This is a genomic window from Staphylococcus sp. EG-SA-17, from assembly GCF_017151845.1.
Classification (GTDB): Bacteria; Bacillota; Bacilli; order Staphylococcales; family Staphylococcaceae; genus Staphylococcus; species Staphylococcus aureus.
The window spans coordinates 1-115,343 of sequence record NZ_JACVZO010000003.1 but is presented as its reverse complement, the minus strand read 5'-3'; the positions used below and the strand labels follow the sequence as shown (position 1 = coordinate 115,343).

133 protein-coding genes, 1 rRNA gene and 5 pseudogenes (1 of these 139 running past the window's edge) are annotated in these 115,343 nt (G+C 32.9%); 109 read left to right on the top strand and 30 right to left on the bottom strand.

Annotated features, from left to right (window positions below):
* Together nhaC and IDG65_RS02640 are read left to right on the top strand one after the other, a co-directional pair.
* A protein-coding gene (gene nhaC / locus IDG65_RS02645) for a Na+/H+ antiporter NhaC (RefSeq protein ID WP_206174018.1) crosses the window boundary here: on the top strand, nt 1-23 show its 3' end. 1,378 nt of this gene lie to the left of the window's left edge; the window shows 23 of its 1,401 coding nt (coding positions 1,379-1,401); its start codon lies off the left edge, out of view; the stop codon is at nt 21-23.
* Between the two features lie 173 nt (nt 24-196).
* Nucleotides 197-439: a hypothetical protein gene (locus IDG65_RS02640; protein ID WP_014667743.1), complete on the top strand. Its 243-nt coding sequence runs from the start codon at nt 197-199 to the stop codon at nt 437-439.
* A 17-nt stretch (nt 440-456) separates the two neighbouring features.
* On the opposite strand, the gene IDG65_RS02635 is transcribed toward IDG65_RS02640, so the two are convergent.
* Nucleotides 457-1,266, bottom strand: coding sequence for a CHAP domain-containing protein (locus IDG65_RS02635; RefSeq protein ID WP_000717388.1), 810 nt, complete (start codon nt 1,264-1,266; stop codon nt 457-459).
* A 609-nt stretch (nt 1,267-1,875) separates the two neighbouring features.
* On the opposite strand from IDG65_RS02635, the gene IDG65_RS02630 reads away from it, so the two are divergent.
* From IDG65_RS02630 to sarR, 4 genes are all read left to right on the top strand, one after another.
* Nucleotides 1,876-3,831: a helix-turn-helix transcriptional regulator gene (locus tag IDG65_RS02630; RefSeq protein ID WP_000131823.1), complete on the top strand. Its 1,956-nt coding sequence runs from the start codon at nt 1,876-1,878 to the stop codon at nt 3,829-3,831.
* Nucleotides 3,832-3,856: 25 nt separating this feature from the next.
* Nucleotides 3,857-4,600, top strand: coding sequence for a SarA family transcriptional regulator (locus IDG65_RS02625; RefSeq protein ID WP_000032847.1), 744 nt, complete (start codon nt 3,857-3,859; stop codon nt 4,598-4,600).
* Between the two features lie 63 nt (nt 4,601-4,663).
* Nucleotides 4,664-4,990: a PH domain-containing protein gene (locus tag IDG65_RS02620; RefSeq protein ID WP_000599589.1), complete on the top strand. Its 327-nt coding sequence runs from the start codon at nt 4,664-4,666 to the stop codon at nt 4,988-4,990.
* A 427-nt stretch (nt 4,991-5,417) separates the two neighbouring features.
* The gene (sarR, locus tag IDG65_RS02615) at nt 5,418-5,765 is read left to right on the top strand and encodes an HTH-type transcriptional regulator SarR (RefSeq protein WP_000036076.1); all 348 of its coding nucleotides are present in this window, start codon (nt 5,418-5,420) and stop codon (nt 5,763-5,765) included.
* 188 nt (nt 5,766-5,953) lie between these two features.
* Here the strand turns inward: sarR and IDG65_RS02610 are convergent, their stop codons facing one another.
* From IDG65_RS02610 to IDG65_RS02580, 7 genes are read right to left on the bottom strand one after another with little or no spacing between them, the layout of a single operon-like run.
* Entirely contained in the window at nt 5,954-6,790 is an 837-nt protein-coding gene (locus tag IDG65_RS02610) for an urease accessory protein UreD (RefSeq protein ID WP_000344352.1), read from the bottom strand.
* Nucleotides 6,790-7,404, bottom strand: coding sequence for an urease accessory protein UreG (gene ureG, locus IDG65_RS02605; protein ID WP_000002973.1), 615 nt, complete (start codon nt 7,402-7,404; stop codon nt 6,790-6,792). Before ureG ends, IDG65_RS02610 begins: the two co-directional genes overlap by 1 nt.
* A 12-nt stretch (nt 7,405-7,416) precedes the next feature.
* On the bottom strand, nt 7,417-8,106 hold the full coding sequence (locus tag IDG65_RS02600) for an urease accessory protein UreF (protein ID WP_000565259.1): 690 nt from the start codon (nt 8,104-8,106) through the stop codon (nt 7,417-7,419).
* Nucleotides 8,099-8,551 (bottom strand): urease accessory protein UreE, encoded by a 453-nt coding sequence (ureE, locus tag IDG65_RS02595; protein WP_000634589.1) that lies wholly within the window; start codon nt 8,549-8,551, stop codon nt 8,099-8,101. Before ureE ends, IDG65_RS02600 begins: the two co-directional genes overlap by 8 nt.
* A gap of 12 nt (nt 8,552-8,563) precedes the next feature.
* On the bottom strand, nt 8,564-10,279 hold the full coding sequence (gene ureC / locus IDG65_RS02590) for an urease subunit alpha (RefSeq protein ID WP_052997627.1): 1,716 nt from the start codon (nt 10,277-10,279) through the stop codon (nt 8,564-8,566).
* A complete protein-coding gene (locus IDG65_RS02585) occupies nt 10,276-10,686 on the bottom strand; it encodes an urease subunit beta (RefSeq protein ID WP_000612121.1) in 411 nt (136 codons plus the stop codon). Before IDG65_RS02585 ends, ureC begins: the two co-directional genes overlap by 4 nt.
* A 13-nt stretch (nt 10,687-10,699) precedes the next feature.
* The gene (locus tag IDG65_RS02580) at nt 10,700-11,002 is read right to left on the bottom strand and encodes an urease subunit gamma (protein ID WP_000545928.1); all 303 of its coding nucleotides are present in this window, start codon (nt 11,000-11,002) and stop codon (nt 10,700-10,702) included.
* Nucleotides 11,003-11,261: 259 nt separating this feature from the next.
* On the opposite strand from IDG65_RS02580, the gene yut reads away from it, so the two are divergent.
* From yut to IDG65_RS02550, 6 genes are all read left to right on the top strand, one after another.
* Nucleotides 11,262-12,167 carry an urea transporter gene (gene yut, locus IDG65_RS02575; protein WP_025174573.1) on the top strand — a complete coding sequence of 302 codons (906 nt, stop codon included), beginning with the start codon at nt 11,262-11,264 and terminating at the stop codon, nt 12,165-12,167.
* Between the two features lie 216 nt (nt 12,168-12,383).
* Entirely contained in the window at nt 12,384-13,538 is a 1,155-nt protein-coding gene (locus tag IDG65_RS02570; RefSeq protein WP_000999192.1) for an acyl-CoA dehydrogenase family protein, read from the top strand.
* 212 nt (nt 13,539-13,750) lie between these two features.
* Nucleotides 13,751-14,659 carry an ABC transporter substrate-binding protein gene (locus IDG65_RS02565; RefSeq protein ID WP_000735038.1) on the top strand — a complete coding sequence of 303 codons (909 nt, stop codon included), beginning with the start codon at nt 13,751-13,753 and terminating at the stop codon, nt 14,657-14,659.
* A 397-nt stretch (nt 14,660-15,056) separates the two neighbouring features.
* On the top strand, nt 15,057-15,998 hold the full coding sequence (locus IDG65_RS02560; protein WP_000163422.1) for a nucleoside hydrolase: 942 nt from the start codon (nt 15,057-15,059) through the stop codon (nt 15,996-15,998).
* Between the two features lie 120 nt (nt 15,999-16,118).
* On the top strand, nt 16,119-16,688 hold the full coding sequence (locus IDG65_RS02555) for a biotin transporter BioY (protein WP_000208738.1): 570 nt from the start codon (nt 16,119-16,121) through the stop codon (nt 16,686-16,688).
* 56 nt (nt 16,689-16,744) lie between these two features.
* A complete protein-coding gene (locus IDG65_RS02550; protein ID WP_000146737.1) occupies nt 16,745-17,515 on the top strand; it encodes a GNAT family N-acetyltransferase in 771 nt (256 codons plus the stop codon).
* Nucleotides 17,516-17,691: 176 nt separating this feature from the next.
* On the opposite strand, the gene fdhD is transcribed toward IDG65_RS02550, so the two are convergent.
* Nucleotides 17,692-18,489, bottom strand: a complete 798-nt coding sequence (gene fdhD, locus IDG65_RS02545; protein ID WP_001030824.1) for a formate dehydrogenase accessory sulfurtransferase FdhD — start codon at nt 18,487-18,489, stop codon at nt 17,692-17,694.
* A 289-nt stretch (nt 18,490-18,778) separates the two neighbouring features.
* Here fdhD and modA point away from each other — a divergent pair, with 289 nt between their 5' ends.
* From modA to IDG65_RS02520, 5 genes are all read left to right on the top strand, one after another.
* The gene (gene modA, locus IDG65_RS02540; RefSeq protein ID WP_000782742.1) at nt 18,779-19,561 is read left to right on the top strand and encodes a molybdate ABC transporter substrate-binding protein; all 783 of its coding nucleotides are present in this window, start codon (nt 18,779-18,781) and stop codon (nt 19,559-19,561) included.
* 13 nt (nt 19,562-19,574) lie between these two features.
* Complete coding sequence (gene modB, locus IDG65_RS02535; protein WP_001113093.1) at nt 19,575-20,246, top strand: molybdate ABC transporter permease subunit; 672 nt, start codon at nt 19,575-19,577, stop codon at nt 20,244-20,246.
* Nucleotides 20,247-20,852, top strand: a complete 606-nt coding sequence (locus IDG65_RS02530) for an ATP-binding cassette domain-containing protein (RefSeq protein ID WP_000913019.1) — start codon at nt 20,247-20,249, stop codon at nt 20,850-20,852. It abuts the gene before it with no gap.
* A 168-nt stretch (nt 20,853-21,020) separates the two neighbouring features.
* Nucleotides 21,021-22,025, top strand: coding sequence for a ThiF family adenylyltransferase (locus tag IDG65_RS02525; RefSeq protein ID WP_000076927.1), 1,005 nt, complete (start codon nt 21,021-21,023; stop codon nt 22,023-22,025).
* Between the two features lie 30 nt (nt 22,026-22,055).
* Nucleotides 22,056-22,562, top strand: a complete 507-nt coding sequence (locus IDG65_RS02520) for a MogA/MoaB family molybdenum cofactor biosynthesis protein (protein ID WP_000503823.1) — start codon at nt 22,056-22,058, stop codon at nt 22,560-22,562.
* Between the two features lies 1 nt (nt 22,563).
* On the opposite strand, the gene moaC is transcribed toward IDG65_RS02520, so the two are convergent.
* Nucleotides 22,564-23,058 (bottom strand): cyclic pyranopterin monophosphate synthase MoaC, encoded by a 495-nt coding sequence (gene moaC, locus IDG65_RS02515; RefSeq protein WP_000134527.1) that lies wholly within the window; start codon nt 23,056-23,058, stop codon nt 22,564-22,566.
* Nucleotides 23,059-23,120: 62 nt separating this feature from the next.
* Here moaC and IDG65_RS02510 point away from each other — a divergent pair, with 62 nt between their 5' ends.
* The 6 genes from IDG65_RS02510 to moaA are packed head-to-tail and all read left to right on the top strand — an operon-like array spanning nt 23,121 to nt 27,209.
* On the top strand, nt 23,121-24,380 hold the full coding sequence (locus IDG65_RS02510; protein ID WP_000259726.1) for a molybdopterin molybdotransferase MoeA: 1,260 nt from the start codon (nt 23,121-23,123) through the stop codon (nt 24,378-24,380).
* On the top strand, nt 24,377-24,862 hold the full coding sequence (gene mobB, locus IDG65_RS02505; RefSeq protein WP_000602946.1) for a molybdopterin-guanine dinucleotide biosynthesis protein B: 486 nt from the start codon (nt 24,377-24,379) through the stop codon (nt 24,860-24,862). Before IDG65_RS02510 ends, mobB begins: the two co-directional genes overlap by 4 nt.
* A 13-nt stretch (nt 24,863-24,875) precedes the next feature.
* Nucleotides 24,876-25,322 (top strand): molybdenum cofactor biosynthesis protein MoaE, encoded by a 447-nt coding sequence (locus IDG65_RS02500; RefSeq protein ID WP_000808499.1) that lies wholly within the window; start codon nt 24,876-24,878, stop codon nt 25,320-25,322.
* A gap of 5 nt (nt 25,323-25,327) precedes the next feature.
* Entirely contained in the window at nt 25,328-25,561 is a 234-nt protein-coding gene (moaD, locus tag IDG65_RS02495; protein WP_000866971.1) for a molybdopterin converting factor subunit 1, read from the top strand.
* Between the two features lie 6 nt (nt 25,562-25,567).
* The gene (gene mobA / locus IDG65_RS02490) at nt 25,568-26,167 is read left to right on the top strand and encodes a molybdenum cofactor guanylyltransferase MobA (RefSeq protein ID WP_000643993.1); all 600 of its coding nucleotides are present in this window, start codon (nt 25,568-25,570) and stop codon (nt 26,165-26,167) included.
* A gap of 19 nt (nt 26,168-26,186) precedes the next feature.
* Complete coding sequence (moaA, locus tag IDG65_RS02485) at nt 26,187-27,209, top strand: GTP 3',8-cyclase MoaA (protein WP_001670172.1); 1,023 nt, start codon at nt 26,187-26,189, stop codon at nt 27,207-27,209.
* 284 nt (nt 27,210-27,493) lie between these two features.
* Here moaA and IDG65_RS02480 read toward each other — a convergent pair whose 3' ends face one another.
* A complete protein-coding gene (locus IDG65_RS02480) occupies nt 27,494-27,664 on the bottom strand; it encodes a hypothetical protein (RefSeq protein ID WP_031901223.1) in 171 nt (56 codons plus the stop codon).
* Nucleotides 27,665-27,789: 125 nt separating this feature from the next.
* Here IDG65_RS02480 and sarV point away from each other — a divergent pair, with 125 nt between their 5' ends.
* On the top strand, nt 27,790-28,140 hold the full coding sequence (gene sarV / locus IDG65_RS02475) for an HTH-type transcriptional regulator SarV (RefSeq protein WP_000066896.1): 351 nt from the start codon (nt 27,790-27,792) through the stop codon (nt 28,138-28,140).
* Nucleotides 28,141-28,241: 101 nt separating this feature from the next.
* Here the strand turns inward: sarV and IDG65_RS02470 are convergent, their stop codons facing one another.
* Nucleotides 28,242-29,453 carry an MFS transporter gene (locus IDG65_RS02470; protein ID WP_000184407.1) on the bottom strand — a complete coding sequence of 404 codons (1,212 nt, stop codon included), beginning with the start codon at nt 29,451-29,453 and terminating at the stop codon, nt 28,242-28,244.
* Entirely contained in the window at nt 29,446-29,886 is a 441-nt protein-coding gene (locus tag IDG65_RS02465) for a MarR family winged helix-turn-helix transcriptional regulator (protein WP_000951058.1), read from the bottom strand. The genes IDG65_RS02470 and IDG65_RS02465 overlap by 8 nt, the downstream gene beginning before the upstream one ends.
* Before the next feature lie 162 nt (nt 29,887-30,048).
* Between IDG65_RS02465 and IDG65_RS02460 the strand changes: the two genes are divergently transcribed.
* Complete coding sequence (locus tag IDG65_RS02460; RefSeq protein ID WP_000600970.1) at nt 30,049-30,813, top strand: VOC family protein; 765 nt, start codon at nt 30,049-30,051, stop codon at nt 30,811-30,813.
* Here IDG65_RS02460 and IDG65_RS02455 read toward each other — a convergent pair.
* Nucleotides 30,805-31,056 (bottom strand): hypothetical protein, encoded by a 252-nt coding sequence (locus tag IDG65_RS02455; RefSeq protein ID WP_001566779.1) that lies wholly within the window; start codon nt 31,054-31,056, stop codon nt 30,805-30,807. The genes IDG65_RS02460 and IDG65_RS02455 overlap by 9 nt on opposite strands.
* Before the next feature lie 388 nt (nt 31,057-31,444).
* On the opposite strand from IDG65_RS02455, the gene femX reads away from it, so the two are divergent.
* Together femX and IDG65_RS02445 are read left to right on the top strand one after the other, a co-directional pair.
* A complete protein-coding gene (femX, locus tag IDG65_RS02450; RefSeq protein ID WP_000413863.1) occupies nt 31,445-32,710 on the top strand; it encodes a lipid II:glycine glycyltransferase in 1,266 nt (421 codons plus the stop codon).
* Nucleotides 32,711-32,826: 116 nt separating this feature from the next.
* Nucleotides 32,827-35,994 carry an efflux RND transporter permease subunit gene (locus IDG65_RS02445; RefSeq protein ID WP_000592319.1) on the top strand — a complete coding sequence of 1,056 codons (3,168 nt, stop codon included), beginning with the start codon at nt 32,827-32,829 and terminating at the stop codon, nt 35,992-35,994.
* Between the two features lie 186 nt (nt 35,995-36,180).
* On the opposite strand, the gene mspA is transcribed toward IDG65_RS02445, so the two are convergent.
* Together mspA and IDG65_RS02435 are read right to left on the bottom strand one after the other, a co-directional pair.
* A complete protein-coding gene (gene mspA, locus IDG65_RS02440) occupies nt 36,181-36,498 on the bottom strand; it encodes a membrane stabilizing protein MspA (protein WP_001161085.1) in 318 nt (105 codons plus the stop codon).
* A gap of 244 nt (nt 36,499-36,742) precedes the next feature.
* Nucleotides 36,743-36,907 carry an SE1832 family protein gene (locus IDG65_RS02435; protein ID WP_000051207.1) on the bottom strand — a complete coding sequence of 55 codons (165 nt, stop codon included), beginning with the start codon at nt 36,905-36,907 and terminating at the stop codon, nt 36,743-36,745.
* 132 nt (nt 36,908-37,039) lie between these two features.
* On the opposite strand from IDG65_RS02435, the gene IDG65_RS02430 reads away from it, so the two are divergent.
* On the top strand, nt 37,040-37,948 hold the full coding sequence (locus IDG65_RS02430) for an AEC family transporter (protein ID WP_000139185.1): 909 nt from the start codon (nt 37,040-37,042) through the stop codon (nt 37,946-37,948).
* A gap of 406 nt (nt 37,949-38,354) precedes the next feature.
* Nucleotides 38,355-38,486 (top strand): hypothetical protein, encoded by a 132-nt coding sequence (locus tag IDG65_RS02425; RefSeq protein ID WP_001792137.1) that lies wholly within the window; start codon nt 38,355-38,357, stop codon nt 38,484-38,486.
* Nucleotides 38,487-38,602: 116 nt separating this feature from the next.
* Here IDG65_RS02425 and IDG65_RS02420 read toward each other — a convergent pair whose 3' ends face one another.
* Entirely contained in the window at nt 38,603-39,466 is an 864-nt protein-coding gene (locus IDG65_RS02420; RefSeq protein WP_001159898.1) for a GRP family sugar transporter, read from the bottom strand.
* 180 nt (nt 39,467-39,646) lie between these two features.
* A complete protein-coding gene (locus IDG65_RS02415; protein WP_000029532.1) occupies nt 39,647-40,534 on the bottom strand; it encodes a GNAT family N-acetyltransferase in 888 nt (295 codons plus the stop codon).
* Between the two features lie 65 nt (nt 40,535-40,599).
* Between IDG65_RS02415 and IDG65_RS02410 the strand changes: the two genes are divergently transcribed.
* The 3 genes from IDG65_RS02410 (at nt 40,600) to stgP (ending at nt 44,303) form a co-directional block, all read left to right on the top strand.
* Nucleotides 40,600-40,695 carry a hypothetical protein gene (locus IDG65_RS02410; protein WP_001790553.1) on the top strand — a complete coding sequence of 32 codons (96 nt, stop codon included), beginning with the start codon at nt 40,600-40,602 and terminating at the stop codon, nt 40,693-40,695.
* Nucleotides 40,696-40,720: 25 nt separating this feature from the next.
* On the top strand, nt 40,721-42,856 hold the full coding sequence (locus tag IDG65_RS02405) for a DNA topoisomerase III (RefSeq protein WP_000838489.1): 2,136 nt from the start codon (nt 40,721-40,723) through the stop codon (nt 42,854-42,856).
* Nucleotides 42,857-42,968: 112 nt separating this feature from the next.
* Entirely contained in the window at nt 42,969-44,303 is a 1,335-nt protein-coding gene (stgP, locus tag IDG65_RS02400) for a 6-thioguanine permease StgP (RefSeq protein WP_000800700.1), read from the top strand.
* Between the two features lie 190 nt (nt 44,304-44,493).
* Here the strand turns inward: stgP and IDG65_RS02395 are convergent, their stop codons facing one another.
* On the bottom strand, nt 44,494-44,883 hold the full coding sequence (locus IDG65_RS02395; protein WP_000788443.1) for a hypothetical protein: 390 nt from the start codon (nt 44,881-44,883) through the stop codon (nt 44,494-44,496).
* A 356-nt stretch (nt 44,884-45,239) separates the two neighbouring features.
* Here IDG65_RS02395 and rpsJ point away from each other — a divergent pair, with 356 nt between their 5' ends.
* The 37 genes from rpsJ to IDG65_RS02210 all read left to right on the top strand — a co-directional run bounded on the left by rpsJ (nt 45,240) and on the right by IDG65_RS02210 (nt 65,652).
* On the top strand, nt 45,240-45,548 hold the full coding sequence (gene rpsJ, locus IDG65_RS02390) for a 30S ribosomal protein S10 (protein WP_001118667.1): 309 nt from the start codon (nt 45,240-45,242) through the stop codon (nt 45,546-45,548).
* Nucleotides 45,549-45,575: 27 nt separating this feature from the next.
* Entirely contained in the window at nt 45,576-46,238 is a 663-nt protein-coding gene (rplC, locus tag IDG65_RS02385; RefSeq protein WP_000160212.1) for a 50S ribosomal protein L3, read from the top strand.
* Between the two features lie 26 nt (nt 46,239-46,264).
* Nucleotides 46,265-46,888, top strand: coding sequence for a 50S ribosomal protein L4 (gene rplD, locus IDG65_RS02380; protein WP_000024827.1), 624 nt, complete (start codon nt 46,265-46,267; stop codon nt 46,886-46,888).
* Nucleotides 46,888-47,163 (top strand): 50S ribosomal protein L23, encoded by a 276-nt coding sequence (gene rplW / locus IDG65_RS02375; RefSeq protein ID WP_000388082.1) that lies wholly within the window; start codon nt 46,888-46,890, stop codon nt 47,161-47,163. Before rplD ends, rplW begins: the two co-directional genes overlap by 1 nt.
* Before the next feature lie 32 nt (nt 47,164-47,195).
* A complete protein-coding gene (rplB, locus tag IDG65_RS02370) occupies nt 47,196-48,029 on the top strand; it encodes a 50S ribosomal protein L2 (protein ID WP_000985472.1) in 834 nt (277 codons plus the stop codon).
* Between the two features lie 66 nt (nt 48,030-48,095).
* Nucleotides 48,096-48,374, top strand: coding sequence for a 30S ribosomal protein S19 (rpsS, locus tag IDG65_RS02365; RefSeq protein ID WP_000124353.1), 279 nt, complete (start codon nt 48,096-48,098; stop codon nt 48,372-48,374).
* Nucleotides 48,375-48,402: 28 nt separating this feature from the next.
* A complete protein-coding gene (rplV, locus tag IDG65_RS02360; protein ID WP_000387528.1) occupies nt 48,403-48,756 on the top strand; it encodes a 50S ribosomal protein L22 in 354 nt (117 codons plus the stop codon).
* A gap of 23 nt (nt 48,757-48,779) precedes the next feature.
* The gene (gene rpsC / locus IDG65_RS02355) at nt 48,780-49,433 is read left to right on the top strand and encodes a 30S ribosomal protein S3 (protein WP_000529877.1); all 654 of its coding nucleotides are present in this window, start codon (nt 48,780-48,782) and stop codon (nt 49,431-49,433) included.
* Nucleotides 49,434-49,435: 2 nt separating this feature from the next.
* Nucleotides 49,436-49,870 (top strand): 50S ribosomal protein L16, encoded by a 435-nt coding sequence (rplP, locus tag IDG65_RS02350; RefSeq protein ID WP_000926310.1) that lies wholly within the window; start codon nt 49,436-49,438, stop codon nt 49,868-49,870.
* Nucleotides 49,860-50,069 (top strand): 50S ribosomal protein L29, encoded by a 210-nt coding sequence (rpmC, locus tag IDG65_RS02345; protein WP_000644737.1) that lies wholly within the window; start codon nt 49,860-49,862, stop codon nt 50,067-50,069. Before rplP ends, rpmC begins: the two co-directional genes overlap by 11 nt.
* A 23-nt stretch (nt 50,070-50,092) precedes the next feature.
* On the top strand, nt 50,093-50,356 hold the full coding sequence (gene rpsQ / locus IDG65_RS02340) for a 30S ribosomal protein S17 (RefSeq protein ID WP_000004086.1): 264 nt from the start codon (nt 50,093-50,095) through the stop codon (nt 50,354-50,356).
* Between the two features lie 31 nt (nt 50,357-50,387).
* Nucleotides 50,388-50,756, top strand: coding sequence for a 50S ribosomal protein L14 (gene rplN, locus IDG65_RS02335; RefSeq protein WP_000615921.1), 369 nt, complete (start codon nt 50,388-50,390; stop codon nt 50,754-50,756).
* A gap of 35 nt (nt 50,757-50,791) precedes the next feature.
* On the top strand, nt 50,792-51,109 hold the full coding sequence (gene rplX / locus IDG65_RS02330; RefSeq protein WP_000547687.1) for a 50S ribosomal protein L24: 318 nt from the start codon (nt 50,792-50,794) through the stop codon (nt 51,107-51,109).
* A gap of 26 nt (nt 51,110-51,135) precedes the next feature.
* Nucleotides 51,136-51,675, top strand: coding sequence for a 50S ribosomal protein L5 (gene rplE, locus IDG65_RS02325; protein ID WP_001080824.1), 540 nt, complete (start codon nt 51,136-51,138; stop codon nt 51,673-51,675).
* A gap of 22 nt (nt 51,676-51,697) precedes the next feature.
* Nucleotides 51,698-51,883 carry a type Z 30S ribosomal protein S14 gene (locus tag IDG65_RS02320; RefSeq protein ID WP_001140799.1) on the top strand — a complete coding sequence of 62 codons (186 nt, stop codon included), beginning with the start codon at nt 51,698-51,700 and terminating at the stop codon, nt 51,881-51,883.
* A 31-nt stretch (nt 51,884-51,914) separates the two neighbouring features.
* Nucleotides 51,915-52,313: a 30S ribosomal protein S8 gene (gene rpsH, locus IDG65_RS02315; RefSeq protein WP_000178881.1), complete on the top strand. Its 399-nt coding sequence runs from the start codon at nt 51,915-51,917 to the stop codon at nt 52,311-52,313.
* A gap of 24 nt (nt 52,314-52,337) precedes the next feature.
* Entirely contained in the window at nt 52,338-52,874 is a 537-nt protein-coding gene (gene rplF / locus IDG65_RS02310) for a 50S ribosomal protein L6 (protein ID WP_000091975.1), read from the top strand.
* 30 nt (nt 52,875-52,904) lie between these two features.
* Nucleotides 52,905-53,264 carry a 50S ribosomal protein L18 gene (rplR, locus tag IDG65_RS02305; RefSeq protein WP_000623881.1) on the top strand — a complete coding sequence of 120 codons (360 nt, stop codon included), beginning with the start codon at nt 52,905-52,907 and terminating at the stop codon, nt 53,262-53,264.
* Nucleotides 53,265-53,284: 20 nt separating this feature from the next.
* A complete protein-coding gene (gene rpsE, locus IDG65_RS02300; protein WP_000113851.1) occupies nt 53,285-53,785 on the top strand; it encodes a 30S ribosomal protein S5 in 501 nt (166 codons plus the stop codon).
* Nucleotides 53,786-53,801: 16 nt separating this feature from the next.
* Nucleotides 53,802-53,981, top strand: a complete 180-nt coding sequence (rpmD, locus tag IDG65_RS02295) for a 50S ribosomal protein L30 (protein ID WP_001096577.1) — start codon at nt 53,802-53,804, stop codon at nt 53,979-53,981.
* Nucleotides 53,982-53,997: 16 nt separating this feature from the next.
* Nucleotides 53,998-54,438, top strand: a complete 441-nt coding sequence (gene rplO, locus IDG65_RS02290; RefSeq protein ID WP_000766074.1) for a 50S ribosomal protein L15 — start codon at nt 53,998-54,000, stop codon at nt 54,436-54,438.
* Complete coding sequence (gene secY / locus IDG65_RS02285; RefSeq protein WP_000616784.1) at nt 54,438-55,730, top strand: preprotein translocase subunit SecY; 1,293 nt, start codon at nt 54,438-54,440, stop codon at nt 55,728-55,730. The genes rplO and secY overlap by 1 nt, the downstream gene beginning before the upstream one ends.
* A 16-nt stretch (nt 55,731-55,746) precedes the next feature.
* Nucleotides 55,747-56,394 carry an adenylate kinase gene (locus IDG65_RS02280; RefSeq protein ID WP_001021468.1) on the top strand — a complete coding sequence of 216 codons (648 nt, stop codon included), beginning with the start codon at nt 55,747-55,749 and terminating at the stop codon, nt 56,392-56,394.
* A gap of 192 nt (nt 56,395-56,586) precedes the next feature.
* The gene (infA, locus tag IDG65_RS02275; protein WP_001118443.1) at nt 56,587-56,805 is read left to right on the top strand and encodes a translation initiation factor IF-1; all 219 of its coding nucleotides are present in this window, start codon (nt 56,587-56,589) and stop codon (nt 56,803-56,805) included.
* Between the two features lie 31 nt (nt 56,806-56,836).
* Nucleotides 56,837-56,950 (top strand): 50S ribosomal protein L36, encoded by a 114-nt coding sequence (rpmJ, locus tag IDG65_RS02270; protein ID WP_000868342.1) that lies wholly within the window; start codon nt 56,837-56,839, stop codon nt 56,948-56,950.
* Between the two features lie 22 nt (nt 56,951-56,972).
* Entirely contained in the window at nt 56,973-57,338 is a 366-nt protein-coding gene (gene rpsM, locus IDG65_RS02265; RefSeq protein ID WP_000090796.1) for a 30S ribosomal protein S13, read from the top strand.
* A gap of 23 nt (nt 57,339-57,361) precedes the next feature.
* Nucleotides 57,362-57,751, top strand: a complete 390-nt coding sequence (gene rpsK, locus IDG65_RS02260) for a 30S ribosomal protein S11 (RefSeq protein ID WP_000101625.1) — start codon at nt 57,362-57,364, stop codon at nt 57,749-57,751.
* A gap of 74 nt (nt 57,752-57,825) precedes the next feature.
* Nucleotides 57,826-58,770 (top strand): DNA-directed RNA polymerase subunit alpha, encoded by a 945-nt coding sequence (locus IDG65_RS02255; protein ID WP_000569649.1) that lies wholly within the window; start codon nt 57,826-57,828, stop codon nt 58,768-58,770.
* Between the two features lie 16 nt (nt 58,771-58,786).
* A complete protein-coding gene (rplQ, locus tag IDG65_RS02250) occupies nt 58,787-59,155 on the top strand; it encodes a 50S ribosomal protein L17 (protein WP_000542274.1) in 369 nt (122 codons plus the stop codon).
* A 537-nt stretch (nt 59,156-59,692) separates the two neighbouring features.
* On the top strand, nt 59,693-60,502 hold the full coding sequence (locus IDG65_RS02245; protein ID WP_000389655.1) for an energy-coupling factor transporter ATPase: 810 nt from the start codon (nt 59,693-59,695) through the stop codon (nt 60,500-60,502).
* Nucleotides 60,499-61,359 (top strand): energy-coupling factor transporter ATPase, encoded by an 861-nt coding sequence (locus IDG65_RS02240; protein ID WP_000155383.1) that lies wholly within the window; start codon nt 60,499-60,501, stop codon nt 61,357-61,359. Before IDG65_RS02245 ends, IDG65_RS02240 begins: the two co-directional genes overlap by 4 nt.
* Nucleotides 61,349-62,155 (top strand): energy-coupling factor transporter transmembrane component T family protein, encoded by an 807-nt coding sequence (locus tag IDG65_RS02235; protein WP_000791618.1) that lies wholly within the window; start codon nt 61,349-61,351, stop codon nt 62,153-62,155. Before IDG65_RS02240 ends, IDG65_RS02235 begins: the two co-directional genes overlap by 11 nt.
* A 4-nt stretch (nt 62,156-62,159) precedes the next feature.
* Entirely contained in the window at nt 62,160-62,963 is an 804-nt protein-coding gene (gene truA / locus IDG65_RS02230) for a tRNA pseudouridine(38-40) synthase TruA (RefSeq protein ID WP_001221857.1), read from the top strand.
* A gap of 239 nt (nt 62,964-63,202) precedes the next feature.
* Nucleotides 63,203-63,640: a 50S ribosomal protein L13 gene (rplM, locus tag IDG65_RS02225; RefSeq protein WP_001250036.1), complete on the top strand. Its 438-nt coding sequence runs from the start codon at nt 63,203-63,205 to the stop codon at nt 63,638-63,640.
* A gap of 19 nt (nt 63,641-63,659) precedes the next feature.
* Nucleotides 63,660-64,052 (top strand): 30S ribosomal protein S9, encoded by a 393-nt coding sequence (rpsI, locus tag IDG65_RS02220; protein ID WP_001790547.1) that lies wholly within the window; start codon nt 63,660-63,662, stop codon nt 64,050-64,052.
* Between the two features lie 588 nt (nt 64,053-64,640).
* Nucleotides 64,641-64,820 carry a hypothetical protein gene (locus IDG65_RS02215; RefSeq protein ID WP_000136272.1) on the top strand — a complete coding sequence of 60 codons (180 nt, stop codon included), beginning with the start codon at nt 64,641-64,643 and terminating at the stop codon, nt 64,818-64,820.
* Nucleotides 64,821-65,469: 649 nt separating this feature from the next.
* Nucleotides 65,470-65,652, top strand: a complete 183-nt coding sequence (locus IDG65_RS02210; protein WP_000655245.1) for a hypothetical protein — start codon at nt 65,470-65,472, stop codon at nt 65,650-65,652.
* Here the strand turns inward: IDG65_RS02210 and IDG65_RS02205 are convergent.
* Nucleotides 65,634-65,914, bottom strand: a pseudogene (locus tag IDG65_RS02205) (hypothetical protein). The gene IDG65_RS02210 and the pseudogene IDG65_RS02205 overlap by 19 nt on opposite strands.
* Before the next feature lie 232 nt (nt 65,915-66,146).
* On the opposite strand from IDG65_RS02205, the gene alsS reads away from it, so the two are divergent.
* A complete protein-coding gene (gene alsS / locus IDG65_RS02200; RefSeq protein ID WP_000130134.1) occupies nt 66,147-67,811 on the top strand; it encodes an acetolactate synthase AlsS in 1,665 nt (554 codons plus the stop codon).
* Between the two features lie 36 nt (nt 67,812-67,847).
* On the top strand, nt 67,848-68,552 hold the full coding sequence (gene budA, locus IDG65_RS02195) for an acetolactate decarboxylase (RefSeq protein WP_000179063.1): 705 nt from the start codon (nt 67,848-67,850) through the stop codon (nt 68,550-68,552).
* Between the two features lie 378 nt (nt 68,553-68,930).
* Here budA and IDG65_RS02190 read toward each other — a convergent pair whose 3' ends face one another.
* On the bottom strand, nt 68,931-69,356 hold the full coding sequence (locus tag IDG65_RS02190) for an MAP domain-containing protein (RefSeq protein ID WP_000769708.1): 426 nt from the start codon (nt 69,354-69,356) through the stop codon (nt 68,931-68,933).
* A 294-nt stretch (nt 69,357-69,650) separates the two neighbouring features.
* Between IDG65_RS02190 and IDG65_RS02185 the strand changes: the two genes are divergently transcribed.
* On the top strand, nt 69,651-70,466 hold the full coding sequence (locus IDG65_RS02185) for an HAD-IIB family hydrolase (protein ID WP_000044360.1): 816 nt from the start codon (nt 69,651-69,653) through the stop codon (nt 70,464-70,466).
* Nucleotides 70,467-70,829: 363 nt separating this feature from the next.
* On the opposite strand, the gene IDG65_RS02180 is transcribed toward IDG65_RS02185, so the two are convergent.
* Together IDG65_RS02180 and IDG65_RS02175 are read right to left on the bottom strand one after the other, a co-directional pair.
* Nucleotides 70,830-72,215 carry a glycosyltransferase gene (locus IDG65_RS02180; RefSeq protein WP_103144932.1) on the bottom strand — a complete coding sequence of 462 codons (1,386 nt, stop codon included), beginning with the start codon at nt 72,213-72,215 and terminating at the stop codon, nt 70,830-70,832.
* Nucleotides 72,216-72,224: 9 nt separating this feature from the next.
* Entirely contained in the window at nt 72,225-72,503 is a 279-nt protein-coding gene (locus IDG65_RS02175; protein ID WP_000174176.1) for a hypothetical protein, read from the bottom strand.
* A gap of 872 nt (nt 72,504-73,375) precedes the next feature.
* Between IDG65_RS02175 and IDG65_RS02170 the strand changes: the two genes are divergently transcribed.
* Nucleotides 73,376-74,230: a M23 family metallopeptidase gene (locus tag IDG65_RS02170; protein WP_001044438.1), complete on the top strand. Its 855-nt coding sequence runs from the start codon at nt 73,376-73,378 to the stop codon at nt 74,228-74,230.
* 59 nt (nt 74,231-74,289) lie between these two features.
* Here the strand turns inward: IDG65_RS02170 and IDG65_RS02165 are convergent, their stop codons facing one another.
* Nucleotides 74,290-76,716 carry a polysaccharide lyase 8 family protein gene (locus IDG65_RS02165; RefSeq protein ID WP_000222252.1) on the bottom strand — a complete coding sequence of 809 codons (2,427 nt, stop codon included), beginning with the start codon at nt 76,714-76,716 and terminating at the stop codon, nt 74,290-74,292.
* A complete protein-coding gene (locus IDG65_RS02160; protein ID WP_031789437.1) occupies nt 76,713-76,880 on the bottom strand; it encodes a hypothetical protein in 168 nt (55 codons plus the stop codon). Before IDG65_RS02160 ends, IDG65_RS02165 begins: the two co-directional genes overlap by 4 nt.
* A gap of 243 nt (nt 76,881-77,123) precedes the next feature.
* Between IDG65_RS02160 and IDG65_RS02155 the strand changes: the two genes are divergently transcribed.
* The 5 genes and pseudogenes from IDG65_RS02155 (at nt 77,124) to IDG65_RS02140 (ending at nt 79,674) form a co-directional block, all read left to right on the top strand.
* Nucleotides 77,124-77,540, top strand: a complete 417-nt coding sequence (locus IDG65_RS02155; protein WP_000850007.1) for a MerR family transcriptional regulator — start codon at nt 77,124-77,126, stop codon at nt 77,538-77,540.
* Between the two features lie 69 nt (nt 77,541-77,609).
* Nucleotides 77,610-78,446, top strand: coding sequence for an aldo/keto reductase (locus IDG65_RS02150; protein ID WP_206174017.1), 837 nt, complete (start codon nt 77,610-77,612; stop codon nt 78,444-78,446).
* 231 nt (nt 78,447-78,677) lie between these two features.
* Nucleotides 78,678-78,803, top strand: coding sequence for a hypothetical protein (locus IDG65_RS02145; protein ID WP_000221108.1), 126 nt, complete (start codon nt 78,678-78,680; stop codon nt 78,801-78,803).
* Nucleotides 78,803-79,081: pseudogene (locus IDG65_RS14775) on the top strand (hypothetical protein); the annotation flags it as partial. The gene IDG65_RS02145 and the pseudogene IDG65_RS14775, both read left to right, overlap by 1 nt.
* Nucleotides 79,066-79,674 (top strand): DUF3885 domain-containing protein, encoded by a 609-nt coding sequence (locus IDG65_RS02140; RefSeq protein ID WP_000333469.1) that lies wholly within the window; start codon nt 79,066-79,068, stop codon nt 79,672-79,674. The pseudogene IDG65_RS14775 and the gene IDG65_RS02140, both read left to right, overlap by 16 nt.
* Before the next feature lie 50 nt (nt 79,675-79,724).
* Here IDG65_RS02140 and IDG65_RS02135 read toward each other — a convergent pair.
* Nucleotides 79,725-79,928: pseudogene (locus IDG65_RS02135) on the bottom strand (hypothetical protein).
* Between the two features lie 36 nt (nt 79,929-79,964).
* The gene (locus IDG65_RS02130) at nt 79,965-80,705 is read right to left on the bottom strand and encodes an NAD-dependent protein deacylase (protein WP_001670171.1); all 741 of its coding nucleotides are present in this window, start codon (nt 80,703-80,705) and stop codon (nt 79,965-79,967) included.
* Between the two features lie 241 nt (nt 80,706-80,946).
* Between IDG65_RS02130 and IDG65_RS02125 the strand changes: the two genes are divergently transcribed.
* From IDG65_RS02125 to IDG65_RS02055, 15 genes are all read left to right on the top strand, one after another.
* Nucleotides 80,947-81,702, top strand: coding sequence for a DeoR/GlpR family DNA-binding transcription regulator (locus IDG65_RS02125; protein WP_001032743.1), 756 nt, complete (start codon nt 80,947-80,949; stop codon nt 81,700-81,702).
* 367 nt (nt 81,703-82,069) lie between these two features.
* Nucleotides 82,070-82,498, top strand: a complete 429-nt coding sequence (gene lacA / locus IDG65_RS02120; protein ID WP_000974608.1) for a galactose-6-phosphate isomerase subunit LacA — start codon at nt 82,070-82,072, stop codon at nt 82,496-82,498.
* 15 nt (nt 82,499-82,513) lie between these two features.
* The gene (gene lacB, locus IDG65_RS02115) at nt 82,514-83,029 is read left to right on the top strand and encodes a galactose-6-phosphate isomerase subunit LacB (protein ID WP_000684746.1); all 516 of its coding nucleotides are present in this window, start codon (nt 82,514-82,516) and stop codon (nt 83,027-83,029) included.
* Nucleotides 83,030-83,041: 12 nt separating this feature from the next.
* Complete coding sequence (gene lacC, locus IDG65_RS02110) at nt 83,042-83,974, top strand: tagatose-6-phosphate kinase (RefSeq protein WP_052997622.1); 933 nt, start codon at nt 83,042-83,044, stop codon at nt 83,972-83,974.
* A gap of 3 nt (nt 83,975-83,977) precedes the next feature.
* Nucleotides 83,978-84,958: a tagatose-bisphosphate aldolase gene (gene lacD, locus IDG65_RS02105; protein ID WP_000047021.1), complete on the top strand. Its 981-nt coding sequence runs from the start codon at nt 83,978-83,980 to the stop codon at nt 84,956-84,958.
* Between the two features lie 21 nt (nt 84,959-84,979).
* Nucleotides 84,980-85,291, top strand: coding sequence for a PTS lactose/cellobiose transporter subunit IIA (locus IDG65_RS02100; protein ID WP_001078309.1), 312 nt, complete (start codon nt 84,980-84,982; stop codon nt 85,289-85,291).
* A gap of 5 nt (nt 85,292-85,296) precedes the next feature.
* Nucleotides 85,297-87,009, top strand: coding sequence for a lactose-specific PTS transporter subunit EIIC (locus IDG65_RS02095; protein WP_000983330.1), 1,713 nt, complete (start codon nt 85,297-85,299; stop codon nt 87,007-87,009).
* Between the two features lie 17 nt (nt 87,010-87,026).
* Nucleotides 87,027-88,439, top strand: coding sequence for a 6-phospho-beta-galactosidase (gene lacG, locus IDG65_RS02090; protein ID WP_000169213.1), 1,413 nt, complete (start codon nt 87,027-87,029; stop codon nt 88,437-88,439).
* A 265-nt stretch (nt 88,440-88,704) separates the two neighbouring features.
* Complete coding sequence (locus IDG65_RS02085) at nt 88,705-89,574, top strand: alpha/beta hydrolase (RefSeq protein ID WP_000719329.1); 870 nt, start codon at nt 88,705-88,707, stop codon at nt 89,572-89,574.
* A 282-nt stretch (nt 89,575-89,856) separates the two neighbouring features.
* Nucleotides 89,857-90,858 (top strand): NADP-dependent oxidoreductase, encoded by a 1,002-nt coding sequence (locus tag IDG65_RS02080; protein ID WP_001180222.1) that lies wholly within the window; start codon nt 89,857-89,859, stop codon nt 90,856-90,858.
* A gap of 233 nt (nt 90,859-91,091) precedes the next feature.
* Nucleotides 91,092-92,099, top strand: a complete 1,008-nt coding sequence (locus IDG65_RS02075; protein WP_000781942.1) for a zinc-binding alcohol dehydrogenase family protein — start codon at nt 91,092-91,094, stop codon at nt 92,097-92,099.
* A 306-nt stretch (nt 92,100-92,405) separates the two neighbouring features.
* Nucleotides 92,406-93,968, top strand: a complete 1,563-nt coding sequence (locus tag IDG65_RS02070; RefSeq protein WP_000792347.1) for a BCCT family transporter — start codon at nt 92,406-92,408, stop codon at nt 93,966-93,968.
* A 174-nt stretch (nt 93,969-94,142) separates the two neighbouring features.
* Entirely contained in the window at nt 94,143-94,679 is a 537-nt protein-coding gene (gene amaP, locus IDG65_RS02065; RefSeq protein WP_000825819.1) for an alkaline shock response membrane anchor protein AmaP, read from the top strand.
* Between the two features lie 12 nt (nt 94,680-94,691).
* Entirely contained in the window at nt 94,692-94,931 is a 240-nt protein-coding gene (locus tag IDG65_RS02060) for a DUF2273 domain-containing protein (RefSeq protein WP_000002682.1), read from the top strand.
* 62 nt (nt 94,932-94,993) lie between these two features.
* Complete coding sequence (locus IDG65_RS02055) at nt 94,994-95,503, top strand: Asp23/Gls24 family envelope stress response protein (RefSeq protein ID WP_000215236.1); 510 nt, start codon at nt 94,994-94,996, stop codon at nt 95,501-95,503.
* 160 nt (nt 95,504-95,663) lie between these two features.
* On the opposite strand, the pseudogene sfaD reads toward IDG65_RS02055, so the two are convergent.
* A pseudogene (gene sfaD, locus IDG65_RS02050) lies at nt 95,664-97,638 on the bottom strand (D-ornithine--citrate ligase SfaD).
* A 101-nt stretch (nt 97,639-97,739) separates the two neighbouring features.
* Here sfaD and sfaA point away from each other — a divergent pair.
* The 3 genes from sfaA to sfaC are packed head-to-tail and all read left to right on the top strand — an operon-like array spanning nt 97,740 to nt 101,754.
* Complete coding sequence (sfaA, locus tag IDG65_RS02045) at nt 97,740-98,933, top strand: staphyloferrin A export MFS transporter (protein WP_000170398.1); 1,194 nt, start codon at nt 97,740-97,742, stop codon at nt 98,931-98,933.
* Nucleotides 98,920-100,677 (top strand): staphyloferrin A synthetase SfaB, encoded by a 1,758-nt coding sequence (sfaB, locus tag IDG65_RS02040; RefSeq protein ID WP_000262645.1) that lies wholly within the window; start codon nt 98,920-98,922, stop codon nt 100,675-100,677. The genes sfaA and sfaB overlap by 14 nt, the downstream gene beginning before the upstream one ends.
* A 6-nt stretch (nt 100,678-100,683) precedes the next feature.
* On the top strand, nt 100,684-101,754 hold the full coding sequence (sfaC, locus tag IDG65_RS02035; RefSeq protein ID WP_000951631.1) for a staphyloferrin A biosynthesis protein SfaC: 1,071 nt from the start codon (nt 100,684-100,686) through the stop codon (nt 101,752-101,754).
* A 100-nt stretch (nt 101,755-101,854) separates the two neighbouring features.
* Here sfaC and IDG65_RS02030 read toward each other — a convergent pair whose 3' ends face one another.
* On the bottom strand, nt 101,855-101,980 hold the full coding sequence (locus tag IDG65_RS02030; RefSeq protein ID WP_001805565.1) for a hypothetical protein: 126 nt from the start codon (nt 101,978-101,980) through the stop codon (nt 101,855-101,857).
* Nucleotides 101,981-102,146: 166 nt separating this feature from the next.
* Between IDG65_RS02030 and IDG65_RS02025 the strand changes: the two genes are divergently transcribed.
* The 4 genes from IDG65_RS02025 to IDG65_RS02010 all read left to right on the top strand — a co-directional run bounded on the left by IDG65_RS02025 (nt 102,147) and on the right by IDG65_RS02010 (nt 106,744).
* Entirely contained in the window at nt 102,147-103,130 is a 984-nt protein-coding gene (locus IDG65_RS02025) for an ABC transporter substrate-binding protein (RefSeq protein WP_001214649.1), read from the top strand.
* An 11-nt stretch (nt 103,131-103,141) separates the two neighbouring features.
* Nucleotides 103,142-104,173: a FecCD family ABC transporter permease gene (locus IDG65_RS02020; RefSeq protein ID WP_000974915.1), complete on the top strand. Its 1,032-nt coding sequence runs from the start codon at nt 103,142-103,144 to the stop codon at nt 104,171-104,173.
* Complete coding sequence (locus tag IDG65_RS02015) at nt 104,170-105,138, top strand: FecCD family ABC transporter permease (RefSeq protein WP_000989083.1); 969 nt, start codon at nt 104,170-104,172, stop codon at nt 105,136-105,138. Before IDG65_RS02020 ends, IDG65_RS02015 begins: the two co-directional genes overlap by 4 nt.
* A 235-nt stretch (nt 105,139-105,373) precedes the next feature.
* On the top strand, nt 105,374-106,744 hold the full coding sequence (locus IDG65_RS02010) for a YjiH family protein (RefSeq protein WP_001670170.1): 1,371 nt from the start codon (nt 105,374-105,376) through the stop codon (nt 106,742-106,744).
* 131 nt (nt 106,745-106,875) lie between these two features.
* Here IDG65_RS02010 and IDG65_RS02005 read toward each other — a convergent pair whose 3' ends face one another.
* On the bottom strand, nt 106,876-107,136 hold the full coding sequence (locus IDG65_RS02005) for a SunI/YnzG family protein (RefSeq protein WP_001251935.1): 261 nt from the start codon (nt 107,134-107,136) through the stop codon (nt 106,876-106,878).
* Between the two features lie 176 nt (nt 107,137-107,312).
* Between IDG65_RS02005 and IDG65_RS02000 the strand changes: the two genes are divergently transcribed.
* From IDG65_RS02000 to IDG65_RS01960, 9 genes and pseudogenes are all read left to right on the top strand, one after another.
* Nucleotides 107,313-107,828, top strand: a complete 516-nt coding sequence (locus IDG65_RS02000) for a metal-dependent hydrolase (protein WP_000147094.1) — start codon at nt 107,313-107,315, stop codon at nt 107,826-107,828.
* Between the two features lie 43 nt (nt 107,829-107,871).
* A complete protein-coding gene (locus IDG65_RS01995) occupies nt 107,872-109,059 on the top strand; it encodes a UTP--glucose-1-phosphate uridylyltransferase (protein WP_000884742.1) in 1,188 nt (395 codons plus the stop codon).
* Nucleotides 109,060-109,077: 18 nt separating this feature from the next.
* On the top strand, nt 109,078-109,761 hold the full coding sequence (gene trhA, locus IDG65_RS01990; RefSeq protein ID WP_000047118.1) for a PAQR family membrane homeostasis protein TrhA: 684 nt from the start codon (nt 109,078-109,080) through the stop codon (nt 109,759-109,761).
* A 279-nt stretch (nt 109,762-110,040) separates the two neighbouring features.
* Entirely contained in the window at nt 110,041-111,384 is a 1,344-nt protein-coding gene (gene sdrM, locus IDG65_RS01985) for a multidrug efflux MFS transporter SdrM (RefSeq protein ID WP_001237522.1), read from the top strand.
* Between the two features lie 121 nt (nt 111,385-111,505).
* Nucleotides 111,506-111,979 carry a multidrug efflux transporter SepA gene (gene sepA, locus IDG65_RS01980; protein WP_075583664.1) on the top strand — a complete coding sequence of 158 codons (474 nt, stop codon included), beginning with the start codon at nt 111,506-111,508 and terminating at the stop codon, nt 111,977-111,979.
* A gap of 188 nt (nt 111,980-112,167) precedes the next feature.
* Nucleotides 112,168-113,610: pseudogene (gene lmrS, locus IDG65_RS01975) on the top strand (multidrug efflux MFS transporter LmrS).
* A gap of 147 nt (nt 113,611-113,757) precedes the next feature.
* Nucleotides 113,758-114,822, top strand: coding sequence for an Mrp/NBP35 family ATP-binding protein (locus IDG65_RS01970; RefSeq protein WP_000958536.1), 1,065 nt, complete (start codon nt 113,758-113,760; stop codon nt 114,820-114,822).
* Nucleotides 114,823-114,910: 88 nt separating this feature from the next.
* On the top strand, nt 114,911-115,096 hold the full coding sequence (locus tag IDG65_RS01965; protein ID WP_001790708.1) for a hypothetical protein: 186 nt from the start codon (nt 114,911-114,913) through the stop codon (nt 115,094-115,096).
* 183 nt (nt 115,097-115,279) lie between these two features.
* Nucleotides 115,280-115,343 (top strand): 16S ribosomal RNA (locus IDG65_RS01960); the annotation flags it as partial.

The window sequence follows — 115,343 nt, the reverse complement described above, 5'->3', positions numbered from 1 at the left end:
CATCGAATTCACGTTTAACTTAATGTGAGCGTGGAATATATATAATATGTTGAAACACTTTAATCATTTATAATTGTAGCGGTTATAATTTGAAAAGGTTTTAACTTAGAATAAATATCCTCTATACATATACTGAATATGTTTTGTAGCGGAACATGTTGATATATGTAATGTAAGTTTTATGTCATGATTTGTAATGACTAAATTAATTGAGAATTTGAAGGCAAGTATATTTGTAAGTACTTTAACTAAAAATTTATCAATGTATAGCCGATTTGACGTGCCTAAATTTGGGTGTGTCAATGGCTGTATGTTGTTTATTCTTTATTACAGAGTGAATCGGATTGGTGAAAATCGAAATTTTGAGATTTTTACCAATTCGATTTTTTTCATAGAAATTAAAAAAGCCAACAAGGCTCTTGAAACCTTGTTGGCGTAAAACTTAGTCATCACTAATTAGTGAATGAAGTTATAACCAGCAGCTTGGCTAGCTGAGATTGTACGTGAAGTTACAACACCTGGGCCATAACCATAGTTCATTTCTGAAACTCTTACTGAACCATTGCTGTTAACACTTTCAACGTATGCAACGTGACCGTATGCACCTTGAGTTGTTTGCATAATTGCACCAGCTTTTGGTGTATTGTTCACTGTGTAACCAGCTCTTGCAGCTGCGTTAGCCCAGTTACTTGCATTGCCCCAAGTTGAACCGATTTTACCACCTACACGATCAAATACGTAGTATGTACATTGACCAGAAGTGTATAAGTTACGTCCTGAAGTATAACCACTTGAGATTGAACGGCCATTTGATGATGGAGCCATAGTTGTAGTTACTTGAACATTGTTGCTTGAAGTGCTGTAGCTTGCACCTAAACCACCAGTACGGTAGCTGTTTGTGTTGTAACTATTATAGTTATTGTAGTTATATGATTGATTATTATTTGAGTAGTTGTTGTAACGGCTGTAGTTATTGTAGCTATAACCGTTGTTGTAATTGTTATAGTTATAGTTATTGTAACCATTGTAGTAGTAATAGCTGTAGTAGCCATTATCTTGGTTTAATTGACTTGGATGCCAGTTACCTTTCCATGTGTAATGGTAGTTACCTTGTGCATCAATAGTGTAAGTATAGCTATATGATGTTGGGTCATTTGGATTATAACCGTAGTTATCTTGCTCAGAAGCATGAGCTTGATTTCCTGATGCAATTGCGATTGTAGCGAATCCTGCAGTTGCGATAGTAGCTGTAGCGATTTTCTTCATTTTAAAAATATCCTCCTAAAAATTTTAAATCTAAAATATTTTCGTAATGTCCGTGTGACAAAATTAATGTTATAAGTTATCTCTCGTAATTAAACGACAAGAAAGACTATAACAGAAATTAGCGTCCTTGTGTGCTTTGTTAACGTTTTGTAATTTTTTGCTAATATCTTGACACAATAGAATTTTAAAAGTATAGAAATTTGCATTTTGCAAAACTTATAACTACGGCATTCTTTGTGAAAACTGAATGTTTCGAAAATAAGTCTGTTACAAATTTGTAATATTATTGAAAATTCTAAATGTATATTTTGTGCATAATATAGGACTTTTAATCAGAAAATGCATAAAAATTCGACACGAACGATCAAGTTTCTTTGATTATGAAAGCTTTGGTATTTGGATAAAAATGTATATTTAATGGATAAAATATCCTAATTTAGCATAAAAAAATGTTTTAATAAAAGTATTATTTGATATAATCGATTTATGTTTTGTTACTGCTAAAAAACATGTGGCGATATAATTGGTAGTGAATATTAGATGTTGACAATTGATTTGAGAAAGACAAACAGGAGTAAATCAATATATTTGTATATGTGAGGATGTAAGATGACAGATAATTATTCACTACATATTTTTAAAAGTATGAAAATGAGTAGTGTGAAGGAAGCAAACTTAAAAATTATATATTGGCTACAAGGTACAGGTGTAGTTTCAATCAATCTACAACAATATGATGTAAAAAGAAATGATGTCACCGTTATTATGTTGAATGATTTGTATCAGATTGATGGTCATGATGATAGTGTATGTTGTGTTGTTGAAGTAAGTGCAAAGACATTTTTGAAGTTTATGAATGCAAACTATATGATGCGTGGCAAGATATTAACAAATGAGGTTGCTAGCACTTTTAGAATCTTGATTAAGTATTTAATTTACAGCAAAATTAAACAACAGCCTTATAATGCTAATGATAAGATTATTAATTACATGTGTGTTGAATTAATGTCATTAAATACATACGATGGTAGTCGTCATTTAGTAGCCGAAGAAGTGCACGATTATTTAACAAACAACCACCATAAAAAGATAAATAGGAAAGATGTCATTAATCAAGTTAGTATTACAAACAAAGCTTTAAGTGACATGTTTAAAGCGACACCTTATAGTAATTTTATTCAATATTTAAATCATATTAGACTGGAGTATTGCTTAATTGATATTTTAACTTCTAAGAAGCCCATTGAAGAAATCGCAAGTAGTCATGGTTTTAATCATTATTCTCGTTTTATACACCTCTTTAAAGAAACGTATGGTGACACTCCTAAATTAATTAGAAAAAGATATAGTCCAACATCTCATTCAATTTACCATTCCCAATTAGTTGAAATTGATAAAAATATAATTGAATTATTTGATGATACTAATCAAAGTTCTTCAAGTATGCGCGAGATTGATATACCTTTTGAGCCTACCAAAAGGAGTCAAATGTATCAACCTAAAAACATCTATATTAAAGGAAGTAATTTTTATTGGATGGATTATTATACTATTAAACAAATCATTCAAAGATTAAGTGTTAATCCTGAAAACTTGCATATAATTGTTACAATCGACACAAGTAATGAGCTATCGATTGAACAAATCACTTTATTACTTCAAAAGATAGTGAATTACAATGTAAATGTAGTATTTCGTATTAAACATGAATATAAGGAATTGTTAACGAGTACTGAAAGAGGCAAGATAGAAAAGCTAGTAGCTACAATTTTTAATATGACTTTTGAGAGTAATAGATGTAAGATTGGATTTTTAATTAACGACTTAAATACTACTGCAATTCAAAAACTGAAACGTTTAATAGATAATTATATAGGAGTATTTGAATTAATATATCATCTGGAACCAAATGAGTTGAATGTGCGCTATTATAAAGAAATTGATCATCTAATAGACTATTTTATCTTACCGCTAAGACAAATAGAACAGGTGTCTATTGCACGTTCTAAAATTATATGTGATGTAGATTTGATTAATGAGAATGATGACTTAAAAGAAAAAATCACAATGTCTGATATTAATAAGATTACTGAACTTTTGACAAATTATACAAAATTTCGAGGGCTTATTATGCACATGTCAATTATAAGTGAAGCGAGCAAAGAAATAAATTTGACTAGATTATCAATATTCATTTTTATCATAAATATACTTAATCAATTACGAGGGATTGTTATTTATCAAAATGACACGATGATTGTAACGAAGTTCAAACATGAAGTACAATGTGTCATTTGTTTGCCAGCCGCATTGTTAAATGAGAATTCAGACGCTATACGTTTATCGTGTAAGAGTCTTCAACAATTTAGCCATGCTAAAACTAAACAAATTGTTTTAAGTATAGATAAAGATAATCATACTTCCGAAAATGGTGTACTTGTGAATGATATTATGCAACAACACAGTTATTGGAAAGCTAATTTTATAGAAAGAAATATTTATGATCATTCATTAATGGTCTCAAGCAATAGTATTGTTCATTTGAAATATCATCTTGAGATATAGGCATGGTTTAAGAGAGGTTTTAAAGATGTCTAAATTTAAAGTTAAGCGTTTAACTGCACACATACTAATGTTGAAAGTCATTAATGATATGTTGAAATATTCATTTCATCTCACTTTGACTCAAGTGAAACTATTAAATCTATTAGTTAAATATGATAATTCTGATTCCAATAGCGCTTCAATAGATAGGTTATTAAAAATGAAAGAAATCCAATCTAAGATGGCACTTCTTCAAATGTTAAGTTATTTAAACAATCATCAATGGCTATTGAAAGGAAGAGATCAAAGGGATCAACGTAAATTGACTATTTCGATTAATAAAATGCATATAGATAAAATAGAATATATGAATAATGAGCTTAGTGACTATATTGAACGTTATTTTGGTCAATATACATTTGATTTTAGTTGTGACTATGTATCGTATTTGTTGTCGTCACAAGAATTATTTCGAAATCTAAAGTGTTATTTAAATATGTGTCAATTATCATTAGAAGAGTTATACGTTTTAGGAATATTAAATCTGCATAAAGGTCAATTGACGGTTAAAGAATTACAGGGTGAATTCCATCACCCGATATTTGCGGTTAGTCCGATTTTAAAGTGTTTAATTTTGAAAGGATTAGTTAAAAAAGAGAGATGTGAATTAGATGAAAGGCGTGTTATTGTAACAATCAAGAGAGAAAAGTTTTCTAAAGTCACTATGCTTATTCAAGCATGTTATAATTATCTTGAAAAGGGAATACAAGTTAAGCTTAATAATAAATAGTTAATCACTTGTATTTCATATACCTATGAAGAATAGTTTATAGTTTTAAGTGGGAGGGATATTATGATTTTAGATAATGTGAATCCAAATGATTTATTTCCAACTGAAAAAAAGGGTCCGTCAGTGCTAGGAATAATTGAGTATCAAGTTCAAGGTGAGAATGAATTTGAAGGGGCATTTATAGCAACAAATGAAAGATTAATTATGAATGTAGATATGAATGGCCAATTTTATTATAGAAGTATTAGTTATAATGAAATAGAGAAGATAGATTATGATGGTCAAACTATAATGTTCAAATTTAATATTGGTAATGTCCCAATGCATGATATTAAAAGTGATAACGTTGAAATGTTTGTTGAATATGTAAAACAACATATGATAGTATAATGTCAATGTATGTAGGTTGATAAGAAGAGTTTGAATGATAACTCATTGCATTTAAAGATAAATGGCATGCGTTATGATTTAAAGCTCTTCTTTTTTTATATTTTATAAATTTCGTGAGCAAGCCATCAAATTAATATAAAAAATATCAAATCAGACACGTTGATATAGATTAAAATTTTAAAAGTTTACATATCAGTTAAGATACAAAATATTCAGACTAATAATTTTCAATTTGGCAAAATATCTTAAACATCAAATTATTGTAAGAAATAAATGTATTTAACCATATTCTAGTAATAAAAATATTGAATTTTTATACTTATTTGTTTAGAATGAACTTTATAACATAGTTGGATAGAGTTTCGATTTAATAAATTACATGTGAACCTTGCTACAACAAGATGTGCATCAGAGGAGTGGTTTAATAATGAGTAAAATTAATGACATTAATGATTTAGTCAACGCAACATTTCAAGTTAAGAAGTTTTTCAGAGATACAAAAAAGAAGTTCAATTTGAACTATGAAGAAATTTATATTTTAAATCATATTTTAAGAAGTGAGTCTAACGAAATCTCATCTAAAGAGATTGCTAAGTGCTCAGAGTTCAAACCTTACTATTTAACTAAAGCTTTACAAAAGCTAAAAGATTTAAAATTGTTATCAAAGAAAAGAAGTTTACAAGACGAAAGAACAGTTATTGTTTATGTTACAGATACACAAAAAGCAAATATTCAAAAACTGATTTCAGAATTAGAAGAATACATTAAAAATTAAATCAAGGTTAATTGCGTTTAATAACATTGAACGATAACAATTTATTAAAACGAAGTTATTTATTCAGCATTGGGACATAAAATTAACTTAAAATTTAAATATTGAAGATGCTTTAATTAAAGTTAAAGACTAGCCATACCTTATTTCAGCTTATTAAGCTTGAAACAAGGTACACTAGTCTTTTTATTTTAATATTTTCTTAGAAAATCAAGTTTACGATCATAAATATTTTCTGCGATATAGCTTTGGATGGTTCCAAGTATTTTCTCTATAATTTGTGTGCGATAAGCAAAAATTCTAACTGCAAAACCATGTGTAGGCAATTGAGAAATAGCAACACGACAATCGAATGTATTGCTATAAGAACTAATGGTTTCATAAACTGAATCGATTAGTTTTTGGTTAACATCTTCATGTATGAAGTAAGCAGAGCCATAATGAGAGTAATGTTCCATATAACCTATTTCATTGATCGATTGTTTATTAGGATTCAATAATAAATTATCATATGTGACTAACTCATCTTCAATATAAATTTCATTTATTAAATGCATATATTGATACTTGAAGGCTTCGCCAGTTTTTGAATAACCAGGAGTTAAAATATCAGTATAAAATAATGAACTAGAATTATTGAGATTGAACGTATTGTGTTGATAAAATTTAGCATTTTCATATGCGATGATTGGATCAGCGACATATTCTAAATATGCGTTATCTTTCAAATTAAAAGTTTGATACTGCTCAACATGATTGGAAGGTGTCTTGTATATTTTTGTTGCACCTTGAGATGTCAATGTCACTTTAGCGTTATCTTCGACATTCACATTCATACGGTAACGATCTCCATCTAAATAGCCACCACCTACATTTACTATATAAAATGTAGGAATGGTAGATTGATTTAGATAAACTGGACGTATCACTTTAAGTGCTTTTTCAAAGAAAATATCTCTTGATACTGATCGATTGCCATCGAAAAACACTGTTAAATCAAGTTGCCCAGTCCATTGTTGTTCATCCATTATGATAATCCTTTGAGTAAAGTGTCGCGTTCAATCCAATCGATAACTTCATCCAAACCTTCGTCAGTTTTTAAGTTAGTAAAAGTAAATGGACGTTTACCACGAAATACTTTAGTATCTTCAGCCATTTGTTCTAATGATGCACCTACATAGGGAGCTAAATCAGTTTTGTTAATTACAAAGAAATCTGACTTAATCATACCTTGACCACCTTTACGTGGAATCTTTTCACCTTGAGCAACATCGATAATATAAATTGAAAAGTCAACAAGTTCTGGACTAAATGTTGCTGCTAAGTTATCGCCACCAGATTCTATGAAAATTAGTTCTATATCGTCATGACGTTCTAATAATTCGTCTATTGCTGCAAAGTTCATAGATGCATCTTCACGAATCGCAGTATGAGGACATCCACCAGTTTCAACACCAATGATACGACTTTCAGGTAGAACTCCTGAATTTACTAATATCTTTTCGTCTTCTTTTGTATATATATCATTTGTAATAACGCCGATACTCATTTCTTTTGAAAGACGTTTTACAACTTTTTCAATTAATTGTGTTTTACCTGCACCTACAGGACCACCAATACCAATTTTAATCGGGTTTGCCACAATTATAACCTCCTATGATATGAAAATTCTAACATTGACGTTCTCATGCGCCATTTGATTTAGTTCTAAACCAGGCGCTGTCATGCCAAAATCTGCTTCTTTTAATTCGAAAATCTGCTTTCTTGTTTCTTCTATATAAGGAATCATGTGAGTAACTATCTTTTGACCAGCAGTTTGTCCAAGTGGAATAGCACGAACAGCATTTTGAGTTAAACTTGAAACATTTTGATATAAATAGTAATCAATAATCGTTTCAATATCTACACCTAAATAATGGCCTAGCATAGTAAAACAAATAGCTGGATTTAACTTTGCTTTCTTATCTTGCATTTGTTGATGATACCAAGCAATCCATGGGCTATTATAAAGTTCTAAAGCCAATTTAACCATGCGAGTCCCCATTTGTTTTGCACCAACACGTGTTTCTTTAGGTAAGTTTTGAACAAACATCAGCTTATCTATGTGTAATACTTTTTGTGTATCATCATTTTCCAATGCATCATAAACTAAACGCATGGCTAAACCATCAGAATAGGTAAGTTGCTCTTGTAAAAACATTTTTAACCAAGCAATAAAAGTATGATCATCATGAATTATATTTCGTTGAATATATGTTTCAAGACCAAATGAATGACTGAAAGCACCTGTTGGAAACTGTGAATCACAGAACTGAAATAATCTTAAGTGTGTATGATCAATCATGAGAATGGCCTATATGTCTGAAAGCCTTATTAACTTTACGGTCTTCTCGAACATATGGGATGCCTAAACTTTTTAATAAATCTTCAACTAAATAATCATATTGTACTAGCATTTCAGTCTCTGTAAATTGTGCTGGCAAATGACGATTTCCTAATTGATGGGCTATATCTCCCATTTCTTGCAATGTTCTTGGTTGAATCACTAAAAGATCTTCTGAATTAACATCCACAATAATCATATTATGGTCATCTGCGTATAAAATATCTCCATATTGTAAGTCAATAGGTTGTTTTAAACGAATGCCTATTTCAGTGCCATGGTCTGTAACGACTCTTTGAATACGTTTAACGAGATCTGAATTTTCAAGGTATACTTTTTCGACGTGCTTTTGTTTTTCTGAATTTGACAAATTGGCAATATTGCCTTGGATTTCTTCAACAATCATTCTATGTTCCTCCTAGAATAAGAAGTATCTTTGAGTTAATGGTAACTCAGTTGCTGCATTACTTGTAATTTTTTCTCCATCTACATATACTTCATATGTTTGTGGATCAACGTCTAATTTAGGTGTTGCGCTGTTATTTTTCATATCTGCTTTAGATAATTGTCTAATATTTTTAACTGGACGCACCATGCGTTTTAAATTTAATGCACGATTGATACCATTTTCATAAGCAGTTTTAGACACGAATGTCATTGACGTACTTGTAAGGTTTCCGCCGTATTGACCATACATTTTACGGTACTTCATTGGTTCAGATGTAGGGATAGAACCATTTGCATCGCCATTTACGGCAGAGTTAATTAATCCGCCCTTTACAACTAATTCAGGTTTAACACCAAAGAAAATGGGATCCCATAAGACAATGTCAGCTAGTTTGCCCGGCTCGATAGATCCTACATATTCAGAAATACCATGTGTAATTGCTGGGTTAATTGTATATTTAGCGATATAACGTTTGATGCGATTATTATCATTATGTTCAAAATCACCATCTAAAGGACCACGTTGTTCTTTCATGCGATGTGCTACTTGCCATGTTCGTGTAATTACTTCACCTACACGGCCCATTGCCTGTGAATCGGAACTAATCATACTGAATACACCCATATCTTGCAGGACATCTTCTGCTGCAATCGTTTCTTTACGAATACGTGAATCTGCGAATGCGATATCTTCAGGAATAGCCGCATTTAAATGGTGAGTAATCATTACCATATCTAAATGTTCATCTACAGTATTATGTGTATATGGCAATGTTGGATTTGTAGATGAAGGTAAAATATTTGAAAATGCAGCGGATTTAATTAAATCAGGCGCATGACCGCCACCAGCACCTTCAGTATGGTACATATGAAGTACACGGTCTTTAACAGCAGCCATTGTGTCTTCCATAAATCCTGCTTCATTTAAAGTATCTGCATGTAATGCAATTTGAATATCAAATTCATCAGCAACATCTAATGCATGACTCAAAGCAGATGGTATTGCACCCCAGTCTTCATGTACTTTTAATCCAATTGCTCCGGCATTGATTTGTTCAATGAGTGCAGTTGGATTTGTTGCTTGTCCTTTACCTGTAAAACCGACATTAATCGGTAAACCTTCGGCAGCTTCTAACATTCTATGAATATGCCATGGACCTGGAGTTACAGTTGTTGCTTTAGAACCTTCTGAAGCACCAGTACCACCACCAATATGAGTCGTAATACCACTTTCTAATGCGACCTCTGCTTGTTCAGGATTAATAAAATGAACATGAGTATCAATACCACCAGCAGTGACGATTTTACCTTCAGCGGCAATGATATCTGTTGTTGATCCTATAATAATGTCGACATTATCCATTATATCCGGGTTGCCGGCATTTCCAATGGCGAAAATATAACCATTTTTAATACCTATATCGGCTTTAACCACTTTATCGTAATCGATAATAACGGCATTAGAAATAACAAGGTCTGCAACGTTCACGTCATCACGTGTTACACGAGGATTTTGCGCCATACCGTCTCTAATAGATTTTCCACCGCCAAAGGTAGCTTCTTCACCATAAACTGCATAGTCTTTTTCTATTTGAGCAAATAGGTTCGTATCACCTAAACGAATAGAATCTCCAACAGTAGGACCGTATAAGCTCGTATATTGATTTTGCGTCATTTTAAAGCTCATGATCTTTTTCCTCCTTTTTTATTCACGTTTTCAGCACCGTTATCTCCGAATACACCTGCATATTCATCATTTTCATCAGTCGGGCGATAGACACGTGACTCATCGATAGGACCATTGACCATACCACGAAAACCAAAAATTTTACGTTTGCCAGCATATTCAACTAATTGAACTTCTTTTTTATCCCCAGGTTCAAATCGAACAGCTGCTCCAGCTGGAATATCTAAATGTTTTCCATATGCCATTTCACGTTCGAAATCTAATGCTGCATTTGCTTCATAAAAATGAAAATGTGAGCCCACTTGAATTGGTCGATCTCCTGTATTTTCAACTTCGATAACTGTTTCAGGATGATGGTTATTAATTTCAATCTCTGTACTTTTTGTAATAATTTCTCCTGGTATCATTTGACTGCCTCCTTTAAACAATAGGGTGATGTACTGTGATTAACTTAGTACCATCGGGGAACGTAGCCTCGATTTCGATATCTGTAATCATGTGTTCGACACCATCCATGACATCTTCTTTGTTTAGAATTTGTCTACCATAACTCATTAACTCTGCAACGGTCTTACCATCGCGTGCACCTTCTAATAATTCATCGCTGATTAAAGCTAATGCCTCAGGATGATTTAGTTTCAAACCACGTGCTTTACGACGACGTGCAACTTCCGCTGCCACTACAATCATTAATTTGTCTTGCTCTCGTTGTGTAAAATGCAAATTAAAACCCCCAATTTCATATTAGATGCAATTTACAAAATTTATATTAATCCTAATTGTTGTGATAAATAAGTAATATACAAAGTTTAATGCGTAACAGTAAAAAATTAATTTACTATTTCGTATTTAAAAATATATGATTACAATTACAACAAATAGCAAAAGATATTTAGGATTTAGAAAATAGAGTTTTTAATATAACTTTTTGTAAAATGGTAGTATATTAATGAGTAAACATTCAAGAAAAAGGGTGGGCATTTTGAAAATGATAGATGTACTTTTGAAAAATATTTCTCAGGTTGTGTTAATTAGTAATAAATGGACAGGATTATTTATCTTAATAGGATTATTTGTTGCTGATTGGACAATTGGATTAGCGGCTATTGTAGGTAGCATCATCGCCTATACTTTTGCGCGTTTTATAAATTATAGTGAAGCAGAGATTAATGATGGGTTAGCCGGATTTAATCCAGTGTTAACTGCCATTGCGTTAACAATCTTTTTAGATAAGTCAGGATTAGATATTGTTATAACAATGATAGCAACTTTATTAACGTTACCAGTCGCTGCTGCAGTGAGAGAAGTTTTAAGACCATATAAAGTTCCGATGCTGACGATGCCTTTTGTCATTGTGACTTGGTTTACAATTTTACTATCAGGACAGGTTAAATTTGTAGATACATCTTTAAAGTTAATGCCTCAAAACATTGAAACGGTTAATTTTAGCAACAATGATAGAATACATTTCATTCAGTCATTATTTGAAGGATTCAGTCAAGTATTTATCGAAGCGAGTGTAATTGGTGGCGTATGTATTTTAATCGGCATATTGATAGCATCAAGAAAAGCAGCACTCTTAGCTGTTATAGCTAGTTTGTTAAGCTTTATCATTGTAGCTCTATTAGGTGGTAATTATGATGATATTAATCAGGGGTTATTCGGTTATAACTTTGTATTAATGGCAATCGCACTAGGATTTACATTTAAAACAGAGATTAATCCTTATATTTCGACTTTTTTAGGTGTGTTATTAACAGTAGTGGTGCAACTAGGTACAACAACATTGCTTGAACCGTTTGGCTTACCTGCATTAACATTGCCATTTATTATTGTGACTTGGATTTTATTATTTGCTGGTATTAAACATGACAAAGTAGATGCTTGAAAGTTAAATCAAACCTAGTATTGTTTGAATATCACCTTAAACCATACAGCGAGTTGTATAGTTTAAGGTGTATTTTTATGGAGAAAATTAATTGGATACTTAATCGAATTATCAACTTTCTTTTAATTGTTCACAGCACGTTCCTTTTTATTTTTAAAGTCGAGTGTTAAACTAGGAATAAATAATTTATATTGTGTGTTGTGTGGGGTGACTAATATGAATGATATGGATAATTCCTTTTTAATAACAACGGAAATTCAAAGAAAATGGATTGAAAAATTCAAAGTAATTGGAGATACATTTAAGGCTAAAGCTGAATATAATGATCAACATAGCCAATTTCCATATAAAAATATTGAATGGTTAATTAAAGAAGGTTATGGAAAATTAACGTTACCAAAAGAATATGGTGGTGAAGGTGCGACCATAGAAGACATGGTTATTTTGCAATCATTTTTAGGCGAACTTGATGGTGCCACAGCATTATCTATTGGTTGGCATGTGAGTGTCGTAGGACAAATTTATGAACAGAAATTATGGTCTCAAGATATGTTGGAGCAATTTGCTGTTGAAATTAATAATGGTGCATTAGTTAATAGAGCAGTTAGTGAAGCTGAAATGGGTAGTCCAACAAGAGGGGGAAGACCAAGTACACATGCTGTTAAAGCTGATGACGGGTATATTTTAAATGGTGTGAAGACATATACATCAATGAGTAAAGCACTAACACATATTATTGTTGCTGCTTATATAGAAGAATTAGAAAGTGTTGGTTTTTTCTTAGTGGACAGGAATTTGCCTGGTGTTGAAATTGCCGATAATTGGGACGTATTAGGTATGCGAGCGACAGAAAGTCATGATTTAATATTAAATGATGTAAAAGTACCATTAAAACATTTAGTGGAAACAGAGAAAAGTAAAGCGCCAAATGGTTGGATATTGCATATACCAAGCTGTTATTTAGGTATAGCACAAGCTGCTAGAAATTATGCTGTAGACTTTGCAATCCAACATAGCCCTAATAGTATTGAAGGAACGATTGCAACATTGCCAACTGTGCAACAAAATTTAGGGAAAATGGAAACGCTGTTGTTATGTGCGAGACAATTTTTATGGAGTACAGCAAAAGGCTATCAACAATATACAGACGAAAGTCAGATTAGAAATGCGACGAGTGCGAGTAAAGTAATGGTAATGAACCAAGGCCTTGAAGTGATTGATTTAGCGATGCGCATTGTTGGTGCTAAAAGCTTAGAAATGAATCGACCATTACAACGTTACTATCGTGACATGCGTGCAGGATTACACAATCCACCTATGGAAGATGCAGCATATACAAATATTGCTAAGAGTATTACAGATACATTTTAAATTTAAAAAGGTAAATCAATCGTTGAATGGCATAAAGAGATGAAATTTGACGTTCGGATTTACCTTTTTTGTGGGAATTTATAGGTATATTAAGATATTTTGCTAAATTTTTTGCGAAAATAAAAAAATAAATAACACTAGCTATTGTAAATGTATATGCAATCTTGTATAATTTTGGAATGATTGATAATCATTTTCAATAGGAGGAAATTATGAAAAAACTATTATTACCATTAATAATTATGTTATTAGTGTTAGCTGCGTGTGGGAACCAAGGAGAAAAAAATAACAAAGCTGAAACTAAATCTTATAAAATGGACGATGGCAAAACGGTAGATATTCCGAAAGACCCTAAACGCATTGCAGTAGTTGCGCCAACATATGCTGGTGGACTTAAAAAATTAGGTGCAAACATTGTAGCTGTAAATCAACAAGTCGATCAAAGCAAAGTATTAAAAGATAAATTTAAAGGTGTTACAAAAATTGGTGATGGCGATGTAGAAAAAGTTGCTAAAGAAAAGCCAGATTTAATTATTGTATACTCTACTGACAAAGACATTAAAAAATATCAAAAAGTAGCACCAACAGTAGTTGTTGACTATAATAAGCATAAATATTTAGAACAACAAGAAATGTTAGGGAAAATTGTTGGTAAAGAAGATAAAGTAAAAGCTTGGAAGAAAGATTGGGAAGAAACAACTGCTAAAGACGGTAAAGAAATTAAAAAAGCAATTGGACAAGATGCAACAGTGTCATTGTTTGATGAATTTGATAAAAAATTATACACTTACGGCGATAACTGGGGTCGTGGTGGAGAAGTATTATATCAAGCATTTGGTTTAAAAATGCAACCAGAACAACAAAAGTTAACTGCAAAAGCAGGTTGGGCTGAAGTGAAACAAGAAGAAATTGAAAAATATGCTGGTGATTACATTGTGAGTACAAGTGAAGGTAAACCTACACCAGGATATGAATCAACAAACATGTGGAAGAATTTGAAAGCTACTAAAGAAGGACATATTGTTAAAGTTGATGCTGGTACATACTGGTACAACGATCCTTATACATTAGATTTCATGCGTAAAGATTTAAAAGAAAAATTAATTAAAGCTGCAAAATAATTCAACTATATAAGTTAGTGAAATGAGAGTCTGAAACATATCAATCTTTTGATATTGTATTAGGCTCTTGTTTTTATAGCTAGAAAGTTAGATATTTGTATTTTTTAAAATAATAAGTGCCGTTGTTATCATTCAATTTAATTAATGATAGATTAGTATTATTACAGCTAAAGTAGTATACCTGAGAAATAGCTCAATGTATCTCTTCATTAATAAGTTATATCATAATTATTTTAGTGCATACTTTATGGAAGGCATATCAGGGAATGATTATCAATTAAAGAAGAGGTTTAAAAGGATTACAACAGAATGTTATGATTTTGTAGAAAGATATATAACAACGTTTTATAAAAACATAATATTGTTAATGGAAAATGAAATGTAAGGGGGATTTCGAGTGACTAAGAAAGTTTATTTTAACCATGATGGTGGTGTAGATGATTTAGTATCTCTATTTTTATTATTACAAATGGAAAACGTTCAATTGATAGGGGTCAGTACAATTGGTGCTGATTGTTATTTAGAGCCATCTTTGAGCGCATCAGTAAAAATTATTAACCGTTTTTCAAATGAAGATATTCAAGTTTCCCCATCATATGAACGAGAGAAAAATCCATTTCCTAAAGAATGGCGTATGCATGCCTTTTTTATGGACGCATTGCCAATTTTAAATGAGCCAGTCAAACACGTTGCTTCAAATGTGAGCGACAAAGAAGCCTTTGAAGACATTATTCAAACTTTAAAGAGACAATCAGAAAAAGTAACATTATTATTTACAGGCCCGCTTACAGATTTAGCAAAAGCACTACAAAAAGATTCATCTATCGTTCAGTATATAGAAAAATTAGTTTGGATGGGTGGTACCTTTTTACCAAAAGGAAATGTTGAAGAACCTGAGCATGATGGTTCTGCAGAATGGAATGCATATTGGGATCCAGAAGCGGTTAAAATTGTTTTTGATAGCGATATAGAGATTGATATGGTTGCTTTAGAAAGTACGAATCAAGTGCCGCTAACGTTAGATGTTAGACAAAGATGGGCGAATGAACGCCAATATACGGGCATTGATTTTTTAGGAGTAAGTTATGCAGCGGTACCACCATTAACACACTTTATAACAAATTCTACTTACTTTTTATGGGATGTTTTAACGACTGCTTATATTGGTAACAAGGACTTAGTTCATTCAATTGAGAAAAAAGTGGATGTAATAAGTTATGGACCAAGTCAAGGTAAGACATTTGAGTGTAAAGATGGGCGCAAAATTAATGTCATAAATCATGTAGATAACAACGCATTTTTTGATTATATAACTGCACTTGCTAAAAAAGTAAATTAACAGCTGTGTAGAATAATTAAGGTTTTAATTTATATAGAACAGCTTATTGTAAACTTTTCGTTTCTTAAAGTTTACAATGGTGCTATAATAATGGTCATGAAATACGAAAGGAAGTAAAAAATGACAACAAAACAGTTAGTATATACAGCTTTAATGACAGCGATTATCGCTATTTTAGGATTGGTACCAGTAATTCCACTACCATTTTCTTCAGTACCAATTGTACTTCAAAACATTGGTATTTTCTTAGCAGGTGTGATTTTAGGACGTAAATATGGCACATTAAGTGTTATCGTCTTTTTATTATTAGTAGTTGCTGGCTTGCCACTTTTATCAGGCGGTCGCGGTGGCATTGGTGTATTCGCAGGTCCTTCAGCAGGATTTTTACTATTATATCCAGTTGTAGCATTCATGATTGGTGCGATTCGTGATAGATTCATCAATGAAATTAATTTCTGGATTTTATTCGTGGGTATTTTAGTTTTTGGTGTTATAGCATTAGATGTTATTGGTACATTGATTATGGGCATGATTATTAACATACCATTTACGAAAGCTATTTCAATTTCATTAGCTTATTTGCCTGGTGATATATTAAAAGCAATTGTAGCAAGTTTGATTGGTACAGCTTTACTTAATCACTCGCAGTTTCGTCAAATTATGGGATTAAAAAAATCATATTTAAGATAGTAAAGTAATTGAATAAGTTGCTTTGAAATTTATAAAAGTGAAAGGAGTAGGTGTCAATGGCTAGTATAAGTATGTCAGATATATATTGTAACGGCACTATATTTGAAAATGACGATGAGCAGTTGATTTATTTAACACCTTCTTTTCCACAACGATATACAAGCAACACATGGATATATAAAAAGATGCCTACCGAAGAGCGATGGCTGAAAGACTTAGAACGTCAACATCAATTACATACAAATCAAGGTTCAAATCATTATGCGTTTAGTTTCCCAGAAAATGAACAACTTGATAATCATTGGATGGCTATGTTTAAAGATATGAATTTTGAACTAGGTATTATGGAATTGTATGCCATAGAAAGTGATGCCCTTGCCAATTTGCCGCGTAACGCTGACGTTGAAATTGCCATCGTTGACGAGTCGCATATAGATGCCTATTTAAAAGTTGCATATCAATTTAGTTTGCCATTTGGAAAAGACTATGCAGATGCACATGAAAAAATGGTAAGGGAACATTATCAAAAAGATGTGATTAAACGCTTAGTAGCTTATTTAAACAATGAACCTATTGGCGTTGTAGATGTCATTGAAAGTGAAAATTACATTGAATTAGATGGATTTGGTGTATTAGAACAATTTCGACACCAAGGAATCGGTTCTACCATGCAGTCATTAGTAGGTGAATATGCTATATCTAGAGATCATAAACCGGTTATATTGGTGGCAGATGGTGAAGATACAGCAAAAGATATGTATGCAAAGCAAGGTTATGTCTATCAATCGTTTTGTTATCAAATATTAAAAGAAGATATTGGAAATTAACGATTGATGGTAGGTTTGTATTAGAATAAATGAAAAATATAAAAAGCAGTAAGCTGGTTTCGAGTAGAAATCGACTTACTGCTTTTTAAGTTGTGATAAGTATATTAAACAATGTTGTTTTAAGGTTGTTGATTCATGTAGAATATCGTTCATTATGACACACTATAATAAATATGTTATTGTTCAGAATCAATGATACGTTCTGGATGACTGTATATATTAAAGCCACCATTTCGAATAAATCCAACTGACGTAATGTTTAGGTCATTAGCTAAAGTTACAGCAAGCGTTGTTGGAGCCGATTTAGATAAAATGACGCCAACACCAATTTTCGCGGCTTTAATTAAAATTTCTGATGAAATACGTCCACTGAAAATTAATACTTTATCTCGGACAGTAATATGTCGCTGAATACAAAATCCATATAATTTATCTAGAGCGTTATGTCTACCAATGTCTTGTCGATGTACAAAAAATGTCAAACCATCGCTTATAGCAGCATTATGCAGGCCACCTGTTTCTTGGTAAATATGACTTGCACTTTGTAATCGAGTCATCATGTTAATAATTTGTATTGGAGTTAAAGTGATTTTAGACATAGATGTTTTAGCGATAGCAGCATCATTTTGAAAATAAAACTCACGACTCTTTCCACAACAAGATGCAATCATTCGTTTTGTGGAATATTGAAAGCGATCGCCTAAATCTTTATTAAGTTCAACATGGGCAAATCCTTTACTGTCATCAATTAGTACAGATTTTAATTCATCTCGCTTTAAAATGGCACCTTCCGAAGCCAGAAATCCAATGACTAACTCCTCAAGGTTTGTTGGACTGCATATAACAGTCGCAAATTCTTCACCATTCACCATAATTGTAAGTGGAAATTCTGTCACATATTGATCTGTCGTATTGAATAATTTTCCATCTTCATATCTAACAATTGGTTGACCTAAAGATACATCTTTGTTCATTATCTAACCCCTTTAATTAGCTTGAACTTTATTTTAAAGTAATTTGCTTAAAATTTTAACATATTTGCTTAAGTTTGAAATTTGATTGATAAAAATTAATAGCGAGCAATTATTTAGAATTTGATTGGATTTAGAAAAAGGCACACTAGCAGCTCAATTAATAAAAAATAATTTTTAGAAAGTGTGACAATTATTTGAATCATTATTTAAAGAGAAAACGCTTCTTTTCAAAAATATTGTTAAGTGTATAATGAAAATGTAAATATTTAATAATTGGGGGTATTTCGTAATGAAAATGAAACGTTTTATAGCTATTGTAATGGCATTATTTTTAGTATTAGCTGGTTGTTCTAATTCTAATGATAATCAAGACAACAAAAAAGATGCAACAGACAATGGAAAAAAACAAGAAATTCAAGTTGCAGCGGCAGCAAGTTTAACAGATGTAACCAAGAAATTAGCTTCAGAATTTAAAAAAGAGCATAAAAATGCTGATATTAAATTTAACTATGGTGGATCAGGGGCATTAAGAAAACAAATTGAATCAGGCGCACCTGTTGACGTATTTATGTCTGCAAATACTAAAGATGTAGATGCATTAAAAGACAAGAATAAAGCACATAATACATATAAATATGCGAAAAATAGTCTAGTACTAATTGGTGATAAAGATTCAAATTACACTTCAGTAAAAGACTTAAAAGGCAATGATAAATTAGCATTAGGTGAAGTGAAAACTGTACCAGCAGGAAAATATGCGAAACAGTATTTAGATAACAATAACTTATTTAAAGAAGTTGAAAGTAAAATCGTTTATGCTAAAGATGTAAAACAAGTATTAAATTATGTTGAAAAGGGTAATGCGAAACAAGGTTTTGTATATAAAACTGACTTATATAAACAAAACAAAAAAATTGATACTGTAAAAGTAATTAAAGAAGTAGAACTTAAGAAACCAATCACATACGAAGCTGGTGCTACATCGGATAGTAAATTAGCAAAAGAGTGGATGGAATTCTTAAAATCAGATAAAGCTAAAGAAATATTAAAAGAATACCACTTTGCAGCATAAGGAGTTGTAATCCATGCCTGACTTAACACCTTTTTGGATATCCATACGAGTTGCTGTAATCAGTACGATTATTGTAACGGTTTTAGGTATTTTTATATCTAAATGGTTGTATCGTCGTAAGGGTTCGTGGGTTAAAGTATTGGAAAGTTTATTGATATTACCTATTGTTTTGCCGCCAACGGTATTAGGTTTTATTCTATTAATCATCTTCTCGCCAAGAGGACCAATCGGTCAATTCTTTGCGAATGTACTACATTTACCTGTAGTGTTCACTTTGACAGGTGCTGTGATAGCATCTGTCATTGTTAGTTTTCCACTAATGTATCAACATACTGTGCAAGGCTTCAGAGGTATAGACACGAAAATGATTAATACAGCTAGAACAATGGGAGCAAGTGAAACGAAAATTTTCCTCAAATTAATTTTACCATTAGCTAAACGCTCTATTTTAGCAGGTATAATGATGAGTTTTGCTCGTGCATTAGGTGAGTTTGGTGCTACATTAATGGTTGCAGGATATATTCCAAATAAAACGAATACACTACCTTTAGAAATATACTTTTTAGTGGAACAAGGTAGAGAAAATGAAGCGTGGTTATGGGTATTAGTGCTAGTCGCATTCTCTATTGTGGTTATATCTACAATTAATTTATTGAATAAAGATAAATATAAGGAGGTCGACTAGATGCTTAAAATCAATGTGAAATATCAATTAAAGAACACTTTAATTCGCATCAATATAGATGATACTGAACCAAAAATTTATGCAGTTCGTGGTCCGTCTGGCATTGGTAAAACTACTGTTTTAAATATGATTGCCGGATTACGTAAAGCAGATGAAGCTATTATCGAAGTGAATGGGCAATTGCTTACTGATACGGCAAAAAACGTGAATGTTAAAATTCAACAACGACGTATTGGATATCTGTTTCAAGACTACCAATTGTTTCCTAATATGACGGTCTATAAAAATATTACTTTTATGGCTGAACCATCTGAACACATCGATCAATTAATCCAAACTTTAAACATTGATCATTTGATGAAACAATATCCTATGACATTGTCAGGTGGAGAGGCACAACGTGTAGCACTTGCACGTGCACTTAGCACGAAACCAGATTTAATTTTATTAGATGAACCTTTTTCTAGTTTGGATGATACTACAAAAGATGAGAGTATTACATTAGTTAAACGTATTTTCAACGAATGGCAAATACCAATCATATTTGTGACACATTCAAACTATGAAGCAGAACAAATGGCTCATGAAATTATTACAATTGGGTAATCATTTATTTGCCATTAAAGAGTTTAGAACGTATTTAAAATTGTAGAAGTGAATGCTTCTATCAGCATTTTAATGATGTTTTAAACTCTTTTTTAGGGGCAGTTTTTTGAGAGACATTGACGCGCGTCATATAATGAAAGTAATGATAAAAAGAAAGGATAACTTAATGTGAGTCAAGAACGTTATTCAAGGCAAATTTTATTTAAACAAATAGGTGAAATAGGTCAAAGCAAAATAAATCAAAAATGTGCGTTGATTATTGGTATGGGCGCATTAGGTACACATGTGGCCGAAGGACTTGTTAGAGCAGGCATTGCTAAACTAATCATTGTTGATAGAGATTATATTGAATTTAGTAATTTACAAAGACAAACATTGTTTACTGAAGAAGATGCTTTGAAAATGATGCCTAAAGTGGTTGCAGCTAAAAAGCATTTGCTAGCGTTACGTAGTGATGTTGATATTGATGATTATATTGCCCATGTGGATTATTATTTTTTGGAAACACATGGACAGGACGTTGACGTTATTATTGATGCAACCGATAACTTTGAAACACGACAACTGATTAATGATTTTGCATATAAACATCGTATACCTTGGATTTATGGTGGTGTTGTACAGAGTACATATACAGAAGCTGCATTTATACCTGGTAAAACACCTTGCTTTAACTGTTTGGTACCACAATTGCCAGCATTAAATTTAACATGTGATACAGTAGGGGTCATTCAACCTGCCGTGACGATGGCAACAAGTTTACAATTAAGAGATGCGATGAAAGTATTAACGGAACAACCAATTGACACAAAAATAACTTATGGCGATATTTGGGAAGGTAGTCATTATTCATTTGGTTTCAGTAAAATGCAACGTTCAGACTGTACAACTTGTGGAGATGTACCAAGTTATCCGTATTTAAACAAGAATGAACAACGTTATGCAACATTGTGTGGTAGAGACACTGTACAGTATGAAAATGCATCAATTACACACGACATTCTTGTTCAATTTTTAAAACAACATCAACTAAATTATCGCAGTAATTCGTATATGGTTATGTTTGAATTTAAAGGACACCGCATTGTTGCTTTTAAAGGTGGAAGGTTTTTAATACATGGCATGACACGCACATCAGATGCCACACATCTAATGAATTTATTGTTTGGATAAAAAAAGATAAGACAAAAGGAGTGTAATATTATGGGCGAACATCAAAACGTTAAATTGAATCGTACAGTTAAAGCAGCCGTACTAACGGTATCAGATACTAGAGACATTGATACAGATAAAGGTGGTCAATGCGTGCGCCAACTATTACAAGCAGATGACGTTGAAGTGAGTGACGCACATTATACAATTGTGAAAGATGAAAAAGTAGCCATCACGACGCAGGTAAAGAAGTGGTTAGAAGAAGATATTGATGTCATCATTACGACTGGTGGAACAGGTATTGCACAACGTGATGTGACGATTGAAGCAGTAAAACCACTTTTAACTAAAGAGATAGAAGGCTTTGGGGAATTGTTTAGATATTTGAGTTATGTTGAAGATGTTGGCACGCGTGCATTATTGTCTCGTGCTGTAGCAGGTACAGTTAATAATAAATTGATATTTTCGATTCCAGGATCAACAGGCGCAGTTAAATTAGCATTAGAAAAGCTCATTAAACCAGAATTAAATCATCTGATTCATGAGCTTACAAAATAATTTATTGATTTGATTGGCGTTGAAAATCTCCAGATTTACCGCCAGACTTGCTTTCAAGGTAGGTTTCGCCAATAATCATACCTTTATCAACTGCTTTCGTCATGTCGTAAATGGTTAAAGCCGTTGCTGATGCAGCGGTTAAAGCTTCCATTTCAACACCGGTTTTGCCAGTTGTAGAGACAGTTGTTTGAATGTTTAAAGTATAAAGGGGTGCATTTGTTTCATCCCAGCTGAAGTGAACATCTATGCCAGTCAATGGCAATGGATGGCACATCGGAATAATTGTTGATGTATTTTTAGCAGCCATAATACCAGCGATTTGAGCAGTGTTCAATACATTGCCTTTGGTATTGGTGTTATTAGAAATCTGCTTAAAAATAGTTTCATTCACAGTAATGCTTGAATGAGCGACAGCAGTTCTTTTTGTAATTTGTTTGTCTGATACATCGACCATTTTGGCGTGGCCTTGTTGATTAATATGAGTAAACTCAGTCATTTTACCCCTCCTAGTGCATCTAGTATATCATGAAAAAATAAAAGTTTTGGAGATGATTTTTAATGGTAGTAGAAAAAAGAAACCCAATCCCAGTTAAAGAAGCAATTCAACGTATCGTTAATCAGCAGAGTTCAATGCCGGCAATTACGGTAGCACTTGAAAAAAGTCTAAATCATATCTTAGCAGAAGATATTGTAGCTACTTATGATATACCAAGGTTTGATAAATCACCTTATGATGGTTTTGCAATTCGCAGTGTTGATTCACAAGGGGCAAGTGGTCAGAATCGCATTGAGTTTAAAGTGATTGATCATATTGGTGCAGGTTCAGTTTCTGATAAATTAGTTGGGGATCACGAAGCGGTGCGTATTATGACTGGAGCACAAATACCTAATGGCGCAGATGCTGTTGTTATGTTTGAACAAACGATTGAACTAGAAGATACATTTACAATTCGTAAACCATTTTCAAAAAATGAAAATATATCTTTAAAAGGTGAAGAAACAACGACAGGCGATGTTGTTCTAAAAAAAGGACAAGTAATTAATCCAGGGGCTATTGCGGTCCTTGCAACATATGGCTATGCAGAGGTTAAAGTTATTAAGCAACCGAGCGTCGCTGTTATTGCAACAGGAAGCGAATTATTAGATGTTAATGATGTATTAGAAGATGGAAAAATTCGTAACTCTAATGGTCCAATGATTCGTGCCTTAGCAGAAAAATTAGGTCTTGAAGTTGGTATTTACAAAACACAACAAGATGATTTAGATAGTGGTATACAAGTCGTTAAAGAAGCTATGGAAAAACATGATATAGTTATTACAACGGGCGGAGTTTCTGTCGGAGACTTTGACTATTTACCTGAGATTTATAAGGCTGTAAAGGCGGAAGTGTTATTTAATAAAGTAGCAATGCGTCCTGGTAGCGTAACAACGGTTGCATTTGCAGATGGAAAATATTTGTTTGGATTATCTGGAAATCCATCAGCTTGTTTTACAGGATTTGAACTATTTGTGAAACCAGCTGTTAAACATATGTGTGGCGCACTAGAAGTCTTCCCGCAAATAATTAAAGCAACATTAATGGAAGATTTTACCAAGGCAAACCCATTCACACGATTTATACGTGCTAAAGCAACATTAACAAGTGCTGGAGCTACTGTAGTACCTTCAGGATTCAATAAATCAGGTGCGGTTGTAGCGATTGCACATGCTAACTGTATGGTCATGTTACCAGGAGGGTCACGTGGTTTTAAAGCGGGGCATACAGTAGATATTATATTGACTGAATCTGACGCTGCTGAAGAGGAACTTCTTTTATGATTTTACAAATTGTAGGTTACAAAAAGTCTGGTAAGACAACATTGATGAGGCATATTGTCTCTTTCTTAAAGTCACATGGTTATACAGTTGCTACTATTAAACATCATGGGCATGGTAAGAAAGATATTCAATTACAGGATTCAGACGTCGATCACATGAAGCATTTTGAAGCGGGGGCAGATCAAAGTATTGTACAAGGTTTTCAATATCAGCAAACTGTAACACGTGTAGATAATCAAAATCTTACTCAAATTATTGAAAAATCTGTTACAATTGACACCAATATCGTATTAGTTGAAGGCTTTAAAAATGCTGATTTTGAAAAAGTCATAGTCTATCGAAATGAAGAAGAGTTGCAAGTATTACAACAATTGTCGAATGTTTGTTATAGCATTAATGTTAGGGAGCATGAAGATTTTACAGCATTTGAGCAATGGTTATTAAATAAAATTAAAAATGATTGTGATACACAATTAACATAGAGGATTGAAATGAATGAAACAATTTGAAATCGTGACAGAACCGATACAAACAGAACAATATCGTGAATTCACTATAAATGAATATCAAGGTGCAGTAGTTGTTTTTACCGGTCATGTTCGCGAATGGACTAAAGGCGTCAAAACGGAATATTTAGAATATGAAGCGTATATTCCAATGGCTGAAAAGAAATTGGCACAAATTGGAGATGAAATAAATGAAAAATGGCCTGGAACGATAACGAGTATTGTTCATAGAATAGGGCCATTACAAATTTCAGATATCGCTGTATTAATTGCAATTTCTTCACCGCATCGTAAAGATGCCTATCGAGCAAATGAATATGCAATTGAGCGTATAAAAGAAATTGTTCCGATTTGGAAAAAAGAAATTTGGGAAGATGGTTCAAAATGGCAAGGGCATCAAAAAGGGAATTATGAAGAAGCGAAGAGGGAGGAATAAGAGAGATGAAGGTACTTTACTTCGCAGAAATTAAAGATATATTACAAAAAGCACAGGAAGATATTGTGCTTGAACAAGCATTGACTGTACAACAATTTGAAGATTTATTGTTTGAACGTTATCCGCAAATCAATAATAAAAAGTTTCAAGTTGCTGTAAATGAGGAATTTGTACAAAAATCAGATTTCATTCAACCTAATGATACTGTTGCATTAATTCCACCGGTTAGTGGAGGTTAAGCGAGCATGAAAGCAATAATTCTTGCAGGTGGTCATTCAGTACGATTTGGTAAGCCCAAAGCTTTTGCGGAAGTGAACGGTGAGACCTTTTATAGTAGAGTAATTAAGACATTAGAATCAACAAATATGTTCAATGAAATTATTATTAGTACAAATGCGCAATTGGCAACGCAATTTCAATATCCAAATGTTGTTATAGATGATGAGAATCATAATGATAAAGGTCCATTAGCAGGAATTTATACAATCATGAAGCAACATCCTGAAGAAGAATTGTTTTTTGTCGTTTCTGTTGATACACCAATGATTACTGGTAAAGCTGTAAGCACGTTGTATCAGTTTTTAGTTTCTCATCTTATTGAAAATCATTTAGATGTCGCAGCTTTTAAAGAAGATGGACGTTTTATTCCAACAATTGCATTTTATAGTCCGAATGCATTAGGCGCTATAACTAAAGCACTACATTCTGATAATTACAGTTTTAAAAATGTATATCATGAATTATCAACGGATTATTTGGATGTCAGGGATGTAGATGCGCCCTCATATTGGTACAAAAATATAAATTATCAGCATGATTTGGACGCTTTAATTCAAAAATTGTAAGCCGTTAGGAGGTCCACAAATGGTAGAACAAATAAAAGATAAACTAGGACGTCCCATCCGTGACTTACGGTTATCTGTGACAGATCGGTGTAACTTTAGGTGTGATTATTGCATGCCTAAAGAGGTATTTGGAGATGATTTCGTATTTTTACCTAAAAATGAACTGTTAACGTTTGATGAAATGGCTAGAATCGCTAAGGTATATGCAGAATTAGGTGTAAAAAAAATACGCATTACAGGTGGAGAACCATTGATGCGACGCGATTTAGATGTACTTATAGCTAAATTAAATCAAATCGATGGTATTGAAGATATTGGTTTGACTACAAATGGTTTGTTATTAAAAAAGCATGGACAAAAGTTATATGATGCTGGGCTACGCAGAATTAATGTCAGTTTGGATGCTATTGATGATACGCTATTTCAATCAATCAATAATCGTAATATTAAAGCGACTACGATTTTAGAACAAATTGATTACGCGACGTCTATTGGTTTGAATGTAAAAGTAAATGTTGTTATACAAAAAGGTATTAACGATGATCAAATTATACCAATGCTTGAATATTTTAAAGATAAACATATAGAGATTCGATTTATAGAATTTATGGATGTTGGTAATGATAATGGATGGGATTTCAGCAAAGTTGTAACTAAAGATGAAATGCTTACTATGATAGAGCAGCACTTTGAAATCGATCGTGTAGAACCAAAATATTTTGGGGAAGTAGCAAAATATTATCGCCATAAGGATAATGGTGTTCAATTTGGTTTGATTACAAGTGTTTCACAATCATTTTGTTCTACATGTACACGGGCAAGGCTGTCATCAGATGGGAAGTTTTACGGATGTTTATTTGCAACTGTCGATGGATTTAACGTTAAAGCGTTTATTCGTTCTGGCGTGACCGACGAAGAGTTAAAAGAACAATTTAAAGCTCTATGGCAAATAAGAGATGATCGATATTCAGATGAGAGAACTGCTCAAACAGTTGACAATCGCCAACGTAAAAAGATAAACATGAATTATATTGGTGGTTAATGTGTAGGAACCACTATATATTATATCATTAGAGATTCTTTAATATTTCTGTCTTACTCCCTAAAATACAATATTATTTATTAAAGTAAAAACGGTCATATCTATGCCAGATTTAATAGAAATGATCGTTTTTAATGTTTTTACAAATTGGCGGGGCCCCAACACAGAAGCAGACGAAAAGTCAGCTTACAATAATGTGCAAGTTGGGGAACGGGGCCCCAACATAGAGAATTTCAAAAAGAAATTCTACAGACAATGCAGGTTGGGGAACAACGAAATAAATTTTATGAAAATATCATTTCTATCCCACTCTTAAGAATCACTACATAATAAATCTTTAGTGGTTCTTTAACATTGATGTCACACCCCATGTCATTGAGTTGTAATATATCTTTTTTAGGTATAAATGTTGTCGAATAAACAACAAGTTGTCCAAAAGATATAAATCTAAACAAGATATAGCCAGCAATTTAATATTTGTAATAGATAAAATGCTAAGTTTGATATATAATAAATTTAAGTAATTGTATAATAATATGAATTACAAACATCTAAGAAGAAACATAGGAGGCATCATATTATGAGTAATAAAGTTCAACGTTTTATAGAAGCAGAAAGGGAGTTAAGTCAGTTAAAGCACTGGTTAAAAACAACACATAAGATTTCAATTGAAGAATTTGTAGTACTTTTTAAAGTGTATGAAGCTGAAAAGATTAGCGGTAAAGAATTGAGGGATACATTACATTTTGAAATGCTATGGGATACAAGTAAAATCGATTTGATTATCCGTAAAATCTATAAAAAAGAGCTTATTTCTAAATTGCGTTCTGAAACGGATGAAAGACAAGTATTCTATTTCTATAGTACTTCTCAAAAGAAATTGTTAGATAAAATTACTAAAGAAATAGAAGTGTTAAGCGTTACAAACTAAAAACTTAAAAAGCATGCCAATCAGTACATCATAATTGCGTCTTGGGGACAGACAAATGATGAATAGAGATTGGCATGCTTTTTATTTTTGAATATAAATATTTAGTTCATGGCATTTCTAGTTACATGACGTCCATGAATTAAGAAGTAAACAAGCATAGTAATGATTGCTAAAGCGGCCATAAAGCCGAAGATTTCACTATATGAAAACATATGAGTAAATAACCCAAGGAATGATGGACCGAAGCCGACACCTGCATCTAGACCAACGTAAAAAGTAGATGTCGCGATACCATATTTAATCGGAGGTGAGACTTTTATCGCAATAGATTGCATTGCAGATGATAAATTTCCATACCCTAAACCTAGGCAAGCTCCAGCAAGTAATATTAACCAGCTTTGATAGCTTGAAATTAAGCACACAAATGAAAGGAAAAGCATGATAAATGCTGGGTAGACAATAATATTTTCATTTTTATCATCCATCAATCTACCAGCAATAGGTCTAGTAATTAACGATGCTATAGCATAGCAAATAAAGAAATAGCTTGCTGCAGTTACTAGGTGTCGCTCTAAAGCAAATGCTTGTAAATAAGTTAGGATGGACGCATAGGTAACGCCAATTAAAAGCATAATTACAGCAACAGGAATGGCCTCTTTTGCAATAAATTGATGAATACTAAATCTTGGTTTATCAATGACATTAGTTTCAGTTTTATTATTTGTTACTTCAAAATCAACTTTTATAAATAATGAGATAATGAGTCCGAGTATGCCTAATATGACACAAATAATAAACAGTAAATCAATTGCGTATTTTGTAATAAGTAACATGCCTAGAAATGGGCCAATCGCTGTACCTAATACTAAACTTAAAGAAAATAAACTGATGCCTTCACTTTTTCTATTAACAGGGGTAACGTATGCCGCAATAGTACCTGTTGCAGTTGTCACAACTGCAGTTGCGATACCGTTTATGAGACGTACAAAGATTAAAAAAGCTAAAGATCCATCAATAAAATAAAGTAATTGCGTGATAATTAAAGCAATTAAACCAATAAATAATAATCGTTTAGGTCCGATTTGATTTACAAATTTACCTGTAGCAAATCGACCAATTAAAGACCCGACAATAAATAGTCCTACAACTAATCCGGCTAATGAATCGGAAGCGTCGAAAGCTTGCTTACTATAGCCAGCAATAACTACAAGTAACAAATACATGCATAGGTATACGATAAAGTTGACAAAAAAGTTGATTGTAAAACTTTTGGTGAAAATAGGTGATTTATTTAATGAGCCTTGATTAGTCATTGTGTGCCTCCTTTAATAATATTTCATGAATTTGATTCATCACATTTATGGTTTCTTGCATTTGATCTTGCGAAATGTTTGTTTTGGCAACTACTGCTTGTTGGAGCTTTTGTACATCAAGACAAACAATCTCATATAATTCATGCCCTTTAGGTGTTAAAGTTAAAAACTTTTGTCGTTTATCCTCTAAACTGTTTTCTACTGTTATAAGGTCATTTTCTATTAGAGCTTTTAAAGTTTTTCTTGCAGTAGGCTTTTCAATTGCACGTCTATGTGAAATTTCAATGAGAGTAGTGGGCTGATGTTTAGCGATATCGCGTAAGATTAACCATTGGCCATAATATATATTGTGTTTTTCTAAAATCGGCTCGGCTAATTTTAAATAGGGGCGATATATTGTTATAAAACTATTGAAAAATTCTTGTGATAGCATAGTGACATCTCCTAAGATAAAATAGTTAGCTTAGCTAACCTTTTTTACAACAATAGTAATTATAAAACGGGAGCAATTAGAAATCAATATATAATTATTAAGAGCAAAAATAATTATACTTTGTTAAAATAAGCGTAATTACATGTAAATAGGGGGATACTAATGATATTGAAATTTGATCACATCATTCATTATATAGATCAGTTAGATCGGTTTAGTTTTCCAGGAGATGTTATAAAATTACATTCAGGTGGGTATCATCATAAATATGGAACATTCAATAAATTAGGTTATATCAATGAAAATTATATTGAGCTACTAGATGTAGAAAATAATGAAAAGTTGAAAAAGATGGCAAAAACGATAGAAGGTGGAGTCGCTTTTGCTACTCAAATTGTTCAAGAGAAGTATGAGCAAGGCTTTAAAAATATTTGTTTGCGTACAAATGATATAGAGGCAGTTAAAAATAAACTACAAAGTGAGCAGGTTGAAGTAGTAGGGCCGATTCAAATGGAAAGAGATACACATAAAGATGGTAAGGTAAAGTGGCAATTGCTTTATATAATGAATCAGGATGATGATGAAATTAAGCCACCATTTTTTATTCAATGGGAAGAAAGTGATTCCATGCGTACTAAAAAATTGCAAAAATATATTCAAAAACAATTTTCAATTGAAACTGTTATTGTGAAAAGTAAAAACCGATCACAAACAGTATCGAATTGGTTGAAATGGTTTGATATGGACATTGTAGAAGAGAATGACCATTACACAGATTTGATTTTAAAAAATGATGATATTTATTTTAGAATTGAAGATGGTAAAGTTTCAAAATATCATTCGGTTATCATAAAAGACGCACAAGCAACTTCACCATATTCAATTTTTATCAGAGGTGCTATTTATCGCTTTGAACCATTAGTATAAATATACGTAAGTGCTATGAGCGAGAATGCCCATATGAATAATGGCAAGCACAATGGAAAGAATCGTTAATATATTATTTAATCGTGATGACTTAATTAAAATGAAAAAGATTGATAATATAAATGTGAAAAAGATAAGTATAACCCGTAAACTAAAGTAATTCACGGTGAGAGGTTGACTCAATGTCATAATGATTGCAACGATGTTCATAATTATAAATAGACTTAAAATAATTGTTCTCATATCAAACACCTCATTGTTAGATTATTGACATTATAACAGGGGTATTTGTATATGAACATTAATGTGGTTGCTTGAGGAAAAATTTATTCATTGAAGTCAAGTTGGTTCATTTTAGAAATGAATATCGTGTTAGATGATGAAAGTATATTGAAGTATAGGTAACTAGTTGAAAAGTATTAATTGTACGATAACATTAAATTTAACACGAAACATAGATATAAAATGATTTACAATTAAAATGGGTAAATTTGAACTTGCTAAACTATTAATTGGAGCATGGACATTTCAAAAATAAGAGTTCAAATCTTACACAAGCTCTGAATCGACACTATAAGATACAAACTGTATAATTAAAGGTATTGTTAAATAGAAGGAGATATCATAAATCATGGAAAAGATGCATATCACTAATCAGGAACATGACGCATTTGTTAAATCTCACCCAAATGGAGATTTATTACAATTAACGAAATGGGCAGAAACAAAGAAATTAACTGGATGGTACGCGCGAAGAATCGCTGTAGGTCGTGACGGTGAAGTTCAGGGTGTTGCGCAATTACTTTTTAAAAAAGTACCTAAATTACCTTATACGCTATGTTATATTTCACGTGGTTTTGTTGTTGATTATAGTAATAAAGAGGCGTTAAATGCATTGTTAGACAGTGCAAAAGAAATTGCTAAAGCTGAGAAAGCGTATGCAATTAAAATCGATCCTGATGTTGAAGTTGATAAAGGTACAGATGCTTTGCAAAATTTGAAAGCGCTTGGTTTTAAACATAAAGGATTTAAAGAAGGTTTATCAAAAGACTACATCCAACCACGTATGACTATGATTACACCAATTGATAAAAATGATGATGAGTTATTAAATAGTTTTGAACGCCGAAATCGTTCAAAAGTGCGCTTGGCTTTAAAGCGAGGTACGACAGTGGAACGATCTGATAGAGAAGGTTTAAAAACATTTGCTGAATTAATGAAAATCACTGGGGAACGCGATGGCTTCTTAACGCGTGATATTAGTTACTTTGAAAATATTTATGATGCGTTGCATGAAGATGGAGATGCTGAACTATTTTTAGTAAAGTTGGACCCAAAAGAAAATATAGCGAAAGTAAATCAAGAATTGAATGAACTTCATGCCGAAATAGCTAAATGGCAGCAGAAGATGGAAACATCTGAAAAGCAAGCTAAAAAAGCGCAAAATATGATTAATGATGCGCAAAATAAAATTGCTAAAAATGAAGATTTAAAACGAGACCTAGAAGCTTTAGAAAAGGAACATCCTGAAGGTATTTATCTTTCTGGTGCACTATTAATGTTTGCTGGCTCAAAATCATATTACTTATATGGTGCGTCTTCTAATGAATTTAGAGATTTTTTACCAAATCACCATATGCAGTATACGATGATGAAGTATGCACGTGAACATGGTGCAACAACTTACGATTTCGGTGGTACAGATAATGATCCAGATAAAGACTCAGAACATTATGGCTTATGGGCATTTAAAAAAGTGTGGGGTACATACTTAAGTGAAAAGATTGGTGAATTTGATTATGTATTGAATCAGCCATTGTACCAATTAATTGAGCAAGTTAAACCTCGTTTAACAAAAGCTAAAATTAAAATATCTCGTAAATTAAAACGAAAATAGATTAAAGACTGAAATCTGAACGCTCATAAGACTGTCATTTGCGTTCAGATTTTTTTACACAATATAGAATGGTTGAGTAAAATATTTTTGAATATAGTGAAAGAGGGGGAAGTACTGTGATAAAAAAGCTATTACAATTTTCTTTGGGGAATAAGTTTGCTATCTTTTTAATGGTTGTTTTAGTTGTCTTGGGCGGTGTATACGCGAGTGCTAAATTGAAATTAGAATTACTACCAAATGTACAAAATCCAGTTATTTCAGTTACAACAACAATGCCGGGTGCAACGCCACAAAGTACCCAAGATGAAATAAGTAGTAAAATTGACAACCAAGTAAGATCGTTGGCATATGTGAAAAATGTTAAAACGCAATCCATACAAAATGCTTCAATTGTAACAGTTGAATATGAAAATAATACAGATATGGATAAAGCAGAAGAACAGCTTAAAAAAGAAATCGATAAAATTAAATTTAAAGATGAAGTTGGTCAACCAGAATTAAGACGTAATTCGATGGACGCTTTTCCGGTTTTAGCATATTCATTTTCAAATAAAGAGAATGACTTGAAAAAAGTAACGAAAGTACTGAATGAACAATTAATACCAAAATTACAAACGGTAGATGGTGTGCAAAATGCGCAATTAAACGGGCAGACGAACCGTGAAATCACCCTTAAATTTAAGCAAAATGAACTTGAAAAATATGGGTTGACTGCTGATGATGTAGAAAACTATCTAAAAACGGCAACAAGAACAACACCACTTGGATTGTTCCAATTTGGTGATAAAGATAAATCAATTGTTGTTGATGGTCAATATCAATCTGTTGATGCTTTTAAAAACATAAATATTCCATTAACGTTGGCAGGAGGACAAGGGCAATCTCAATCTCAAAGTGACAATAAACAAAATTCAGCCATGTCAGACGTTAATCAGGCATCACCACAGCAAAATTCAAAAGCGTCATCATCAAATAATATAAGTGGTGTGCCGACAGCGAAACTAGGAGATTTAGCTGATATTACAGTTGGTGATGTGCGTACTTCTATTTCTAAAACGAATGGCAAGGATGCGGTTAATTTACAAATAACTAAAGCTCAAGATGCCAATACAGTTCAAGTAGCCAAAGATGTACAACGTAAAATTGATACATTCGTTGATGAAAATAAAGATTTTAATGTCACAAAAACAATGGATACTGCAAAGCCTGTTGAGAAATCACTTTATACGATGGTTGAAAAAGCATCATTAGGTACAATCGTGGCAATTATAGTTATTTTGCTGTTTTTAAGAAACATTCGTACGACGGCAATTTCTATTATATCCATTCCGTTATCACTTCTTATGGCGCTTATTGCTCTGAAATTGAGTGATGTTTCATTGAATATACTAACGTTAGGTGCATTAACAGTAGCGATTGGACGTGTGATAGACGATTCGATTGTAGTTGTTGAAAATATTTATCGACGCTTAACAGATTCAGAAGAACAACTAAAAGGTGAAAATTTAATTATCAGTGCGACAACTGAAGTATTTAAACCAATAATGTCATCGACACTAGTTACTATTATCGTCTTCTTACCACTTGTGTTTGTATCAGGTTCAGTAGGCGAAATGTTTAGACCTTTTGCATTGGCTATTGCATTTAGTTTATTAGCATCGTTATTAGTGTCAATTACACTCGTTCCAGCGTTGGCAGCAACACTATTTAAAAAAGGCGTTAAACGTCGTAATAAACAACATCAAGAAGGATTAGGTGTTGTTAGTACAACTTATAAAAAAGTATTGCATTGGTCACTAAATCATAAGTGGATTGTAATTATATTAAGTACATTAATTTTGGTTGTAACTATTGTATTTGGAGGACCGAGACTAGGCACTAGCTTTATTTCAGCAGGTGACGATAAATTTTTAGCTATTACTTATACACCGAAGCCTGGTGAAACGGAGCAAGCAGTGTTGAATCATGCGAAAGATGTTGAAAAATATTTAAAACAGAAAAAGCATGTAAAAACAATTCAATACTCAGTTGGTGGTAGTAGTCCAGTAGATCCAACGGGTAGTACAAATAGTATGGCAATCATGGTTGAATATGATAATGACACGCCTAATTTTGATGTAGAAGCGGATAAGGTTATTAAACATGCAGATGGCTTTAAACATCCTGGAGAGTGGAAAAATCAAGATTTAGGAACAGGTGCAGGTAATAAATCTGTAGAGGTTACTGTGAAAGGCCCATCAATGGATGCCATAAAATCAACTGTAAAAGATATTGAACAGAAAATGAAACAGGTTAAAGGACTAGCCAATGTCAAATCTGATTTATCGCAAACATATGATCAGTATGAAATTAAAGTTGATCAAAATAAAGCGGCAGAAAATGGTATTTCTGCAAGTCAACTTGCAATGCACTTGAATGAAAACTTACCAGAAAAAACAGTTACGACTGTTAAAGAAAATGGTAAAACTGTTGATGTTAAAGTCAAACAAAATAAGCAAACAGACTGGTCAGAAGATAAGTTGAATAATATAACTTTGAAAAAGCCGACTGGTGGCACGATTAAATTGGGAGATATCGCTACGTTAGTTAAAACAACGACACCAAGTAAATTGACGCAAGAACAAGGTGATTATGCAACGACGGTATCTGCTGAAGTAACAAATAAAGATGTGGGTGGCACAACACGACAAGTGATGTCTAAAATAAATAATTTGGACAAACCGAATAATGTAAAGGTTAATATCGGTGGTGCATCAGATGATATTAACAATGCAATGACACAATTAGCCTTTGCAATGTTAGCTGCGATCATTATCGTATATTTAATCCTAGTTATTACATTTAAAGGTGGCTTAGCACCATTTACAATTCTATTCTCTTTACCATTTACAGTTATCGGTGTAATTATTGCACTATTAATCACAGGAGAAACAATATCAGTACCAAGTTTAATTGGTATGCTAATGTTAATTGGAATCGTAGTAACAAATGCCATTGTGTTAATAGACCGTGTCATTAATAATGAGCAGCAGGGCATGGAGATGAAAGAAGCATTAATCGAAGCAGGCGGTACTAGAATTAGACCGATATTAATGACGGCGATTGCAACAATTGGTGCATTAGTTCCTTTGTTATTTGGTCAAGATAGCTCGATTCTTATTTCGAAAGGATTAGCTGCTACAGTTATTGGTGGTTTAATTTCATCAACTTTATTAACACTTGTAGTTGTACCAGTAATATATGAAATTCTCTTTACTTTAAAAAAACGATTCACTAAACGATAGATAATATAAAAGCCATAAAAGCGGTCATGGTATTGACTACTTTTATGGCTTTTTAAAATTTGAAATTTTAGACCTTATTTCACGTGCGATTTAATCGATGTGTTAATAAAACAATACTGGCATTCAACATGTAATCCGATAATAAAATAAGATTGCAATTATGTTATTGCATGTTTTGTTTATTACTTAGAATAATACGATGGTTAAGATGAAATATATGACAAAGATAAATAATGACATTAAATTCAAGATGTTTACGCCTTTTAGATCTTTTTTAAGCATTTTAAATCCTGTCACTTCGACATTACCGACTAAGAGTAATAAGACGATAAATACCCACCAATTCTCTTTTGGAAAACTCATCGTCGTTAATGCTAAGACGAATAATAACAACACACCCATAATAATTCTCAAAATGCGAGTAAATACAACTTCCATTTTAAAAATACTAATAAAACTAACAATTAGATAAAGTATTGCTAGTAAAATCAGATAAAATTGCATATGATAACTTCCTCTCCGTTTCAAAGGGTTCATGTAGTACAGCAGCGTAGAAAACATAAATAGCAGTGTTGGGATAGATATGCGCGTATGTTATTAATGAGACACTAAATCATAACACGACAACACCTTGTGATTCTAGATGTAATTGAGCGAAAAATAAAGCAATTCATCAATATAACGTATTCAGAGCAATGCTAGTCAAATTTATGTAACTAAAAGTATTTATTGCCTGAATGATAGATTATTAATCTTGCATTTGAGCACGAACATTTCTAATTTCATTTTCAATATCTTTAAGTTGACGAACAAGTGCGGAAGTATCTAAATCCAAAGATTCCCGTTTTTCTAAGTCGCCTTGAAGACGAACGTAATCATATTTAAGTTCGGCTAGTTGGTTTTCTAAAGACATACTATAACACTCCTTTGAAATATAATTAAGTGCATTTAATGTAGATTATAGCATGAAACAGTAGACTTCTAAAATATCTGTGGAGTATGTTAAAGTTATAAATTATGAAGATTATTGAAAGAAGGGATAACAGTGACAGAACAATTTACTATGATTATTTTATTAATTGCGCTTGGTTACTTTTTGAAGCGCATTAATTTTATAAAGGCAACTGATAGCCAAGTCATTGCTACATTAGTTCTTAATGTCACACTCCCATCTTTAGTTATTGTGAATTTAAACAGTGCAGAATTAAAATTGTCATTCTCCATTTTACCAATTTTAATGATTATCTATGGTATTGTGGCGAAAATGATTGCTGTCTGGTTTTTTAGAAAATATGATAATCACATGCGTGGATCAGTAGGTATGATGACTGGTGCTATGAATATTGGATTGTTTGCATATCCACTAATTGAAGTGATATGGCCTAAAACGGGGCTTATTTATTTTGGTATGGCTGATATAGGTGGTGCCTTTGTGATGTTTGGAATTACTTACTTTGTAGGTAGCTATTTTAGTGAAGGTAGTGATCAATTCGATTTTAAATATTTAGGTAAGAAATTATTACAATCAGTGCCACTCGTTACATACATTGTAATGTTTATATTGAATATAAGTCACATCCATTTACCACATGTGGCAATCGATTTCTTTAGCATACTTTCCCATGCAAATATGCCGTTATCAATGATTTTGCTAGGTGTCATGTTGAATTTTACTCTGGAAAGAAAGTATATACCTGCTACTATTAAATATTTATGTTTGCATTATGGATTAGCATTAGTTGGGGGATTGTTAGTACATGTGTTGTTACCGGTATCAGATGATATGATTAAGACGACGTTGTTGGTCACTTGGATGTTCCCAGTTGGTGTCGCAATTATTTCTTATGGTATTCAGTTTAAATATCGAACACTGTCATTTATAGGTATGACGACCAATTTGACAATCATTATTAGTATCATTATTTTGTACGTGTATCAGGCAGTGTTTGTCTAGTTTACACATTTGAAAATAAAATCCATTTTAATAGTCGAAGAAAATGAGAGCCCCCTTTACCACAACATGTAAATGTATATTGTGAAAAGGGGGCTTTTATTTATGACATAGTTGTTCAACAGGCTGGGACATAAATCAATATTCTATGCTCTACGAAGTTATATTGGCAGTAGTTGACTGAATGAAAATGCGCTTGTAACAAGCTTTTTTCAATTCTAGTCAGGGGCCCCAACAAAGAGAAATTGGATTCCCAATTTCTACAGACAATGCAAGTTGGGGTGTGGGCCCCAACACAGAGAATTTCGAAAAGAAATTCTACAGGCAATGCGAGTTGGGGTGGGACGACGAAATATATTTTGCGAAAATATCATTTCTGTCCCACTCCCTATGCAGCTATCCACTTCATATGTATGGCGCATACTTGATAAATGAATATCATCAAGATTTTAAAAGTATCGCTAATTTTAAAGTCTTAAAACGCATGATTAATGTCATGATGTGTTATTGTGTTTTGTTTTTAGAGCCACGTATTTCCTAGGAAATATAGAGGAACATTCAACGTAAAATTCTCGAAAATTAATTTTAATCATTCTATAAGTGAATGGTTATTTTCAGAAGCGATAACATTTTTACTTTACATGAGTATTTAACTTTCTATTTCAAATTACCTAGAATTATAGCAGCTATCACGATAATAATAATACCTGCCCAAATACCCGTCATCTGACGACGATCTTTTCTTTCTCCTAAAATGAAAATACCGCCTAAGGTTGAAACGATAACAAGTAACTGTGATAATGAGAAACTTGTAGCTACACCAACTTTTGGTTGAGAATAGAACATGAACAAGTTACCAATTCCCCAAATCACACCTGGCAATAGATTAAGTGCTGTTGATTTAAGTGATGTTTTATGATTCATGGATAGGATAAAGCCACCAATTGCCATACCGACAGATTGGAAGAACAATGCATCAGTTCCACCAACACCAAAGATGTCACCAAGTACAACGAAACCTACATATCCAACTGTAGATACAATTAAAATACCCATTGCTTTTTTAAATTCAGGATTATCTGATTGACGTTCATTTTTAGCTTTAAGTGAAGTAAGTGCTACACCAGTAACTAATAATATCATGGCGATTAAACCAAAGATAATTTGAGTCATTGAAGACCATTCACCTAAAAAGATAACGCTGAATAATGTTGTACCAACTAATTGCATACCTGTAGAAACTGGCATAGTATTTGATACACCGATTAAACTAATAGATTTAAGCTGATTCGCTTGTCCAAACGCCCATAATGCACCAGAAATAAGACCGACAATAATTACAGTAGGATTATTGAATTTTGCGAAACCAGTAATAAGTAAACCTAATCCAACAATGAGTGCGCCTAGCGTCGTACCACGAATTTGGTTGTAAGGTCCACCGCCGACGAACACATTAATAAGAACGACACTTCCCCAGAATAAAGCAGGTAAAAGTGCGATTAAGAAATCAAGAAATTGCAAGACTACTCACTCTCCTATACTATTTATGCAAGTGCTCCCCTTAATTGACACTTGCATGTTATTGTAAAGCATTCTGCCCTAATAGTAAAAAACAACTACTTATAATTTTCAATATTTACAAAAAGTAGAAAAACCCACAATACATGCTAATGATGTACTGTTGGGTATTTGCTTGGTATTTTATTCAGGGATTGTTTGATCTTTTACGTTACGTGATTCGAATTTGAATTTAATGTACTCATAGTTGATATGGAAGCCTAGACCATTAAATCGTTCGATGAGTTTATTATTTTTATTACGAATTTTAAAATAAACTTTTCTAATATCAAAGTTATCAAAAGCATATTGCAATGCATACGCAAGCAACTCGAAAGCGATACCTTTCAAACGGTAATCTACATGTGAACTGAAGTATTTAATCTCGGCGATTGATTGTTGTGAATCAATTTCAAGGTATAAATAACCTTTAAGTAAACCTTCGCTAACAAATAAAAACAAATGATGATGGTCGTCTAAACTATCAATGATATCTTGTGGTGACTGTGCCTGATATTTAAATGTAGTTGTGTGTAATTTGCTGAAAGCACGATAAAACCCTTTGTGATAAGGAATGATATTTGGTTGGTGCATATCTTCTTCTAATCTTGTACGGGCTTCTATGTAATAGTCAGTGAAGTTATAACTTGCTTGAATAACTTTCATTAATGGTTTGTATTGTTGAATGCCTTCTTCAAAAGAAAAGTTAAAGACGGCATCGTCAGGTTGGTTCGAAGTCATTGCTTTAAACAGCTTTTCAAACGTATCGACAGATAATACATAATTGTCAGCTACGAAAGGGCCTATGACTTTGAATTTATTTTTATCGTATGCAAAAGACAATATGATTGCTTTGATTGAATCGTTTTCTTTAATCGAAAATACACCAGGTGATTCAATCGCATCGGTTATTAATACATCTATTTCATTGTACTGTTGAGGAAGTTTATATAAGTATGATGCTGATTCATAATTCGAATGTTCAATGAACGATTTTATTTGTGTAATATCATATAACTGAACTATGCTCATGTCATTACCTCCGTACTTTTTGTTACTTTTATTATATAGTATTTCAACTGAAATGAAAGTTAATAGTGATATTAACATGTTACAATACATTTAACACATCATTTGCAATCATTGAATTTAAATCAAAGATTAGTGGAATAGATGAAGCACGTTCGAAATAAAAGAACGTATGAGAAAGGATAATTTATGAAATCTTTAATATTAGCTGAAAAACCATCAGTCGCAAGAGATATTGCTGATGCTTTACAAATAAATCAGAAGCGTAATGGTTACTTTGAAAATAACCAATATATTGTCACGTGGGCGTTAGGTCATCTAGTGACAAATGCGACACCTGAACAATACGATAAAAATTTAAAGGAATGGCGATTAGAAGACCTTCCAATTATACCTAAATATATGAAAACTGTTGTTATTGGTAAAACAAGCAAACAATTTAAAACAGTAAAAGCGTTAATTTTAGATAATAAAGTGAAAGATATTATTATTGCAACAGATGCTGGACGAGAAGGTGAACTAGTTGCAAGATTGATTTTGGATAAAGTTGGTAACAAAAAGCCAATCCGTCGATTATGGATTAGCTCAGTTACTAAAAAAGCTATTCAACAAGGTTTTAAAAATTTAAAAGACGGTCGTCAATATAACGATTTGTATTATGCAGCGTTAGCGAGAAGTGAGGCGGATTGGATTGTTGGGATTAATGCAACGCGTGCACTAACAACAAAGTATGATGCACAGCTATCCCTGGGACGTGTTCAGACACCAACGATTCAATTAGTAAATACACGACAACAAGAGATTAATCAGTTCAAACCACAACAATACTATACATTATCATTAACGGTAAAAGGGTTTGATTTTCAGCTAGAATCAAATCAGCGATATACCAATAAAGAAACTTTAGAACAGATGGTTAATAATTTGAAAAATGTCGATGGTAAGATTAAATCTGTTGCTACTAAACATAAGAAGTCGTATCCGCAATCACTGTACAATTTAACAGATTTACAACAAGATATGTATAGACGTTATAAAATTGGACCTAAAGAAACATTGAATACACTTCAAAGTTTATATGAGAGACATAAAGTCGTAACCTATCCAAGAACAGATTCAAACTATTTAACAACTGATATGGTAGATACTATGAAAGAACGTATTCAGGCGACGATGGCAACAACATATAAAGACCAAGCACGCCCATTAATGTCTAAAACATTTTCATCAAAAATGTCGATATTTAATAATCAAAAAGTATCTGATCACCATGCAATTATTCCTACAGAAGTGAGACCTGTCATGTCAGACTTAAGTAATAGAGAACTAAAGTTATACGATATGATTGTCGAGCGTTTTTTAGAAGCTTTAATGCCTCCGCACGAGTATGACGCGATAACTGTAACTTTAGAGGTTGCAGGGCACACATTTGTTTTGAAAGAGAATGTAACAACTGTTTTAGGTTTTAAATCTATTAGACAAGGTGAATCTATTACAGAGATGCAACAGCCTTTTTCAGAAGGCGATGAAGTGAAGATTTCAAAAACAAACATTAGAGAACATGAAACAACACCTCCAGAATATTTTAATGAAGGTTCGTTATTAAAAGCGATGGAGAACCCTCAGAACTTTATTCAATTGAAGGATAAAAAATATGCGCAAACTTTAAAGCAAACAGGTGGTATCGGCACAGTTGCAACAAGGGCCGACATTATCGATAAATTATTTAATATGAATGCTATTGAATCAAGAGACGGTAAAATTAAAGTAACGTCAAAAGGTAAACAAATATTAGAATTAGCACCAGAAGAATTAACGTCGCCACTTTTAACTGCACAATGGGAAGAAAAACTACTTTTAATTGAACGTGGTAAATATCAGGCGAAAACATTCATTAATGAAATGAAAGATTTTACGAAAGATGTTGTAAATGGGATTAAAAATAGTGATCGTAAATATAAACACGATAATTTAACAACCACTGAATGCCCAACGTGTGGTAAATTCATGATTAAAGTTAAAACTAAAAATGGTCAGATGCTTGTGTGCCAAGATCCATCTTGTAAGACGAAAAAGAATGTACAGCGCAAAACAAATGCAAGATGTCCAAACTGTAAAAAGAAATTAACGTTGTTTGGTAAAGGGAAAGAAGCGGTATATCGTTGTGTTTGTGGACATTCTGAAACGCAAGCACATATGGATCAGCGTATGAAGTCTAAATCCTCTGGTAAAGTATCTCGTAAAGAAATGAAAAAGTATATGAATAAAAATGAAGGTTTAGACAATAATCCGTTTAAAGATGCATTAAAGAACTTGAATTTATAGATAAAATCGAACAAAGTTGAATCAGAAAAACGAAAAGTTCGCTTTTGGTATTGTTTTTTATTAAGAATGATATTAAACTATTAAGGTATTTTAAAAAAAGGAGCATCCATTCGTGAAAAACTATTTCCAGTTCGATAAATATGGAACAAACTTTAAAAGAGAAATCTTAGGCGGTATCACAACTTTCTTATCTATGGCCTATATTTTAGCAGTTAACCCGCAAGTTTTAAGTTTAGCAGGTGTTAAAGGCGTATCAGAAGATATGAAAATGGACCAAGGTGCCATTTTTGTAGCGACTGCATTAGCAGCATTTGTAGGCTCGCTATTCATGGGACTAATAGCTAAATATCCAATTGCGTTAGCACCAGGTATGGGATTAAATGCATTCTTTGCATTTACTGTTGTGTTAACCATGGGTATTCCTTGGCAAGTTGGTTTAACAGGCGTTTTATTCTCAGGTATATTCTTTGCGATATTAACCGTCACAGGGTTTAGGGAAGTTATTATTAATGCAATTCCTTATCAAATGAAGATGGCTGTTTCAGCAGGTATAGGATTATTCATTACATTTGTAGGTTTACAAAGTTCGGGTATTATAGTTAAAAATGAATCTACATTAGTAACATTGGGACATTTAACTGATCCACCAGTACTTTTAGCGATATTCGGTATCGTTATTACAGTTATTTTATATGCAATTAAATTGCCGGGTTCTATCTTTATCGGTATGATCATCACAGCAATCGTTGGTATGTTCACTGGATTGATTCAAATGCCATCTGGTATTGTAGGTAAGATTCCAAGTATTGAACCAACGTTCGGTGCTGCATTTGAAGCGTTTAAAGACCCAAGTCAATTATTAACGATACAGTTCTTAATTGTTATTTTAACGTTCTTATTTATTGATTTCTTTGATACAGCTGGTACATTAGTAGCCGTTGCTACTCAAGCAGGTATTATGAAAGATAATAAATTACCAAGAGCTGGTAGAGCATTGTTCTCAGATTCTTTAGCTACGATTGTAGGATCAGTTTTTGGAACAACTACAACAACTTCTTATATCGAATCAACTTCAGGTGTTGCTGTAGGTGCTAGAACAGGATTTGCTAGTATCGTAACAGGTTGTTGTTTCCTATTAGCGCTGTTCTTTAGTCCGTTAATCGCTGTTGTAACAAGTGCAGTTACGACACCAGCTTTAGTGGTGGTAGGTGTATTAATGGCTGCAAACTTTGCTGAGATAAACTGGAAAAGTTTTGAAGTTGCAGTGCCAGCATTCATTACAATCATTATGATGCCTTTATCATACTCAATTGCAACTGGTATTGCGTGTGGATTTATTTTCTATCCAATTACAATGCTTATCTCTAAAAAACATAAAGAAGTACATCCGATAATGTATGTATTAATGGTACTATTCATTCTGTACTTCATATTTGTTCATGGTTAAATCCATACACAAAAAACGACTGCCAATGATTGGTAGTCGTTTTTTCTTTGAAGTAAGGATAAAATAAGAAGCGAAATAACATAAAGCAATATTATGAATGTCTTTAAATATCCGATATAAATATACTTCTTTTAAAATTGTTGGACGTGTTTCTTCTATATTATATACCTAATTAAAAAGGTTTTAAGAATTATTCTCTATGTCCATCTTTGTATTGTGTGTAAATGACACGAGCATTTTTATTAGGTATATAGGTTGGCGCTGATAATACAACTAGGACAAATAGAATCATTAGGAAAAATAAAATCCAATGAATCAAAATTCCTAAGAAGGGGATAATAGCTAAAAAACTACCTACTATACCAAATATTGGAATAATCGCTATAGGTCTAATCGCATTTTGTCTATTCACTAATAATATAATAGTAAGAATTAGATAAAGTAATGCATTAAAGAGTAAAGGCTGCCATCCAAAACTTAAAATAAACGTTGCACCTAAAAAAGGAATGCCATAGAAAAACTCACAAAGTATTAAAAAGATACCTATAAGTGCTAAAGATAATTTTGGTCCATTTTTCATATTCATTCACCACCGTTCTTATGACTAATTATATAGAATAATTTTCAATGATAATAATAAAATGATTCAAGGTACGAATTTACAATAAAGAAGGAAATAAAAAATATCTCGAAAATAGTTGAACTGACTAAGTATATAAAGTAAAATATAAAAGTATGTGTTAGACAGATAGAAAAATTATGTGAAAAGCCTTGATTTATCGATGTTTTTCGTGTAATATAACTAACGTTGGACTTTAAGAAAAGCGATGAAGCGAAAGGTTACTGACACACCCGGCCGCTTTGCCATGGCGCTGTGTAAGATAGTTTTCGTGGAGAAGTCTATCACTAAATGTAGACGAATAAGGAGGGAAAATTATGGCAAAACAAAAAATCAGAATCAGATTAAAAGCTTATGATCACCGCGTGATTGATCAATCAGCAGAGAAGATTGTAGAAACAGCGAAACGTTCTGGTGCAGATGTTTCTGGACCAATTCCGTTACCAACTGAGAAATCAGTTTACACAATCATCCGTGCCGTGCATAAGTATAAAGATTCACGTGAACAATTCGAACAACGTACACACAAACGTTTAATCGATATTGTAAACCCAACACCAAAAACAGTTGACGCTTTAATGGGCTTAAACTTACCATCTGGTGTAGACATCGAAATCAAATTATAATAGACAATTTTAGGAGGTGGACTTTCGATGACCAAAGGAATCTTAGGAAGAAAAATTGGGATGACACAAGTATTCGGAGAAAACGGTGAATTAATCCCTGTAACAGTAGTAGAAGCTAAAGAAAATGTTGTATTACAAAAGAAAACTGTAGAAGTTGATGGATACAACGCAATCCAAGTTGGATTTGAAGACAAAAAAGCATACAAAAAAGATGCAAAATCTAATAAATATGCTAATAAACCAGCTGAAGGTCACGCTAAAAAAGCTGACGCAGCACCTAAGCGCTTCATTCGTGAATTCCGCAATGTAGACGTGGATGCTTACGAAGTAGGTCAAGAAGTCTCAGTAGATACTTTTGTAGCTGGCGACGTTATTGACGTAACAGGCGTATCAAAAGGTAAAGGTTTCCAAGGTGCAATTAAACGCCACGGACAATCTCGTGGACCTATGTCACATGGTTCTCATTTCCACAGAGCACCAGGTTCTGTAGGTATGGCTTCGGATGCTTCTAGAGTATTTAAAGGCCAAAAAATGCCAGGACGTATGGGTGGAAACACAGTAACTGTTCAAAACTTAGAAGTAGTTCAAGTTGACACAGAAAACAAAGTTATCTTAGTAAAAGGTAACGTACCTGGACCTAAAAAAGGTTTAGTAGAAATCAGAACTTCAATTAAAAAAGGTAATAAATAATAAGAAGTGAAAGGAGGAAATGCATAATGGCTAATTATGATGTTTTAAAATTAGACGGAACTAAATCAGGTTCAATCGAATTAAGCGATGCAGTATTCGGTATTGAGCCAAATAATAGCGTTTTATTCGAAGCTATTAATTTACAACGTGCTTCATTACGTCAAGGTACGCATGCTGTTAAGAATCGTTCAGCAGTAAGCGGTGGCGGACGTAAACCATGGAAGCAAAAAGGAACAGGTCGTGCTCGTCAAGGTACAATCCGTGCTCCACAATGGCGTGGCGGTGGTATCGTATTCGGACCAACTCCAAGAAGTTATGCATACAAAATGCCTAAGAAAATGCGTCGTTTAGCTTTACGCTCAGCATTATCTTTCAAAGCTCAAGAGAATGGCTTAACTGTAGTTGACGCATTTAACTTCGAAGCTCCAAAAACTAAAGAATTCAAAAATGTATTATCTACATTAGAACAACCTAAAAAAGTATTAGTAGTTACTGAAAACGAAGATGTAAATGTTGAATTATCAGCACGCAACATCCCTGGCGTTCAAGTGACAACTGCTCAAGGTTTAAATGTTTTAGATATCACTAATGCTGACAGCTTAGTAATTACTGAAGCTGCTGCTAAAAAAGTTGAGGAGGTGCTCGGATAATGGAAGCAAGAGATATTCTTAAGCGCCCCGTAATCACTGAGAAATCTTCTGAAGCAATGGCTGAAGACAAATACACTTTCGACGTTGATACTCGTGTTAACAAAACACAAGTAAAAATGGCAGTTGAAGAAATCTTCAACGTAAAAGTTGCAAGTGTTAATATCATGAATTACAAACCTAAGAAAAAACGTATGGGCCGTTACCAAGGCTATACAAACAAAAGAAGAAAAGCGATTGTAACTCTTAAAGAAGGATCAATCGACTTATTTAACTAATAAACCAATTACCATTAAGGAGGTAAGCGACAATGGCTATTAAAAAGTATAAGCCAATAACAAATGGTCGTCGTAATATGACTTCGTTAGATTTCGCAGAAATCACGAAAACTACACCTGAAAAGTCATTATTAAAACCGCTACCGAAAAAAGCGGGACGTAACAACCAAGGTAAATTGACTGTAAGACACCATGGTGGTGGACACAAACGTCAATACCGTGTTATCGATTTCAAACGTAACAAAGATGGTATCAATGCAAAAGTTGATTCTATTCAATATGATCCAAACCGCTCAGCAAACATCGCTTTAGTTGTATATGCAGACGGTGAAAAACGATATATCATTGCTCCTAAAGGATTAGAAGTAGGTCAAATCGTTGAAAGTGGTGCTGAAGCTGACATCAAAGTTGGTAACGCATTACCATTACAAAACATTCCAGTTGGTACAGTAGTACACAACATCGAGCTTAAACCTGGTAAAGGTGGACAAATCGCTCGTTCAGCTGGTGCAAGTGCTCAAGTACTTGGTAAAGAAGGTAAGTACGTATTAATCAGATTAAGATCTGGTGAAGTTCGTATGATCTTATCTACTTGCCGTGCTACAATCGGTCAAGTTGGTAACCTACAACACGAATTAGTTAACGTTGGTAAAGCCGGACGTTCAAGATGGAAAGGTATTCGTCCAACAGTTCGTGGTTCTGTAATGAACCCTAACGATCACCCACACGGTGGTGGTGAAGGTCGTGCTCCTATCGGTAGACCATCTCCAATGTCACCATGGGGTAAACCTACGCTTGGTAAGAAAACTCGTCGTGGTAAAAAATCATCAGACAAACTTATCGTTCGTGGACGTAAGAAAAAATAATATAATCAACTTATTTGGGTGTGCGGCTTAAAGCTGCACGCACATAATAAGAAGGGAGGCGCCCAAATGGCTCGTAGTATTAAAAAAGGACCTTTCGTCGATGAGCATTTAATGAAAAAAGTTGAAGCTCAAGAAGGAAGCGAAAAGAAACAAGTAATCAAAACATGGTCACGTCGTTCTACAATTTTCCCTAATTTCATCGGACATACATTTGCAGTATACGACGGACGTAAACACGTACCTGTATATGTAACTGAAGATATGGTAGGTCATAAATTAGGTGAGTTTGCTCCTACTCGTACATTCAAAGGACACGTTGCAGACGACAAGAAAACAAGAAGATAATATCTATTAAGTAGAGGAGGACATCCTAATGGAAGCAAAAGCGGTTGCTAGAACAATAAGAATCGCACCTCGTAAAGTAAGACTAGTTCTTGACTTAATCAGAGGTAAAAATGTTGCTGAAGCTATTGCAATTTTAAAATTAACAAACAAAGCTTCATCACCAGTAATTGAAAAAGTATTAATGTCCGCTTTAGCTAATGCTGAACATAACTATGACATGAACACAGATGAATTAGTAGTTAAAGAAGCATATGCTAACGAAGGACCAACATTAAAACGTTTCCGTCCACGTGCGCAAGGTCGTGCAAGTGCGATTAACAAACGTACAAGCCACATTACAATCGTCGTAAGTGACGGTAAAGAAGAAGCTAAAGAAGCTTAATTAACTTTTAAGGAGGGAATACTGTGGGTCAAAAAATTAATCCAATCGGACTTCGTGTTGGTATTATCCGTGATTGGGAAGCTAAATGGTATGCTGAAAAAGACTTCGCTTCACTTTTACACGAAGATTTAAAAATCCGTAAATTTATTGATAATGAATTAAAAGAAGCATCAGTTTCTCACGTAGAGATTGAACGTGCTGCAAACCGTATCAACATTGCAATTCATACTGGTAAACCTGGTATGGTAATTGGTAAAGGCGGTTCAGAAATCGAAAAATTACGCAACAAATTAAATGCGTTAACTGATAAAAAAGTACACATCAACGTAATTGAAATCAAAAAAGTTGATCTTGACGCTCGTTTAGTAGCTGAAAACATCGCACGTCAATTAGAAAACCGTGCTTCATTCCGTCGTGTACAAAAACAAGCAATCACTAGAGCTATGAAACTTGGTGCTAAAGGTATCAAAACTCAAGTATCTGGTCGTTTAGGCGGAGCTGACATCGCTCGTGCTGAACAATATTCAGAAGGAACTGTTCCACTTCATACGTTACGTGCTGACATCGATTATGCACACGCTGAAGCTGACACTACTTACGGTAAATTAGGCGTTAAAGTATGGATCTATCGTGGAGAAGTTCTTCCTACTAAGAACACTAGTGGAGGAGGAAAATAATAATGTTACTACCAAAACGTGTAAAATATCGTCGTCAACATCGTCCTAAAACAACTGGTCGTTCTAAAGGCGGTAACTACGTAACATTTGGTGAGTTTGGTTTACAAGCTACAACAACGTCTTGGATCACATCTCGTCAAATCGAATCTGCTCGTATAGCAATGACACGTTACATGAAACGTGGCGGGAAAGTTTGGATTAAAATCTTCCCACATACACCATATACTAAAAAACCTTTAGAAGTACGTATGGGTGCTGGTAAAGGTGCGGTTGAAGGCTGGATCGCAGTTGTTAAACCAGGTAGAATTTTATTCGAAGTTGCTGGCGTTTCTGAAGAAGTTGCGCGTGAAGCACTACGTTTAGCAAGTCACAAACTTCCAGTAAAAACTAAGTTTGTAAAACGTGAGGAATTGGGTGGTGAAACAAATGAAAGCTAAGGAAATTAGAGACTTAACCACTTCAGAAATCGAAGAACAAATCAAATCTTCAAAAGAAGAGCTTTTTAACCTACGCTTTCAGTTAGCTACAGGTCAATTAGAAGAAACTGCACGTATTCGTACAGTAAGAAAAACGATTGCACGTCTAAAAACTGTTGCTCGTGAAAGAGAAATTGAACAAAGTAAGGCTAATCAATAATTAAGTAAGAGGAGGTTACAAAAGTGAGCGAAAGAAACGATCGTAAAGTTTATGTAGGTAAAGTTGTTTCAGACAAAATGGACAAGACTATTACAGTACTTGTTGAAACTTACAAAACACACAAATTATACGGTAAACGAGTAAAATACTCTAAAAAATACAAAACTCATGATGAAAACAATTCAGCTAAATTAGGAGACATTGTTAAAATTCAAGAAACTCGTCCTTTATCAGCAACAAAACGTTTTCGTTTAGTAGAGATTGTTGAAGAGTCAGTAATTATTTAATACAAGTTTAGAGATAAGGGAGGTTTAACTAATGATCCAACAAGAAACACGCTTGAAAGTAGCAGACAACTCTGGTGCTCGTGAAGTTCTTACAATCAAAGTATTAGGTGGATCTGGTCGTAAAACAGCAAACATCGGCGATGTTATCGTATGTACTGTTAAAAATGCAACACCAGGTGGCGTTGTTAAAAAAGGTGACGTTGTCAAAGCTGTAATCGTACGTACTAAGTCAGGTGTTCGTCGTAATGACGGTTCATACATCAAATTTGATGAAAATGCATGTGTTATCATCCGTGATGACAAAGGCCCACGTGGTACTCGTATCTTCGGACCTGTTGCTCGTGAATTACGTGAAGGTAACTTCATGAAAATCGTATCATTAGCACCAGAAGTACTTTAATTAATAACAACCAATACAAATAAGGAGGTGCCCACATGCATATCAAAAAAGGTGACAACGTTAAAGTTATCGCAGGTAAAGACAAAGGTAAAGAAGGTAAAGTAATTGCTACTCTACCTAAAAAAGACCGTGTCGTTGTGGAAGGTGTTAACATTATGAAAAAACACCAAAAACCAACTCAATTAAATCCTGAAGGTGGAATCTTAGAAACAGAGGCAGCAATCCATGTTTCTAATGTACAATTATTGGACCCTAAAACAAACGAACCAACTCGTGTAGGTTACAAATTTGTTGATGGTAAAAAAGTTCGTATCGCTAAAAAATCTGGCGAAGAAATTAAATCTAATAATTAATAACAAGTTGAAAGGAGGATCCCACTTTGAACCGTTTAAAAGAAAAGTTTAACACTGAAGTTACTGAAAACTTAATGAAAAAATTCAATTATAGTTCAGTAATGGAAGTACCAAAAATAGATAAAATCGTTGTGAACATGGGTGTAGGTGACGCAGTACAAAATTCTAAAGTATTAGACAATGCTGTTGAAGAATTAGAATTGATCACTGGTCAAAAACCATTAGTAACTAAAGCTAAAAAATCAATCGCGACTTTCCGTTTACGTGAAGGTATGCCAATCGGTGCGAAAGTAACACTTCGCGGTGAAAGAATGTATGAATTCTTAGACAAATTAATTTCAGTATCATTACCACGTGTACGTGACTTCCAAGGTGTTTCTAAAAAAGCATTTGACGGACGCGGTAACTACACTTTAGGTGTTAAAGAACAATTAATTTTCCCAGAAATCGACTATGATAAAGTAAGTAAAGTTAGAGGAATGGATATTGTTATCGTAACGACTGCTAACACTGATGAAGAAGCTCGTGAATTGTTAGCTAACTTCGGTATGCCATTCCGTAAATAATTATTTAAAGGAGGCTAATTAAGTGGCTAAAACTTCAATGGTTGCTAAGCAACAAAAAAAACAAAAATATGCAGTTCGTGAATACACTCGTTGTGAACGTTGTGGCCGTCCACATTCTGTATATCGTAAATTTAAATTATGCCGTATTTGTTTCCGTGAATTAGCTTACAAAGGCCAAATCCCTGGCGTTCGTAAAGCTAGCTGGTAATAAAAAAGAGTCTGAAAGGAGGCAACAATCAATGACAATGACAGATCCAATCGCAGATATGCTTACTCGTGTAAGAAACGCAAACATGGTGCGTCACGAGAAGTTAGAATTACCTGCATCAAATATTAAAAAAGAAATTGCTGAAATCTTAAAGAGTGAAGGTTTCATTAAAAATGTTGAATACGTAGAAGATGATAAACAAGGTGTACTTCGTTTATTCTTAAAATATGGTCAAAACGATGAGCGTGTTATCACAGGATTAAAACGTATTTCAAAACCAGGTTTACGTGTTTATGCAAAAGCTAGCGAAATGCCTAAAGTATTAAATGGTTTAGGTATTGCATTAGTATCAACTTCTGAAGGTGTAATCACTGACAAAGAAGCAAGAAAACGTAATGTTGGTGGAGAAATTATCGCATACGTTTGGTAATAAAAAATAAGGAGGTGCCATAACATGAGTCGTGTTGGTAAGAAAATTATTGACATCCCTAGTGACGTAACAGTAACTTTTGATGGAAATCATGTAACTGTTAAAGGTCCTAAAGGTGAATTATCAAGAACTTTAAATGAAAGAATGACATTCAAACAAGAAGAAAACACAATTGAAGTTGTAAGACCATCTGATTCTAAAGAAGATAGAACAAACCATGGTACAACTCGTGCTTTATTAAACAATATGGTACAAGGTGTTTCTCAAGGATACGTAAAAGTACTTGAACTTGTTGGTGTAGGTTACCGTGCTCAAATGCAAGGTAAAGACTTAATCCTTAACGTTGGTTATTCTCACCCAGTAGAAATTAAAGCTGAAGAAAACATTACTTTCTCAGTTGAGAAAAACACAGTCGTTAAAGTTGAAGGTATTTCAAAAGAACAAGTTGGAGCATTAGCATCTAACATCCGTTCAGTAAGACCTCCAGAACCTTACAAAGGTAAAGGTATTCGTTACCAAGGTGAATACGTTCGCCGTAAAGAAGGTAAAACTGGTAAATAATAGATAAACTCTAAAGAAAGGAGTATTGAAATGATCAGTAAAATTGATAAAAATAAAGTGCGTTTAAAAAGACATGCTCGTGTTCGTACTAACTTATCAGGTACAGCTGAAAAGCCACGTTTAAACGTATATCGTTCAAACAAGCATATCTACGCTCAAATTATTGATGATAATAAAGGCGTAACATTAGCTCAAGCTTCTTCAAAAGACAGCGACATTGCTACTACAGCAACTAAAGTTGAATTAGCAACTAAAGTCGGTGAAGCAATTGCTAAAAAAGCTGCTGACAAAGGCATTAAAGAAATCGTATTTGACCGTGGAGGATATTTATATCACGGACGTGTTAAAGCATTAGCTGAAGCAGCAAGAGAAAGCGGATTAGAATTTTAATTTAAAGGAGGGACAAATACATGGCTCGTAGAGAAGAAGAGACGAAAGAATTTGAAGAACGCGTTGTTACAATCAACCGTGTAGCAAAAGTTGTAAAAGGTGGTCGTCGTTTCCGTTTCACTGCATTAGTTGTAGTTGGAGACAAAAATGGTCGTGTAGGTTTCGGTACTGGTAAAGCTCAAGAGGTACCAGAAGCAATCAAAAAAGCTGTTGAAGCAGCTAAAAAAGATTTAGTAGTTGTTCCACGTGTTGAAGGTACAACTCCACACACAATTACTGGCCGTTACGGTTCAGGAAGCGTATTTATGAAACCGGCTGCACCTGGTACAGGAGTTATCGCTGGTGGTCCTGTTCGTGCCGTACTTGAATTAGCAGGTATCACTGATATCTTAAGTAAATCATTAGGATCAAACACACCAATCAACATGGTTCGTGCTACAATCGATGGTTTACAAAACCTTAAAAATGCTGAAGATGTTGCGAAATTACGTGGCAAAACAGTAGAAGAATTATACAATTAAGGAGGGAAAACTAGTTATGGCTAAATTACAAATTACCCTCACTCGTAGTGTTATTGGTCGTCCTGAAACACAACGTAAAACTGTTGAAGCTTTAGGTCTTAAAAAGACTAACAGTTCAGTAGTTGTTGAAGATAACCCTGCTATTCGTGGGCAAATCAACAAAGTTAAGCACTTAGTAACAGTAGAAGAAAAATAATCAAGGAGGTGCCGAAATGAAATTACATGAGTTAAAACCGGCAGAAGGTTCACGTAAAGAACGCAATCGTGTTGGACGTGGTGTTGCGACAGGTAACGGTAAAACAAGTGGTCGCGGACACAAAGGTCAAAAAGCTCGTTCAGGCGGTGGTGTAAGACCAGGATTTGAAGGTGGTCAATTACCATTATTCCGTCGTTTACCAAAACGTGGTTTTACTAACATAAATCGTAAAGAATATGCTATTGTTAACTTAGACCAACTTAATAAATTTGAAGATGGTACTGAAGTAACTCCAGCTTTATTAGTAGAATCTGGTGTTGTTAAGAATGAAAAATCTGGTATCAAAATACTAGGTAATGGTTCACTTGATAAGAAATTGACAGTGAAAGCTCATAAATTCTCAGCTTCAGCAGCAGAAGCTATTGATGCTAAAGGTGGAGCACACGAGGTGATCTAATGATTCAAACCCTTGTGAACTTCTTTAGAACAAAAGAGGTTCGTAACAAGATTTTCTTCACACTAGCAATGTTAGTAATTTTTAAAATAGGGACTTATATACCAGCTCCAGGAGTAAATCCTGCAGCTTTTGATAATCCCCAAGGTTCTCAAGGTGCCACTGAGTTATTAAATACTTTTGGTGGCGGAGCCTTGAAACGATTTTCTATTTTTGCAATGGGTATTGTACCCTACATCACTGCATCAATCGTAATGCAATTATTACAAATGGATATTGTCCCTAAATTCTCAGAATGGGCAAAACAAGGTGAAGTAGGTAGAAGAAAGTTAAATAACGTTACTCGTTATTTAGCAATTTCTTTAGCATTTATCCAATCTATAGGTATGGCATTCCAATTTAATAATTATCTCAAAGGTGCGCTGATTATCAATCAGTCAATTATGAGTTATTTATTAATAGCACTAGTTTTGACAGCAGGAACTGCTTTCTTAATATGGCTTGGTGATCAAATCACTCAGTTCGGTGTTGGTAATGGTATTTCTATTATCATATTTGCGGGTATTTTATCAACGTTGCCAGCCAGTCTAATTCAATTTGGACAAACTGCGTTCGTTGGGCAAGAAGATACATCATTAGCATGGTTGAAAGTATTAGGACTTTTAGTGTCACTGATACTATTAACTGTAGGTGCTATTTATGTACTTGAAGCCGTTCGTAAAATTCCGATTCAATATGCTAAGAAACAAACTGCTCAAAGATTAGGTTCACAGGCAACTTATCTACCTTTAAAAGTGAACTCAGCCGGTGTTATTCCTGTAATCTTTGCAATGGCGTTCTTCTTACTGCCTAGAACATTAACGTTGTTCTATCCAGATAAAGAATGGGCACAAAACATTGCGAATGCTGCAAATCCTTCAAGTAATGTTGGTATGGTTGTATATATTGTACTAATTATACTATTCACATACTTCTATGCATTTGTACAAGTTAATCCGGAAAAAATGGCTGATAACCTTAAGAAACAAGGTAGCTATGTTCCAGGCATTAGACCTGGTGAACAAACCAAAAAATATATTACTAAAGTTTTATATCGTTTAACTTTTGTAGGTTCTATCTTCTTAGCCGTTATTTCAATTCTACCGATATTAGCAACTAAGTTTATGGGATTACCACAATCAATTCAGATTGGTGGTACAAGTTTACTTATCGTTATTGGTGTAGCGATTGAAACAATGAAATCTTTAGAAGCTCAAGTATCTCAAAAAGAATATAAAGGCTTTGGTGGTAGATAATTTTAGGAGGGCACTTATGAATATCATTTTGATGGGTTTACCTGGCGCAGGTAAAGGAACTCAAGCAAGTGAAATTGTCAAGAAATTCCCAATACCCCACATTTCAACTGGTGACATGTTCAGAAAAGCTATAAAAGAAGAAACTGAATTAGGTAAAGAAGCTAAGTCTTATATGGACCGTGGCGAATTAGTTCCTGATGAAGTGACTGTAGGTATCGTTAAGGAAAGAATTTCTGAAGACGATGCAAAAAAAGGCTTTTTATTAGATGGCTTCCCAAGAACAATCGAGCAAGCTGAGGCATTAAATAATATTATGTCTGAGCTTGACAGAAACATTGATGCTGTCATCAATATCGAAGTTCCGGAAGAAGAATTAATGAACCGTCTTACAGGTCGTCGAATCTGTGAGTCATGTGGTACAACGTATCATCTTGTATTTAATCCTCCGAAGGTCGAAGGTATTTGTGATATCGATGGTGGTAAATTGTATCAACGAGAAGATGATAATCCTGAAACGGTAGCTAATCGTTTGAGTGTTAATATTAAACAATCTAAGCCTATTTTAGATTTCTATGATCAAAAAGGTGTATTGAAAAATATTGATGGTTCAAAAGATATTAGCGACGTTACCAAAGATGTCATTGATATTTTAGATCATTTGTAATAGATCAACTTTTAGCGGTCTATTTTAAGTGAGGCATGATTTAATCATATTAGATAGATGAGAGTGGCAATTAACGATAATTAATTCCCGTAATTTTTGTTTAACTTATAAAATTAATCACTGATAGATTCGTAACAATAAAGTTGTCTATTGACGATTACCTTACTATTGCAAAAAGGGGGAAGTTAATCAATGGCTAAACAAGATGTAATTGAATTAGAAGGTACTGTATTAGATACTTTACCGAACGCAATGTTTAAAGTAGAATTAGAAAATGGTCATGAGATTTTAGCTCACGTAAGTGGTAAAATCAGAATGAATTACATTCGTATTCTACCTGGCGACAAAGTAACTGTTGAGATGTCTCCGTACGATTTAACACGCGGAAGAATTACTTATCGTTATAAATAATCGTCACTCCATAATATAGGGAGGTATAAAAATGAAAGTAAGACCATCAGTAAAACCTATTTGCGAAAAATGTAAAGTCATTAAACGTAAAGGTAAAGTAATGGTAATTTGTGAAAATCCAAAACACAAACAAAGACAAGGTTAATAAAAGAGAGGTGTAAATTAATATGGCACGTATTGCAGGAGTAGATATTCCACGTGAAAAACGCGTAGTTATCTCATTAACTTATATATACGGTATCGGTACGTCAACTGCTCAAAAAATTCTTGAAGAAGCTAACGTATCAGCTGATACTCGTGTGAAAGATTTAACTGATGACGAATTAGGTCGCATCCGTGAAGTTGTAGACGGTTATAAAGTCGAAGGTGACTTACGTCGTGAAACTAACTTAAATATCAAACGTTTAATGGAAATTTCATCATACCGTGGTATCCGTCACCGTCGTGGTTTACCAGTTCGTGGTCAAAAAACGAAAAACAACGCGCGTACTCGTAAAGGACCAGTTAAAACGGTAGCTAACAAGAAAAAATAATAGGTAAAGGAGGCAAATTTTAAATGGCACGTAAACAAGTATCTCGTAAACGTAGAGTGAAAAAGAATATTGAAAATGGTGTAGCACACATCCGTTCAACATTCAACAACACTATTGTAACTATCACTGATGAGTTCGGTAATGCTTTATCATGGTCATCAGCTGGTGCATTAGGATTCAAAGGATCTAAAAAATCAACACCATTTGCAGCACAAATGGCTTCTGAAACTGCATCTAAATCAGCTATGGAGCATGGTTTAAAAACAGTTGAAGTAACAGTTAAAGGACCTGGTCCAGGTCGCGAATCAGCTATTCGTGCATTACAATCTGCAGGTTTAGAAGTAACTGCGATCAGAGACGTTACTCCAGTACCTCATAACGGTTGTCGTCCACCAAAACGTCGTCGTGTATAATTTATGATGGTATTGTTACAGGTCACTGAGCAAACATTTTAAATTAAGTCGACGTATATAAGGAGGATATTTAAATGATAGAAATCGAAAAACCTAGAATTGAGACAATTGAAATTAGTGAAGATGCTAAATTCGGTAAGTTCGTTGTTGAACCACTAGAACGTGGCTACGGTACTACACTAGGAAACTCCTTACGTCGTATCCTACTATCTTCATTACCAGGTGCAGCCGTTAAGTATATTGAAATTGAGGGAGTTTTACATGAATTCTCAGCAGTAGACAATGTAGTTGAAGATGTTTCTACAATTATTATGAACATTAAACAATTAGCATTGAAAATTTACTCTGAAGAAGATAAAACTTTAGAAATTGATGTACGTGATGAAGGCGAAGTAACAGCAAGCGACATTACACATGACAGTGATGTTGAAATTTTAAACCCAGAGCTTAAAATTGCAACAGTATCTAAAGGTGGTCACTTAAAAATTCGTCTAGTTGCTAACAAGGGTAGAGGTTACGCATTAGCAGAACAAAATAATACTAGTGATTTACCAATTGGTGTAATCCCTGTTGATTCATTGTATTCACCTGTTGAACGTGTGAACTATACTGTTGAAAATACACGTGTAGGTCAAAGCAGTGATTTTGATAAATTAACATTGGATGTTTGGACTAATGGTTCAATCACACCACAAGAATCAGTTTCATTAGCAGCAAAAATAATGACTGAACACTTGAATATCTTCGTTGGTCTTACTGATGAAGCGCAAAACGCTGAAATCATGATTGAAAAAGAAGAAGATCAAAAAGAAAAAGTATTAGAAATGTCTATTGAAGAATTAGACTTATCTGTACGTTCATATAACTGCTTAAAACGCGCAGGAATCAATTCTGTTCAAGAGTTAGCTGACAAATCTGAAGCTGACATGATGAAAGTGCGTAATTTAGGTCGTAAATCTTTAGAAGAAGTTAAATACAAATTAGAAGATTTAGGATTAGGATTAAGAAAAGAAGATTGATAAAGGAGGTTAACTCATGGGTTACAGAAAATTAGGTCGTACTTCTGATCAACGTAAAGCTATGTTACGTGACTTAGCTACATCACTTATTATTAGTGAACGTATTGAAACTACAGAAGCTCGTGCAAAAGAAGTTCGCAGTGTTGTTGAGAAATTAATCACTTTAGGTAAAAAAGGAGATTTAGCTTCTCGTCGTAATGCAGCTAAAACTTTACGTAATGTTGAAATCTTAAACGAAGATGAAACTACACAAACTGCACTTCAAAAATTATTTGGTGAAATCGCAGAGCGTTACACAGAACGTCAAGGTGGTTACACTCGTATCCTTAAACAAGGCCCTCGTCGCGGTGACGGTGCTGAATCAGTAATTATCGAATTAGTATAAGAATTTATATAAATACACTAACTACTTTTATATAAAGCAAATGAGTGCAACGATAATGTTTGCCACATACAAATATTGTCTAGCTCAGAGTACCCCATCAACTAAATAAAGATTTAAAGCGTGAACTCAACAAACTTATGATGGGGTGCGCGCTTTTTTATTGTATAAGCTATCGGACTTTTGAACAGAAATGTTTACAAGTCCGATTTCTTTATATCTACTTTTTTGAGTGTGAATCTAAAAATATGATCAAGCTAGTTTGATCAATTTCTCTAGAACTGAATGAAGTGAAAGTACTATCGTTGAATCAAACGCGGCCAACCCTATGTTAGTAAATCATTTATTTTATTAACGTTTATTCATAATTGTTAGAGAGGAATAAATGTCCTTATCATTAGTTGTTAAACAACCCTTTAATGATTAGAAATGAGTCAGAAAATACTAGTAATATATAGCAAACCCAGTCAATGTCATATACAGCGATTTATAAATATTGTAAAATATGATAGATACACGAATCGTAAAGGAGAGAGACAAGTGGAGGATAAGAATTCAGTTATTGTATTTAAAAATGTTTCATTTCAATATCAAAGTGATGCATCCTTCACATTGAAAGATGTTTCTTTTAATATACCTAAAGGTCAGTGGACATCTATTGTTGGTCATAACGGTTCTGGAAAATCTACAATTGCCAAGTTAATGATTGGCATAGAGAAAGTTAAATCTGGAGAAATTTTTTATAATAATCAAGCTATAACAGATGATAATTTTGAAAAGTTAAGAAAAGACATAGGAATTGTATTTCAGAATCCGGATAATCAATTTGTTGGTTCAATTGTAAAATACGATGTGGCATTTGGACTCGAAAATCATGCGGTTCCACATGACGAAATGCATAGAAGAGTCAGCGAAGCACTTAAACAAGTTGATATGTTAGAACGTGCAGATTATGAACCTAATGCATTATCTGGGGGCCAGAAGCAGCGTGTGGCTATAGCAAGTGTATTAGCACTTAACCCCTCTGTCATTATATTAGATGAGGCGACTTCTATGTTAGATCCTGATGCACGTCAAAATTTATTGGATTTAGTGAGAAAAGTTAAATCAGAACATAATATTACAATCATTTCTATTACGCATGATTTATCTGAGGCGATGGAAGCAGATCATGTTATCGTTATGAATAAAGGGACTGTATATAAAGAAGGTACAGCGATTGAAATTTTCGACCATGCAGAAGAGTTAACAACAATAGGTTTAGATTTGCCATTCCCAATCAAAATAAATCAAATGCTGGGATACCAAACATCATTCTTAACTTATGAAGGGCTGGTGGATCAACTATGACTATACGCTTTGACAATGTAAGTTATACCTATCAAAAAGGGACACCATACCAGCATCAAGCTATTCATGATGTTAATACAGAATTTGAACAAGGTAAATATTACGCCATCGTTGGACAAACGGGTAGTGGTAAATCAACATTGATACAAAATATTAATGCACTGTTAAAGCCAACTACTGGGACAGTTACAGTTGATGACATTACTATTACACATAAGACCAAAGATAAATATATTAGACCTGTAAGAAAAAGAATTGGAATGGTATTTCAATTTCCCGAATCTCAATTATTTGAGGACACAGTAGAGCGTGAAATGATATTTGGACCTAAAAACTTTAAAATGAATTTAGATGAAGCCAAAAACTATGCCCATCGTCTGTTGATGGATTTAGGTTTTTCAAGAGATGTAATGTCACAATCACCATTTCAAATGTCAGGTGGACAAATGCGTAAAATAGCGATTGTATCGATATTGGCAATGAATCCTGATATTATCGTGGTTGATGAACCCACAGCAGGACTTGATCCACAAAGTAAACGACAAGTAATGCGATTACTAAAGTCACTACAAACAGATGAAAATAAGGCAATTATCCTAATTTCACATGATATGAATGAAGTCGCGCGTTATGCAGATGAAGTCATCGTTATGAAAGAAGGTAGTATAGTGTCGCAAACATCACCAAAAGAGCTCTTCAAAGATAAAGAAAAATTGGCGGATTGGCATATTGGTTTGCCAGAAATTGTTCAGTTACAATATGACTTTGAACAAAAACATCAAACAAAATTAAAAGATATTGCCTTAACTGAAGAAGCATTTGTAAGCTTGTATAAGGAGTGGCAACATGAAAAATAAATTGATTATAGGGCGATATTTACCAATTAATTCTTTTGTTCATCATCTTGATCCAAGAGCAAAGTTAATGTTTGTTTTTCTTTTTATTATATTAATATTTTTCTGTCATTCACCATTAACATATCTTTGGGTGTTTGCACTTATATTATTCTTTATGAGATTAGCAAAAATTCAATTATGGTTCCTAATCAAAGGTTTAACGCCAATATTTTTCTTTTTAATCTTCACATTAATGATGCATATATTTTTAACTAAAGGTGGATATGTATTAGTTGAATGGCATGGCATCACGATTGAAACTAATGGTATTTTAGAAGGGCTATATATATCACTGCGTTTAATTGGTATTGTGATGATTGCAACAATTATGACACTATCTACAAGTCCAATTGATTTAACAGATGCGTTTGAAAGATTACTTGCACCACTAAAGATGTTTAAATTACCAGTTCATCAATTAAGTATGATAATGTCCATTGCGTTACGATTCATCCCGACGTTAATGGATGAGTTAGATAAAATCATTTTGGCGCAAAAGTCGCGTGGCTCTGAAATAAGTTCAGGGAACATTGCAACACGTATTAAATCATTTATTCCATTACTAGTGCCACTATTCATCTCAGCTTTCCAACGTGCAGAAGAATTAGCGGTTGCAATGGAAGTTAGGGGTTATGATGCCAATGTTCAAAGAACGAGCTACAGACAGCTTAAATGGCAATTGAGAGATACATTATCTTTAATCATGATTATCCCATTTGCAATTATTTTATTCGTATTAAAATATTCAGGAGTGTAAATTCATGCGTATATTAGTAGAAATTGCGTATCAAGGAAATAATTTTCTAGGTTTTCAAATTCAACAAAATGGTCGAACGGTACAGCAACAATTTGAAAAGCTATTACAACGCATGCATAAAAGACATGTGAGAATCCATCCTTCAAGTAGGACTGATAGAGGTGTACATGCGATACAGCAATACTTTCATTTCGACACAGAGCTGAATATACCTATGTCACAATGGCAATATGCAATGAACCGAACGTTACCTGATGATATTTATGTCAACAATGTAGTTACAGTCGATGACGATTTTCATTGTCGTTACGATTGTGTTGGTAAACGCTATCGATATAAAGTATATCAAGCACAACACCGCGATCCATTTCAAAGTGGTTTGAAAACATTCATTCCTGAAACGTTGGATTTAGATAAAATGAACAGAGCGGCACAACAATTCATAGGTACACATGATTTTACGGGTTTTTGTTCGCAAAAAACTGAAGTAGAAAGCAAAGTTAGAACATTATACCAAAGTGAAATTGTGAAAACCGATGATGGCTTTGATTATATTGTCACTGGATCTGGATTTTTATATAACATGGTGCGTGTCTTAGTTGCATTTTTAATAGAAGTCGGAAAAGGGCGTCACGAAGTATCTGATGTACCAAAACTTCTTGAATCAAAGAATCGTAAGAATGTACCTTTTACTGCACCGGCTGAAGGATTATATTTAGAGAAAATTTATTTAGATGAAAATGAGTTATTAAAAGACTTTGGTAACGATATCAAAATACATCGTAAAAAATCATTACAAAATGACTGATTGCCATTGACAAAAAGCTTGTGAAATTATAAGATTATTAACGGTATTGTTTTATATCCACCCCACGATAAGCCCCGGAAACTTATTGTGTTACAAGATATATAAGCAGAAACGAACAACAGTTAACAAAATAAATGAAATTAAACGTTTTAAAAATGAAACAAATGAAATCATCTATTAGGTTATGAAACTGTTTATAGCTTGAATAGAAGCATTTATTTTTTAGGAGGACAATTATTATGCGTCAAACATTTATGGCAAATGAATCAAACATTGAGCGCAAATGGTATGTTATCGATGCTGAAGGCCAAACATTAGGTCGTTTATCATCAGAAGTAGCATCTATCTTACGCGGTAAAAATAAAGCAACTTACACACCACACGTTGATACTGGTGATTATGTAATCGTTATTAATGCATCAAAAATCGAATTTACTGGTAACAAAGAAACTGACAAAGTTTACTACCGTCACTCAAATCACCCAGGTGGTATCAAATCAATCACTGCTGGTGAATTAAGAAGAACTAATCCAGAACGTTTAATTGAAAACTCAATTAAAGGTATGTTACCAAGCACTCGTTTAGGCGAAAAACAAGGTAAAAAATTATTTGTATATGGTGGCGCTGAACATCCACACGCTGCACAACAACCAGAAAACTACGAATTACGTGGTTAATTAGAAGGAGGAAATGACTTTGGCACAAGTTGAATATAGAGGCACAGGCCGTCGTAAAAACTCAGTAGCACGTGTACGTTTAGTACCAGGTGAAGGTAACATCACAGTTAATAACCGTGACGTACGCGAATACTTACCATTCGAATCATTAATTTTAGACTTAAACCAACCATTTGATGTAACTGAAACTAAAGGTAACTATGATGTTTTAGTTAACGTTCATGGTGGTGGTTTCACTGGACAAGCTCAAGCTATCCGTCACGGAATCGCTCGTGCATTATTAGAAGCAGATCCTGAATACAGAGGTTCTTTAAAACGCGCTGGATTACTTACTCGTGACCCACGTATGAAAGAACGTAAAAAACCAGGTCTTAAAGCAGCTCGTCGTTCACCTCAATTCTCAAAACGTTAAGCTGCAACTGTTGCGAACTTGTTCGTTTACAGATGGAGTTCGCAAATTGCGTCAGCAATTTGTGTTCAACTGAAGAAACGTTTACAACACTCTTTGGATTATTCCAAAGAGTGTTTTTTGTATTTTTATAGAGTCATTTAGACACCATTTAGTTACCCCTAGGGAACTAATTTGTTTCAATTCTGCTTAAAATTCAATGATATGAAACTTTAGGAAACCATATGAAATGACCTTGTTTTTCTTTGGGATTCGTACGACAAGTAGATAGAGGTTGTAATGATATTCGATAGATATCGTATTGAATGTTTGCAAACTGAGGTTGAAGGACAGCTTTCGAGTAAAAAGGAAAATTTTCGAGTAACTCAAAAGAAAAATATAAAAAAATCATGAGAAACCAATGATATCAAGCGTTTTGTGAGCTTTCGAGTAAAGAGGATAATTTTCGAGTAACTCAAAAGAAAATACTAAAAAATCATGGGAAATCATTGATATCAAGGGTTTTGTGAGCTTTCGAGTAAAGAGGCGGATTTTCGAGTAGTATTATTTAATAAGAATTACAGGTTAAATAAAATACCTACTAATCAGAAGGTGACAGAGATTGTAGAATTTCTATCAGATGGAAAGTTAGCAAGTAGGCTAGAAATTCAAGAAACAATGGGACTTCAAAAAAGTTATACATCTGAGTTAATTGCTGAACTGAAGAAGTTAGAGATTATCGGATCTGAAGGTAGAGGTCCGGGAACTAGATATTATTTAATTAGAGACTAATAAATTCATCAAGTGATAACCGGACGATAACCTATTGATATACATAAAAACATTGATAAATCAATATATTTACGACCGGACGATAACCGGACGATACGAGAGTATATACCACCGGACAGCAGTTTATTTAGTTACCCTTTAGTTACCCCGGAGTGATATTTGGTGCAATACTATGCAATCGAAAAAATCAGAAATCCTATAATATCATGCCTTAAGACAATATATGCAACTATACGAAACCCTAAAGTAAATCAGGTCTTAAAGCAGCTCGTCGTTCACCTCAATTCTCAAAACGTTAATTGTCGGACGATATATACACAAAACACCTCGATGTTATGTCGAGGTGTTTTTTTGCGTTTGTGTGGGGAATATGAAAAGTATGTAGTATAAATGAACGTTCCTTTATTTAATGTCTCAGGAATAGAATAAATTCAACTATGAATTATTGATTTACACGTATAATTTGTACATGCTTACACAATCAAAAGTGTACATTATTAAATTGTCATTTAGCTTGCGGAGGACGGACGATAACCGGTCGATAATGTTCTAATCATAGTGGTTCAAGGGAAAGGGCTATCGGATGAAAACCGGACGATAACTCAAGAACCATGATTTAAGAGTGTTATCAAAATAAGGAGTGACTTAATTGAAAGATTCTATATTTTGGAAGAAAGCTTTTATTCCTGTTTATTTTATTGTTGCGATGCTGGTGTTTCTACTTTTTAGGTTTTATATTAAAACAGACAACTTTTCTATGTATTTAATGATTATCTTCTTAATTTGTTTAGGAACTGCATCTATCATTTATAACTATAAAAACAATCGATAAATATAAGTATGAAATGAATAAGTCACAATTAGATCTAAGTCTTGCTGTGGCTTTTTTTATCGAAATGACAATTTCATGTTGCTATAAAACAGCATTTTCAAACCGTCATAAAACAACATTTTCAGCCCGTCATAAAACAACATTTTCAGCCCGCCATAAAACGACAATTTCAAACCGCCATTGACTAAACACCTCATTCCCAAATATGCTAACAATCCTCCACATCAATCAATCCGACATTCTTCATTATCACACTGCACAAAATCTACTCATGCATTTTTGGAATACTTAGTATTACAAATAACGATTTTTATTCATCTTACAAAGGATATATAATGTACTGAAGGCAATTTTTATGTATTACAAATCTAATCGTACATGTAAAATTTTGAAAAACATCATTAATTTTGCGTAACTATCATTAGATTACAAATCACAATGCAATTACATGTAATACACATCTACACATCACATTTGAAGGGAAATGAATATAAATGACTGATAAAAAGTACACTGCAGCCGATATGGTTATTGATACTTTAAAAAATAATGGGGTAGAATATGTTTTTGGTATTCCGGGTGCAAAGATAGACTATCTATTTAATGCTTTAATTGATGATGGTCCTGAACTTATTGTCACGCGTCATGAACAAAATGCCGCAATGATGGCGCAAGGTATTGGAAGATTAACAGGCAAACCTGGTGTAGTACTTGTTACAAGTGGCCCTGGTGTAAGTAATTTAACGACTGGACTATTAACAGCTACATCTGAAGGGGATCCTGTATTAGCGTTAGGTGGCCAAGTGAAACGTAATGATTTATTACGATTAACGCATCAAAGTATTGATAATGCTGCGCTATTAAAATATTCATCAAAATACAGTGAAGAAGTACAAGATCCTGAATCATTATCAGAAGTTATGACAAATGCAATTCGAATTGCTACTTCAGGAAAAAATGGCGCAAGTTTTATTAGTATTCCGCAAGACGTTATTTCTTCACCAGCTGAATCTAAAGCGATATCACTTTGCCAAAAACCAAATTTAGGAGTACCGAGTGAACAAGATATTAATGATGTCATTGAAGCGATTAAAAATGCATCATTTCCTGTTTTATTAGCTGGTATGAGAAGTTCAAGTGCAGACGAAACAAATGCCATTCGCAAATTAGTTGAGCGCACGAATTTACCAGTTGTAGAAACATTCCAAGGTGCAGGTTTAATTAGTCGTGAATTAGAAAATCATTTCTTTGGGCGAGTGGGTTTATTCCGTAATCAAGTTGGTGATGAATTATTACGTAAAAGTGATTTAGTTGTTACAATCGGTTATGATCCTATAGAATATGAGGCTAGTAACTGGAATAAAGAATTAGATACGCAAATAATCAATATTGACGAAGTTCAAGCTGAAATTACTAATTATATGCAACCGAAAAAAGAGTTGATTGGTAATATTGCTAAAACGATTGAAATGATTTCTGACAAAGTAGATGAACCATTTATAAATCAACAACATTTAGATGAATTAGAACAGTTAAGAGCGCATATTGATCAAGAAACTGGTATTAAAGCGACACATGAAGAAGGCATCTTACACCCAGTTGAAATTATAGAATCTATGCAAAAGGTATTAACTGATGAAACAACAGTGACAGTTGATGTTGGTAGTCACTATATTTGGATGGCACGTAATTTCAGAAGTTACAATCCAAGACATTTATTATTTAGTAACGGTATGCAAACACTTGGTGTAGCATTACCGTGGGCAATTTCAGCTGCACTTGTACGCCCTAATACGCAAGTTGTATCCGTTGCTGGCGATGGAGGCTTTTTATTTTCATCACAAGATTTAGAAACGGCCGTACGTAAAAATCTAAACATTATTCAACTTATTTGGAACGATGGAAAATATAACATGGTTGAATTCCAAGAAGAAATGAAATATAAACGTTCATCAGGTGTCGACTTCGGTCCTGTAGATTTCGTAAAATATGCTGAATCATTTGGCGCAAAAGGTTTACGAGTTACTAATCAAGAAGAATTAGAAGCGGCAATTAAAGAGGGGTATGAAACAGATGGCCCAGTATTAATTGATATACCTGTAAATTACAAAGATAATATCAAACTTTCAACAAATATGTTACCTGACGTATTTAACTAAAATACAGATAAATGTTAATGAGGAGTGGGAAATTTTATGGCTAGTGTTTTATATCAACATGGTACATTAGGCACATTAATGGCAGGTTTATTAAAAGGAACTGCATCAATAAATGAATTATTGCAGCATGGTGATTTAGGTATCGCTACACTAACAGGTTCAAATGGTGAGGTCATCTTTTTAGATGGAAAAGCCTATCATGCAAATGAACACAAAGAATTTGTGGAATTAAAAGGTGATGAGTTAACACCATATGCAACTGTAACTAAATTCGTAGCAGATACAAGCTATGAAACGAAAGATAAATCTTCTGAAGCAGTTTTTGCAGAAATTAAGGAAAAGATGTTGAGTGAAAATTTATTTTCTGCAGTAAAAATTTCAGGCTTATTTAAAAAAATGCATGTACGTATGATGCCGGCTCAAGAGCCACCATATACACGTTTAATTGATTCAGCTAGAAGACAACCTGAACAAACTGAAACGTACGTCAAAGGTTCAGTTGTTGGTTTCTTTACACCAGAATTATTCCATGGTATTGGATCAGCAGGTTTCCATGTACACTTTGCCAATGATGATCGTAACTTTGGTGGGCATGTCTTAGACTTTGAAGTAGAAGATGTTAAAGTAGAAATCCAAAATATTGAAACATTTGAACAGCATTTTCCAATTCATGATGAAGATTTCACTAATGCAAATATTGACTATAAAGATATTTCAGATGAAATTAGAGAAGCTGAATAACATTAACTGTATAATGAATGCGTAAATGTATTATCAGTTTATGAAAATTGACTTCATAATGCGCGATTTAGAAATGGTAGTTTGTTAATATGATTAATCATGACTACAATAGAACAAATATATTTATGATTACGTCTATGTAATAAAATAAATCCCTTCACTATTAGCTGTAGTGAGGGGATTTATTTAGGTTTCAGATATTTGAGATTTGCTGTTATGTTTAGATTATAAATTGAGGAAGACAATAATATAGAATTTACTTTAGTATAGGCCAATCTATTGTCTGGAGAAGCAAACAACAATAATTTGCAAGTTCAATAACTAAAAAGACAAACGCCAATTTTTCAGCGCTTGCCCTATAAAACTATTTTCAAATTATTATTTAACTACAATTTGTATTTGTTTGATTGTACTTGGATCAATTGAATTTTTAGCATCGTCATTTTTCTTTAGATTCACTACTTTTTTATTACCATCATTCAAAGTAAGTGTATAAGTTGCTGTTTGTGCATTATTAATTTTTTCTGTTGTAACACCACGTTGAGAAGCTAATTCATTTTTTACTTTACTGTCAATTTCTTGATAAAGTACCTTTTTATTTTCTGGAAAAACAAAGTAAGTTCGATGTAATGCAGTAATACCATCTACTGAAATCGTGTAAGGAACAGTGTGATAACCATCCATTGTCATTTCTTTATAGCCGTTATTACTATCTGCAGATGCTTCGTGACTAGGTAATGCAGCTCCGACCGTTGATAATAATCCCAATGCTAAAGTGGCAGTAACAAATGATTTTAGTTTCATATCTCAATCTCCTTTTAAAATTGTGGTATATTACACTATTTATATAACACGTTTCATAAAGTTTAAAACATACTTTTTGATTTTTTTATATTTTTGATTTTTAGTAATAGTTTTTAACGAGGGATATGACCCGTGTATTTTGAAAAGTGGTAAGCAATGTTTTTAGTTTATAGGGATTCATTAGTTGTATATAATAAGCATGAAAAGCATATAGTCGATCTTATACTTTTAATTGAGACTTATAGTGTATTTAAGTTATAGATAAATTCATTAAAATATTATGGAGGAATGAGTATGTCAAAGCGTCTATTATTGTTTGATTTTGATGAAACATATTTTAAACATAATACAAATGAAGAAGATTTAAGTCATTTAAGAGAAATGGAAAAATTGTTGGAAAAACTAACTAATAATAATGAAGTGATCACTGCTGTATTGACAGGAAGTACATTTCAAAGTGTCATGGATAAAATGGATCAAGTTAATATGACGTTTAAACCATTACATATCTTTTCTGATTTGAGTTCTAAAATGTTCACTTGGAATAATGGCGAATATGTTGAATCAGAAACATATAAAAAGAAAGTCTTGAGCGAACCATTTTTATTTGAAGATATTGAGGATATATTACGTCATATTTCTGCGCAATATAATGTCGAATTTATTCCACAAAGAGCATTTGAAGGTAATGAAACACATTATAATTTTTATTTTCATTCAACAGGTAATCACAACAATGATAGGCGTATTCTAGAAGCACTTGTCAGATACGCAAATGACCAAAACTATACAGCGAGATTTAGTCGAAGCAATCCATTAGCTGGTGATCCTGAAAATGCGTATGATATTGACTTTACACCGTCAAATGCTGGAAAATTATATGCTACTCAATTTCTGATGAAGAAATATAATATACCCGTAAAATCAATATTAGGTTTTGGAGATAGCGGCAATGACGAAGCATATTTAAGCTATCTTGAACATGCCTATTTGATGTCGAATAGTAGAGATGAAGCATTAAAGCAGAAATTTAGATTAACAAAATATCCATATTATCAAGGGATAACACTGCATGTTAAAGAATTTGTTGAAGGTAAGTATGATTATTGATTGGTTGAGTGATATGTATACTTTTTAAGTGCAAATATTAATATTTAAAATTTGAGGAATGATTAGATAATATGGTGAATCGACTACACTTTAGTTTTAAAAAATTTATTTGTAAGTTGATTTGTCTAACTAAGTGTAGACGATTCATAGTTTAATCAATATATTTGAATACTTTGTAAATTAAATAAACATTTAATATTGATACTATTGAAGATATAGAGGGCTTTGATCTCTATTGGCTTTTTTCATCGATTAATTCAATCCATTTTTTGGATACTGCTTCGTAAGAAAAGTTTGTCTTTATTGTTGTTCTAGCATTTTCAGAAAACTGAGATATCAATGTTTCTTTTTTTAATACATGAATTATTTTTTTGCCAATTCATTAATATTATCCTTCTTTTTTGTTATTATTCCATTTATATTATTTTGGATTATAGATTTAGGACCATAATTAATAGGATATGAAATAACTGGAACACCGTAACTCATGGCCTCTAGTAAACTCATTGGGAGACCTTCATAATCTGATGTCAGTACACTTAGAGAGGTTTTTGTATAAAGAGCACGTATGTCAAATGCGTAATCATGGATGAACACATTATCTTGCAATTTAAGTTTTTTAATAAGTTTTGTGTAATTTTCTTTTTGCGTACCGGTACCGTATATGTGTAACTTAACATCCTTTACTTTTTTTCTTACAATATTTATAGCGGAAATGATATGTGTGATATTTTTCATAGCTACAAATCTTTGTAATACAATAATAGAATTTTTTTCTCGAATATTTTGTGTTAAATTTTCTTCAAAAGATATAGCATTAGGAATAACCTTTATATTATTGTAATCACCAAATTGTTTTATAATGTCATCTTTTTGTTCTTTAGTTAATACAACTAAAGTATCTAACTCTTTAAGGTTTAGTAACATGTTTCTGAACTCTGGTTTAATCTCAGCGCCATAGGAGTAAGGGGACATGAAATGATTCGTATGTATAGTAAATATTTTTTTGATATCATTATTCTGCATGTTCTCTACTTTATGATAAGTACCTATACCGTCTAGTATTAATACGTCGTTTGAAGTTAAGTTTTTATCCAACCAATATGAATGGAACGCTTTATTATTTTTAAAGTTTAATACTTCTTTGCTGTTTTTATCAAAATAAAATATATTGACTATATTTTCGTTATCCCCATACCAATATGATAAGTAACAAAAGCCGTCATTTGATAAATATTTAACTTCACTCATTTTATTTTTATCGTTGAAAGTTATTTCTTTTCGAAGTATTTTATTTTGAAAAACATGTCTTTTAAAGCGTTTTCGATTTTGAAAATAATCAATGTGTGATAATTGACCATTTATCCATTTTTTATACATTATGTAATGGTTATCTTTAAAGTATCTAGCATATTTTTTTTCTTCATATTCGTCTTTTTGAATATAAAAGCCTTCTTGATTTAAAAGATTTAATTTTTCAAATGTTTGCATATTTTTATTTTCGATTTCTGTATTTTCAACATCATACAGCATCTTCAATTCTTCGTATAAGTTAACAATTTTTACTTGTTTATGTAACCGTCCTGAATTTGTTAGCTTAGCTCTTAATGGATCATAGTTTTTGTCATCCAAAGTTAATAAGGCACATGAATAGCCTTTTTCAGCTAAAAGTTTAGATCTATTTAACATAACTGATGTTATACCACCTGCTTTTTCTGGTATTGAATACATTAACATATAAGTAGTCATAATTTCCTCCTATTTCTTGCACTTGATAATTAATTCTCCGTAATTATAGTAGTAATCTTCATCTACATATATTTTGGAGAACGTTTCTAAAGAACTGTAATTTTCTATTTCAGCAACTATAATATGATTTAATGCTAAATAAGGATTAGAGCCATTAAAAACAATTTTGGGCTTTAATATTTCATAATCCTTAAAAACCTCAGAAATTTTTTCGTTATTTTTTTGTACTTCAATCTTGTTTAACTTTAATATTAATTCATTGTTGTAATTATACTCATTTAATGTCATGTTGATAAATCCCTGTTTTCTCCATCATTAAAATTTTATTCGATGCCCATCTATTTATCTAAGTAAATAGATAATATCATTTTATTATTTATAGCATTTTAGGTTATGTACAATTATATTTTCTTATTTATTAGGTTGGTTGTCAATGTTGTTGGAACTTTTCAGCTGATATGCTGTAAAAGCTACTAAAGATAAATAATGTAATGAAGTATTGACAGGATATTATGAGGAACTAGATTCTTTCTATTTAAAAATTTTTAGTTTGAAATACTTATTGATGGTAAACTGATTATCGAACACAGCGAATTGACAGTGACTAAGTTGCAATAAAAATTTCAAATTGTAGGACTGACCGTTATGACTAAGAGAAAAATGTGAATATACTTTAAAATAGAAGTAATACAACTCGTTGTATCAAGTATAAATGTTACTGATGTCTTAATGCGTCTTTGAATTCCTATTCAAAAAATATCAAAGTGGTTAACTAAATGTTATAAAAATAGAGGAAATGCTTTTGCAGATAATTGGAAAATGATGTGAATCTATCAAAAAGACTTAAAGTTTTAGAAGAACATATAATAAAAAAAGGTTATGCACATCTTTAATAAAGAATAAAAAGCAATTTTGATTTCATAGACAAAAACTTCCACAAGATTCAGGCAACGTATATGTGTGAGGTATTTTGTGTCTTTGAAAGCGGATAGGATGATGTAAAAAAACGTGATTATTCATTCCAACATATTCGACGAGAAATGTAAAAAAGCAAATTCATAAAATTTCCAGGGGAAGCAAAAAATATAAGGTAGCGTAAAAATGACGCAGGAACTGGAGAAAGAATTGATACCAAAATAAACATAAGAGGTTAAGAATATATGAATAAAACAAACTTTGGGGATTATTTAAATAAAAGTAAGAGCAGGAAAATATATAAGATTTTTGATCAAAATTTGAAGCGAGAGTTTAGTTATTGGCACTTTAGGAAACTTTTCAAATCTTATACAAGGCAGTCTGATGTACATGAGTTAAAAGTGTGTACTCAAAATGATGGTACTATGGAGCAAATATGGATAGATAAAGCAAATCAATTTGGAGTGGCAGTGACTTGGAAAGATAATAGTATTATTGGATTTGTTATGCGTCCGTTAATCAATTATGATGCTATTAAGAATGAAACGACTTTAAAATACGCAGTGCCGACAACAGATTGCTATGAGGTTTTTTGGGGTGGAGATAATGAATTATATAATTATCACTATTTATACCCACATCAAAGGTATGCTATTGATTTAGTTATTAAAGAAAATCATAAAACATATAAGAACAAAGGAAAAGTAAATACTGATTATTTTTATTTTGGAAAAGATATCATTGCGCCAGCAAATGGTACAGTTGAAAAAGTAGCGAATGGGGTTCAAGACAACAGTATTGGAAGCACGAATGAATCACAGTTTTTAGGAAATTATATTGTAATCAAGCACGCAGAAAATGAGTATAGCCTAATAGCTCATTTACAACAATATTCAATCATTGTGAATGAGGGGCAAAATGTTAAATATGGTGACATCATTGGGAAGGTTGGGAATTCTGGCAATTCTACTGAACCTCATATACATTTTCAAGTAATGAATGATAAGAATATTGAAGCATGTACATCTTTGAAAATTCGATTTATAAATAATCGAGAACTTATCAAGGGTGATGTGGTCTGCGGATTACAAGGTGAATGATGGCGATATTTATAAAATCTCGACACTATAAAAATGGTATAGTGCCGAGATTTTCTTGCTTATTTAGTTAATTCAAAGCGTACGCCGGATTCATTTGTAGTCGATGTATCTTTGTTTGTAATAGAGTATCCAGTCATTGAAATTTTAGATTCAATATCTGAAGCGGGATTTGTAGATTCGGGATTATAGAAGCTACATTCATAAGTTTTATCATTTTTCTTTTTAAGAATAAACATTCCTTTGGCTTTAACTTCGACTTTAGTACCATTAATTTCAAAAGTTTTAGCGCTATCACTATAATTGACACCAGCCCAAACCGATTCATTATCTTTCACAACGTGGAAGTCATCATCTTGTTTAACGACAGTTACTTGGCTTGCTTTGGATTTAAAATTATCTTTTGTTATACCTGGATACAACACATATCCATATTTATTGTCTTTATCAGAATGCTTTTGAGTTACTTCATAATACTCATCAGTTTTGTCTTCTGATTTTTGACTTTTATTTATATCACTCCACTTACCAGTATGACTTTCTTTTTTTACAGTTATTTTCGATTTGTTTAAAAAATGATAGCCTATATTGTTTTTAGGTTTATTGGTGGACTCTAAAAAGACGGAATTGGTATCCTGATTATCGGAAGCGGTTGTTTGTTTATCGTCTGTATATAACGTATACCCATTCGTTTTGCGATTTTCAATCGTTGTAACTGGATTCTTTGATGAATCAGTACTTTTAATGCCAGTTCCTAAGAAGACAATTTTATCGTTTAATATGAAATATGATTTTTTGGCAGTTAAAGTTTTGTCCTGATTTTCAAAATCCATTCCGATACTAGCATGTTGGTCATCGAATTTTGTTCCGCCTACAAAAGTTTTACTCGACTTTTTAACATCCGTACCTTTAGGTTCTTCATTTTCTATAGTTGTAGTACCTGCTAAACGTTTCATATCGGCAGTCGCCCAGAAGTTATCACGGTAGTGTTTCACATCGCTATTGTATAAATAAGACATTCCAGCACCAGTATGCCAACCTTTTAGGTTTTCATTATTGATACTTTCGTAACGTGCGACGTTTTTCGACGTCATACTTAAACCAAATGCAAAGTCTAAGCCTTTATTGTGATAGGTGACACGATCCATGTCATTATATATTTTAAGTTGTTGTGTTAAATCGTTAGTAGAAATAGTGCTGTCTTCCATTAAAGACTTCATTTTGCTTATATCCGAATAAGAGCTTAAATAATCGTTTTGTTTATAACTTGAATCAGATTTAACTGAAGTTTTAACGATTTGTTTATATTTAGCTTTTGTTGAATCATCCATGGCATCACTTAATCTCAACAATGATTTCATTACAGTTGCAGATACTGAGTGACTCGTTTCATTTTCACGGCTAATGGCTCTACCACGTGATAAATCCATCATTTCACCTTTATAAATGAGTGGCATAAATCCTTCATCAATCCACGACTTTAATGTTGTATCATTTTGATTACTATCTTTAAAAGATGTTTCTTTTATCATCGGCATCATTTGAGAAATACCCTCTAAGAGTACAACGCCATAAGCACCAGTGTATGGGACGTCTTGATGATCAATATAAGAGCCGTCTTTATAGAATCCATTACGTTCTTTACCAGTTGCATTACTTTGAACGTAAGTGAAGACTTTATTAAATGCATCTATTGATTCTTTCATCATAGTTGTATCTTCTTCGATAATACTTTCTAAAAGTTTTACTTTAGCAATGTCTACTAAATTTCCCCCTTTAGCTTGTTCAGGTTGTCCTACTGATGATAATATTTTGTCACTTTCTGGGGCGAAAGTTTTGATAGGGGCAGTGTATTTTTTCTTTTCATCACTTGAAATATCACCATTCAGTAATATTAGTGTATTTGTTAATGCTCTAGGTGTTCCAATTTCATAATCCCACCAATTTAAGTTGGTATTTCTAGAAGTTTTATTTTTAAAATTCTCAGTCAGTTCTTTTACTTTATCAGTCGGTTCTTTTCCATATGCATTTTTATGCAGCCACTCAAGGGCATCTTTAACTTTGTTTTTATTATCCGGAGTATTCAACTTAGTATTTTTATGCTTCATCGCTTCTGCGATTTTCTCAATATTACGATAGGTACGAGTCATATCCGCAGACTTCGTATCTAAATCTTTTGAGTTTTCCCACAAGTATTTCCTATCACTTTCAGTTTTCATGCTACTTAGTAAATTCGTCGCCTCTTTCTCCGTAGCCTCAAACTTCTTTTTCATTGCATCATTATTCTCATCATACTGATTATAACCGTAGTTAACGTTCAGCCATGTGTTCCTCAACTTTTCATAATCTGTCGTTTGAACATTCGTATCAGCCACAGCGATTTGATGTTTATCAACACTTCTGAATTCACTATCATTAAAAGTAATCACACCAGCCATTAATAACGTAATGGTAGATATTTTTTGCCATTTCTTCATTCTATATGTCATTGACATGTCTCCTTTTTGTGTTGCGCGTGCGCAATGAATATTATGATTAAATAATGATTCAATTTTTCAAAATTCGTTAACGTATACAAATGACTGTTTACTGTCAAACAATCCACAAAGAATGTTGATGCATATAAACAATCGATCACCCAAATTTTCCGCATCACCCAAAAATTGCAACGAAAATAATTTTTAAAAAATTAAATATTATCAATCTTAGTGATTATATCATTTTAAATATTTAAGTTATACAATTTTTAAAGTAATTAAAAACGATGAAATGTAAAATGTTAAAAAAGAGACAAATTTAAATTTGAGTAATAAAATAAGAAGTATTCAAACGAAGATGGCAATATATAAACCAACATAACTTTAGACGACCAAACATAACTGAAAGGATAGTCGCAATGAAAACTAAAGAAGTCGTAGCGCTCATGAATATATCTCAAGACACTTTAAGATATTATGAAAAGGTTGGTGTGATTCCACCTGTTAATCGAGATGAAAATGGATATAGAATATATAATGATAGTGATTTAAATTGGATTTATTTAGTGAAAAATTTGCGAAATGCAGGCGTCAGTATTGAATCGCTTATCGAATTTTGTAGGTTAGCGCAGCTTCCTAAAAATGAAAATATTCAAGCACAGCAAAAGCAAATTTTAAATAAGCAACTCGAAGAATTAAATGAAAACTTAAAGACAATTCATGATGCGAGAGACTTACTACAATATAAAATTGATAATTATGATAATCATATTGCTAAAATCAATGCTAGTGATAATCATGATGCCAATGTTGAACGTCTTTGGGAGAGAAAGTAAACCTATGGCTTGCTATAGAGTTTGCTCCATGGTTTATAGTGAGCTTACAAGAAAAAGGAGGTTCATTTTATGAATCATATTGAAATAAGTAAAGATGTAAAGATACCAGTATTAGGTTTCGGAGTATTTCAAATTCCTCAAGAACAAACAGCAGAAGCGGTTAAAGAAGCAATTAAAGCGGGTTATAGACATATTGATACAGTGCAAAGTTATTTAAATGAAACTGAAGTAGGTCAAGGTATTGAAGCTTCAGGTATTGATAGAAGTGAACTATTCATTACGACTAAAGTATGGATTGAAAATGTTAACTATGAAGATACTATCAAATCAATCGAACGATCATTACAACGATTAAATTTAGACTATCTTGATCTAGTGCTTATTCACCAACCTTATAATGATGTATATGGCTCATGGCGTGCATTAGAAGAGTTAAAAGAAAATGGTAAAATTAAAGCAATCGGTGTATCTAACTTCGGCGTTGATCGAATTGTAGATTTAGGTATTCACAATCAAATTCAACCACAAGTGAACCAAATAGAAATTAATCCATTCCATCAACAAGAAGAACAAGTTGCAGCACTTCAACAAGAAAATGTTGTGGTAGAAGCTTGGGCACCATTTGCAGAAGGTAAAAATCAATTATTCCAAAATCAATTGTTGCAGGCCATTGCAGATAAATATAACAAATCAATTGCACAAGTTATTTTACGCTGGTTAGTAGAACGTGACATCGTTGTACTCGCAAAATCAGTGAATCCAGAACGTATGGCTCAAAACTTAGATATATTTGATTTTGAACTTACAGAAGAAGATAAACAACAAATTGCGACATTAGAAGAAAGTAATAGCCAATTTTTCTCACATGCTGATCCAGAGATGATTAAAGCACTTACAAGCAGATAATTAGATGTTTAATCATAATATAACAAAGTAAATAATTTACATTACACTAACCTGAAACTTGGATGTTAAAGTCTATGTTTCAGGTTATTTTTTACTCTTAAAAAGTGAAAGGAGCAAGCAAATAAGTTATTATATATTTTTATATTATGCAATAACTTACCTAAGGTTATAATTAGATAATTAATATGTCTTGGAATTAATTATCTAATAAGTTGTATAGCAGGTGGCGATATGACATATATACCCTTTTCTATTATTACATTAATTACAGGTATCATTATGCATATGACAATGTACTTTGTAAAATTTGAATGTTGGAAAATGCCATTATTCATGAAGATTATTTTTACAATCTAAAAGCAGTAAAGACTCATAATATAGCCAAAAACGTTAATAAAAGTTTGTTAAATGATAAGGGGGTGAGTATTGGTAAATTTATTCAAAAGGTTAAAGGGAAAAATCCTACCTAGAGAGATCCAAAAACTAAATGGACTATTTCCAAAAATAAAGGGCAACCACATGGTGATTCTTATTGGAAGTTAATAAATAACAAAGGAAACAGAATAGATTCTTTAACTAAAGAAGGAAAAAATCTTAAGGGAATAAGGTGTTGTAAATTATGTGCTTTGATATAAATAATTTGAATATAAAAAAGTTGAATTTTAGAAAGGTAAAAAACGCAATTCATTTAAGTTTAAGTGGCGATAAATACCAGTTTTTGGAGGACGGTAAAACTATCAATAATACTTATTTTTTAGCTGTATATGATAATGCAATAAACATTTTTGAAGATTTGTTTTCGCCTTCTGATTCTATAAATTTGGTTCATGTAGTATATGTTTATAATGAACCTTATAAGAAAACAAATGTTATAAGAAAATTTACATCGTTAACAATAGATGAATTGTATTACTTTAAAGAATATAAAAAGGAGAAGGATGATAATATTTTGTGCGAGGAGTTTTCATATAAGTGTTCCATAAAAGATATAAAATATAAAAAATTATTAAAAGCTATATCCAATCAAGACTTTAAAGGGTTAGTTCCAAATATCAATCAGAATGATAATTATTCTGAAATATACATAATTAACAATACTAAAAACGTAATATATCATTTATATGATGATAGAGGTCTATGGCTAGCTTTTAATAATAATGAAGATTATGCAAGATATTCTGAAAAATATAATGATTTAATATCAGAATTTGATAACGAAGATATCTAATTTTTTAATATTCGCAGCTATTATTTTTTTACTTGTTTTATGTTTATTTTTTAATCTAACAAATGACAAACCATTAAAAGTAACATCCCAACATCAAACAAAAAACAATTCATCAAATGAAAATCGTTATAAAACCAAGTCATTAAACACGCAATAATTAAAATTTTCCACTCATTTTAATTTGGAACTTCAAACGTCGAATTCCAAAAACGAAACTCCAAATTCCAAAAACGCAACTCCAAAATTAAAAGCATCTCCCTGTTACTCGGGAAATGCTTTTTACCTACTGATTACCCTGTTATTAATGATTTTACAACGGAAACCATGTCGTCATGTATGACCAAAGTAGCGTCGCTATCATAAGGTGTTCGATCTTTATTGATAATAATTAAATTGTCGCCTTTAAAATTTGATATTAATCCTGCGGCAGGTTGTACAACGAGTGATGAACCTAGTACAACAAGGGTGTCGGCATGTTCAATTTTATTTAATGCCCGTATGATGGTAGGTTGATCTAACATTTCACCGTATAATACGATGTCCGGTCGAATGGCGCCACCACAATTATCACAATGTTTCAAAGTTCTATCAATGACATCTGACTTCGTATAAGATTTATGACATGCATTACAATAAAAACGATTTAACGTGCCATGTAATTCATCAACATGTTGACTTCCAGCGTCTGAGTGCAAACCATCGATATTTTGCGTGATGACACCTAAAGATTGTTGATTACGTTCTAATTTTGCAATCCAATCATGAACGATATTAGGCTTCGTATCGACAAATAGTAAACGCTTATGGCAGAAATTGATAAAACCTTCAGGATCATCTTCTAAATAATCACGGCTTAACAAGTATTCTGGTGAAAGCCCATCTTTTGAAATTTCATCAAATAAGCCACCCATTGAACGGAAATCTGGAACACCACTTGCGACAGATACACCAGCACCTGTGAAAAATGTAATACGATTCGAACTATCTATAATATGTTTTAATGTCTCTAAATCATTTTCCAAATTAAACACCCCATCAAAATAATGAATGATTTATAACGTCTTTTGCTTTTATTATAGTATATTCATTTTACGATTATCAAAAGCGCAGTTTAAACAGTTCTTTTTAAAAATGAATTATACATATAATCGAACAGTTAAATTATATTAGTTTTTACGCAATTTTTATTATAGAATAAGCATGTATATTAAAATTGATGTCTAAACATAAAGGATAATGACCCATCGCCTAAATAAAGGAGGCAATTTTACATTGAATAAACATGAACGTTTGGACGAAATTGCTAAACTAGTGAATAAAAAGGGCACGATAAGAACGAATGAAATCGTCGAAGGTTTAAATGTGTCTGATATGACAGTTCGAAGAGATTTAATTGAATTGGAAAATAAAGGGATTTTAACGAAGATTCATGGTGGTGCACGCAGTAATTCAACATTTCAGTATAAAGAAATATCACATAAAGAAAAACATACCCGTCAAATTGCAGAAAAACGATTTATAGCTAGAAAAGCTGCATCATTAATTGAAGATGGGGATACTTTGTTTTTCGGACCAGGAACAACAGTGGAACTATTAGCAGAAGAAGTCAATCATCATACGCTCACAATTATTACGAATTGTTTGCCGGTGTATAAAATTTTGTTAGAAAAACAAACAGCACATTTTCGTGTCTATTTAATTGGTGGTGAAATGCGCCATATTACAGAAGCATTTGTAGGTGAAATGGCGAATGCCATGTTGGAAAAACTAAGATTTAGCAAGATGTTCTTTAGTAGTAACGCAGTAAATAAAGGTGCTGTGATGACATCTACATTAGATGAAGCCTATACGCAACAACTGGCACTCAGTAATTCAATTGAAAAATACTTGTTAATCGATCATACGAAAGTTGGCAAAGAAGATTTTACATCATTTTGTCAGTTAAACGAATTGACTGCAGTGGTCATGGATTATGAAGATGAAGAAAAGGTAGAAACGATTAAAACATATATTGAAGTAGTCGACTAAATTAAAAATATAACTGCATTGTTAAAATATGTGTCTATATGCTCGTAAGTGAATGTGAATTTGCATTCATTTATGGGCTATTTTTTATGCAAATTTATGTAAACGGGAACCTCGACAAAGTTTTACTACAATTTCAGACGAATACCTAATTAAAACAACACCACAGTATGAATGTTCACTTATTGTTTGAAAATATGTCATAAACAAACAGATTATAAACATATTATGTTGATTTATTGTTTGTTTATGTTTATAATTTAAACGTAATCAAATTGAAAGCCTTTTCTCAAGATTTTCATAACCTACAAATAAACATGTCATATTTTAAGAAAGGTATTTCAAAATTAAAGTAAAAAGGAGTCTTATTATGGCGATTATTATTGGTTCAGATGAAGCTGGCAAACGATTAAAAGAAGTCATCAAATCATACTTATTAGACAATAAATATGATGTTGTTGACGTAACAGAAGGACAGGAAGTTGACTTTGTTGATGCAACTTTGGCTGTAGCAAAAGATGTTCAAAGTCAAGAAGGTAACTTAGGTATTGTTATCGATGCATTTGGTGCAGGTAGCTTTATGGTTGCTACAAAAATCAAAGGCATGATTGCTGCTGAAGTATCAGATGAACGCTCTGGATATATGACTAGAGGCCATAACAATTCAAGAATGATCACTATGGGGTCTGAAATTGTTGGAGACACATTAGCGAAAAATGTCGTTAAAGGTTTTGTTGAAGGTAAATACGATGGTGGTAGACACCAAATCCGTGTAGATATGCTTAATAAAATGTGCTAGGGAGGAAAAATTACTATGAAGATTGCATTAGGATGCGACCATATTGTTACAGATACAAAAATGCGTGTATCTGAATTTTTAAAATCAAAAGGACATGAAGTCATTGACGTAGGAACATACGATTTCACAAGAACACATTATCCAATTTTTGGTAAAAAAGTTGGCGAACAAGTTGTTAGCGGTAATGCAGACTTAGGTGTTTGTATTTGTGGAACAGGTGTTGGTATTAACAATGCTGTAAATAAAGTACCTGGCGTTCGTTCAGCACTAGTACGTGATATGACATCAGCTTTATATGCTAAAGAAGAATTAAATGCGAACGTTATTGGCTTTGGTGGACGTATTATAGGTGAGTTATTAATGTGCGATATTATCGATGCATTTATTAATGCTGAATATAAACCAACTGAAGAGAACAAAAAATTAATCGCTAAAATTAAACATTTAGAAACAAGCAATGCAGATCAAGCTGATCCACATTTCTTTGATGAATTCTTAGAAAAATGGGACAGAGGCGAATACCACGATTAAGGGACGACACATATGATTTTAACTTTAACATTAAATCCATCCGTTGATATTTCATATCCATTAACAGCATTGAAATTAGATGATGTTAATCGTGTTCAAGAAGTAAGTAAAACAGCTGGTGGTAAAGGTTTAAATGTAACAAGAGTACTTGCGCAAGTAGGTGAGCCAGTCCTTGCGAGTGGTTTTATTGGCGGTGAATTAAGTCAATTTATTGCTAAAAAATTAGATCATGCCGGTATCAAGCATGCATTTTATAACATTAAGGGTGAAACACGAAACTGCATTGCAATTTTACATGAAGGGCAACAAACAGAAATTTTAGAGCAAGGACCGGAGATTGATAATCAAGAGGCTGCAGGATTTATTAAACATTTTGAACAATTATTAGAAAAAGTTGAAGCAGTTGCTATTTCAGGTAGCTTACCTAAAGGATTAAATCAAGATTATTATGCACAAATCATTGAACGATGCCAAAACAAAGGTGTGCCTGTAATATTAGACTGCTCGGGTGCAACTTTGCAAACAGTTTTGGAAAATCCATACAAACCAACAGTCATTAAACCAAACATTTCTGAACTATATCAATTGCTTAACCAGCCACTTGATGAAAGTTTAGAAAGTTTGAAACAGGCAGTGTCACAACCCTTATTCGAAGGGATTGAGTGGATTATTGTGTCTTTAGGTGAACAAGGTGCATTCGCTAAGCACAATCATACATTCTATAGAGTGAATATTCCGATAATAAGTGTATTAAATCCGGTTGGTTCAGGTGATTCTACGGTTGCTGGAATTACTTCAGCAATTCTCAATCATGAAAACGACCACGATTTACTAAAAAAAGCCAATACTTTAGGCATGCTGAATGCGCAAGAAGCACAAACAGGTTATGTCAATTTAAATAATTATGATGATTTATTCAATCAAATTGAAGTTTTAGAGGTGTAAAAAATGTCAAAATCGAATCAAAAAATCGCATCAATTGAACAATTAAGTAACAACGAAGGTATCATTTCTGCATTAGCATTTGACCAACGTGGTGCTTTAAAACGCATGATGGCAAAACATCAAACTGAAGAACCAACTGTAGCTCAAATTGAACAATTAAAAGTATTAGTTGCGGAAGAATTAACACAATATGCATCTTCAATTTTATTAGATCCTGAATACGGTTTACCAGCTTCTGATGCACGTAACAAAGATTGTGGATTATTACTTGCTTATGAAAAAACTGGTTATGACGTAAATGCTAAAGGTCGTTTACCTGACTGTTTAGTTGAATGGTCTGCAAAACGATTAAAAGAACAAGGCGCAAATGCTGTTAAATTCTTACTTTACTATGATGTAGATGATACAGAAGAAATCAATATTCAAAAGAAAGCATATATCGAAAGAATCGGTTCAGAATGTGTAGCTGAAGATATTCCATTCTTTTTAGAAGTATTAACATACGATGACAACATTCCTGATAACGGTAGTGTTGAATTCGCAAAAGTTAAGCCTAGAAAGGTTAACGAAGCAATGAAATTATTCTCAGAACCACGCTTTAACGTTGATGTATTGAAAGTTGAAGTACCAGTAAACATGAAATATGTAGAAGGCTTTGCTGAAGGTGAAGTGGTTTATACAAAAGAGGAAGCGGCACAACACTTTAAAGATCAAGATGCAGCAACTCATTTACCATACATTTACTTAAGTGCTGGTGTTTCTGCGGAATTATTCCAAGAAACTTTAAAATTTGCTCACGAAGCTGGTGCTAAATTCAACGGTGTACTTTGTGGCCGTGCTACATGGTCTGGTGCTGTTCAAGTATACATTGAACAAGGTGAAGATGCTGCTCGTGAATGGTTACGTACAACTGGTTTCAAAAATATTGATGACTTAAACAAAGTATTAAAAGATACTGCGACATCTTGGAAACAAAGAAAATAAGTATAAAAGGGGATTAATGCTATGAATAGAGAAGAAGTCCAATTATTAGGTTTTGAAATTGTTGCATTTGCAGGGGATGCACGTTCTAAGTTTTTAGAAGCATTAACAGCAGCTCAAGCTGGAGATTTTGCAAAAGCAGATGCACTGATAGAAGAAGGAAACAATTGCATTGCGGAAGCGCATAGAGCACAAACAAGCCTGTTGGCTAAAGAAGCGCAAGGTGATGATATTGCATATAGTGTGACGATGATGCATGGTCAAGACCATTTAATGACAACAATTTTACTGAAAGATTTAATGAAGCATTTATTAGAATTTTATAAAAGAGGGTGATGACAATGATGCAAAAATTGATCGCACAAATTGAAAAAGGGAAGCCATTTTTCGAGAAATTATCACGTAACATATATTTAAGAGCCATCCGTGATGGATTTATTTCTGCAATGCCTGTCATCTTATTCTCAAGTATCTTTCTATTAATTGCATACGTGCCAAATATATTTGGTTTTAAATGGGATAAAGGCATGGAAGCCATTTTAATGAAACCATATAACTATACGATGGGACTTGTAGCATTTTTAGTAGCAGGAACGACAGCGAAATCTTTAACAGATTCATTTAATCGTAAGCTAGAAAGTACAAATCAAATTAACTTTATTTCTACGATGCTAGCAGCGATGTGTGGATTCTTGTTCTTAGCTTCTGATCCAGCCAAAGATGGTGGATTCTTAAGTGCATTTATGGGAACTAAAGGTTTATTAACAGCATTCTTATCAGCATTTGTAACTGTTATTGTTTATAACTTCTGTGTGAAGCGCAATATTACAATTAAAATGCCGAAAGAAGTACCGCCGAATATTTCACAAGTATTTAAGGACTTAATTCCATTTTCAGCGGTAATCATCATTCTTTATGCATTAGATTTAGTCATTCGCAACAGCTTTAAATCAAATGTAGCGGAAGGTATTTTAAAATTATTCGAACCATTATTTACAGCAGCAGATGGATGGATTGGTGTCACAATTATCTTTGGTGCCTTTGCATTATTCTGGTTTGTAGGAATTCATGGTCCATCAATAGTAGAACCAGCAATTGCAGCCATTACATATGCGAATATCGAAGCGAACTTCAAGTTGCTTCAAGCTGGAGAACACGCAGATAAAATTATTACATCAGGTACACAAATGTTTATCGTTACTTTTGGGGGTACGGGTGCGACATTGGTCGTCCCATTCATGTTTATGTGGATGACGAAATCTAAACGAAACAAAGCGATTGGACGTGCATCAGTTGTACCAACATTCTTTGGTGTAAACGAACCAATTTTATTTGGTGCACCACTAGTATTGAATCCTGTGTTCTTTATTCCATTTGTATTAGCACCAATTGTTAACGTATGGATTTTCAAACTTTTCGTTGAAGTGTTAGGAATGAATAGTTTTAGTGTGAATTTACCTTGGACAACACCAGGTCCATTGGGCATTATCATGGGTACAGGTTTTGGTTTATGGTCATTCGTACTAGCTATTACTTTGATTGTTGTAGATATCATTATTTACTACCCATTCCTAAAAGTTTATGATAGTGAAATTCTTGATGAAGAAGAAGGACGTAAAGAAAGTAATTCAGATTTAAAAGAAAAAGTTGCAGCAAACTTTGATACGAAAAAAGCTGATTCAATTTTAGCGGCAAGTGGTGTATCAGACGATGCAGCTAAAGCTTCAAATATCACAGAACAAACAAATGTCTTAGTACTTTGTGCCGGTGGTGGTACAAGTGGATTATTAGCCAACGCACTTAATAAAGCAGCTGAAGAATATCATGTGCCAGTGAAAGCAGCAGCTGGCGGATATGGCGCACATATGGACATTATGAAAGAGTACCAATTAATCATTTTAGCGCCACAAGTTGCGTCTAACTATGAAGATATTAAGCAAGATACAGATAGATTAGGTATTAAATTAGCGAAGACTCAAGGTGCTGAATATATCAAATTGACACGAGATGGCCAAGCAGCCCTTGATTTCGTTCAACAACAATTTGAAAATTAAGAATAGGAGTTTTTCATATGACTAAAACATTACCTGAAGATTTTATTTTTGGTGGAGCAACAGCAGCATATCAAGCAGAAGGTGCGACAAATACGGATGGTAAAGGTCGTGTAGCATGGGATACGTATTTAGAAGAAAACTATTGGTACACTGCAGAACCAGCGAGTGATTTTTATAACAGATATCCAGTGGATTTAGAATTAAGTGAAAAATTCGGTGTTAATGGTATCCGTATTTCAATTGCATGGTCTCGTATCTTCCCAAATGGATATGGCGAAGTTAACCCTAAAGGTGTTGAGTATTACCATAAGTTATTTGCAGAGTGTCATAAACGTCATGTCGAACCATTTGTAACATTGCATCATTTTGATACACCAGAAGTGTTACACAAAGATGGCGATTTTCTAAATCGTAAAACGATTGACTACTTTGTAGATTATGCTGAATTTTGTTTTAAAGAATTCCCAGAAGTAAAATATTGGACTACATTCAATGAAATTGGACCTATTGGTGATGGTCAATATTTAGTAGGTAAATTCCCTCCAGGTATTAAATATGATTTTGAAAAAGTTTTCCAATCTCATCACAATATGATGGTTGCTCATGCAAGAGCAGTAAAATTATTTAAAGATGGCGGCTATCAAGGAGAAATTGGTGTTGTACACGCATTGCCAACAAAATATCCGTTCGATCCATCAAATCCTGAAGATGTTCGTGCAGCAGAATTAGAAGATATCATCCATAATAAATTCATCTTAGATGCAACATATTTAGGTAAGTATTCTCGTGAAACGATGGAAGGTGTGCAACATATCTTATCTGTTAATGGCGGTAAATTAAACATTACAGATGAAGATTATGCCATTTTAGATGCAGCCAAAGATTTAAACGACTTCTTAGGTATCAATTACTACATGAGTGATTGGATGAGAGGTTACGATGGAGAATCTGAAATCACGCATAATGCGACAGGTGATAAAGGCGGTTCTAAATACCAACTTAAAGGTGTCGGACAACGTGAATTTGATGTCGACGTACCTCGCACAGACTGGGACTGGATGATCTATCCTCAAGGTTTATATGATCAAATCATGCGTGTTGTTAAAGATTATCCTAACTATCATAAGATTTATATCACTGAAAATGGTTTAGGATATAAAGATGAATTTATTGAATCTGAAAAAACAGTTCATGATGATGCACGTATTGATTATGTAAGACAACATTTAAACGTTATTGCAGATGCTATTAAAGATGGTGCAAATGTTAAAGGTTACTTTATTTGGTCATTAATGGATGTGTTCTCTTGGTCAAATGGTTATGAAAAACGATATGGTTTATTCTATGTCGATTTTGAGACTCAAGAACGTTATCCTAAGAAAAGTGCTTATTGGTACAAAGAGTTAGCCGAAACAAAAGAAATTAAATAATTATAGATATTAAAAGGCCTATCAGTCGAGTGCTGGTAGGTCTTTATTTATAGAAAGAGATAAATTAAACATGCATATACATATTTATATATTAATCAATGGGTGACACACCATTGAAAGCTAAAGAAGCAATCAATTAACAAACGTTAACGGACAACTTTCCAAAGTCATCTTAAAAGTTAATGATGTATTCAAAATCAACTAAAGGACATTTTTAATCACATCCTTTATACTTATATAAAAGACATGAATGGGAGTTAAAAGTGTGAAGAAAATTTTTGTAATTATTACGACATTGTTAGCGGTCGCTATTATTATAGGCTCTATTATTACGGTGGTGTTTAGTCAACGACAGGCACAAACATTTAAAATACAACAACAGCAATTTGTTAAAAAGCCAATTCCAACATTGTTCTTACATGGATTTGGTGGTAGTGCCAATTCTGAAAAGTTTATGGTGAAGCAAGCAGAAAAAAGAGGGGTAACTAAAGATATCATCACTGCTTACGTTTCAAAGGATGGTGCAGTGACATTTAAAGGGAAACTAAGAAAAGATGCAGTGAATCCTATTGTGAAAATTGAACTTGAAAATAACAGACAAGGCTATTTGGATAAGAATGCTGCGTGGTTTAAAAATGTACTGACTAAGTTACAATCTGAATACAATTTCGATAAATTCAACTTTGTCGGTCACTCAATGGGGAACTTAACATTTGCACAATATATGATGACATATGGTAACGACAAGTCACTGCCACAGTTAAACAAACAAGTGAATATTGCAGGGACATTTAATGGTGTTTTAAATATGAATGAAGATGTCAATGAAATTACAGTTGATAAAGATGGTAAACCAAGTCGAATGAATCAACCTTATCAGCAATTACGCGTGCTAAAAGATATTTATAAAGGTAAAGGTATCGAAGTGCTAAATATTTATGGAGATTTGAAAGATGGTACACATTCAGACGGCAGAGTGTCTAATAGTTCTTCGAAATCATTAAAATATTTACTGGGAAATAGTCCGAAAAGTTATCGAGAATCTAAATATGAAGGTGAGCCTGCACAACATAGTCAGCTTCATGAGAATGAAAATGTTGCTAATGAGTTAATCGACTTCTTATGGAAAAAATAAAGCAACTGCTAGTTTTTCTGGGGCAAAAAAGCTTGTAATATTAGAGCTTTTCAAAAATTATCTATTGTTTGAGAGTTTCCATAAAATGTCTAAGTCGTAACATTTTAAATTTATGATTATAGCAAATATAATGTGGTTGAAGTTACATGAATGAATCAGTGCTTAAGTCAAAATATAACAACTAAGAATGTATTTGCATACAGACATCACGAAGACACAATTCAAACTTAACGCTTAAGTAACAAATAAGTAAAAGTTTCAAATAAAGAAAGGTGATTAATGATGCAAAATAAACAAATTCTTTTTAACAAAATACCAGAAGGCATGCCTCAAGAGGATACATTCAAAATTGAAGAGATTGACACGCCTAAACTTGAGAGCGATGGTGTACTTGTACAAACGCTGTATATTTCAGTGGATCCATATATGAGAGGACGTATGACTAAGGCAGATTCGTATGTACAGCCTTTTGAAATTGGTAAACCGATTGTTAGCCATGTCGTTGCAAAAGTAATTGATTCGACACTCGCAGATTATAAAAAAGGAGATGTCGTTGTAGGTATGTTGCCTTGGCGAATCATTAATCATGTCCAAGCGGATCAAATTACTAAAGTTCCAACGACAGATGTACCACTTGATTTATATTTAAGTGTTTTAGGAATGCCAGGACAAACAGCATATCATGGTCTGCTTGATATTGGACAACCTAAAGCCGGTGATACTGTTGTGGTTTCAGCTGCATCTGGTGCTGTAGGTTCAGTTGTAGGTCAAATTGCTAAGATTAAAGGTTGCCGTGTTGTAGGTATTGCGGGTGGCGACAAAAAAGTAAATTATTTAACAGAGACACTGGGCTTTGACGCTGGTATTGATTATAAGAAAGAGGATTTTGCAGAAGCGTTAGCACAAGCAGTACCAGATGGTATTGATGTTTATTTTGAAAATGTTGGTGGTACAGTTGGCGATGAAGTATTTAAGCATTTAAATCGTTTTGCACGTGTACCAGTATGTGGCGCAATTTCGTCATATAATCATCCTGAAGCCGATATCGGACCACGTATTCAAGGTACGCTTATTAAGAAGCAAGTAATGATGAGAGGCTTCTTAGTAAGTGAATTCGCCAATGCTTTTAAAGAAGCTAGTGAACAGCTCGCAACATGGGTTCAAGAAGGTAAAATTCAGTCACAAGTAACCATTGAAGATGGTTTTGAAAATGCGCCACATGCATTTAAAAATTTATTTACTGGCGATAACTTTGGTAAACAAGTTATTAAAGTAACGGAATAATAAAGTATACGTTTTAACAAACTAACTTTGTTAATTGACCAAAATTTAATAATTTTTTATCTAAAGCAAATTTGTTCAGTAACATGGTAGAAATAAGTCTAAAATGTAATACGAAAGTCGTCTGTAATTATTTATATATTCAGATGAAAAAGGAGTCATGATGCTGCGATAAAAGCACACATGGCTTCTATTTTGTATAATAAGAAATAAGTTCATAAATGAGGTGAAACGATATGAAAATGATAGGATTTGAAAAGCCCTTTAAATTGGAAGAAGGAAATTTATTTAAAGTATACGAACAAAGAAAGCCAACGCCAGAAAACGATGATATCTTAGTCAAAGTAAATAGCATTAGTGTAAATCCCGTAGATACAAAGCAACGACAAATGGAAGTCACTCAAGCACCTCGTGTACTTGGGTTTGATGCTATTGGTACTGTTGAAGCTATCGGACCAGACGTTACATTATTTAGTCCGGGTGACGTTGTATTTTATGCTGGATCGCCAAATAGACAAGGATCAAATGCGACATATCAATTGGTTTCAGAAGCTATAGTTGCAAAAGCGCCACACAACATAAGCGCTAATGAAGCGGTTAGTCTACCGCTAACTGGTATTACGGCATATGAAACGTTTTTTGATACATTTAAAATTTCACATAATCCTTCTGAAAATGTAGGTAAATCCGTGTTAATCATTAATGGCGCTGGGGGTGTAGGAAGTATTGCCACTCAAATTGCTAAACGGTATGGTTTAACTGTCATTACAACAGCATCACGACAAGAAACAACAGAGTGGTGTGAAAAGATGGGAGCAGATATCGTATTGAATCATAAAGAGGATTTAGTGCGTCAATTTAAAGAAAAAGAAATTCCATTAGTAGATTATATATTTTGTACCTATAATACAGACTTGTATTACAATACTATGATTGAACTGATAAAACCATTAGGGCATATTACAACTATCGTAGCTTTTAATGAAGATCAAGATTTAAATGCATTAAAATTAAAAAGTATAACATTTACACATGAATTTATGTTTGCGCGTCCAATTCATCGAACGCCTGATATGATTAAACAACATGAGTATTTAGAAGATATTACGAAAAATATAGAATCAGGACATTACCAACCAACAACGACACAAGTTTTTGAAGGTTTATCACCTGAAAACTTATATCAAGCACATCTATTGTTGGAAAAACAGTCAATGATTGGGAAATTAGTAATTAATATATAGTTTAGTAAGTAAAGTCGCCTTATGCAGAAAATACTGTATGGGGCGACTTATTTTTGTGTCTAGCGACTATTGATTCTAAAGGGAAATATGACAACTTAGAAGGTATCAATTCAATAATGCATTAGAAAGGCATTACTTAAATACAATAAAATACTTTGTTGTTCAATGATAAATAATTTGAGTATGTTTTATATATCATTTTTAAAAGATGAAGCATTATTAATTGTGTCTATATAAAATTACAAATGATTAAAATGTTGCAGTTGTGGGTATGAATTTACCATTACACAGAAAGGGTTTGTATTTATGAAAAATAAATCAGTAAGTCTAGTGTTTTGGGTATCGTTAGTGATTTGTACGATATTTGTTGCTTTTGGTGCAATATTTCCGAAACAGTTAGAAAAACTCACGCAAAACATTACTACATTTATTGCGCTACATTTTTCTTGGTATTATTTATTGCTCGTTTTAGTTATTTTATTTGTCTGTGTGTATATTTTATTTTCAAGATACGCAAACATTACATTAGGTGAAGAAGGCGAAGATCCTGAATTCTCATTGCCGTCTTGGTTTGCTATGTTATTTAGTGCTGGTATGGGAATAGGACTTGTGTTCTGGACAACAGCAGAACCAATCAGTCATGCCTTCAAATTAACGCCTATTCATAAAGCTGGCACGCAATCTGCAATTAATGATGCAATGCAGTTTTCATTTTTCCATTGGGGGATTCATGCATGGGCAGTCTATGGTATTGTCGCGCTTGTGTTTGCATATTTTAGCTTTCATAAAGGATATCCTGGCTTAGTCAGCGCTACATTGACGCCTTTATTAGGTGAAAAGGCAATGCGTGGACCTTTAGGTGGTGCCATTGATGTATTGGCAGTCATAGCTACAGTAACAGGCGTTGCTGCAACATTAGGTTTCGGTGCATTGCAAATAAACGAAGGTTTACATTTTTTATTTAATGTACCGAGTAACTTCACGATGCAAGTAATCTTGATTGTCATTACAACCATATTATTTACTTGGTCAGCATGGTCAGGTATCGATAAAGGTATCAAAACGTTGAGTAATATCAACATGTTACTTGCTTTTGTAGTACTTATTGGTCTTTTTATTGTTGGGCCAACGCTATACATTTTAAATACATTTACGAATGGTCTAGGTAATTATATTGCAAATTTCTTTAGTATGAGTTTACGCATTCCGTCAGGCGGTCAAAAATTCCAATGGTTACAAAATTGGACAATCTTTTACTGGGCATGGTGGATATCTTGGGCACCATTTGTAGGTATATTTATTGCACGTGTGTCAAAAGGACGTACGATTAAAGAATTTATTCTAGGTGTACTTTTTGTCCCGGCATTAGTTTGCTTTATATTCTTTGCGGTATTCGGCGCGTCAGCAATTTACTTACAAGATAATCATATTGCCGATATTGCTAAAGCTGCGACAGAAACAGCAACCTTTGCAACGCTACAACATTACCCACTAGGTTTTGTATTAAGCTTAATTACTTTACTTGTTATTATGATTTTCTTTGTTACATCAGCGGATTCGGCAACTTATGTTTTAGGTATGTTGAGTTCAAGAGGTGATATTAATCCGAAGTCATTTGTCAAAGTGAGTTGGGGTATCATTATGGCATTATTTGCAATTATCATGATCTACACAGGTGGTACTCAAGCGATTCAAAATTTATTAATCATTGCTGCGTTACCATTTTCCGTGGTCATTATAGCGATGATATGGTCGCTTTTAAAATCTTTGAGTGAGGAGAAACCGAGAAATAGTAATAAGGTTTTAATTAAACATCGTGACCCAGATATTTTAGAATATCGTTCTTCAAAACATATTGACGAAAATTAATTAATAATGAGGTTTTATTTACAAAAACTAGGGAATATATTACTAAATGGTACTTCATCTTATATATTAAAAATAAATTTATAGTTATTAATTTATTATGTTTAAGAAAAAATCTGATGGGTACATATTTAATATGTTTTTAAATTAACTTTAACTAAGGAGGTGTCGTTAGGGGTGAAACGACTTAAAAACTTTATCCTTGGCTTATTAATAGTAGTAATCGTGGGGTTCCTGTTATTCATGTATATCCAAGATGGACGTATAACTGAATATCAAGACTACTTCCTTCAATTTGAATGGTTCCAACCATTACTTATTTCACTTGCTGCACTATTGATATTAATAGGTCTTATATTAGTATTTAGTATCTTCAAACCTACGCATCGAAAACCTGGATTATACAAAGACTTCGATGATGGTCATGTTTACGTATCTCGTAAAGCTGTTGAAAAGACGGCATTCGATACGGTTGCAAAATATGATCAAGTAAGACAACCAAATGTAGTTGCAAAACTATATAACAAAAAAAATAAATCTTATATCGACATTAAAACTGACTTTTTCGTACCAAATAATGTTCAAGTTCAATCTTTAACTGAAGCAATTCGTTCAGATATTAAAAAGAATGTAGAATATTTCACAGAAATGCCAGTACGTAAGTTAGAAGTTAATGTGAGAGATCAGAAAACTTCTGGTCCACGAGTGTTGTAAGGGAGGTATATCATGGCTAACAATCATAACCAAAACGGACAAGACTCTACACAACAAGTGATTAATTTTTTAAAAGTATTTAAATGGAGAATCGTTGGTTTCTTAGCGTTTCTATTAATCGCGATATTATTCTTAACGTTAGGTTTTTGGAAAACAATACTTATCATCGTTTTATGTTTAATTGGTGTAGGTATTGGGTATATGAAAGACCGTAAGCAAGATTTTATGAATTTTTTAAATCGATGGAGTTAATTCATCAATTTAGAATTTAATTAAAAAAATATAAAAAACAATAAGTTAAAGGAGAATCTATTATGACTGTAGATAACAATAAAGCAAAACAAGCATACGACAATCAAACTGGTGTTAACGAAAAAGAAAGAGAAGAGCGTCAAAAACAACAAGAACAAAATCAAGAACCTCAATTCAAAAATAAATTAACTTTCTCTGATGAAGTTGTTGAAAAAATTGCTGGTATCGCTGCACGTGAAGTTAAAGGTATCTTAGACATGAAAGGTGGCTTAACTGATACATTCACTAATGCATTCTCAAGTGGCAACAACGTTACACAAGGTGTATCTGTTGAAGTTGGTGAAAAACAAGCTGCTGTAGACTTAAAAGTAATTTTAGAATATGGTGAATCAGCACCTAAAATTTTCCGTAAAGTAACTGAATTAGTAAAAGAACAAGTTAAATATATTACTGGTTTAGATGTTGTTGAAGTTAACATGCAAGTTGACGATGTAATGACTCAAAAAGAATGGAAACAAAAACACGAAAAAAATAATGAAAACAATAACCAAGAAAGACAAGGTTTACAATAAGTTATTCGATAAAAAAGCTCGGCACACCATTTTAGTGCCGAGCTTTTTTGTGATTTTTAATAATTTGAATATGAGAAATGTATCTTTCTCTCATTTGTTTAGATTGTATTTAATAAGTTAATGTAATCCTTGAGCTCACGATTAATAAAATTCTATAACCTTAATTATTTTCTCGATACAAAGGGTTATTAACTTTAATATAAGTATAATGATGTGCCTCATCTTCAAGACGCATTGTTGTAACACACTTATAATCTATAAATGGCGCGAACATGGTATCTTTAATTTCATTTATGCGATTCTCATTTACTTGATTAGATTTGTGTGTCGAAAGCACAAGTTGATCAAAGATGTTATCTAGTACATCACGAACGATATACCACATATGTCTTTCCAAGTTTGAATCATTTGATGCTTTAGAGATTGTAAGAATTAATTCGCCTAAATGGTTTTGAACGGTAGAATAAAAGGCTTTGTTAAACACAGACGTTTTTGAATCAGTAAGAATTCTTGATTTTTCATGGAAATGAGATGTACTGTATCCCATTTCATTTAGTTGTGCTTTATCAATTCTTAAACCTTCAAAGTCTCTAATATACATCGTGTCCAATAAACCATCTTTCCGAAATGTTGCAATAGCATTTTGCAAGTGAGCCTCTAATGCAATGCCATATTTAGTAACTAGTGGGATTACGAGACCAAGCAATGCTTTACTATAAGTTTCAATCCACGATTTCGCCGATGATTCAAAATCAGACAATGATGCAGCTGATTGATAACGTTTAATCAATGTCACGACAGGTGATTCATTGTTAAATGGGTAGGTTGCAACTAAACTTGAAGGAATCATTGGTGTGACTTCTTGTGGAATCATTTGGTATATGTTTTTTCTAAATAATGTACCTAATTGTTCACTTCGTTCAGTTTGATAGTCTGCTTCGTCTTGCTCATTATAAAAATGAATACCAGCAACTTCATCAATAATTGTTGATGCATAGGACTTAAATATGACATCTTTCTCCAAAATATCATTTAAAATACGTGTCATTAGTGGACCATTGTGCGTTGTTTGTTCTGATAATGTACGAATTTCACCTGTAATATGAACGTTTGTCGACAATTTGATGTGTGGCGACATAGCTGGGTATTTAGGAACTAATGTTCTGAAAGATAAACCAGCATAATAATCCAACGTATGTTTTGCTTCAATGATTAATTCTTTATCTACTTCTGCTTGATAATCAGAATGTAATACGTCATCTAATTGCCATGGATGTACAATCATAATGTGATAATCATTAAAGTTAAACTTTGGCGTAAATTCATTTTCTAATTGTTTAATTAAGTCCGGAAATAGTTGATGAACAGTTGTATCATAATCTTTAGACAGTGACATAGTACGGCTTAATTTACTGTGAATCAGTACTATTTTCAACTTAATAGGTTGATTGAATTCTGAAGAATATAGGAATGTTTGTAATGCATTTAAACCTTTACGTAATTTAGCCCCAGGATGTAGCGGATGACCTTCAATAACGGCTTGCTCTGAACGCAAGTAACTATCTTCGCTATTTTCGATAATATTAAATAAAGGTGTAGAATCATGTTGCATTGACAGTGCTTGATAGCTAATTGCAAATGTCATATTAGTTGCACTGTTTATTAAATCTTGCTGAAATTGATCACTAGCAGCATTTTTTAAATCTGGTGCTTCAATTAAAATACACTCAAGAATTTCATTTGGATGGTGTACTCGTGTAATCGTATTTGTAATGTCATCTTTAATGTAGAAAGGGCCTTCAACATCAATTCGATCAAAGGCATGTTCTCCAGTGATAGGAGCATATAATGTTTGCTTAGCTTGTGGGAACTGGATTTCTAGTATATGAGTCGTTGAGATATCTAACATAATCAAATCACGACTCAATATTTTCTTACTTTGAGTGCGCTTTAACTAAGTTTTCGCGATGCATTGATGTGACTAATCTCTGAGTGACTTTATCTCTTCCTTGTAAAATCATCTCTTTAAAAATATTAGCCCAATCGTTATTATGTTGTTGTAAAAATAAATATGTTTCTTGTTCTTCTTTGTTAAATTTTAATGTCTGTTCTTTAAAAATTAAGTTCAAGTTCATAATTCACCTCTATGAAATATTTTACAAAAGCAAGATAGATTTGTATAATCCATATTAATGATAATGATTCTTATTATCAACAGAATGCGGGTGTAAGTTTTATGACAAAATATTTTTTTAGCAGTTCTTTTCTACTATTTCTAGGTAATTGGATTGGACAAATAGGGCTAAATTGGTTTGTACTTACCACTTATCATAACGCAGTTTATCTGGGGATTGTCAATTTTTGCAGACTTGTACCAATATTATTACTAAGTGTGTGGGCAGGGGCAATTGCCGATAAATATGATAAAGGGCGATTGCTGAGAATTACAATTTCATCATCATTTTTAGTAACTGCAATTTTATGTGTGCTTACGTATAGTTTCACTGCAATTCCAATTAGCATCATTATTATATATGCGACATTAAGAGGGATTTTAAGTGCGGTTGAAACACCTTTAAGACAAGCAATCTTACCAGATTTATCAGATAAAATATCTACTACACAAGCTGTATCATTTCATTCATTCATCATTAATATTTGTCGTTCAATAGGGCCTGCCATTGCTGGTGTCATATTAGCAGTCTATCATGCGCCAACAACATTTCTTGCACAGGCAATTTGTTATTTTATCGCAGTTTTATTATGTTTACCATTACATTTTAAAGTAACTAAAATGCCTGAAGATGCAACAAGATATATGCCTTTAAAAGTCATTATAGATTACTTCAAATTACATATGGAAGGTCGACAAATATTTATAACATCATTATTGATTATGGCGACAGGTTTTTCATATACGACACTTTTACCAGTTTTGACAAACAAAGTATTTCCAGGGAAATCTGAAATATTTGGTATCGCTATGACGATGTGTGCCATTGGTGGTATTATTGCAACGCTAGTTTTACCTAAAGTACTTAAATATATTGGTATGGTAAATATGTATTATTTAAGTTCATTTTTATTTGGCATTGCTTTGTTAGGTGTGGTATTTCACAATATTGTCATCATGTTCATTTGTATTACATTGATTGGGTTATTTAGTCAATGGGCACGTACGACAAATCGCGTTTATTTTCAAAATAATGTTAAAGATTATGAACGTGGTAAAGTACTGAGTATTATTATGATGGATAGAGGTATGATTCCATTGGGAAGTCTGTTAATGAGTATATGTGCAGATGTGTTTGGCATTGTTAGAACTTTTTCAATAATGGGAATAAGTACTATATGCATTACAATGGTATTCTATTTTATAAATAGAAAGTTGAAGTTAAAGTTGGAGGAAAGTAATCATGGTATATCTTGAATGGGCAAAGGCAGATAGAAATATTCAATATCGTGTAATTAACGCCATTATTAAAGAACGTATTTACCCCGAGCAAACATTTATTTCGCAAAAAGGATCTTTAATTGAAATTCAGTATCATATGCATGTGTTGACTATTGAAGTTGTTAGAAAAAGTGCATTAGAACGCTATGAGTTTACAGGGGATATTACTTATTTAAATAAAGGTGAAACGTCATTAATTATAACTTTAGAAGGTTTGTTAGATGTGTTGAATCATGACTTTGATATCCCTATTTCAGAGCGACTACGCGAAGAGTTAATACACAGTCGAGATAGTTTAGTTGAAACATATAAGCAAATGTCTCATAGACAAACATTAATAAGTCAAAGTTTTAAATTTTCAAGATTACCACAAGATATTAACTTTTTTTCATGGTTACAACATGTAAAAGATAGTGATAAGACAGATGATTTAACTTATTCTGAGAGTTTGGTACCAGAGGGGCATCCAACACACCCTTTAACCAAAACGAAATTGCCCTTAACTATGGAAGAAGTACGAGCATATGCACCTGAGTTTGAAAAAGAAATCCCTTTGCAAATTATGATGATTGAAAAAGACCATGTTGTGTGCACAGCTATGGATGGTAATGATCAATTTATTATTGATGAAATAATTCCCGAATACTACAATCAGATTCGTGTGTTTTTGAAGAGTTTAGGTTTGAAAAGTGAAGACTATAGAGCGATTTTAGTACATCCTTGGCAATATGATCATACGATAGGGAAATATTTTGAAGCATGGATTGCTAAAAAAATATTAATTCCAACGCCGTTTACAATACTTTCAAAAGCAACTTTATCATTTAGGACGATGTCTTTAATTGATAAACCATACCATGTTAAGTTGCCCGTCGATGTACAAGCAACAAGTGCCGTTAGAACAGTCTCAACTGTGACTACTGTAGATGGACCAAAGTTAAGTTATGCTTTACAAAACATGTTGAATCAATATCCAGGATTTAAAGTTGCTATGGAACCGTTCGGTGAATATGCAAATGTTGATAAAGATATGGCACGTCAGCTTGCTTGTATTATAAGACAAAAACCTGAAATTGATGGAAAAGGTGCAACAGTTGTTAGTGCAAGTCTAGTTAATAAAAATCCAATAGATCAAAAAGTTATCGTGGATAGTTACTTAGAGTGGTTAAATCAAGGAATTACTAAAGAAAGTATTACGACATTTATTGAACGATACTCTCAAGCATTAATCCCGCCTTTAATTGCTTTTATTCAAAATTATGGAATTGCATTAGAAGCACACATGCAAAATACAGTAGTGAACTTGGGGCCACATTTTGACATTCAATTTTTAGTGAGAGATTTAGGTGGTTCTAGAATTGATTTAGAAACATTACAACATCGTGTATCAGATATTAAAATTACAAATGATAGTTTAATAGCTGATTCTATAGATGCAGTGATTGCAAAATTCCAACATGCTGTTATTCAAAATCAAATGGCAGAATTAATCCATCATTTTAATCAGTATGATTGTGTTGAAGAAACCGAATTATTTAACATAGTACAGCAAGTAGTAGCGCATGCCATTAACCCAACACTACCACATGCAAATGAGTTAAAAGATATTTTGTTTGGACCAACAATTACTGTCAAAGCGTTGTTAAATATGAGAATGGAAAATAAAGTAAAGCAATATTTAAATATTGAGTTAGATAATCCGATAAAAAAAGAGGTGTAGTACTACATGGCACACGTTAACATAAATATATCGAAGATTAAATATAACGCCAAAGTACTTCAAACAGTTTTTCAAAGTAAAAATATGCAATTCACACCAGTAATTAAGTGCATAGCTGGTGACCGTACAATTGTAGAAAGCTTAAAAGCGTTAGGTATCAATCATGTTGCAGAATCCAGATTGGATAACATAATTAGTATTGCAGATCAGGATTTAACATATACGTTATTGCGTACGCCTGCCAAAAAAGAGATTTCAGATATGATAGAAAAAGTTGATATGAGTATCCAAACAGAATTATCTACCATACATCAAATAAATGAAGTAGCAGAAGTTTTAGGAAAAAAACATAAGATTTTATTAATGATAGATTGGAAAGATGGCCGTGAAGGTGTTCTGACTTATGATGTTTTAGATTATATTAAAGAGATTATTCACTTGAAAAATATCCATTTTGTAGGTTTAGCATTCAATTTTATGTGCTTTAAATCTGATGCGCCAAGTGATGATGATATCTTTATGATTAATCGATTCGTCTCAGCTGTTGAAAGAGAAATAGGATATCGATTGAAAATTATTTCAGGTGGTAATTCGAGCATGTTACCACAACTTTTATATAATGATTTGGGTAAAATAAATGAATTGCGAATAGGTGAAACGTTGTTTAGAGGTGTTGATACAACGACAAATCAAGCGATAGCTATGTTATATCAAGATGCGATTACATTGGAGGCTGAGATTTTAGAAATTAAACCTCGAGTTAATACACAAACGCATGAATCATTCTTACAAGCTATTGTAGATATTGGCTATTTAGACACTAAAGTCGATAATATTTCACCTATGGATCAGCATATCAATATTTTAGGCGCTTCGAGTGATCATTTAATGCTTGATTTAAATGGTCAAGGACACTATCAAGTTGGAGATCATATATCTTTTTCATTAAATTATGAAGCACTTTCTCATTCGATGTATATGAAAAATTTACATAAGGTATATATTGATGATTCAAAGATTGATACGCTACTTCAAAATTTTGATGTGAAATCTCCCGCTATGGTAAACCAATATTAATATATTTATCAATAAGTCTAAGTTGACAAGTTATACTACATATCGTTTACACGGTTGTATCATAATTGTTCAACTTAGATTTTTTGTATTTGTTGATTTATCAAATAAAGTGCAACAGTTCGTCACATAAAATTGCAACAGATAATATCAGCTGAATTACAGGGATAACGGTCATGCTAAATGGTGTCAATTGCATTAATGCAAAGATGATATAGCCATGATACATTATCAGTATTTTGTCTAAGGAAATGTGCTAATTGTAGTCATAATTATTAGAGGAAATATATATAGTCATACATTTTAGTAATATAAAAAGATTGAACGCTACTTGACAATGATAATTGTTATCAATAAAATAATAAATGAAGTTATACATATTAAGGAGTGGAACGATGAGAGGTCTAAAAACTTTTAGTATATTGGGATTAATAGTTGCCTTATTTTTAGTTGCAGCTTGTGGTAATACGGATAATTCAAGTAAAAAAGAATCATCAACTAAAGATACTATTTCGGTAAAAGATGAAAATGGTACAGTAAAAGTACCTAAAGATGCAAAACGTATCGTTGTATTAGAGTACTCATTTGCAGATGCATTAGCAGCATTAGACGTTAAACCAGTTGGTATTGCTGATGATGGTAAGAAAAAACGTATCATTAAACCAGTTAGAGAAAAAATTGGGGATTATACTTCTGTAGGTACACGTAAACAGCCAAACTTAGAGGAAATTAGTAAATTAAAACCGGATTTAATTATCGCTGATAGCAGTAGACATAAAGGTATTAATAAAGAATTAAACAAAATTGCACCAACATTATCATTAAAGAGTTTTGATGGTGACTACAAGCAAAATATCGATGCTTTCAAGACAATTGCGAAAGCTTTAGATAAAGAAAAAGAAGGCGAAAAACGTCTTGCTGAGCATGATAAATTAATCAATAAGTATAAAGATGAAATTAAATTTGATAGAAATCAAAAAGTGCTTCCAGCAGTTGTTGCTAAAGCTGGTTTATTAGCACATCCAAACTATTCATATGTTGGACAATTTTTAAACGAATTAGGATTTAAAAATGCATTAAGTGACGATGTAACAAAAGGTTTAAGTAAATATTTGAAAGGACCTTACTTACAATTAGACACTGAACATTTAGCTGATTTAAATCCAGAGCGTATGATCATTATGACTGATCACGCTAAAAAAGATTCTGCTGAATTCAAGAAATTACAAGAAGATGCAACATGGAAAAAATTGAATGCAGTTAAAAATAATCGCGTGGATATTGTTGACCGTGATGTTTGGGCAAGATCTCGTGGCTTAATTTCTTCTGAAGAAATGGCTAAAGAACTTGTTGAATTATCAAAAAAAGAACAAAAGTAAGGTGGAAGTAAATGGCTATAAAAGAAATAAGTAGCCAATCTGCCATAGATCATAAAAGAAAAAGACGCACAACACTCACGTATATAGTGAGTTTGTGCTTTCTTTTTATTTGTATATATTTAAATATGGCGATTGGTTCTTCGAAAATTAATTTTAGCGATATCGTTCACTATGTTACTGGTCATACAGATACGAAAGCAACGTTTTTATTGCACAATGTACGTATGCCAAGGATGATTGCAGGGTTATTTATTGGCGGTGCATTAGCGGTATCTGGTTTGTTAATGCAAGCAATGACACGCAATCCGCTAGCATCACCTAAAATTTTTGGTGTTAGTTCTGGCGCGTCATTTGTCATTGTATTAGTAACGATTATTATTCCATCATTAGAATATTATGCATTATATTTGGGTGTGATAGGTGCATTTATAGGTGGTTTAACTGTTTATACACTTTCAGGTGCTACGAAAGGTATGACACCCATTAAATTAGCATTGGCTGGTATGGCGATCCATTTGTTTTTTAGTAGTATGACTGAAGGTATTATTATTTTAAATGAGAATTCTAATGAACAAGTGATGTTTTGGCTTGTTGGTTCATTATCCAGTATGAAGTGGGATGAGATTTTAACCATTCTACCATGGCTTATTGGTGCATTAATTGCAACAGTCTTTATTGGGCGTCAGTTAACGATAATGGAACTTGGCGATGACATTGCTAAGGGATTGGGTCAAAATATAAATAAAGTTAGAATTATCATTGGACTATTAGTCATTATTCTTACAGGTATGTCGGTGTCAGTGGCAGGACCAATTGGATTTGTTGGCTTAATCGTACCGCATATAGTCAAACGCTATGTGAGTAAGAATTATTTAGTCATGATTCCATTAACATTTATTATAGGTGCAGATTTGTTACTACTATCAGATGTATTAAGTCGTTTAATTACATATCCTTATGAATCACCAGTAGGGATTGTTACATCATTCGTAGGTGCACTTTACTTCTTATTTATAACGATTAAAGGGGTGAAAAGAATATGATGACAACGAAAATTATACGTCGTTATAGTTTAATCACAATCCTTTTAATTGTGAGTATATTCATAAGTTTATGTGTAGGGTCTGTCATGATTCATCCGATTGATGCTATTAAGGGAATCTTTGCACAAGATGATTTTATTTTAAATGAGTATCGTATACCTAGAACATTACTTGGTATTATTATCGGTAGTAGCTTGGCTATATCAGGTGCAATTATACAAGCTGTAATAAGAAACCCGTTAGCCTCACCTGATGTTATAGGTATTTCTAAAGGTGCCAGTTTAGCTGCTGTGATTATTATTATGATCTTTCCAACAGCACCATTGTTTGTATTACCTATAGGTTCATTCTTAGGTGCCTTTGCAGTAAGTTTATTTTTATCATTTTTAATTTCAAAATATGATGTTAAAGGTTCAAAGCTTGCCTTAATTGGTTTAGCAATAGGCGCAATATGTACGGCGATTGTGCAGTTCTTATTAATCAGAAATCCACTGGAAGCAAACAAAGCGCTTGTTTGGTTGACAGGTAGCCTATATGGACATGATATGTCGAATATTTATACTATATTACCTTGGTTTTTAATAACGATACCAATCATCATTTTATTGAGTTATCAATTAGATGTATTGAATCTAGGTGATGCTGTTGCAACCGCACTCGGTTTAAAAGTTAAAACTATTAAAATGCTATTGTTAATTTTAGCAGTAATATTAGCAGGATCCGCAATTTCAGTTGTCGGTGGTATTAGCTTTTTAGGATTAATTGCACCTCATATTGCGAGACAATTAATAGGAAATAAAACATTACACGTTATTATCATGTCGGGGTTAATTGGTGCTATATTGTTAACATTTGGAGATGGTTTAGCCCGTGGCATTCATCCGCCACTGGATATTCCTGTAGGGGTTATCATTGCAATTATCGGTGCACCATACTTCTTAATATTATTACGAAGAATGAAATAACTAACATATGATTAGAGTTTAAAAAAGGTTAAGTACGAAATCAGTAATTGTACTTAACCTTTTTTGAATTCATCTTGAAAAATTACAAGAAATAGCGTATATTTAATAACTGTAATTATTCATTATTTTGCATACATAAACATTTTAAAAGATAGAATGATAAGGAATATGTTTGTTAACTGAATAGAATTCTGTATATACTTAAAACGAATACATAGAGAAATGGATTGATTTTATGGATAGCTTTTCAAGGAAAGAGATAGTTATTGGGAGACTTAAGTTTATTACGATGTCTTTAATTGGTATCTTATTATTTTTAGTACCAATTCCAGTCGAACAAGATGGACAGAAGCAAACAACGTTGCCCGTGGCATTTTTAGCAGGCGTGCTTAAAGATGTATTAGGTGGCGTAATGCCATTTTTAATTGTGACGATAATTACTTTGTCGGGTATCATAACACTGATTTGTTCAACTATTTTAAAAGATAAATTGAAACCTGACGGGCTAATGAATAATGCTTTTAACGTTAGAATTGGTTGGTTAATTTTGCGCCTACTTGCAGTTGTTTTTGCATGGATGACATTTTTACGAATTGGTTCAAAGGTTATTTACTCAGATGAAACGGGTGGATTATTGTTCTCAAGTTTATTGCCAACATTAGTGGCAGTATTCTTATTTGCAGCTCTATTTTTACCGCTATTAATGGAATACGGTTTGTTAGAGATGTTGGGTCCTATTTTTAGACCGGTTATGAGACCCTTATTTACATTGCCAGGACGTTCGACGGTAGATAATTTAGCCTCATTTATTGGAGACGGAACTGTTGGAGTCTTAATTACAAGTAGACAATATGGTGAAGGATATTATTCTCGTCGTGAGGCAACAGTTATTTCAACGACATTTAGTGTAGTTTCTATCACCTTCGCAATTGTAGTTGCTGAAACAGTGCATATGCAAAATCAATTTTTTGCTTTCTATTTATCAGTGATAGTATCCTGCCTCGTTGCAGCAGTCATTATGCCAAGAATTTGGCCTTTAAATAAAATTCCTGATGAGTATGCTAAGGAGGTACCTGAAAGTGCGCGTACTGAGGCATTGCCAGAAGGAAAGACGGCATTGAGACATGGCTTTGATACTGCAACAGAAGTAGGTATTAAAGCACCGGGCGTTGTTGACTTTTTTAAGTCAGGATTAAAAACAGTCGTTGATATGTGGTTTGTTATTTTGCCTGTAGTGATGAGTATTGGTACTATTGCTACCATTATTGCGAACTACACGCCCTTTTTTGTCATATTGGGTAAACCTTTTGTTCCATTTTTAGAGTTAATGCAAATACCTGAAGCGGCACAGGCTTCTCAAACGATTATTATCGGTTTCGCCGATATGTTTTTACCTTCTATATTAATTGAAGGTGTACAAAATGATATAACTCGTTTTGTTATTGGGGCACTTAGTATATCGCAGTTAATATACTTGTCTGAAGTAGGTGGCGTCATACTTGGTTCGAAGATTCCTGTAAGCATCGGCAAATTGTTTATGATTTTCTTGATTAGAACAATCATTACACTACCAATTATTTCTTTGATGGCACATCTTTTGTTATAAATATATGTGGAAAAGGACAACTGTTAAAATTATGGAAACAGTTGTCCTTTTGTATTTGTTTATGCTGGGTGTTGAACCAATTAAAAAAATCATTCATGAAGCCCTCACCATGAATGATTTTTTTATACAATTTATTTAGTTAATTCATTGTAAACTTTTTGATCGTTTTGAGTATAAATAATGTATTCGTGGTCTTCAGTATCGATAATAACGCGATTCGTTTTACCAAACGTTGAGCCGATTCTAGATACATCTTTGCTGTCTAATTTAGGAACTGCATGAATATCTTGGTCTTGTGTAATATTTTTAATTTCACTTGTAGGAATTTTGATATCAGCAACTCTCCATTGAATACGCACTTCATTATTATCTTTCTTTACTGTCATTGCCATTATTCAAACACATCCTTTAAATATTTTGTAAATACATCATAAACGATTTTGTAATCGTTTTCAAGAGTTATGTGATACTTTTTTAAATTGTGTCATACTAATGATTTTTAACCCGAAAATATGTTCGTGTTTTTGTTAGGGATATGGTAAAATGTGAGTATTAAAGGAGAACAAATATGACAGGTAAAACACATGCTTCATGCGGCATGCTCGTTGGAGCGCTAACAACACAATATTTTCAAACGGATATTTTTTCGTCGGTTACGGTTATCATTCTAGCAACTCTAGCTAGCTTATTACCCGATATATGTCACACTCAAAGTAAGATTGGCAGAAGGTTTAAGGTAATTAGTTTTTTTGTGAGATTGATCTTTGGACATCGAACCTTTACGCATTCAATATTATTTATCGCAATCATAGCATTTTTATTGCAAATTATTCAGACGCCTAATTACTATATGGCAGCAATTATAATTGGATTAGTGTCACATGTTATACTAGATATGATAACACCAAAAGGCGTGAAATTATTTTATCCGTTACCGTTTAATGTGAAGACACCGATTCAATTTAAAACAGGTGGACTTGTAGACTTATCTTTAGCTACTGCGTTAATGGTCGGAACAGTTTATGTTTTATTTCAGCCTTTCATCAATGATATAATAAGCAACTGGAATACTAAGTTTTTATAGAAAATAAATTATTAAAGGTTACAAACTCAGCAGGAGGCATAAAATGCTAGATAAAAATCAATTAGCTAAATATAAACAAGATCATTTGTGTGAATATGAAAAAATAATGAGTAACAATGAAAAAGAAGCACTTGAAGAGAAGGTAGCGTCATTAGATTTAGATTTTATTGCCAAATTATATAACGATTTATACATCAATAAGAAAACAATAGATGATGTATCTGCAGTTTCTGAAGTGAAATATGATATTAAATCACAAATGAGTGATGATGAGATTAAGCGTTTAGAGGGACAAGGACTTCAAGCTATTAAAGAAGGACAATTTGCAGTACTTTTGATGGCAGGTGGACAAGGAACAAGACTTGGATATAAAGGACCTAAAGGTTCGTTTGAAATTGAAGGTGTAAGTTTATTTGAACTTCAAGCTAACCAATTAAAAACATTGAATCATCAATCTGGACATACGATTCAATGGTATATTATGACAAGTGATATCAATCATGAAGAAACTTTAGCTTATTTCGAAGCACATAGTTATTTTGGATATGATCAAGAAGCAATCCATTTCTTTAAACAAGATAATATTGTGGCGCTTAGTGAAGAAGGGAAGTTAATTTTAAATCAACAGGGTCGTATTATGGAAACGCCGAATGGTAATGGTGGCGTGTTTAAATCTTTAGACAAGGCAGGATACTTAGAAGAAATGTCTAATAATGGCGTTAAGTATATTTTCTTGAATAATATCGACAATGTTTTAGTAAAAGTGTTGGATCCACTATTTGCAGGATTTACGGTAGAACATGATTACGATATTACTTCTAAAACGATTCAACCAAAACCAGGAGAAAGTGTTGGACGTTTAGTTAATGTCGATTGTAAAGATACAGTACTGGAGTATTCAGAATTAGATCCAGAAGTTGCAAATCAATTTAACAATGCTAATATCGGTATTCATGCATTTAAACTTGGTTTTATTTTAAACGCTGTAAATCGTGAATTACCTTATCATTTAGCTATTAAGAATTTGAAACAATTAGATGAGAACTTTGGTGTTATTGAACAACCAACTTTAAAATTCGAATTGTTCTATTTTGACATATTTACTTATGGAACTAGTTTTGTCACGTTACAAGTTCCTAGAGAAGAAGAATTTTCACCTCTTAAAAATACAGAAGGTAAAGATAGTGTTGCAACTGCAACAGAAGATTTACGTAGAATGGGTTTAATTTAATGATAGGCGGTGACTATGATGTCCAAATCTAGTGAAAAAAGTAATGACACAATTGCAGAAACATTTAAGGATATCATTCCATTGTCATTTGGAGAAGAAATAGGCAATGCTGCATCTCATGGGTTAGCAGCGCTGTTAACACTATTAGTCTTACCTTATGCGGCTGTACATAGTTATATTGCAAATGGCACACTTGCATCAGTTAGTATGTCAATTTATGTTATTTCTATCTTTATGATGTTTATTTCATCTACTATTTATCATTCTATGCAAAATGAAACGCCTCATAAATATATTTTAAGGATTATTGATCATAGTATGATTTATGTAGCAATATCAGGTACATATACGCCTATTTTATTAACAGTTGTAGGTGGTTGGATTGGATGGACAGTGTTTATCCTATTATGGGGCACAACGCTTTGGGGAATTTTATATAAATCCATTGCTGTCAAAGTAAACCAAAAGTTAAGCTTAATTGTCTATTTGGTAATGGGTTGGGTAGGTATTATCTTGCTACCAATAATATTTATTCGTACATCTTGGATATTTATTTTATTTATTTTTCTAGGCGGTGTGTCATATACGATTGGTGCATGGTTCTATGCACAAAAAAACAGACCATATTTTCATATGATATGGCATATTTTTATCGTTATAGCATCATTATTGCATTTAATTGCAATCTTATATTTTATGTAGTCGTTTAGAAAAGGTGGGGGGAACTCCGCTTTTTTTATTACTTAATTCATTCTAATAGAGGATTGTTTTGCTTTTTTTAAATCGGTATGATTTTTAAAGCTGGGAGTGCACTTAATTTGTATTAATCAGACATTTGATGGATACGTTTATTTGAATTTTTTAGTAGGTGCAACAAATAGATTTTTTAAAAAACTAATTTGAATTTAAAAGAGGGCAAGATAGGAAATAGTAAAATTAGAAATTACAAAGCACTATCATTATTATAAAAGGAGGTATAGCATGCGTTTAAAATCAATTGTAACTGTAATAGCTTTAATATTAATCATGTTTATGGCTGCAATCGAATCATCAATTATTTCTTTAGCGTTACCAACAATTAAGCAAGATTTAAATGCAGGGAATTTAATTTCATTAATATTTACGGCTTACTTTATTGCATTAGTGATTGCGAATCCAATAGTAGGTGAATTATTAACTCGATTTAAAATTATTTATATTGCTATCGCAGGTCTTACACTATTCACGGTTGGTAGTTTAATGTCAGGTTTAAGCACACATTTTAGTATGTTGATTATATCACGTGTAATTCAAGGGTTTGGATCTGGTGTCATGATGTCCTTGTCGCAAATTGTGCCTAAACTAGCGTTTGAAATTCCATTACGCTATAAAATAATGGGTATCGTTGGTAGCGTTTGGGGGATTTCAAGTATCATTGGTCCGTTACTAGGAGGCGGTATACTTGAATTTGCAACTTGGCATTGGTTATTTTTTATTAATATTCCGATAGCAATTATTGCAATAATATTGGTTGTCTGGACATTTCATTTTTCAGAAGAAGAAACTGTGGCTAAATCAAAATTCGATACTAAAGGTATCACCTTGTTTTATATTTTCATTGGTTTAATTATGTTTGCATTGTTAAACCAACAGCATCTATATTTAAATATCATAGGTTTTGTTTTAGCAATATTAATTGCACTTCGATTATTTAATGTTGAGAAAAAAGTTTCATCCCCATTCTTACCAGTAGCAGAATTTAATCGAATGATTACTTTGGTCTTTATTACAGATCTTCTTACAGCTGTTTGTTTAATGGGCTTTAATTTATATATTCCTGTGTATCTTCAAGAACAACTGGGATTATCGCCATTGCAAAGTGGATTAGTTATTTTTCCACTTTCTGTAGCGTGGATTACATTGAATTTTAATTTGCACCATATTGAAGCGAAGTTATCAAGAAAAGTTATCTATTTGTCGTCTTTTACATTATTATTATTAAGTAGTATAATCATTGCGTTTGGTATAAAATTACCAATCCTTATAGCATGTGTCTTAATTTTAAGTGGAATAAGCTTTGGATATATTTATACAAAAGATAGTGTAATTGTCCAAGAGGAAACAAGTCCAATACAAATGAAGAAAATGATGTCGTTTTATGGATTAACAAAAAACCTTGGCGCATCAATAGGTTCGACGATTATGGGATACCTTTATGCATTAAAATCAGGATTATTTGGTGCAAACTTGCATAATATTTTAGGCGTTGTATCCTTGATAAGTGTAGGGCTCATCGTTGTATGGCTCATATTTTATAGAGAAGCGGCGTCACAAACAAATGAATAGAATTATCATTAAAATTGATGTAGTGTAAATAAAGTAAGAAATAATCATTTTACTAGGTTTGAAGTGTAATCAACTATCTTAAAATGAAAAGCAATATAAATTATTTATGGTAAGGAGGACAATAGTTATGAATTATCTTAAACATAAGTTTTATAATTTATTAACAACAATTATTGTTCTCTTTATCTTTGTGCTTTCTGGTGCGATATTTTTAACGTTTTTAGGATTCGGACTATATGGATTAAGTAGAATTCTTATTTATTTTAGGTTAGGTGACTTCACATATAACAGAAGTATGTACGACAACCTATTGTATTATGGCAGTTATATAATCTTTGGGTACTTCATCATATTTGCAGTCGAGCATTTAATGGATTATTTTAGAAAAATGTTACCTGAAAATGCTTATTTTAGAGGTGCAACTTTTCATTTAATCTCTTATATGGTTGCAACAACGTTATTTTATTTTATTATTCATCTGAACTATGTATATATCAATATTGATTTTTGGGTCATCATGGTTATTATAGGCTTTTTATATGTTTGTAAGTTGCAGTTTTACCCTGAAAGTAAAAATCTAAACAATAGAAAATAGAGTTTTGAAGTTGGGGGCAATGATGTGTTCCAACTTCTTTTTATTCATATAGTAGAAAATGAGTTGTTTTGCTTCAATTAATCACGGTTAATAATAACCATTGATATAAATAGTTGGTACTGTAATCTGAAATATATTTTAAGTATATATGCTAATAAACGTAAATTTGTTACAAAGGAGGAATTGTGGTGGCTAATGTTGAATTAACAACGCGAAGACGAAATTTTATAGTAGCTGTGATGTTAATCAGTGCTTTTGTAGCTATTTTAAATCAAACATTATTAAATACAGCGTTACCTAGTATTATGAGAGAGTTAAATATCAATGAAAGTACTTCACAATGGTTAGTTACTGGTTTTATGCTTGTTAATGGCGTCATGATACCTCTAACTGCATACTTAATGGACAGGATTAAAACTAGACCTTTATACTTAGCAGCGATGGGAACATTTTTATTAGGTTCTATTGTTGCAGCCTTAGCTCCGAATTTTGGAGTTTTAATGTTAGCACGTGTAATTCAAGCGATGGGTGCAGGGGTACTTATGCCTTTAATGCAATTCACATTGTTTACGTTATTCAGTAAAGAACATAGAGGATTTGCAATGGGATTAGCTGGTTTAGTTATTCAATTTGCACCAGCAATTGGGCCTACTGTTACTGGATTAATCATTGATCAAGCAAGTTGGCGTGTACCTTTTATTATAATTGTAGGAATTGCTTTAGTCGCATTTATCTTCGGTTTAATTTCAATCTCTAGTTACAATGAAGTGAAATATACGAAATTAGATAAGCGCTCTGTAATGTATTCGACGATTGGATTTGGGTTAATGTTATATGCATTCAGTAGTGCAGGCGACTTAGGATTTACTAGCCCGATAGTTATAGGTGCATTGATAATAAGTATGGTTATTATCTATTTATTTATACGTAGACAATTTAATATTAGTAATGCACTTTTAAATTTAAGGGTTTTTAAGAATAGAACATTTGCATTATGTACGATTAGTTCAATGATTATAATGATGTCAATGGTTGGACCTGCACTGCTTATACCGCTATATGTTCAAAATAGTTTGTCTTTATCTGCCTTGTTATCATGACTTGTTATCATGCCAGGTGCAATCATAAATGGTATTATGTCGGTTTTTACAGGTAAATTTTATGATAAGTATGGTCCTAGACCACTGATTTATACTGGTTTTACGATTTTAACAATTACTACTATTATGTTGTGTTTCTTGCATACAGACACATCTTATACGTATTTAATAGTCGTATATGCAATTAGAATGTTTTCAGTTTCTTTACTCATGATGCCGATAAATACTACAGGAATTAATTCTTTGAGAAATGAAGAAATCTCACATGGCACGGCTATTATGAACTTTGGTCGTGTAATGGCTGGTTCACTAGGCACAGCTTTAATGGTTACTTTGATGAGTTTTGGCGCAAAAATATTTTCATCTACATCGCCATCGCATTTAACTGCAACTGAAATTAAACAGCAATCAATTGCTATAGGGGTGGATATCTCATTTGCTTTTGTAGCCGTGCTTGTTATGGCAGCTTATGTGATAGCACTTTTTATAAGAGAACCTAAAGAAATAGAAAGTAATAGAAGGAAATTTTAAAATAATTATAGTAGTTGGTCTATTGAAAATAATAGGCTAACTTCTTTTTTTATTTAATAAAAAGTTTTATACTTTTAGTGATAGACTAAGCAAAAATTGTTATTTGCTATGATGTAGATGTCTTAAAATGATTAAGGGGGATTTGCTTTGTTAACGGTAGATCAAGTGAAAGAATTGGTAGGAGAAATTAAAGACCCTATTATAGATGTGCCTTTAAAAGAAACAGAAGGTATTGTTGAAGTTTCTATTAAGGAAGAAAAAGAACATGTGAGTGTTAAATTAGCAATGGCACAATTAGGTGGTGCACCGCAATTAGATTTACAAATGGCTGTTGTTAACGTATTAAAAGAAAACGGTGCGAAAACGGTCGGTATACGATTTGAAACATTGCCGGAAGAAAAAGTAAATCAATTTAAACCAAAAGAAGAAAATAAACCTAAAACGATAGAAGGCTTATTATCTCAAAATAATCCAGTCGAATTTATTGCTATTGCTTCAGGTAAAGGTGGCGTCGGTAAATCCACTGTTGCAGTAAATTTAGCCGTTGCCTTAGCCCGTGAAGGGAAAAAAGTCGGATTAGTAGATGCCGATATATATGGATTTAGTGTACCAGATATGATGGGTATTGATGAAAAACCTGGAATTAAAGGGAAGGAAGTAATTCCAGTTGAACGTCATGGCGTTAAAGTTATATCAATGGCCTTTTTTGTGGAAGAAAATGCGCCAGTTATATGGAGAGGGCCAATGTTAGGTAAAATGTTGACGAATTTCTTTACAGAAGTTAAATGGGGAGACATTGAATATTTAATACTCGATCTTCCACCTGGAACAGGAGATGTAGCTTTAGATGTTCATACGATGTTACCTTCAAGTAAGGAAATTATTGTAACGACACCTCATCCTACAGCAGCATTTGTTGCAGCTCGCGCAGGTGCGATGGCAAAACATACGGATCATTCTATTCTTGGCGTAATTGAAAACATGAGTTATTTTGAAAGTAAAGAGACGGGTAATAAAGAATATGTCTTTGGCAAAGGTGGCGGTACTAAGTTAGCTGATGAACTTAATACTCAATTACTTGGGGAATTACCTTTAGAGCAACCATCTTGGAATCCAAAAGATTTTGCACCGTCAATATATCAATCAGATGATCGTCTAGGTAAAATTTATAGCTCGATTGCACAAAAAGTTATAGCTGCTACAAATAAATAGGTATAATATATGCTAAACGTACAAAATTACTTTTATTTTGTACGTTTTTATGTTGATTTGTTTTGGAATGCTGGTAAAATAAGTTCTTGTGTTAAGCAATAAACGCGTTGAAAAAGAAGCGGGTTGTGAACACAAAAAGTTTTTAAAAAAGTTATTGACTTTAAATTCCAAAGTTGATAATATGATAAAGTCGTCAAAAACGACGCAGTTGTTTTTAAAGAAGAATTTCAAAAGTGTAAAACTTACCATTGAAATAACTATAAAAACAATATAGAATAAATAAAGTAATCGTTCAAAAAGTTATTGACTTCAAGAAACAAATGAAGTAGAATAAAAGAGATTGAACATTAATGAACATTGAAAACTGAATGACAATATGTCAACGTTAATTCCAAAAAACGTAACTATAAGTTACAAACATTATTTAGTATTTATGAGCTAATCAAACATCATAATTTTTATGGAGAGTTTGATCCTGGCTCAGGATGAACGCTGGCGGCGTGCCTAATACATGCAAGTCG

Excerpts from the sequence above, each read along its gene's own strand:
- IDG65_RS02640 (WP_014667743.1), top strand. The coding sequence starts at position 197 with ATGACTAAATTAATTGAGAATTTGAAGGCAAGTATATTTGTAAGTACT.
- IDG65_RS02635 (WP_000717388.1), bottom strand. The coding sequence starts at position 1,266 with ATGAAGAAAATCGCTACAGCTACTATCGCAACTGCAGGATTCGCTACA.
- IDG65_RS02630 (WP_000131823.1), top strand. The coding sequence starts at position 1,876 with ATGACAGATAATTATTCACTACATATTTTTAAAAGTATGAAAATGAGT.
- IDG65_RS02625 (WP_000032847.1), top strand. The coding sequence starts at position 3,857 with ATGTCTAAATTTAAAGTTAAGCGTTTAACTGCACACATACTAATGTTG.
- IDG65_RS02620 (WP_000599589.1), top strand. The coding sequence starts at position 4,664 with ATGATTTTAGATAATGTGAATCCAAATGATTTATTTCCAACTGAAAAA.
- sarR (WP_000036076.1), top strand. The coding sequence starts at position 5,418 with ATGAGTAAAATTAATGACATTAATGATTTAGTCAACGCAACATTTCAA.
- IDG65_RS02610 (WP_000344352.1), bottom strand. The coding sequence starts at position 6,790 with ATGGATGAACAACAATGGACTGGGCAACTTGATTTAACAGTGTTTTTC.
- IDG65_RS02600 (WP_000565259.1), bottom strand. The coding sequence starts at position 8,106 with ATGATTGATCATACACACTTAAGATTATTTCAGTTCTGTGATTCACAG.
- ureE (WP_000634589.1), bottom strand. The coding sequence starts at position 8,551 with ATGATTGTTGAAGAAATCCAAGGCAATATTGCCAATTTGTCAAATTCA.
- ureC (WP_052997627.1), bottom strand. The coding sequence starts at position 10,279 with ATGAGCTTTAAAATGACGCAAAATCAATATACGAGCTTATACGGTCCT.
- IDG65_RS02585 (WP_000612121.1), bottom strand. The coding sequence starts at position 10,686 with ATGATACCAGGAGAAATTATTACAAAAAGTACAGAGATTGAAATTAAT.
- IDG65_RS02570 (WP_000999192.1), top strand. The coding sequence starts at position 12,384 with ATGAATGATATGGATAATTCCTTTTTAATAACAACGGAAATTCAAAGA.
- IDG65_RS02565 (WP_000735038.1), top strand. The coding sequence starts at position 13,751 with ATGAAAAAACTATTATTACCATTAATAATTATGTTATTAGTGTTAGCT.
- IDG65_RS02555 (WP_000208738.1), top strand. The coding sequence starts at position 16,119 with ATGACAACAAAACAGTTAGTATATACAGCTTTAATGACAGCGATTATC.
- IDG65_RS02550 (WP_000146737.1), top strand. The coding sequence starts at position 16,745 with ATGGCTAGTATAAGTATGTCAGATATATATTGTAACGGCACTATATTT.
- fdhD (WP_001030824.1), bottom strand. The coding sequence starts at position 18,489 with ATGAACAAAGATGTATCTTTAGGTCAACCAATTGTTAGATATGAAGAT.
- modA (WP_000782742.1), top strand. The coding sequence starts at position 18,779 with ATGAAAATGAAACGTTTTATAGCTATTGTAATGGCATTATTTTTAGTA.
- modB (WP_001113093.1), top strand. The coding sequence starts at position 19,575 with ATGCCTGACTTAACACCTTTTTGGATATCCATACGAGTTGCTGTAATC.
- IDG65_RS02530 (WP_000913019.1), top strand. The coding sequence starts at position 20,247 with ATGCTTAAAATCAATGTGAAATATCAATTAAAGAACACTTTAATTCGC.
- IDG65_RS02520 (WP_000503823.1), top strand. The coding sequence starts at position 22,056 with ATGGGCGAACATCAAAACGTTAAATTGAATCGTACAGTTAAAGCAGCC.
- moaC (WP_000134527.1), bottom strand. The coding sequence starts at position 23,058 with ATGACTGAGTTTACTCATATTAATCAACAAGGCCACGCCAAAATGGTC.
- IDG65_RS02510 (WP_000259726.1), top strand. The coding sequence starts at position 23,121 with ATGGTAGTAGAAAAAAGAAACCCAATCCCAGTTAAAGAAGCAATTCAA.
- mobB (WP_000602946.1), top strand. The coding sequence starts at position 24,377 with ATGATTTTACAAATTGTAGGTTACAAAAAGTCTGGTAAGACAACATTG.
- IDG65_RS02500 (WP_000808499.1), top strand. The coding sequence starts at position 24,876 with ATGAAACAATTTGAAATCGTGACAGAACCGATACAAACAGAACAATAT.
- moaD (WP_000866971.1), top strand. The coding sequence starts at position 25,328 with ATGAAGGTACTTTACTTCGCAGAAATTAAAGATATATTACAAAAAGCA.
- mobA (WP_000643993.1), top strand. The coding sequence starts at position 25,568 with ATGAAAGCAATAATTCTTGCAGGTGGTCATTCAGTACGATTTGGTAAG.
- moaA (WP_001670172.1), top strand. The coding sequence starts at position 26,187 with ATGGTAGAACAAATAAAAGATAAACTAGGACGTCCCATCCGTGACTTA.
- sarV (WP_000066896.1), top strand. The coding sequence starts at position 27,790 with ATGAGTAATAAAGTTCAACGTTTTATAGAAGCAGAAAGGGAGTTAAGT.
- IDG65_RS02470 (WP_000184407.1), bottom strand. The coding sequence starts at position 29,453 with ATGACTAATCAAGGCTCATTAAATAAATCACCTATTTTCACCAAAAGT.
- IDG65_RS02465 (WP_000951058.1), bottom strand. The coding sequence starts at position 29,886 with ATGCTATCACAAGAATTTTTCAATAGTTTTATAACAATATATCGCCCC.
- IDG65_RS02460 (WP_000600970.1), top strand. The coding sequence starts at position 30,049 with ATGATATTGAAATTTGATCACATCATTCATTATATAGATCAGTTAGAT.
- IDG65_RS02455 (WP_001566779.1), bottom strand. The coding sequence starts at position 31,056 with ATGAGAACAATTATTTTAAGTCTATTTATAATTATGAACATCGTTGCA.
- femX (WP_000413863.1), top strand. The coding sequence starts at position 31,445 with ATGGAAAAGATGCATATCACTAATCAGGAACATGACGCATTTGTTAAA.
- mspA (WP_001161085.1), bottom strand. The coding sequence starts at position 36,498 with ATGCAATTTTATCTGATTTTACTAGCAATACTTTATCTAATTGTTAGT.
- IDG65_RS02435 (WP_000051207.1), bottom strand. The coding sequence starts at position 36,907 with ATGTCTTTAGAAAACCAACTAGCCGAACTTAAATATGATTACGTTCGT.
- IDG65_RS02425 (WP_001792137.1), top strand. The coding sequence starts at position 38,355 with ATGTATGGCGCATACTTGATAAATGAATATCATCAAGATTTTAAAAGT.
- IDG65_RS02415 (WP_000029532.1), bottom strand. The coding sequence starts at position 40,534 with ATGAGCATAGTTCAGTTATATGATATTACACAAATAAAATCGTTCATT.
- IDG65_RS02405 (WP_000838489.1), top strand. The coding sequence starts at position 40,721 with ATGAAATCTTTAATATTAGCTGAAAAACCATCAGTCGCAAGAGATATT.
- IDG65_RS02395 (WP_000788443.1), bottom strand. The coding sequence starts at position 44,883 with ATGAAAAATGGACCAAAATTATCTTTAGCACTTATAGGTATCTTTTTA.
- rpsJ (WP_001118667.1), top strand. The coding sequence starts at position 45,240 with ATGGCAAAACAAAAAATCAGAATCAGATTAAAAGCTTATGATCACCGC.
- rplC (WP_000160212.1), top strand. The coding sequence starts at position 45,576 with ATGACCAAAGGAATCTTAGGAAGAAAAATTGGGATGACACAAGTATTC.
- rplD (WP_000024827.1), top strand. The coding sequence starts at position 46,265 with ATGGCTAATTATGATGTTTTAAAATTAGACGGAACTAAATCAGGTTCA.
- rplW (WP_000388082.1), top strand. The coding sequence starts at position 46,888 with ATGGAAGCAAGAGATATTCTTAAGCGCCCCGTAATCACTGAGAAATCT.
- rplB (WP_000985472.1), top strand. The coding sequence starts at position 47,196 with ATGGCTATTAAAAAGTATAAGCCAATAACAAATGGTCGTCGTAATATG.
- rpsS (WP_000124353.1), top strand. The coding sequence starts at position 48,096 with ATGGCTCGTAGTATTAAAAAAGGACCTTTCGTCGATGAGCATTTAATG.
- rplV (WP_000387528.1), top strand. The coding sequence starts at position 48,403 with ATGGAAGCAAAAGCGGTTGCTAGAACAATAAGAATCGCACCTCGTAAA.
- rplP (WP_000926310.1), top strand. The coding sequence starts at position 49,436 with ATGTTACTACCAAAACGTGTAAAATATCGTCGTCAACATCGTCCTAAA.
- rpmC (WP_000644737.1), top strand. The coding sequence starts at position 49,860 with ATGAAAGCTAAGGAAATTAGAGACTTAACCACTTCAGAAATCGAAGAA.
- rplN (WP_000615921.1), top strand. The coding sequence starts at position 50,388 with ATGATCCAACAAGAAACACGCTTGAAAGTAGCAGACAACTCTGGTGCT.
- rplX (WP_000547687.1), top strand. The coding sequence starts at position 50,792 with ATGCATATCAAAAAAGGTGACAACGTTAAAGTTATCGCAGGTAAAGAC.
- rpsH (WP_000178881.1), top strand. The coding sequence starts at position 51,915 with ATGACAATGACAGATCCAATCGCAGATATGCTTACTCGTGTAAGAAAC.
- rplF (WP_000091975.1), top strand. The coding sequence starts at position 52,338 with ATGAGTCGTGTTGGTAAGAAAATTATTGACATCCCTAGTGACGTAACA.
- rplR (WP_000623881.1), top strand. The coding sequence starts at position 52,905 with ATGATCAGTAAAATTGATAAAAATAAAGTGCGTTTAAAAAGACATGCT.
- rpsE (WP_000113851.1), top strand. The coding sequence starts at position 53,285 with ATGGCTCGTAGAGAAGAAGAGACGAAAGAATTTGAAGAACGCGTTGTT.
- rpmD (WP_001096577.1), top strand. The coding sequence starts at position 53,802 with ATGGCTAAATTACAAATTACCCTCACTCGTAGTGTTATTGGTCGTCCT.
- rplO (WP_000766074.1), top strand. The coding sequence starts at position 53,998 with ATGAAATTACATGAGTTAAAACCGGCAGAAGGTTCACGTAAAGAACGC.
- secY (WP_000616784.1), top strand. The coding sequence starts at position 54,438 with ATGATTCAAACCCTTGTGAACTTCTTTAGAACAAAAGAGGTTCGTAAC.
- IDG65_RS02280 (WP_001021468.1), top strand. The coding sequence starts at position 55,747 with ATGAATATCATTTTGATGGGTTTACCTGGCGCAGGTAAAGGAACTCAA.
- infA (WP_001118443.1), top strand. The coding sequence starts at position 56,587 with ATGGCTAAACAAGATGTAATTGAATTAGAAGGTACTGTATTAGATACT.
- rpmJ (WP_000868342.1), top strand. The coding sequence starts at position 56,837 with ATGAAAGTAAGACCATCAGTAAAACCTATTTGCGAAAAATGTAAAGTC.
- rpsM (WP_000090796.1), top strand. The coding sequence starts at position 56,973 with ATGGCACGTATTGCAGGAGTAGATATTCCACGTGAAAAACGCGTAGTT.
- rpsK (WP_000101625.1), top strand. The coding sequence starts at position 57,362 with ATGGCACGTAAACAAGTATCTCGTAAACGTAGAGTGAAAAAGAATATT.
- IDG65_RS02255 (WP_000569649.1), top strand. The coding sequence starts at position 57,826 with ATGATAGAAATCGAAAAACCTAGAATTGAGACAATTGAAATTAGTGAA.
- rplQ (WP_000542274.1), top strand. The coding sequence starts at position 58,787 with ATGGGTTACAGAAAATTAGGTCGTACTTCTGATCAACGTAAAGCTATG.
- IDG65_RS02240 (WP_000155383.1), top strand. The coding sequence starts at position 60,499 with ATGACTATACGCTTTGACAATGTAAGTTATACCTATCAAAAAGGGACA.
- IDG65_RS02235 (WP_000791618.1), top strand. The coding sequence starts at position 61,349 with ATGAAAAATAAATTGATTATAGGGCGATATTTACCAATTAATTCTTTT.
- truA (WP_001221857.1), top strand. The coding sequence starts at position 62,160 with ATGCGTATATTAGTAGAAATTGCGTATCAAGGAAATAATTTTCTAGGT.
- rplM (WP_001250036.1), top strand. The coding sequence starts at position 63,203 with ATGCGTCAAACATTTATGGCAAATGAATCAAACATTGAGCGCAAATGG.
- alsS (WP_000130134.1), top strand. The coding sequence starts at position 66,147 with ATGACTGATAAAAAGTACACTGCAGCCGATATGGTTATTGATACTTTA.
- budA (WP_000179063.1), top strand. The coding sequence starts at position 67,848 with ATGGCTAGTGTTTTATATCAACATGGTACATTAGGCACATTAATGGCA.
- IDG65_RS02190 (WP_000769708.1), bottom strand. The coding sequence starts at position 69,356 with ATGAAACTAAAATCATTTGTTACTGCCACTTTAGCATTGGGATTATTA.
- IDG65_RS02185 (WP_000044360.1), top strand. The coding sequence starts at position 69,651 with ATGTCAAAGCGTCTATTATTGTTTGATTTTGATGAAACATATTTTAAA.
- IDG65_RS02180 (WP_103144932.1), bottom strand. The coding sequence starts at position 72,215 with ATGACTACTTATATGTTAATGTATTCAATACCAGAAAAAGCAGGTGGT.
- IDG65_RS02175 (WP_000174176.1), bottom strand. The coding sequence starts at position 72,503 with ATGACATTAAATGAGTATAATTACAACAATGAATTAATATTAAAGTTA.
- IDG65_RS02170 (WP_001044438.1), top strand. The coding sequence starts at position 73,376 with ATGAATAAAACAAACTTTGGGGATTATTTAAATAAAAGTAAGAGCAGG.
- IDG65_RS02165 (WP_000222252.1), bottom strand. The coding sequence starts at position 76,716 with ATGACATATAGAATGAAGAAATGGCAAAAAATATCTACCATTACGTTA.
- IDG65_RS02160 (WP_031789437.1), bottom strand. The coding sequence starts at position 76,880 with ATGCGGAAAATTTGGGTGATCGATTGTTTATATGCATCAACATTCTTT.
- IDG65_RS02155 (WP_000850007.1), top strand. The coding sequence starts at position 77,124 with ATGAAAACTAAAGAAGTCGTAGCGCTCATGAATATATCTCAAGACACT.
- IDG65_RS02150 (WP_206174017.1), top strand. The coding sequence starts at position 77,610 with ATGAATCATATTGAAATAAGTAAAGATGTAAAGATACCAGTATTAGGT.
- IDG65_RS02145 (WP_000221108.1), top strand. The coding sequence starts at position 78,678 with ATGACATATATACCCTTTTCTATTATTACATTAATTACAGGTATCATT.
- IDG65_RS02140 (WP_000333469.1), top strand. The coding sequence starts at position 79,066 with ATGTGCTTTGATATAAATAATTTGAATATAAAAAAGTTGAATTTTAGA.
- lacA (WP_000974608.1), top strand. The coding sequence starts at position 82,070 with ATGGCGATTATTATTGGTTCAGATGAAGCTGGCAAACGATTAAAAGAA.
- lacB (WP_000684746.1), top strand. The coding sequence starts at position 82,514 with ATGAAGATTGCATTAGGATGCGACCATATTGTTACAGATACAAAAATG.
- lacC (WP_052997622.1), top strand. The coding sequence starts at position 83,042 with ATGATTTTAACTTTAACATTAAATCCATCCGTTGATATTTCATATCCA.
- lacD (WP_000047021.1), top strand. The coding sequence starts at position 83,978 with ATGTCAAAATCGAATCAAAAAATCGCATCAATTGAACAATTAAGTAAC.
- IDG65_RS02100 (WP_001078309.1), top strand. The coding sequence starts at position 84,980 with ATGAATAGAGAAGAAGTCCAATTATTAGGTTTTGAAATTGTTGCATTT.
- IDG65_RS02095 (WP_000983330.1), top strand. The coding sequence starts at position 85,297 with ATGATGCAAAAATTGATCGCACAAATTGAAAAAGGGAAGCCATTTTTC.
- lacG (WP_000169213.1), top strand. The coding sequence starts at position 87,027 with ATGACTAAAACATTACCTGAAGATTTTATTTTTGGTGGAGCAACAGCA.
- IDG65_RS02080 (WP_001180222.1), top strand. The coding sequence starts at position 89,857 with ATGCAAAATAAACAAATTCTTTTTAACAAAATACCAGAAGGCATGCCT.
- IDG65_RS02075 (WP_000781942.1), top strand. The coding sequence starts at position 91,092 with ATGAAAATGATAGGATTTGAAAAGCCCTTTAAATTGGAAGAAGGAAAT.
- IDG65_RS02070 (WP_000792347.1), top strand. The coding sequence starts at position 92,406 with ATGAAAAATAAATCAGTAAGTCTAGTGTTTTGGGTATCGTTAGTGATT.
- IDG65_RS02060 (WP_000002682.1), top strand. The coding sequence starts at position 94,692 with ATGGCTAACAATCATAACCAAAACGGACAAGACTCTACACAACAAGTG.
- IDG65_RS02055 (WP_000215236.1), top strand. The coding sequence starts at position 94,994 with ATGACTGTAGATAACAATAAAGCAAAACAAGCATACGACAATCAAACT.
- sfaA (WP_000170398.1), top strand. The coding sequence starts at position 97,740 with ATGACAAAATATTTTTTTAGCAGTTCTTTTCTACTATTTCTAGGTAAT.
- sfaB (WP_000262645.1), top strand. The coding sequence starts at position 98,920 with ATGGTATATCTTGAATGGGCAAAGGCAGATAGAAATATTCAATATCGT.
- sfaC (WP_000951631.1), top strand. The coding sequence starts at position 100,684 with ATGGCACACGTTAACATAAATATATCGAAGATTAAATATAACGCCAAA.
- IDG65_RS02030 (WP_001805565.1), bottom strand. The coding sequence starts at position 101,980 with ATGTATCATGGCTATATCATCTTTGCATTAATGCAATTGACACCATTT.
- IDG65_RS02025 (WP_001214649.1), top strand. The coding sequence starts at position 102,147 with ATGAGAGGTCTAAAAACTTTTAGTATATTGGGATTAATAGTTGCCTTA.
- IDG65_RS02020 (WP_000974915.1), top strand. The coding sequence starts at position 103,142 with ATGGCTATAAAAGAAATAAGTAGCCAATCTGCCATAGATCATAAAAGA.
- IDG65_RS02015 (WP_000989083.1), top strand. The coding sequence starts at position 104,170 with ATGATGACAACGAAAATTATACGTCGTTATAGTTTAATCACAATCCTT.
- IDG65_RS02010 (WP_001670170.1), top strand. The coding sequence starts at position 105,374 with ATGGATAGCTTTTCAAGGAAAGAGATAGTTATTGGGAGACTTAAGTTT.
- IDG65_RS02005 (WP_001251935.1), bottom strand. The coding sequence starts at position 107,136 with ATGGCAATGACAGTAAAGAAAGATAATAATGAAGTGCGTATTCAATGG.
- IDG65_RS02000 (WP_000147094.1), top strand. The coding sequence starts at position 107,313 with ATGACAGGTAAAACACATGCTTCATGCGGCATGCTCGTTGGAGCGCTA.
- IDG65_RS01995 (WP_000884742.1), top strand. The coding sequence starts at position 107,872 with ATGCTAGATAAAAATCAATTAGCTAAATATAAACAAGATCATTTGTGT.
- trhA (WP_000047118.1), top strand. The coding sequence starts at position 109,078 with ATGTCCAAATCTAGTGAAAAAAGTAATGACACAATTGCAGAAACATTT.
- sdrM (WP_001237522.1), top strand. The coding sequence starts at position 110,041 with ATGCGTTTAAAATCAATTGTAACTGTAATAGCTTTAATATTAATCATG.